This window comes from Acidovorax sp. LjRoot204 (genome assembly GCF_056175785.1).
Map to the genome: position 1 here is coordinate 1 of NZ_JBGFFF010000005.1, position 89285 is coordinate 89285.

Here is an 89285-nt window from a genome sequence, read left to right on the forward strand (position 1 = left end):
CGACCAGGGCCTGTGGACCCTGGAGAACAAGGACGCACGCACCGCCAATACCGTCAAGCTCAAGCTCTCGGTGATCGAGGACGGCGCGCAGGCCCATGAAGTGGCTGATGTGGCCTTTCCGTACTTTGGCGGCGTGGCAACGCCCAACTTCACGGCCAACGAGCAAGGCGGCGACGTGATGGTGCGCCGCGTGCCGGTGTCCCACCTGGAGCTGGCCGGGCACGAAGCCCAGGGCCGGGTGATGGTGGCCACCGTGTTCGATCTGCTGGCTGGCAACTACGGCATTGATCGGGGTCTGCCCGGCGAAGAGCAGGGCGTCACCTACGACAGCGACCGTCCCTACACGCCCGCCTGGCAGGAAAAGATCACCGGTGTGCCACGCGATCAGATCATCACCGTCGCCCGCCAGTTTGCCGACAACGCGCACAAGACCCATGGCAAGTCCATGGTCATCATTGGTGCGGCCATGAACCACTGGTACCACAGTGACATGAACTACCGCGGCATCATCAACATGCTGATGCTCTGCGGCTGTATCGGTCAGAGTGGTGGCGGCTGGGCGCACTACGTGGGCCAGGAAAAGCTGCGCCCACAGACCGGCTGGACGGCGCTGGCCTTTGCGCTGGACTGGATCCGCCCACCGCGCCAGATGAACAGCACCAGCTTCTTCTACGCCCACACCGACCAGTGGCGCTACGAGAAGCTGGGCATGGAGGAGGTCCTCTCGCCGCTGGCCGACAAGAAGGCCTATCACGGCGCGCAGATCGACTACAACGTGCGCGCCGAGCGCATGGGCTGGCTGCCATCCGCCCCCCAGCTCAAGACCAGCCCGCTGCAGGTGGCCAAGGACGCCGCAGCCCGGGGCATGGACGCCAAGGACTACGTGGTCCAGTCACTGAAAGACGGCAGCCTGCAGATGAGCTGCGAAGACCCGGACCACCCCGCCAACTGGCCGCGCAACATGTTCGTGTGGCGCTCCAACATTTTGGGCTCGTCGGGCAAGGGGCATGAATACTTCCTCAAGCACCTGCTGGGCACCACCCACGGCGTGCAGGGCAAGGATCTGGGCAAGGACGAAGCCAAGCCCGAGGAAGTGCAGTGGCACACCCACGCGCCCGAAGGCAAGCTGGACCTGCTGGTCACGCTCGACTTCCGCATGAGCACGACCTGCCTGTACTCCGACATCGTGCTGCCCACGGCCACCTGGTACGAGAAGAACGACCTCAACACCAGCGACATGCACCCCTTCATCCATCCGCTGTCGACAGCGGTGGACCCTGCCTGGCAGGCCAAGAGCGACTGGGAGATCTACAAGGGTTTTGCCAAGGCCGTGAGCGAGGTCAGCGTGGGCCATCTGGGCGTCGAAAAGGACGTGGTGCTCACACCCATCATGCACGACACGGCCGGCGAAATGGCCCAGCCCTATGGTGTGCGCGACTGGAAGCGGGGCGAGTGCGAACTGATCCCCGGCAAGACGGCGCCGCAGGTCACGGTGGTTGAGCGCGACTACCCCAACCTCTACAAACGCTTTACCGCGCTGGGCCCGCTGATGGAGAAGGTGGGCAACGGCGGCAAGGGCATTGGCTGGAACACGCAGACCGAGGTGGGCCAGCTGGGTGACCTGAACGGCCGCGTGAAGGAAGAGGGCGTGACACAGGGCATGCCCCGCATCGTGACCGACATCGACGCCACCGAAGTGGTGATGATGCTGGCCCCCGAAACCAACGGCCACGTGGCCTGCAAGGCCTGGGAGGCCCTGGGCAAGCAGACCGGGCGCGACCACGTGCACCTGGCGCTGCACCGCGAGGACGAGAAGATCCGCTTCCGCGACATCCAGGCGCAGCCGCGCAAGATCATCAGCTCGCCCACCTGGTCGGGCCTGGAAAGCGAGAAGGTCAGCTACAACGCGGGCTACACCAACGTGCACGAGTACATCCCATGGCGCACGCTCACGGGCCGCCAGCAGTTCTACCAGGACCACCCGTGGATGCGTGACTTCGGCGAAGGCTTTGTGAGCTACCGCCCACCTGTGCACCTCAAGACGCTGGAAGAAGTCGAGGGCAAGAAGCCCAACGGCAACCGCGAGATCGCGCTGAACTTCATCACGCCGCACCAGAAGTGGGGCATCCACAGCACGTACAGCGACAACCTGATGATGCTCACGCTCAACCGGGGTGGCTCCGTGGTGTGGCTGAGCGAAGACGACGCCAAGGTTGCGGGCATCGTGGACAACGACTGGGTCGAACTTTTCAACGCCAACGGCGCCATTGCGGCCCGCGCGGTGGTGAGCCAGCGCGTAAACCCCGGCATGGTGATGATGTACCACTCGCAAGAGAAGATCATCAACACCCCCGGCTCCGAGATCACCGGCACCCGTGGCGGTATCCACAACTCGGTCACGCGCATCGTGCTCAAGCCCACCCACATGATTGGCGGCTACGCACAGTACAGCTACGGCTTCAACTACTACGGAACCATCGGCACCAACCGCGACGAGTTCGTGCTGGTGCGCAAGATGGACCGCGTGGACTGGCTCGACGATGAGCCTGTGTCCAGCACCGCAGCCCACGCCTGAAGCCAAGGAGAAACACGATGAAAATTCGCGCACAAATCGGCATGGTGCTGAACCTGGACAAGTGCATTGGTTGCCACACCTGTTCCGTCACCTGCAAGAACGTCTGGACCAGCCGCCCCGGGGTGGAATACGCCTGGTTCAACAACGTCGAAACCAAGCCCGGCATCGGCTACCCCAAGGAATGGGAAAACCAGGACAAGTGGAATGGCGGCTGGGTGCGCAGCCCCGACGGCTCCATCGCGCCCCGCCAGGGCGGCAAGTGGAAGCTGCTCATGCGCATCTTCGCCAACCCCAACCTGCCGCAGATCGACGACTACTACGAGCCCTTCACGTTCGACTACGACCACCTGCAGTCCGCGCCTGAAACCAAGGCCGCACCCACGGCCCGCCCGCGCAGCCTGATCACCGGCAAGCGCATGGAGAAGATCGAGTGGGGCCCGAACTGGGAAGAAATCCTGGGCGGTGAGTTCAGCAAGCGCAGCAAGGACAAGAACTTCGACGATGTGCAAAAGGACATCTACGGCCAGTTCGAAAACACCTTCATGATGTACCTGCCGCGCCTGTGCGAGCACTGCCTGAATCCGGCGTGTGTGGCATCGTGCCCCAGCGGCTCGATCTACAAGCGCGAGGAAGACGGCATCGTGCTGATCGACCAGGACAAGTGCCGTGGCTGGCGCATGTGCGTCTCAGGCTGCCCCTACAAGAAGATTTACTACAACTGGCAATCGGGCAAGGCCGAGAAGTGCATCTTCTGCTATCCCCGCATCGAGGCGGGCCAGCCCACGGTGTGCTCGGAAACCTGCGTGGGCCGTATCCGGTATCTCGGCGTGCTGCTGTACGACGCAGACCGCATCCAGGAAGCCGCCAGTGTGGAGCGCGACCGGGACCTGTACCAGGCCCAGCTCGACATCTTCCTGAACCCGAACGACCCCGATGTCATCAAGCAGGCGCGCATCGACGGCATCCCGGACAGCTGGATGGACGCCGCCCGCAACAGCCCCGTCTACAAGATGGCGGTGGACTGGAAGGTGGCCCTGCCGCTGCACCCCGAGTACCGCACGCTGCCCATGGTCTGGTATGTACCGCCCCTGTCGCCCATCACGGCCGCTGCGAATGCCGGCCATGTGGGCGTGAATGGCGAGATCCCCGACGTGTCGCAGCTGCGCATCCCCGTACAGTACCTGGCCAACTTGCTCACCGCCGGTGACACCGGGCCCGTGGTGCGGGCGCTGGAGCGCATGCTGGCCATGCGCACCTACCAGCGCGACAAGCATGTGGAACAGCGCCAGAACCTGTCGGTGCTCAAGCAGGCGGGCCTGTCGATGGCGGAGGTGGAGGAGATGTACCACGTGATGGCGATTGCCAATTACGAGGACCGCTTCGTCATCCCATCGGCCCACCGCGAATACGCAGAAAACGCGTTCGACATCCGCGGCGGTTGCGGCTTCTCGTTTGGCAACGGTTGCTCCGACGGCGCCACCGAGACCAGTATGTTCGGTGGCAAGAAGCCGCGGACCATTCCCATCAAAGCGACTGTTTGAGCGACACGGAAGGAATCACCATGTTCAAGAAGAACCCGACCTCCGTGCGCCTGACCCTGCGCGCCCTGGGCTCCCTGCTGAGCTACCCCGATGCGCAGCTGCGCAGCGTGATGCCACAGCTCATCGACGCCCTGCAGGCCGAGCAAGCCCTGACGGCCGAGCGCATGGAGGAGTTGAAGGCGGTGTGCGAGCACCTGGCTGCACTCGACCCGCTGGAAGCCGAAGCCCGCTACGTGGACAACTTTGATCGCGGCCGCCAGACCTCGCTGCACCTGTTCGAGCATGTGCACGGCGACTCGCGTGACCGGGGCCCGGCGCTCGTCGACCTGTTGCAGACCTACGAGAAGGCAGGCCTGCAGTTCCAGGCCGAGGAGCTGCCCGACCACCTTCCGGTGGTGCTGGAGTTCGCCTCTACCCAGCCGCCCGAAGTGGCCAGGGATTTTCTGGGCGAAATGGCCCACATCCTCAATGCGCTGTTCAGCGCCCTCGTGGCGCGCAACAGCCCCTACGCCAGCGTGATCGCCGCCGTGCTCGAAGTCTCGGGCCAGCGTGTGCAGTCGGTGGCGCTCACGCCCGAGCCGCCCATGGACGAGGTCTGGGCCGAGCCCGAAGCGTTTGGCGGTTGCAGCACCCAGGGCCAGTCCAAGCCCGACCAGCCGCAGCCCCTGCATTTTGTTCGTACCCCCCGCGCCGAGCGGGCACCCGAAGGAGTCTCAGCATGACCACCTGGCTTGACACCCTGCTGTTTGGCATCTATCCCTACATTTGCCTGGCCGTGTTCTTCATCGGCAGCTGGGCGCGGTTTGACCGTGACCAGTACACCTGGAAGAGTGATTCGTCGCAGCTGCTGCGCACCGGCAGCCTGCGCTGGGGCAGCAACCTGTTCCACATCGGCGTGCTGTTCCTGTTCTTCGGCCACACGGTGGGCATGCTCACGCCGCACTTTGTGTACGAGCATTTCATGAGTGCGGGCGCCAAGCAGCTCATGGCCATGGTCTCCGGCGGGATCGCGGGCACGCTGGGCTTCATCGGCCTGTCCATCCTGCTGCACCGCCGCCTGTCGGACCCTCGCATCCGCGCCACGTCCAAGACCAGCGACATCCTGATTCTGGTGCTGCTGTGGCTGCAACTGGCACTGGGCCTGGCCACCATTCCGCTGTCGGCGCAGCATCTGGATGGCTCCATGATGATGAAGCTGGCCGAGTGGGGGCAACGGGTGGTGACCTTCCGCAGTGGCGGGGTGGAGCTGCTGGCCGAGGCGGGCTGGATTTTCAAGGCCCACATGTTCCTGGGCATGAGCATCTTCCTGATCTTCCCCTTCACCCGTCTGGTGCATGTGTGGAGTGGCTTTGGCACGCTGGCCTATGTGCTGCGCCCCTACCAGGTGGTGCGTGCGCGCCGCTTGAACCTGCCCCCAGGTCACATGCAGTCGCAAGACCGCCGCGCCTGAAATCCACCGACTATCAAGGAGCACACCATGAGCGGATGTGGAACCGGGAGCTGCGGATGCGGCTCCACTGACAGCGGCGTGGCGGCAGCACCTGCCAGCACGCTGACCCCGACGCAGGCTGCGGCCTACGAGGCCCTGGTGGCAACGATGGACGATGTGCCTCTGCAAGCCACCCTGGCACCACAAGCCGGCGCCATGGGGGGCAGGGGCTTGGTGGCAGCCGAGGTGGCACGCGTCAATGGCGTGGCCCTCAATGCCCCGCACGAGTCGCTGGACGAAGAGGCCCTGCGCCAGCGTGCGTGTACCGAGCTGCTGCGCCAGGCGGCGCAACAGGCGGGCCTTCTGCCCGCGAGCGATGTGCCGGGTGTTGAGGGGGCTATCAGCGTCCAGGCCTCCAATGCCATTGAGCAGTTGCTGGAGCGTGAGCTGGACCTCCCTGACCCTTCAGAAGAAGCCTGCCGCCGTTACCACGACGCCCACCCTGCGGCACACGCCCAGGGAGAGCGTGCCCAGCTGCGCCATGTGCTCTTTGCCGTGACGCCGGGGATAGATGTGAAGCAGTTGCGCCTGCGGGCCGAGGCCTTGCTGATTGAGCTGCGCTGCGCGGACGATGGCGGTGCCCAATTTGCCAAGGCAGCAGCCCAGTGGTCCAACTGCCCCAGTGGCCAGCAGGGCGGCGACCTGGGCTGGCTCACCCGCGCCGATTGCGCCCCCGAGTTCGCCCGCGAGGTGTTTGGCGGCGCCGAGATCGGCGTGCTGGCGCGCCTGGTGCACAGCCGCTTTGGCCTGCATGTGGTGGAGGTGGTGGCCCGTGACCCCGGGCAGCAGCCCTCGTTTGAGGAAGTGCGCCAGGCCATCGCGCTCACCCTGCGCCAACAGGCCTGGGTGAATGCGTTGCGCCAATATTTGCAGCTGCTGGCGGGCGCCGCCGTGGTCGAAGGGGTGGCGCTGGACGCGGCCGACACACCGCTCGTACAGTAATTGCTCCACACACCACCGTTATCTGATTGCCTGCCCATGCCCGACGAGTTGCTGGACCGCTTGCGCCGCTTCCATGACGACGCTTTCCCCCAGTATCGCCAGCAGTTCCAGGCGCTGGTGGACGAAGGGCAGCATCCCACCACCTTGTTCATCGGGTGTTCCGACTCCCGCCTGGTGCCCTATCTGCTGACTGGTGCGGGGCCGGGCGAGCTGTTTCTGGTGCGCAATGTGGGGGCGTTCATCCCGCCGTACGACGGGTCGCATGGCCACCATGGCACCACGGCGGCCATCGAGTTCGCAGTGCTCAATCTGCAGGTGCGCCGCATCGTGGTGTGCGGCCACAGTCACTGTGGGGCCATCAAGGCGATGTATGGTGAGGTGTCGCCCGAGGCCCCCAACCTCAACCGCTGGCTGGACCTGGGGCGCGAGGCCCTGTTGCCCATGCAGCCGGGTCCCGAGGTATTGCGCCGCACCGAACAGCGCGCAGTGGTGCTGCAGCTGGAGCGCCTCATGGAGTACCCCATGGTGCGCAGCCGGGTGCAGTCGGGCCAGATCAGCCTGCACGGTTGGCACTATGTGATCGAGGACGGCGAAGTGCATGTGTTCGATGTCCAGACCGGTGGATTTGTGCCCGCTTCGCAGTCGGACCACAGCGGCACCGGCCCCTACCAGCCCTACGTGGAGCATGATGGGCAGGTGCTGGTGGACGAGTGAGCGGCCACCGACTTGCCATGGCGCTGCATTCGGAGTGGAATGAGCGCTCCTTGACGGAACGCAACCCCGTTTCAGCCTGAAACCCAAATCATCGGCCCCCATGAAACGCGAACCCCAGCCCCCACTCAACCCCACCTCGTCCCTGCAGCCCATCAGCCTGGATGTGCTGCGGGAGAAATACCTCAAACCCGGCGAAACCACGGCCGACGAGCTGTACCAGCGCGTGGCACGGGCCCTGGCCTCGGTCGAAAAACCCGAGCTGCGCGAAAAGTACGAGGCCCTGTTCCTCGCCAACCTGAAGGCGGGCGCCATCGGCGCAGGCCGCATCATGAGCGCAGCAGGCACCGACATCCAGGCCACCCTCATCAACTGCTTTGTGCAGCCCGTGGGTGACTGCATCCAGGGCGTGGATGACGAAGGCTTTCCGGGCATCTACGAAGCGCTGCGCGAGGCGGCCGAGACCATGCGCCGTGGCGGGGGTGTGGGCTACGATTTCTCCCGCATCCGTCCCAAGGGCGCGCAGGTGAAGGCCACCGCCTCCATGGCATCGGGGCCGTGCAGCTACATGAACGTGTTCGACCAGTCCTGCTCCACCGTGGAGAGCGCTGGCGCACGCCGGGGTGCGCAGATGGGTGTACTGCGCATCGACCACCCGGATGTGCACGAGTTCATCACCGCCAAGCGCACGCCAGGCCGCTGGAACAATTTCAATGTGTCGGTGGGGGTGTCGGACGAGTTCATCCAGGCCGTGCAGAACAACGCACCGTGGGAGCTGGTGCACAAGGCCCGCCCCGGCACCGCACTGCTGGCCCAGGGCGCTCGCCAGCGCGCCGATGGCCTGTGGGTCTACGCTACCGTGGCCGCGCGCGAGCTGTGGGACACGATCATGAAGTCGGCCTACGACTTTGCCGAGCCTGGCATTCTGTTCCTGGGGCGCATCAACGAAGACAACAACCTGCATTACTGCGAAGACATTGCGGCGACCAACCCCTGCGGAGAGCAGCCGCTGCCGTCCTATGGCTGCTGTGACCTGGGCCCCATCATCCTCACCCGCTTTGTGCGGCACCCCTTTGGCTTTGGGGGCGTGGCCGCGTTTGACTTTGACGCATTCACCCAAGCCGTGGCGCTGCAGGTGCGTGCACTCGACAACGTGCTCGATGTGACCTACTGGCCGCTGCCGCAGCAGCGCGATGAGGCCATGGCCAAGCGCCGTATTGGCGTGGGCTTTACCGGCATGGGCAACACGCTGGCCATGCTGTGCCTGCGCTACGACCTGCCTGAGGGCCGCACCATGGCCGCGCGCATTGCCGAGTGCATGCGCGACGCCGCGTACGCCTCGTCGGTGGATCTGGCGCGCGAGAAAGGTGCGTTTCCAAAGTTCGATGCGCGGGGCTACCTGGCGGAAGGCACGTTTGCGAGCCGGCTGCCCGAATCGCTCAAGGCCGCGATCCACCAGCACGGCATCCGCAACAGCCACCTGTTGTCCATCGCGCCCACGGGCACCGTGAGCCTGGCCTTTGCCGACAATGCCTCCAATGGCATCGAGCCGCCGTTCTCGTGGATGTACAAGCGCAAGAAGCGCGAGTCCGACGGCAGCACCACCGAATACGCTGTGGAAGACCATGCCTGGCGCCTGTACCGCGAGCTGGGTGGGGATGTGGAGGCGTTGCCGGACTACTTCGTCTCGGCCCTGGCCATGCCGGCCGAAGGCCACATCGCCATGATGGAAGCTGTGCAGCCTTTTGTGGACACGGCCATCTCCAAGACCGTCAACATTCCCGCGGACTACCCCTACGAAGGGTTCAAGGACCTGTACCTGCAGGCCTGGCGCGCCAAGCTCAAGGGCCTGGCCACCTACCGGCCCAACAGCATTCTGGGTTCGGTGCTCGAAACCCATGCGGAACCTGCGTCCGCGCCCGCTGCGGCGCCTGTGGCGCCACCCGCACCCCCGGTGGACCCCATGCGCACCGTGATCGAAAGCCGTCCGCAAGGGGGCCTTTCGGCGGTGGCTGAGAAGCTTGAATACTGGACGCAGGAAGGCCACAAGACCCTGTACCTCATCGTGTCCTTCCTGCCCGTGCCCACGGGCGTGGGCAACGGTACGGTGGACCGCGCCATCGAGTTCTTCATGCCGGTGGGCCAGAGCGGCGAGTCGCAGCAGTGGATCACGTCCAGCATGCGCATGCTGTCGCTCGCAGCGCGCGGCGGTTTTCTGGAGCGGGCGCTGTCGGACATGCGCAAAGTCGCCTGGGACCGCGGCCCGGTGCGCCTGGGCACCCACCGCAAGGACGACGGCACGCTGGTGCCCATGTGGCACGACTCCGAGGTGGCGGCCATGGCCTATGCCATCCAGAACATCCTGGCGCGCCGCGTGGCCGACCCGGTGCAGCAGCAACTGCCGCTGGACGAGCCCGCCCCGCTGCCCGTGGCCGTGCCCCAGGCCATGGCGGGCAAGAAGTGCAGCGAATGTGGCGCCCATGCGGTCATCCGCAAGGACGGCTGCGACTACTGCACGCAGTGTGGGCACCTGGGGAGCTGTGGATGAACGGTCGGGTCCCGCATCGGCCTTCCCGGCACACACGGTAAGCATTGGAAGGATTCCCCATGTCTGTCATTCCCTGGCCGTTGAACCCTTCGTCTCGCGCGCAGCCTGCTGCAGCGCGGGCCAGTGCGCCTGACGATGTGGCCGGGCTGGCGGCGGCGTTGATCCAGTCACGCCAGACCATTCTGCCCAAGCGCCTGGGCGGGCCAGGCCCCAATGCTGCCGAGCTGGCGCAGATCCTCCAGGCCGCAGCCCACGCGCCAGACCATGGCCAGCTGCTGCCCTGGCGCTTCATCCTGGTGCCGCAGGCCGCGCGTCCGCCGCTGGCCGATGTGTTTGCGCAGGCCCTGCTGGAGCGCGACTCTGCCGCCACCCCCGAGCAGGCCGAGCAGGCACGCGAGAAGGCGTACCGCTCCCCGGTGTTGCTTTTGGCGGTGGTAGATGCCGAGCGGGGCGACGCCGAGATTGATCTGGCCGAGCGCACCGTCTCTGCCGGCTGTGCCGTGCAGAACATGCTGCTGATGGCCACCGCGCAAGGCTACGGTTCGGCACTGACCAGCGGCAAGGCGCTGAAGGCGCCGAGCCTGCGGGCCTTGTTTCAACTGGCGGCCTCCGAGCAGGCCCTGTGTTTCATCAGCATCGGCACCGTGTTGTCGCGCAAGGCGGTGCGCGCACGCCCTGCGGCAGGCGCCTATGTGAGCACACTGGATGCCAAGCGGGGCGTGGTGCCTGGATTTTGAAGCGCGCCGGTGGCCCCCACCTTTCATTGATTGCGAGACCTTTTCATGGATATTTCCAGTTTTGACGACCTGCTGCAGGCTGCGCGCATGCAACCCGAGCCGCAGCGCCTGCTGTTCGTCTTCGCGGCGGTGGAGCTGCCCGACGACGCCACCCCGGCGCAGCGCGAGCGCTTCGAGGCCGGGCAGGGCGGTGCCCTGGTGCCGCTGATGTGTGTGGACAAGACGCCGCAGGAACTGGCATCGTTCGACGCACTGGTGACCGAGGCCCGCCAGTTCACCGCCCCCGGCCACGACTGGGCCATCGTGTTTGCGGCGGCGATGTCCGGCACGCTGAACCAGGCGCCCAGCAGCGCCGATGCCGAGGCGCCCTTGCAGCGCATGGTGGATGCGATCAAGGGTGGGGCGCATGGGGCGTTCATTCCGTTTGACCGCCAGGGCCACCCTGTGCGGTTTGGCTGAGGCCTGCCATGGCACAGGCGTCCGTACCTGCGTCCGCATCCACATCTGTTGCTGCGCCAAAGCATCTGCCCGGCTTCAGCGCACCGGCCGTGGGCTTTGAGCAGCCTTTTGCCATGCTGGAGGCCTGCCACGAGCGCGTGCAACGCACGCTGGGTTTGCTGGGCCGCTTGCGTGAGCATGTGCGAAAGCAGGGCGTTGACAACGATGCCCGCCAGGCCGCGCGGGATGTGCTGCGTTATTTCGAAATCGCCGCACCGCTGCACCACCAGGACGAAGAACTGCATGTGTTCCCCCTGCTGCTCGCCCAGGCCACGCCCGAGGTCCGGGCGCTGGTCACGCGCCTGCAGCACGACCACGTGGCCATGACCACCGACTGGGCAGCGGCCCGGCCCGGGCTGCAAGCGTTGCTGGATGGAAGCGCCACCGGCTTCACGCCCCAGGACGAGGCCGCGCTGGACCGTTTTGCCATGCGGTATGACGCCCACATCGCCGCCGAAGAAGGCGTGGCCTACCCTGCTGCTGCCACTTTGCTGCCGCCCGCGTCCCTTGCGGCGATGGGGCAGGAGATGGCTGCGCGGCGGGGTGCGATCTGATTGCTATTAAAAATATAGCTATAAGCACATATTCGACTGGCGCAAGAGGCCGCTAGGGCTGAAATTTGGCGCCAGCTGCCCCCAGGGACTGCTTGGCGCACGGTGCCACGCGGCCGTTGCCCGGTGGCGATGCCAGCCGTTCCGTCTGGGCAGCGCCTTGGCGGCTGCAGGGCCAGCGGCTCGCGCGATACTGAGGGGTTGCGCGCGCGACCCGCCGCGCCTGTTTGCTTGCCTGCCTGCCGTTTCCCGTATGCGCCCCCTCTTTATTGTTCGCACCCTGGCCACCCTGGCCTTGGCGTGGGCCGCTGCCGCCGCCTGTGTGGCCCTGCAGACCCCGCTGCCCTGGATGATCGGCCCACTGCTGGCCACTTCTGTCGTGTCGATGGCCGGCGGCCCCACCGAAAGCTGGGGCCCGCTGCGCAACGCCGGGCAATGGACCATTGGCGCCGCGCTGGGCCTGTATTTCACGCCCCAGGTGGTCGCGCTGATCGGCGGCCTGTGGTGGGCCATCGTGCTGGGCATTGCGTGGGCGCTGTTCCTGGGCTGGCTGTTTGGTGCGTGGCTTTACCGCGTGCATGCGCCCCGCATGCACGGTGTTCCTGCACCGATGCTGCGCGCCACCAGCTACTTTGCCGGCGCGATTGGAGCGGCGTCCGAGATGACCTTGTTGTCCGAGCGCGAAAACGCGCGCACCGACCTGGTGGCTGCCAGCCACAGCCTGCGGCTGCTGATCGTTACGGTGACCATTCCGTTCGCACTGCAGTTCAGCGGCCTGCACGGCCTCGATATCCTGCCGCCCACGCTGCGGGTGGTGAACTGGCCGGGGCTGGCGCTGATGGCGCTGCTGACCGGTGCAGGGGCGTTGCTGATGGACCGGCTGGGCCGCGCCAACCCCTGGTTCATGGGGGCGATGCTGGTGTCCATGGGCCTGACCATGGCGGGCCAGAGCCTGTCGGCAGTGCCCCAGGGCATGGTCAATGCAGCGCAGCTCGTGATCGGGGTGAGCCTGGGCGTGCGGTTTCGCGCGGAGTTCTTGCACACTGCGCCGCGTTGGCTGGCGTCGGTGGCGCTGGGCACGGTGGCGCTGATGGGCTTGTGCGCACTGTTTGCCGGTGCCCTGGCCTGGGCGACGGGGCTGCCCTGGGTCACCTTGCTGCTGGGCACTTCGCCCGGCGGCATCACCGAGATGGCCATCACGGCCAAGGTGCTGCAGCTGGGGGTGCCCGTGGTGACGGCGTTCCAGGTGTGCCGGCTGATTGCGGTGCTGATGCTGGTGGACCCGCTGTACCGGCGGATTTATCCGCCCACCGCACACGAAGGCTCGGTGGGCTGAGCTAACGCACCGGCCTTTGTCGTGGTGTCAGTGCACCACCACCGGGTTCTGCGCCAGGCCCGCGTAGCGGTCCAATGCGTCTTCCACTTCCTCCTGGGTGGGCGTGTCGCGCTGCCAGGCCAGGATCTGCTCCTGGAACATCTCGGCCCAGGAACCGTCCAGGTAGACCTCTTTGCCGGAGCGCTTGTCCACGATTTCAAAACCATGGCGCGCAAGCTGGGGAACGGCGGGGGCGGTGTCGTTGAGCACCTGGGCGCTCTTTTTCTCCACGGCATCGGGCAGCATATGGACCACCACGAAGGATTCTGAGTCGTAGAGCATGTGCATCGTGTTCCCCTTGTCGATATAGATGTCAGATGACAGCGGGTGCGCAGAGTTCAAGGGCCTTAGAACCTGTTCAAAGTCTTTTTGGAGATTGCATTGGAGTGCAATCGGGATGAGTGGAAGCTTCGGATGCGCCGCATGGGCTCGTGCCCATACAAGCAGCCGGGGCGTTCAATCGCCCGATTTCACTCCAACCCTGTGGGCAAGTGCCTTGCCGGGCGGTCTGCGGCGTTGCGGCGCTTGTTGATAGCCGAGCTATCAACTGCGCACCGCGCCTTGCATCCCATCCCGGTAAGGTACTTGTGCAACTCCAAAAAGACTTTGAACAGGTTCTTAGGTAAACCACGGCTTTTGTCCCCTGCTGCGTTGCAGTATTTCATGAAAAACGGAGCACGCCGGGTTCGCGGGGCTTTTTTGCCCGGATGGCGTATGGGCGCAACACTCCGTGCGGCGCGAGCCATCGGAGGCAGTGCTTTGAACAGGTTCTCAGGGTGGGCTGCTGGCGCGCAGCAGCAGGTCGGCGAAATCGCCGTTGGCCTGGGTGAGCTTGATGCGAACGGGCAGATAACCCAGCCCCGGCGCCACCCAGAGTTCGGCCTTCTGGTCGTAGTCCTTGCGGGGCAGGCGCAGCAGCTTGAGGGCAGGCGTGGGCCCGGCGGGCAGGTCCAGGGTTTCGGGGCCTTCCACGGTGAAGGTCCAGCGGTCGGCGCTGCGGGCGCTCACCGTGGTCAGCGTGATCTGGGTGCCGGGCGCAAAGCGGCCCGGGTCTGCGGCCAGCATAGCGCCCAGCTGGATGAACAGGCTCAGGCGGTCCTGCACGCCCGGCCCTGCCGCCGCGTCGGGCGTGTTGGCGCTGAAGGTGACACGGCCCTTGGCGTAGTCGAAATGGGCGGCCTGCTCGCTGCGGGATTTGTCAGAGAACTTTTCGGGCAGCAGCCCCTGCGCTGTGACCGTGCCCACGCTGCGCTGCGTGCGGGTACCCACCAGGAAGGCGCTGATCTCCTGGCGCGCCTCGTAGCGATTGCCGTCGTGCTGCCACAGCAGTTCGGCCCGGGCGCTGTAGGCGAACTTTTTGGCCTGGCCGCTCACATCAAACGCGAGGCGCGTGGGGGCAGGCATGCGCACGGGCGGCGGTGGGGTGCTGGCACTGCGGCCGGTGCCTCCGGGCGAGCGGATGTCCACGCCCGTGCCGGGCTGGGCGTCTTCAGCCGTGGGCTCTGGGGGGGCGGCCGGTGCCGATGCCGCAGGCGCGGGCGCCGGGGCGGCGTCGTTGGCAGGCGTCTCAGAGGTTGCGCTGGCCACGGGGGTTGTGGCACCAGGGTCCGCAGGCGCGCCGGCTTCTGTGACAGGGGCGGCCGCCAGTAGAGGCTCGGGACGGTCTGGGACGGCAGGGGCTGGGGGGCGCTTGGGGGAGGGCGCCTTTTTACGGGCCGGGGGCTGCGGTGCGGCGACGGGCGCGGCGGTCACGCTGGAGGGCGCAACGGCTGGTGGGGGCGGTGCGGGCGCGATGCTGCGCGTGCTGAACACCTGACTGGACGGCTGTGCAGGGCTGTCCCAGGCCAGGGGCACGCCGCTGAGCACCAGCCAGTGCAGGGCCAGCACCAGGGCCGTGATGAAAACCAGCGCGCGCCGTGGCATCTGCTCGCTGCTTGTGTGTGCGGGTACGGGGCCGTCAGGCGGTGCCTGCGCCCAGGTCGCTGGACAGCTGGGCTGCGGCCGCGCGCAGCGGCGCGTCAATGGCGCCGCCCCATTCGGGGTCAAAGGTGGCGATGGATCCCAGCGTGGTGATGCCCAGCTCCAGGTGACCATCGGCATCGAATACCGGCGCGCAGAAGGCGACGATGCCCGGCAGCAGCGTGTCCACCACGCGGGCGGCGCCGCGCTCGCGCACCTCGGCCAGCAGTGCGTTCACTTCGGCCATGGTGGCGGGCAGGTCGGTGCGGCGCATCTTCACGGCGCGGGCCAGCTCCTCTTTGAGCAACGGCGCCACCACCTCGGGCGACATGAAGGCCGCAAAACACCGGCCCGTGGCCGACGACAGCAGCGGCATCACGTCGCCCAGGCGCAGGTTGGCGGTGACGGCCTGGGGCGATTCCTCCCAGTGCACGATGGTGGGGCCGTGGTTGCCCCACACGGCCAGCGCCAGCGTGTGGCCGATGGTTTCCATGAGCGCGGGCATGCGTTCGCGGGCCAGGCGCACGCCATCGAGCCGCGTCAGCGAGGCCAGCCCCAGCTTGAGTGCGGCCGGGCCCAGGTCATAGCGCGCGGTGCGGGGGTCTTGCGTGACCAGGCCCAGGCGCTGAAAGCTCACCAGATACCGGTGCGCTTTGGCCGCGCTCATGCCCGCCGAGGCGGCCACATCCTTGAGCATCAGCGGTCCGCGCGAGCGCGTCAGCCCTTCCAGCAGGGCAAAACCCACCTCGACCGATTGAATTCCTGCACGTTCTTTGTCCATGTGCACTAAAATTTGCGAGTTTTGTTTAGTTAAATCAATTTACCCAAGCGTAATTCGTGTTGGGTGAAACCTTCAACCCCTTGAGACAAAGGTCCTGCCACCATGAAACTCGCTACCTACAAAGACGGCTCGCGCGACGGCCAACTGGTTGTCGTCTCCCGCGACCTGGGCACGGCCCATTATGCGACCGGCATTGCCAGCAAGATGCAGCAGGTGCTGGACGACTGGGGCTTCATCTCGCCCCAGCTGCAGGACCTGTACGACCAGCTCAACAGCGGCCGGGCGCGCCACGCCTTCCCCTTCGACCCCGCCCAGTGCATGGCCCCGCTGCCTCGCGCCTACCAGTGGGCCGACGGCTCGGCCTACATCAACCACGTTGAACTGGTGCGAAAAGCGCGCAACTCCGAAGTGCCCGAAAGCTTTTACACCGACCCCCTGATGTACCAGGGCGGCAGCGACGACTTCGTCGGCCCCTGCGACGATGTCGTGGTGCCCAGCGAAGCCATGGGCATCGACTTCGAGGCCGAGATCGCCGTCATCACCGGCGACGTGAAGATGGGCACCAACGCCGACCAGGCGCTGGACGGGATCCGCCTGGTGATGATTGCCAACGACGTGAGCCTGCGCAACCTGATCCCGGCCGAGCTGGCCAAGGGTTTCGGTTTCTTCCAGAGCAAGCCCGCCACCGCCTTCGGCCCTGTGGCCGTGACGCTGGACGAGCTGGGCGACGCCTGGGACCACGGCCGCGTGAACCTCACCGTGCAGTCCACCTGGAACGGCCGCAAGGTCGGCATGTGCGACGCGGGCCCCGAAATGACCTTCCACTTCGGCCAGCTCATTGCCCACATCGCCAAGACGCGCAACGTGCGCGCCGGCTCCATCGTGGGCAGCGGCACCGTCAGCAACAAGGGCGTGGAGCAGAACGGCCGCATGGAGTGGCCCAAGGGCTACAGCTGCATCGCCGAAAAGCGCTGCATTGAAACCATCCAGGACGGCAAGCCCAGCACCGACTTCATGAAGTTCGGCGACACCATCCGCATCGAGGTCAAGGGCAAGGACGGCGCCAGCATCTTTGGCGCCATCGACCAGACCATTGCCGCACCGGCCGCCTGAGGCCCCGCAGAGCAAAATTTGAATAAAAACGGCTGCATGCGCTAGAGGAACATGCGCTTGCAGCTATTAAATTCATAGTATCAAGGAGACAACCCCATGCAACGCCGTACCCTCTTGTCCGCCCTGGCCGCCGCAGGCGCTACTACCGCCGCGCCCTGGGCCGCCGCCCAGTCCGCCTGGCCCGACCAGCCCCTGCGCTGGGTGGTGCCGTACCCCGCCGGTGGCGGCACCGACGTGCTGGCCCGCACCGTGGCCGAGGCCATGCGCCAGACGCTGGGCCAGCAGATCGTGGTGGACAACCGCCCGGGCGCCTCCACCAACATCGGCGGCCAGATGGTGGCCACCGCCAAGCCCGACGGCAACACCTTCATGTCGGCCGACAACGCCATCCTGGCCTACAACGAACACCTGTTCACCAAGCTGCCGTTCAACCCCGAAAAGGACTTCACCTATGTGGGCGGCATCAGCCGCTTTCCGCTGGCGCTGGTGGTGCACCCGGCGTTTGAAGCCAAGACGGTGAAAGAGTTTCTGGCCTACGCGCGCGCCAACCCCGGCAAGCTCAACTACGCATCGCCCGGCAATGGTTCGCCACACCACCTGGCGATGGAGATGTTCAAGAACCGCACCAAGACCTTCCTCACCCACATCCCCTACCGCGGCGCGGCGCCTGCGCTGCAGGACGTGATGGGCGGCCAGGTGCCCTGCATGTTCCTGGACCTGGCCGCTGGCCTTCCCGTCATCACCTCGGGCAAGGTGCGTGCGCTGGCCATTGGCTCGGCCAAGCGCGTGGCCGCGCTGCCGGACGTGCCCACCTTGGCAGAAGCCGGTGTGCCCAACACGGAGGTGTTTGCGTTCCAGGGCATCCTGGCGCCCGCCGGTCTGCCCGCTGCGATCACGGCGCGCCTGAACGGCGACCTGAACAAGGCCCTGCTCAACCCCGCCGTGGTCAAGCGCATGGCCGACTTCGGCATGGAAGCCCTGCCCGGCACGTCCGAGCAGTTCCGCGCCATGGCACGCTCCGAGTCCAAGCGCTGGGGCGAGATCATCAAAGCGGCAGGCGTGAAGCTGGACTGATCCCGCAGCACTTCGGTGCACGGGACAGTGCACTGGGCGGCCTGGCCTTGACAGGCCTCACCAGTCCTCAGCGGTGCAGGCCCGTCTACTCCGGCAGGTGGCACACCGCTTCGATGTTGTTGCCTTCCGGGTCGATGACAAACGCGCCGTAATAGTGGGGGTGGTAGTCGGGCCGCAGGCCCGGGGCGCCGTTGTCTTGGCCCCCGGCTTCGATGGCGGCGCGGTAGAAGGCATCGACCTGCGCCCGCGTGGTGGCCCGCCACGCCAGGTGGCAGCCCGTGGTGGCGGGCGGGCCGCCGTAGGGCGAGGGGCCGTCGATGAACCACACATCCGCCTTCTTGCCGTCGTGCTCAGACGGAGCCGGGTAGGCATAGCCCAGCATGTTCGAGCCGTAGTTGCCTTCAAAACACAGGCTGTAGCCCAAAGGCGCGAGGGCAGCGGTGTAGAACGCCTTGGTGCGGGCGATGTCGGTGACACGGAAGGTCATGTGGTCCAGCATGGGAGGTCTCCTCGGGTTGTGGTGCCCTGATTTATACCTGAAAGACTGTTTATAAATACAGTATTTTTCAGTCCGACACACAATCTGCCGCGCGGGTGGTGCTACGCCCCCTGCATGGCCCGCAGTTCTTCAGGCCCACCCCTCCAGCACCAGCTTGCCCCGCGCCTTGCCGCTCTCGATCAGCGCATGCGCGCGTTTCAAATTCTCGGCATTGATGGTGCCAAAGCGCTGGTCCAGCGTGGTGCGAATCAGCCCCGCATCCACCAACTGAGCCACCTCGGTCAGCAGGCGGTGCTGGCCGATCATGTCGGCGGTGCCGAACAGTGCGCGGGTGAACATCAGCTCCCAGTGCAGCGACACCGACTTGCGCTTGAACTTCGTCACGTCGAGCGACACCGGGTCGTCGATCAGCGCGAACTGGCCTTGGGGCGCAATGGCCTCGACGATCTGGTCGAAGTGTGCGTCGGTCTGCGTGAGGCTGACGATGATGTCCACCATGGGGTGGCCGATGCGCGCCAGCTCTTGCGTGAGCGGCTGGCTGTGGTCGATGACGTGGTGGGCGCCCAGGTCGCGCACCCATTGCTGCGTTTCGGGACGCGATGCGGTGCCGATGATCGTGAGGCTGGTGAGCCGCGCCGCCAGCTGCGTGAGGATGGAGCCCACGCCGCCGCTCGCGCCAATGATGAGCAGGGTCTTGTGGGTGGGTTGCTTGCCGGGGGCTACGCCCAGGCGGTCAAACAGCAGCTCCCACGCGGTGATGGTGGTCAGCGGCAGCGCGGCGGCTTCGGCAAAGTCGAGCGATTGGGGTGCATGGCCCACGATGCGTTCATCCACCAGGTGCAGTTCGCTGTTGGTGCCCTGGCGTGCGATGGAGCCCGCGTACCAGACGCGGTCGCCGGGCTGGAACAGCGTCACATCGGGGCCCACGGCGCGGACGATGCCGCTGGCGTCCCAGCCCAGCACCTTGTAGTCGGGCCCGTCGCCGCTGCGTGAGCTGCTTTTGCGCACTTTCGTGTCCACGGGGTTGACCGAAACGGCGTGCACTTCCACCAGCAGATCGCGGCCCGTGGCCACCGGGTCGGGCAGGGTGATGTCGAGCAGCGACTCGGGGTGGTCGATGGGGTGGGCGGTTTGGTAGCCAACGGATTTCATGATGGGTCCTTGAGGTGCAAAGGGCGTTGAGGCGGGGGATATGCGGAGTCCGGAAGGGCGCGTGGTGCCGTTTTCAGGCCACTTCAGCCGCGCCAGCCCGGGCCTTGGGCGCAGCCAGCGCATGGGCCGGTGCGTAGTCGCTGTAGCCATGTGCGTCGCCGCCAAACAGCGTGGCCGCATCGAACGGTGCCAGTGGCAGCCCGGCGGCATAGCGCGAAGGCAGATCGGGGTTGGCAATGAACGGGCGGCCAAACGCCACCAGGTCGGCCATGCCGGACGCGAGGATCTGTTGCGCGCGTTCGGGTGTGTACTGGCCCGCCACCATCACACGGCCGCTGAAGGCGGTGCGTAGAGCCTGGCGGAATTCATCTGGAATGCGGGGGGCGTCGTCCCAGTCGGCCTCTGCCAGGTGGATGTAGGCCAGGCCCAGCGTGTCCAGCTCGCGCGCCAGGTGCAGGATGGTGGGGATGATCTCCGGGCAGTCCATGCCGCGCTGCGTGATGAACGGGGCCAGGCGCATGCCCGTGCGTTCGGCGCCGGCCTCGCTGGCCACTGCAGCGGCCACTTCGCGGGCGAAGCGGGTGCGGTTTTCCACCGGGCCGCCATAGGCGTCGGTGCGGTGGTTGGAGGTCGTGCGCAGAAACTGGTCAAGGAGGTAGCCATTGGCGCCGTGGATCTCCACGCCGTCGAACCCTGCGCGCATGGCGTTGGCGGCGGCACGGCGGAAGTCGTCCACCACGCCAGGAATCTCGGCGGCCTCCAGCGCGCGGGGCACGGGGCAGTCGAGCATGCGGCCCACGCCGTCTTCGCCTGCCACCCATACCCGTGCCGCCGGGGCCAGGGCCGAGGGCGCCACGGGCAGCCCATCGGCATGGAAGCTGGCGTGCGACATGCGGCCCACGTGCCACAGCTGCAGCACCATGCGCCCGCCCGCGGCGTGCACCGCTTCGGTCACGCGGCGCCAGCCTTGCACCTGCGCCTCGCTGTAGATGCCGGGCGTGAAACTGTAGCCCTGGCCTTGGCGTGACACCTGGCTGGCCTCGCTGACGATGAGGCCCGCACTGGCGCGCTGGGCGTAGTAGTCGGCCATGAGCGCGTTGGGCACGTCGCCTGGCTGGTTGCTGCGGGCGCGCGTCATGGGCGCCATCACGATGCGGTGGGGCAGTGCCAGCGGCCCCATCTGCAGGGGGCGGAACAGGGCGGGTGTGGCGGTGTGTGGGGTGGTGGTCATGGCAGGGGCTCGGGTCGGCGGCAGGCCGGTGTGGAACATGAAGTGAATGGTGAGCTTTCTGTAATACTTTTTAAATAAGCAGTTGATTGAAGGAATATTCAAAGAAAATTTGAATATCAGCCGCCTGGTGGTGTCGTTCCATTGCCGTCGTCTTCCCTTCCCCATCCACCCTCGCCATGAAAAGCCTGCAAGACCTCGACATCTTTGTGCGCACCGTGGACAGCGGCAGCCTTTCGGCCACGGCCCGTGCACTGGACCTCACCCCCGCCGCCGCGAGCGCCGCGCTCAAGCGGCTGGAGGCCGAGCTGGGCGTGGCGCTGTTCGTGCGCTCCACGCGCAGCCTGCGGCTCACGCAGGAGGGCGCGCTGTTCCTGGAGCACTGCCGCCCCGCACTCGCCGCGCTGCAGCAGGTGCAGGGCCAGCTCGCCAGCGGCCGGGCGGGCGAGCTGCGTGGCCTGCTGCAACTGGCGGCCCCGTCCGACCTGGGGCGCAATGTGCTGCTGCCCTGGCTGGATGCCTTCCAGGCGCTGCACCCCGGCATCGACATCCGCCTGCAGCTGTCGGACCGCATGGCCAATGTCTACGGCGAACCGGTGGATGCCGCCTTCCGCTACGGCAAGCCGCAGGATTCGAGCCTGGTGGCGCTGCCGCTGGTCGCCGAACACCGGCGCGTGCTCTGCGCCGCCCCCTCCTACCTGGCCGCGCACGGCACGCCCGATACGCCCCACGCCTTGGCTGCGCACGATGGCCTGTGCTTCATGCTGGGCGAGGACGTGCACGACCGCTGGCGCTTCTGGGACGCGTTGGGCCAGGAAGTGGTGGTGCGCGTGCGCAGCCGGAACGTGGCCAACGATGGCGACGCGGTGCGCCGCTGGGCCGTGCTGGGCCGGGGCATTGCGTACAAGTCGTACTTTGATGTGGCCGACGACCTGGCCGCCGGGCGCCTGGTGCCGCTGTGCCCCGGCTGGACCACCGAGGCCGTGCCGCTCTTCCTGGTGGCCCCCAGCCGCCGCCAGTTCACGCCGCTGGTGCGGGCGCTGCGCGACTTCATGGCCGAGCGGCTGCAGGCGCTGATGGAGCGGACGCCGCACTGAGTGCCTGTTGACGACACCCGCTGGATCGTCAACACGCTCCCAGCGCTAGCGGCAGTCGCATGCGCAGCGCCCGACCTGCTGCATGAGGCTCTGCTGGCGGCAGGGCTATCGCACGCGCGACCGGCACCGGGACCCGGTGCGCCGCACAATCGCGCCCTTGCTGTCGCTACCCAGGGCGGCGCGCCCCCTGCGCCCACCCGCGCGGCCGGGCTCCTGGTGATGCAGCGACGGCCTTTGACGGAGAAAGACCAACATGCTGAATTTCGACTTCCACAACCCCACCCACATCGCCTTCGGCCAGGGCCGCATTGCTGACCTGGCCAAGCTCGTGCCCGCTGCCGCCAAGGTGCTGATCCTGGTGGGCGGTGCCAGCGCCGAAAAGACCGGCACCCTGGCTGAGGTGCGCGCCGCGCTGGGCGAGCGCCAGCACGCCACCTTCAGCGGCATCGAGCCCAACCCGAGCTACGAGACCTCCATGAAGGCCGTGGCGCAGATCCGCGAAGGCGGGTTTGACTTCTTGCTGGCCTTGGGGGGCGGTTCGGTGATCGACGCCACCAAGTTCATCGCGGCCGCTGTCCGTTTTGAAGGCGATGACCCCTGGGCCATCCTCGAAAAGCACGGCCGCAACGTCAAGGGCGCCATGCCGTTTGGTTCCGTGCTCACGCTGCCCGCCACGGGCTCGGAGATGAACAACGGCGGCGTCATCACCCACCGCGCCAAGGGCGCCAAGCTGTCGTTTGGCAGCGTGCACACCTACCCGGTGTTCTCGGTGCTCGACCCCACCAAGACCTACACCCTGCCACCCCAGCAACTGGCCAATGGCGTGGTGGATGCGTTTGTGCACACGGTCGAGCAGTACCTGACCTACCCGGTCAATGCACCCGTGCAGGACCGGTTTGCAGAAGGCATCCTGCAGACGCTGATCGAGATCGGCCCGCGCCTGCTGACCGCCCCCGAGCCGGTGTACGACGACCGCGCCAACCTGATGTGGGCCGCCACCATGGCGCTCAACGGCCTGATCGGCGCGGGCGTGCCGCAGGACTGGGCCACGCACATGATCGGCCACGAGCTGACGGCGCTGCACGGCATCGACCACGCGCGCACCCTGGCCATCGTGCTGCCCGCGCTGCTGAACGAGCGCCGGGTGGCCAAGCGCGCCAAGCTGCTGCAGTACGGCGAGCGCGTGTGGGGCATCACCACCGGCAGCGAGGACGAACGCATCACCGCCGCCATCGAGCGCACGCGCGATTTCTTTGAGAGCATGGGCATCGCGACGCGCCTGTCGGGCTACGGCCTGGGCAGCGAGGTGGTGAACACCGTGGTGGCGCAGCTGGAAGCGCACGGCATGGTGACGCTGGGCGAACAGCGCGAGATCACCCCGGCTGTGAGCCGCCGCATCCTCGAAGCGGCGCTGTAAATGGTGGTGGGCGGGGAGGGCGGGGTCCCAGGCCCTCTCTCCTGATCGCCCCGCCTGCGCTGCATTTCGCGCCGCGCAGCAGCGTTTCGTCGCAGGGCGCTGGAGCCCGCCCCTTGCGCCGCCTACAGTGCCGTCAAGCCACCTCCTTGGGTGGCATTTGACGAAAGGCGCACCGTGACCCTCATCCTCATCCTGGCCCTCCGCTCCGCGTGGCGCAAAGCCCGTGCCCCGCTGCTGGCAGCTTTTGTGGCAATGCTGGCCTGGGCCGCGCCGGCATCGGCCCAGTACGCCGGCCTGCGCACCCTGGTGGTACCGGGCGCAGAGCCCGTGACCGTGGCGCTGTTCTACCCCACGCCGGTGGTGGCGCGCACCCAGCCCATGGGGCCCTGGCGGCCCGTGGTCACGCCGGGCGCCCCGGCGGCAACCGCGCCCCTCAAGGGCCTGATCCTCATCTCGCACGGCACGGGCGGCCATGAACTGGGGCACCACAACCTGGCCACGCGCCTGGCGGCCGACGGCTATCTGGTGGCGGCGTTGCGCCACCCGGGCGACAACTGGGAAGACCGGTCGATGATTACCTCGGGCCGCTACTTCAGCGAGCGCCCCCGCCAAGTGAGCCGCGTGCTGGACGCGCTGCTGGCCAGCCCCGAATGGGGCCCCCGCATTCCGGCCGGGCGCATTGGTGCCGTTGGGCATTCGGCAGGTGGCTACACCGTGCTGGCCCTGGCCGGTGCGCAGGCCGAACCGGCCCGTGCGGCACAGCACTGCCGCAGTGTGTCGGACGACCCCGGCTTTTGCAGCCTGGGCAAGCTGCCCGCCCGTGGCCAGACCGCCCAGACTTCCAAGGAGGCACCTGCGGCCGCCACTGCGGCGTCCACACAGGCCGGCGCCCCCGCGCTCGATGGCCCGCTGGTCTCGGTGGCAGACCCCCGCATCCGCGCCGTGGTGGCCATGGCGCCCATGGCTGTGGTGTTCACGCCAGACAGCCTGAAGGCCATCAGCGTGCCCGTGCGGCTGATGGTGGCCGAGCGCGATGCCGTGCTTGTGGGCCCCTACCACGGCGGCTATGTGGCAGCGAATTTGCCGTCTGCACAGGCCAGTACGGTGCCGGGTGCAGGCCACTTCGCCTTCATGGCCCAGTCTGTCTGGCCGCTGGCGTCCGAGGCGGGAGACGCCGCCGCCAACCCCGAAGGCTTTGACCGGGTGGCCTACCACGCCACGCTGGAGAACGAGGTGGCGGAGTTCCTGGCTAGGCAGCTGCGTTGACAGGTTGAGGGCCCGCAGGTGCTGTAGCGCCGTGCTGTAAGCCAATGCCGCAAACCGGCCTGCATGGCGGGACAACGGGCCCGATGGCTGGTACGGTGATGATTTGGTTTTTCCGATCAACCCCCCCACACCGAAAGCGACTTCCATGGCACACATCCTCATGGTTCTGACGTCCCACGACCAACTGGGCGACACCGGCAAAAAGACGGGCTTCTGGCTGGAAGAGTTTGCGGCACCGTACTACGTGTTCAAGGATGCAGGCGTGCAGATCACGCTCGCATCGCCCCAGGGCGGCCAGCCGCCCCTGGACCCCAAAAGCGACGACGAAAGCGCCCAGACCGATGCCACGCGCCGCTTCAAGGCCGATGCTTCAGCGAAGCAGCAGCTGGCCAGCACCGTGCCCCTGTCCAGCGTGAAGGCCGAGGACTTTGATGCCGTGTTCTACCCCGGCGGCCACGGCCCGCTGTGGGACCTGGCGGAAGACGCGCAGTCCATTGCCCTCATCGAAAAGACCTTTGCCGCAGGCAAGCCCCTGGCGCTGGTGTGCCACGCACCCGGCGTGCTGCGGCACACCAAGGCGCCCGACGGGTCGCCCCTGGTCAAGGGCAAGAAGGTCACGGGGTTTACCAACAGCGAAGAAGACGCGGTGCAGTTGACCCAGATCGTGCCCTTCCTGGTGGAAGACATGCTCAAGGCCAACGGCGGCGTGTATTCCAAAGGCCCTGACTGGGCACCCTATGTGCTGACCGACGGCACGCTGATCACGGGGCAGAATCCGGCATCGTCAGAGCAGGGCGCCCATGCGTTGCTGAAGCTGTTGGGGTAAGGGGCCGCGAAGGAACCCTGCAAAGCCGCAGATCCTGCGCAGAACGGGTGTTTGCGCAGATTAAGGGTAAAAATGGCTGCAAGCGCTAGTGGATATTGCGCAAACAGCTATTGAATAAATAGCAAACCCAGCATCTCAAGCTGCGCTCAGGCCGTGGTGCCGACGCGGGCCCCGGCATCCATGCCGGCATCGGCGGCGCCTGTGGCCTCCACTTCCACCAGACAGTCATAAAACGTGGGCGCGCGGCCCAGGTCGGTCAGCGCCTGGCTGGTCACCTCGTTCACGTTGGTGCCATTCAGCCCCAGCTTGCGCCACCAGATGCCCAGGCCGTTGACCACGCCCGGCCGCGCGCGGCGCGAGACGGTGGCGTGGCACAGGTAGCTGCCCCGGTCGTTGAACACGCGCACCACGGCGTCGTTGGCAATGCCACGTGCTTCGGCATCGTCGGGGTGGATCTCCAGCACCGGGCGGCCTTCGATGTTGCGCAGGCTCTGCACATTCACGAAGGTGGAGTTCAAGAAGTTGCGCGCGGGCGGCGAGATCATGGCCAGCGGGTAGCGGGCGTCCGTGCCCTGCAGTTCGTAGTTGGGCAGGTGGTCGGGCAGGCCGTCCAGGCCCTGGGCGGCCAGGCGGGCGCTGTAGAACTCGCACTTTCCAGAGGGTGATGGGAAGTTGCCTTCGGCGAACGGCGCATCGGGCAGCGCCAGCGTGGCAAAGCCTTGGCTTTCGAGCAGTGCGTAGTCCACTGCGTCGCCAAACGCCTGGCGGCACAGGGCCTCGTCGCTCTCGGCAAAACAGGGCTCGGCAAAGCCCATGCGCGCCGCCAAGTCGCGGAAGATCTGTGCGTTGCTGCGCGCCTGGCCCTGCGGCGCGATGGCGGGGCGGTTGAGCAGCACGTCGGTGTGGCCGTAGCTCAGGTGGATGTCCCAGTGCTCCAGCTGCGTGGTGGCGGGCAGGATGTAGTCGGCGTAGTCGGCCGTGTCGGTCTTGAAGTGCTCCAGCACCACGGTGAACAGGTCCTCGCGCGCAAAGCCCTGCACCACCTTGCTGGAGTCAGGCGCCACGGCCACGGGATTGCTGTTGTAGACCACGACGGCCTCCACCTTCGGGCCGAACGCGGGCGAGGCCTCGCGCAGCAGGTCGTCGCCAATGGTGGACATGTTGATGGTGCGCGGTATCTGGGCCGGCATCAGGTCGGGTCGCTGCAGCACGGCGCGCTGCGCGGGGAACTGGCCCGAGCTGGACAGCAGCACGCCGCCCGCGCGGTGGCGCCAGGCGCCCGTGAGCGCAGGCAGGCAGGCCACGGCGCGCACCGCATTGCCGCCGCCACGCACACGCTGCATGCCGTAGTTCAGGCGGATGGCGGCGGGCTTCGTCGTGCCGTAGTCCTGGGCCAGCTGGCGGATCTGCTCCACCGGAATGCCGCACACCTTGGCCGCGCGTTCGGGTGGCCACTGCAGTGCGCGCTCGCGCAGCGGGTCCCAGCCCAGCGTGTGGCGGGCGATGTAGTCGTGGTCCAGCCAGTCGTTCGCGATCAGCTCGTGCATCAGCGCCAGTGCCAGCGCCGCGTCGGTGCCGGGGCGCAGGGCAATGTGCTCGTGGCATTTGTCGGCCGTCTCGCTCTTGCGGGGGTCAATGCACACCAGCTTGGCGCCATTGCGCTTGGCCTGCTGGGCATAGCGCCAGAAGTGCAGGTTGCTGCCGATGGAGTTGCTGCCCCAGATGATGATGAGCTGCGATTCGGCAAAAAACTCCACCTTCATGCCCACCTTGCCGCCCAGGGTCTGCACCAAGGCCTCGGCCCCGGCGGATGCGCAGATGGTGCGGTCCAGCTGCGAAGCGCCCAGCTTGTGGAAGAAGCGCCGGTCCATGCTCTCGCCCTGCACCATGCCCATGGTGCCCGCGTAGCTGTAGGGCAGGATGGCTTCGGGCGCGCGCGCGGCGATGGTCTGCAGGCGCTGGGCGATGTCGGCCAGGGCCTCGTCCCAGGTCACGGGCACGAACTGGCCGGCGCCCTTGGCGCCCGTGCGCTTGAGCGGCGTGAGCACGCGCTCGGGGTGGTAGCTGCGCTCGGTGTACTTGCTCACCTTGGCGCACAGCGCGCCATCGGTGTGGCGGTGGTCGGGGTTGCCCTGCACGCGGGTGGCCACGCCATGCTCGTCCACGGTGGTGAGCAGGGCGCAGGTGTCGGGGCAGTCGTGGGGGCAGGCGCCGCGCACCTGAATCAGTGCCGATGGAGGGGAATTAGCGTCAGAAGGCGTGGGCATTCGGGGGCTGGATCGTTAAACTGGCTGTCAGGGTTGGAACGGGCGTGCATATGGGTCCCCCGTTTCCAAGGGGCTGCCTACCGGCAGTGCAGAGGGGCATGCCCCTTCTTTCTTCTTACAAGAGCAGAGATTTCACCATGAACCAGACAGTATTGGGGCGCAGGCAGTTTTCGGTGGGCATGGGCGCCGTGGCGCTGGGCGGGTTCGGCGTGGCGCGTGCGCAGGGCGAGGGGCGCATCGTGCTGGGGCAGTCGGCCGCCTTCACCGGCCCGGCGGCGCAGCTGGGCGTGCAGTTCAACCAGGGTGCCAAGCTCTTTTTTGACCAGCTCAACGCCCAGGGCGGCGTGGGCAAGCGCATGGTGGAGATCCGCACCATGGACGACGGCTATGAGCCCGACCGGTGCGCCGAGAACACCCGCAAGCTGATTGCCGACGAGGTGTTTGCCCTGTTTGGCTACATCGGCACTCCCACCAGCCTGGCGGCACTGCCGCTGTTCACCAAGGAGAAGGTGCCGTTTTTTGGCCCCTTTACCGGTGCCGAGGCGCTGCGCCAGCCGTTCAACCGGCTGATCTTTCATGTGCGTGCGTCCTACTACGACGAAACCGCGCTCATCGTGCGCCAGCTCACCAACCTGGGGCTCAAGAAGATTGCGGTGTTCTACCAGAACGACGCCTATGGCAAGGCGGGGCTCGATGGCGTGAACCGCGCGCTGGCCGAGCTGAAGCTGACACCCGTGGCGACGGCCACCGTGGAGCGCAACTCCACGGATGTGAAAGCGGCCGTGGACAAGCTGGTGCCCGCCACGCCCGATGCCGTGGTGCAGATCACGGCCTACGCGTCGGCTGCCGCGTTTGTGCGTGCGGCGCGCAAGGCGGGCTTTGGCGGCACGTTCTACAACGTGTCGTTTGTGGGCACCCAGGCGCTGGCCGACGAGCTGGGCAAGGACGGTGCGGGTGTGGTGGTGTCGCAGGTGGTGCCCTCGCCCTACCAGCCCTCGCGCCAGATCACCCGCGAGTTTCTGGAAGCCATCAAGAAGGGCGGCGACAAGGTGCAGCCCAACTACTCCAGCATGGAAGGCTATCTGGCTGCACGCGTGTTCGCCGAGGGCCTGCGCCAGGCCCAGGCCGGCGGAAAGATCACGCGCGAGAGCTTCATCACGGGCACCGAGTCCATCGGCAACCAGGTGATCTCGGGCTTTCCAGTGTCGTTCAGTGGCACCAGCCACGCAGCCTCGAAGTTTGTCGAGATGTCGATGCTGACCGGGGACGGCCGGGTCAGGACCTGATCCCGAACGGGGGGCGGGCGCGCGCCGGCCCCCGCCGCTCCAAAGCGATCAGCCCAGCGTGCGCGTGCGCGCCAGCCCCTGCATGAACGCCTCGCAGCGTCCCAGCTGCTCCAGGCTCACGTACTCGTCGGGCTGGTGGGCCTGCTGGATGCTGCCGGGGCCACACACCACGGTGGAGATGCCCGCGTTCTTGAACAGCCCCGCTTCGGTGCCAAAGGCCACCAGGGTGGTGCCTTTTTCGCCCGACAGCTCTTGCGCCAGGCGCGTCACCGGGTCGTCCTTGCTGCCCAGGAAGCTCGGGATTTCGCAGATGGTCTCGAACTCGAAACCCGCTGCAGGCGCCACCTTCTTCATGGCGGGCTCCAGCGATTTGGCGTAGGCCACCACCTCGGACTGCATCTGCGCGGCGTTGGCCGTGGGCAGGTCGCGGAACTCGTAGCGGAACTCGGCGTCGCGCGGCACCACGTTGTCGGCAATGCCGCCGTGGAACTGGCCCACGCTGCTGGTCGAGAACGGCACGTCAAAGCCCTCAAAGCGGGGCTCGTTCTTTTCAAAGTCTTCCGCCATGTCGCGCACCCGGCCCACCACGCGGGCGGCCATCTCGATGGCGTTGACCGAATGCGGCGTGAGGGACGAATGCGCCTCCTTGCCACGCACGCAGCACTTGTAGCGGTACACGCCCTTGTGTGCGATGGCGGGGATCATGCTGGTGGGCTCGCCCACGATGCAGGCCAGGGGCTTGATGTTCGCGTCGCGCAGGTCGGCGATGAGTTCCTTCACGCCAAAGCAGCCGATCTCCTCTTCGTAGCTGAATGCCAGATGGACCGCAAAAGGCGCGTCGCTGTTCAGGAACTGCTCTGCGTGCGACACGGCAATGCCAATGAAGGCCTTCATGTCGGCACTGCCGCGCCCGTACAGGTTACCGTCCTTGACCAGGGCACTCAGTGGGTCCATGGTCCAGTCCTGTCCATCCCACGGCACCGTGTCGGTATGGCCCGAAAGGATCACGCCCGCCGGCTTGCCCTCGCCCAGGGTGGCGAACAGGTTGGCCTTGGTCTTGTCGTCGTTGAAGGTCAGGCGGCTTTTCACGCCCAGCTTGGCCAGGTGGTCGCGGATGAAATGGATCAGCTCCAGATTGGAGTTATGGCTGACGGTGTTCATGCGCACCAGGGTTTGCGCAAGTTCGAGGGCGTGGGCAGAAATCATGGGTGGCTAGCGAATAACCCGGGTTGGCACGTGTGTTGCTGTCGGGCTAGACTGTGAGATCGTAAGGACACATATCATGAACGTTATTGACTCCATCGTCACCCAGGCGGCCAGTATTGCAGCGGTGCGCCGGGACATTCACGCCCACCCCGAACTGTGCTTCGAAGAGGTGCGCACCGCCGACGTGGTGGCGCAAAAGCTCACGGAGTGGGGCATTCCCATCCACCGGGGTATGGGCAAAACGGGCGTGGTGGGCATCGTCAAGGGGCGCGACGGTGGCGCCAGTGGCCGCGCGATTGGCCTGCGCGCCGACATGGACGCACTGCCCATGCAGGAGTTCAACACCTTCGCCCACGCCAGCAAACACCAGGGCAAGATGCACGCTTGCGGCCACGACGGCCATGTGGCCATGCTGCTGGCGGCGGCCCAGCACTTTGCCAAGCACCGCAATTTCGACGGCACCGTGTACCTGATCTTCCAGCCCGCCGAAGAGGGCGGCGGCGGTGCCCGCGTGATGATCGAGGACGGCCTGTTCGAGCAGTTCCCCATGGAGGCCGTGTACGGCATGCACAACTGGCCCGGCATGCCGGTGGGCACCTTTGCCGTGAGCCCCGGCCCGGTGATGGCATCGACCAGCGAGTTCAAGATCACCCTGCGTGGCAAGGGCGGCCATGCGGCGCTGCCGCACACCGGCATCGACCCGGTGCCGATTGCCTGCGGCATGGTGCAGTCCTTCCAGACCATCATCAGCCGCAACAAGAAGCCCGTGGACGCTGGCGTGATCTCGGTCACCATGATCCACGCGGGTGAGGCCACCAACGTGATTCCCGACAGCGTCGAGCTGCAGGGCACGGTGCGCACCTTCACCACCGAAGTGACGGACCTCATTGAAAAGCGCATGCGCCAGATCGCCGAGAACCACTGCGCTGCGCACGATGCCACCTGCGAGTTCGAGTTCGTGCGCAACTACCCGCCCACTGTCAACTCGCCCGTCGAGGCCGAATTTGCCCGCAAGGTCATGACTGGCATCGTGGGGGAAGAGCGTGTGGTGGTTCAGGAGCCCACCATGGGCGCTGAAGACTTTGCCTACATGCTGCAGGCCAAGCCCGGTGCGTACTGCTTCATTGCCAACGGCGACGGCGCCCACCGCGAGATGGGCCACGGCGGCGGACCCTGCATGCTGCACAACCCCAGCTATGACTTCAACGATGACCTGATCCCGCTGGGCGCGACCTACTGGGTCAAGCTGGCCGAGGAATGGCTGGCCCAGCCCGCCAAAGCGGCCTGAAGCAGCTTGGCGCGCCGTTGATCCTCCTCCACCCGGGCGTGCGCAGCGCGCGTGCCCGGGTTTTCTTTTTGTCTTCCCACTGACTCCTGAAAGCCCTGCCCATGACCGGAATCGTTGAAGCCTTCTCGCCCAGCTACGCCCAGGCGCGCACAAAGTTTCTGGAGGCCGCCGCAGCCGCCGGCCTGTCCATCGAATCGCACGCCCACCCGCTCAAGGGCCGCGATGGCGAAGACCTGGCCATGGACGTGGTGCGCGACGGCCCGGCCGATGCCAACAAGCTGCTCATCGTGAGCAGCGCCTGCCACGGCGTCGAGGGCTACTGCGGCAGCGGCGTGCAGGTGTTTGCGCTGCACGATGCCGAGTGGCGCGCCAAGGCGCGCGATGCCGGTGTGGCCACGCTCTACATCCACGCGCTCAACCCGTATGGCTTCTCGCACGTGCGCCGCTTCACACACGAGAACGTGGACCTGAACCGCAACTTCCAGGACTTCAGCAAGCCCCTGCCCGTGAACACGGCCTACCGCGAGGTGCAGCCCCTGCTGCTGCCCGAGCAGTGGCCACCAGGCCCTGAGAACCAGGCAGCGGTGGCGGAGTACATCGCCACCAAGGGCGAGGCCGCGTGGCAGGCCGCCATCTCGCAAGGGCAGCACGAGTTTCCGCAGGGCGTGTTCTTTGGCGGCACCGAGCCCACCTGGAGCAACCGCACGCTGCGCCAGGTGCTGCGCCAGCACGGTGCGGGCGCGTCGAAGATCGCCTGGATCGACCTGCACACGGGCCTGGGCCCCAGCGGCCATGGCGAGCGCATCTACGCGGGCAATGACAACGCCGTGGCCGTGGCCCGGGCGCGCGCCTGGTGGGACGGCGGCGGCGCCACGCCGGTCACGTCGATCTACGACGGCTCGTCCACCTCGGCCTTCCTCACCGGCCTGATGTGGACCTCGATCTACGACGAGTGCCCCCATGCCGAATACACCGGCATTGCCATGGAGTACGGCACCGTGCCCGTGCTCGACGTGATGAACGCCATCCGTGCCGAGCAATGGCTCCAACTGCACCCCGAAACTCCGGCTGACAAGGCTGCCCAGATCAAGGCGCAAATGCTGGCGGCCTTCTACACCGACACGGACGCGTGGAAGGGCCAGATCATCAGCCAGGCACGGCAGTCGATGTTCCAGGCAGTGGACGGGTTGACGGCCTGATTTTGTGTTCCAGAGGCCTCAGGCGCTAGTGTCATATGCCTGAGATGCTATCAATAGGGTAGTGGGTGCGCAGGGGTTTGGCGGGTAGTACGGGTTCAGGAGCGTTGGGGTTGCCACCGTGGGGCGGCTACCATCGCCCCAAAAACCAGGAGACACCATGGCCTCTGACCCTCTGCGCGCGCTGAGCCGCAGCCTGCTCCGGCTGTCGGAGCAAGCCCAGCAGGTGGCCCCGCAGGACTTGCTGCACCAGGCCATGCTGACCTTGCAGGGGCTGGTGCCTTTTGATTCCGCCTGGTGGGGCGAGGTCTCGGCGGGCGATGTGCAGGTGGCACCCCGCAACTGGCTGCACGGCAGCATTGGCCTGAGCCGCAGCTTTGCGCAGGAGTGGAATGCGCTGGCGGCGGTGGACCTGTTTGGGCTGCAGTCCATGCAGCAGCTGGGGGTGGTGATCCGTGAGCGTGACGTGGTGGGCCCGTTACCCGAGCACCCGGAGGTGGCCGCCTTCAGCCAGCGCCACGGCCTGTACCACTGCATGGCCCTCACGGCCGAGTTGCCCCACAGCGGGCTCATGTTTTTTGTCTCCATCTACCGCCCGCCAACGCGGCCGGAATTCTCGGACGGAGAGACCGTGCTGTTCGGCGAATTCGTTCTGCACCTGCTGCAGCAATGGCACCACCGTCTGCAGCGCCTGCAAAGCGACACGCCCGGCCGCCCCTGGGACAGCTTTGCCCTGGCCCGGCCGTCGGGCGAACTGCTGTTTGCCGGGCTGCGCATCAGTCGGGCGTTGGGCGAGGCCAGCCCCGGCTGGCACGGCACCCACCTGCCGCCGGTGGTGGCGCAGGCGCTGGCGGGCGCGCCCTGCACCCTGTCGGTGGGCAAGGCCTGCCGCCTGCGCTTGGAGCCCTGCGGGCCACTGGTGGCCGTGAGCCTGGCGTCGCGCCAGCACAAGCAAGCCCTGGCACCGCGCGAGTTGAGTGCCGCCATGCTGTACGCCCAGGGCCGCTCGCACAAGGACATTGCGGCCACGCTGGGCCTCACGCCCGCCACGGTGCGCACCTACCTGCGCACGGCCTATGCCGCGCTGGGCGTGAGCAACAAGCTGGAGCTGGTGGCCGCGCTGCGCCACCAGTAGCGATCGGCGGCGGGGCGCCACACGCGAGTTTGCAGGGCTCGGTAGTTTCCCGCTCCCTCTGCATTTGCAGAGGCTGCAACCGCGCCGCCTTTTCCTATCGTCCGCACCGGAGTCCAGTCGCTGGTGCCGGTCATGCCGCCGCCGCGCTGGGCTCCTGAAGAACCGCCATAACAGGAGACCCTTGCATGTTCCCGAACCCCCACCCCTTCGCCGTGGCGCCCCGACGCCACCCTCACCCCCTGGCACGCGCAGGGCGATGGACCACTGCCTGCACCCTGGGTGCCGTGGCAGCCCTGGCCCTGACCGCCTGCGGCGGCGGCAGCGACGCCAATCCCCCGCTGGCCAGCAAGCCCCTGGCTGAGGCCTGCGCCGCCTACGCATCCACCGCCTTGCCCCATGGCGCCAAGGTCACCCGTACCGAGCTGCGCAAGGCCGAGGGTACGTTGCCCGACGTGTGCATCGTGCGTGGGCAGATCGTCTCGTCGCCCGAGTCCACCATCAACTGGGCGGTGGAGCTGCCCACGCTGGCCCAGTGGAACGGCAAGACGCTGACCATTGGTGGTGGCGGCTTTGACGGCTTCATCCCCACCGACGACCCGTGGTACCAGCAGCTGGTGGGCCCGTCGGCCAACCCGTACGTGAAGATCAGCTCCGACTCCGGCCACCAGATCCGCGGCTTTGCCTGGGGCAAGAGCGACGTGGCGCTGCGCAACCACGCGTTCGACGCCAACCATTTCGTGCTGGAGGTGGGTACCATGATCGCCACCGAGTTCTATGGCAAGCGCCCCGTGCGGCGCTACCACATGGGCCATTCCAACGGCGGTCGGTCGGGGCTCATCTCCACTCAGAAGTACCCCAAGGACTACGACGGCGTGGTGGCCATGGAGCCCGCCATCAGCCAGCAGGCGCACCAGGTCAACCTGGGGCCCACGGTGCTGCGTCACATCTTCAAGAGCCGCGACAACTGGATGAGCCCCGCCAAGATCGCGCTGTATGCCAAGGCCGAGGTGGCGGCGTGTGATGGCCTCGATGGCCTGAAGGACGGCATCATCGGCAACATCGAGGCGTGCAACTACGTGCCTACCGAGCTGCTGTGCCAGGGTGCGGACAACGACAGCTGCCTCACGGCCGGCCAGATCGAATCCATCCGCCTCATCTACAGCGACCACAAGACACCCGTGACCCTGTCGCGCGGTGCCGTGGGCTACCCGCGCTATGGCCGGGGCGGGGCGTCCACGTCGGACTGGCAGTCGTACATGTTCGGCACCAGCTTTGACGCGCCCGATTCGTTCAACCACATGGCTGTGACGGAAGCCGCGCGCCTGGTGGAGGGCAACCCCAACGCCAACATCCTGAGCCACGACCCCACGCAGTACCAGGCGCAGTACGCGCGGCTGGCCGAGATGATCGATGGCACGGACCCCGACATCTCCGCCTTTGCCGACAACGGCGGCAAGCTGCTGATCTGGTACGGCCTGGGCGACACCTGCGTGTCGCTGTACCGCACGGCAGACTACTTCGACACGGTCAAGCAGCGCCTGGGCGCCAGCAAGGTGCAGGGCTTTGCGCGCATGGTCACCTCGCCCTCCAACGGGCATGACCTGGACGGCGCGGGCACCGAGCCGCGCTCCATCGACCTGCTCGCCGCCATGGACGCCTGGGTGGAAAAGGGCGCGGCGCCTGACAAGCTGGTCGCCACGAAGTTCGCCCCCGGCACCAGCACCCCCGTGGCGCAGCGCCCGGTGTGCGAGTACCCCAAGTTCCCGCGCTACAACGGCACGGGCGATCCGGCCAAGGCCGAGAGCTTTACCTGCTCTGCGACCTGAACGCGGTGCTGGATGCAAAAAGGCACGCCCCTGGGCGTGCCTTTTTTTTGTGTCCAGTCGTCAGGATGCCAGCGCGCGCATCTCTGCGATCAGGTCCGACTTGCCTTCGAAGCCGATGCCCGGCAGCGGCGGCAGCGTGACGTAGCCGTTCTCGACCTTCACGCCATCGGGGAAGCCACCGTAGGGCTGGAACAGATCAGGGTAGCTCTCGTTGCCGCCCAGGCCCAGGCCTGCCGCGATCGCCAGCGACATCTGGTGGCCCCCGTGTGGAATGCAGCGGCTGGGAGACCAGCCGTATTCCTTGAGCATGTCGAGCGTGCGCAGGTACTCCACCAGGCCGTAGCTCAGCGCGCAGTCAAACTGCAGCCAGTCGCGGTCCTTGTGCATGCCGCCGTGGCGGATCAGGTTGCGCGCGTCCTGCATCGAGAACAGGTTCTCGCCCGTGGCCATGGGGCCCTTGTAAACCTCGCCCAGCTTCGCCTGCAGCTCGTAGTCCAGCGGGTCGCCGGCTTCTTCGTACCAGAACAGCGGGTACTGCGACAGGGCCTTGCCGTAGTCGATGGCGGTCTTCAGGTCGAAGCGGCCGTTGGCGTCCACTGCCAGTTGCTGGCCCGGGCCCAGGATCTTGAGCACTGACTCGATGCGCTCGCAGTCTTCGGCCAGCGTGGCCCCGCCGATCTTCATCTTGACCACCGAGTAGCCGCGCTCCAGGTAGCTTTCCATTTCCTTCTTGAGGCCGTCCAAGCCTTTGCCGGGGTAGTAGTAGCCCCCGGCGGCGTAGACAAACACGCGCGGGTTGGGCGTGCCGTTGCCGTAGCGCTCGGCCAGCAACTGGAACAGCGGCTTGCCCGCAATCTTGGCCGTGGCGTCCCACACGGCCATGTCGATGGTGCCCACGGCCACCGAGCGCTCGCCGTGGCCGCCGGGTTTTTCGTTGATCATCATGCGGGCCCAGACCTTGTGCGGGTCCAGGTTCTCGCCCGTCTCGTCCAGCAGGCTGGCCGGCTCAGCCTCCAGCACGCGGGGGATGAATCGGTCGCGCATCAGCGCGCCCTGGCCGTAGCGGCCGTTGGAGTTGAAGCCGTAGCCGATCACCGGCTTGCCATCGCGGATCACGTCGGTGACCACGGCCACGAGGCTCAGCGTCATCTTCGAGAAGTCGATGTAGGCATTGCGGATGTCCGACTTGATGGGACGGGTCGATTCGAGGATGTTGACGATCTTCATGGTGGTCGCGTTCGTTGGCAAAGAGGGAAAGGTGCGGGATCAAAAGGAAAGATCAGCGGGCGAGCGAAGAGCCCCCGCAGATCGCGATGTCCTGCCCCGTGATGGCGGCGGCAGATTCAGACAGAAGAAAGCCCACCAGTGCGGCAATCTCGGCAGGCTCGATCAGGCGGCCGATGGGCGGCAGGCGCGGTGCACTGCCCTGGCGGGCGGGGTCGTTCAGCATGCCGGTGGCGGTGGCTGCGGGCGAGACGACATTCACCGTCACGCCCTGCGCGGCCACCTCGGCGGCCCAGCTGCGCGCCAGTGCAATCAGCGCGGCCTTGGTCGCGGCGTACTGACCGCGCCCGGCCATGCCCTGCGCCACGCGGCTGCCAATGAACACCACGCGCCCCTGGCCGCGCTGGGCCATGCCGGGCACGATGGCATCGGCCAGCCGGGTGGCGGCATCCACATGCAGGCGCCACATCAGCTCGCCGCCCGCATGGTCGAGTTGGCCCAGCGGCCCCACGCGCAGCACGCCGGCCGCATGGACCAGTGCGTCCACGTCGGGCAGTGCAGCGGCCACGCGGGCGATGTCTGCGCCATCGGCCAGGTTGACCGGTGTATGGGTGAACGAGGGGTGAACGACCGTCGCCTGGGCCACATCCAGGCCCGTCACGCGCCAGCCGCCGGCCAGCAGCGACTCGGCGATGCTGCGGCCTATGCCGCTGCTGCTGCCAGTGACGATGGCGTGGTGGGCATTACTCGACACGGATGTTCCCTTCGGTGACGATCTTCTGCGAGCGCTCCATGTCGCTGCGCTGGAACTTCGCAAAATCCTCCACGCTGCCCGGTGTGGTCAGCAGCCCTTGCTCCTTGAGTTTGGGCGTCATCTCGGCCAGGGCCTTGTTCACCTCGGTGTTCAGCCGCTGGGTGATGTCCGCCGGCAGCTTGGCCGGTCCCCACAGGCCATACCAGCTGTAGAACTCGTAGCCCGGAATCGTCTCGCCCACCGTGGGCACGTCGGGCAAGCTCGCTGCGCGCTGGGCGGAGGTGACGGCCACCACGCGCAGCATGCCGCTCTTGTGGTACTGCAGAGACCCCAGGATGGGGTCGATGAACCCGTCGATCTGCCCGCCGATCAGGTCCTGGAACGCAGGCGCCGTGCCCTTGTAGGGCACGATCAGGTAGTCGAGGTTGCCTGCGCGCTTGAGCAGTTCGGTCGAGAGGTGCCCGGCCGACCCGATGGAGCCCACGGCGAAGGTCATCTTGCCGGGGTTGGCTTTGGCGTAGGCCATCAGCGACTTGATGTCGGTGACCGGCAGGTTCTTGTTGATGGCCACCGACAGCGGGGCCTTGGCCACCAGCGCCACAGGCGTGAAGTCCTTGACCACGCCGTAGGGAACGGACTTCATGGTCATGGGCGCCGTGGTGAAGGTGGATGCGTTGAACAGCAGCGTGTAGCCGTCGGCCGGGGCCTTGGCCACCACGTCGCCGCCAATCACGCCGTTGCCGCCCGCCTTGTTCTCGACGATGAAGTTCTGGCCCATCTGGTCGCCCAGCTTTTGCGCGAGCATGCGGCCCACGGTGTCGAGCGTGCCGCCTGGCGGAAAGGGGATGACCATCCGGATGGGCTTGGCGGGGTAAGCCTGCGCAAAGCTGCTGGCCGCCATCGCGAGCGTGGCTACACCCAGGGCGGCGCGGATGAAAAGGTGGCGTTGCATGGTGTCTTGTCTCCTTGTCGGTTTTCTTGTGTGCAATGAGGCGCGGGGGACTCAAAATCCCCCGAGCCTTGCAGGGACCGCTCAGCGCTTGAGCAGGCCGGCCTGCTTCACCGCAGCGCGCAGCGCTTCGACTTCCTTGGCGTTGGGCGCCTCGGTCGGTGGGCGCACGGTGGCGTCGTCGATCACGCCTGCCAGGTACATGCCACCCTTCATGCGGGCGTGGGCCTCGCCAGTGGGCTCGCCGCCGCCGTACACCGCGTCTTTCAGGGGCGTGATGACAGCCTGCACCGCCATGGCTTTCTTCAAGTCGCCGGCCTTCACCGCATTCCACAGATCGATGATGAGCTGGGGGATGAAGGTCGCAAAACCCACCAGCGCGCCGTCCACGCCCTGCACCATCGAGGCCAGCAGGTACTCGTCGTGGCAGGTCAGGATGGCCTTGGACGCGTCGGCCTCGCGGATCGCCTGGATGTCGCGGGCGTACTTGTTCATGTCGCGCTGGCCCACCTTGAAGGCCTGCAGGTAGGGCAGCCGGGCCAGGTCGGCCAGCAGCTGCGACGAGTACGAGGCACGCGTCCAGGCCGGGTAGACGTGGCAAACCAGATCGGCGTTGGGCGCCGCCTTGTGGATGGCCTCGAAGTACTGCAGTGCATGGCCGGGCGTGAAGCCAAAGCGCAGCCAGTGGTGCGGGGGCATCACGTCCAGCGCCACGGCACCAGCCTCGACGGCAGCGCGGGCATGGTCGGCCGCGTCGGCCAGGCCTTCGCAGACGATGGACGAAATGACAGGCATGCGCCCCTTGAGTTCGTCGGCCACGATGCGGGTGACCTCGGCGCGTTCAGCCGGTGTGAGGGAGAACACCTCGCCGGTGTGGCCGTTGGTCATGACGGCCACCACGCCCTCGTGGCCCGCCAGCCAGGCGGCGAGCTTGCGCAGCGCGGGCTCGTCGATGCGGTGGTCGGGGGTGAAGGGGCACGAGATGGCGGGGATGATCCCGCGATAATTCGAGATGGCAGGCATGCTTTCTTGTCTCCGTTGGAAAAGCTGGTGAACAACGGGGTGGATCATTCCGCGCCATGCTGCAGCGGTCCAATACTCGAATCGCATACAACTATCTACCGATCCATCGCGGAGACACATGGGACCCGGCAACCGACCCCTGGACCTGGAATGGCTGGAGGATTTCCTCGCCCTGGCCGAGACGGGCAATTTCTCGCGCGCGGCGGAGGCCCGCGCCATTGCCCAGCCCGCCTTCAGCCGCCATATCCGCGCCCTGGAAGACTGGGTGGGCGTGGAGCTGTTCGACCGCAGTGCCCATCCCGCGGCGCTCACGGCGGCAGGCCAGCGCTTTCTGCCGCTGCTCGAAACCATCCTGGCCAATCTGGAGGCTGCCCGCATCAAGGCCCGTGCTGCACACGACCTGGCGGCTGCCAGCCTGCGCTTTGCGGCCACGCACGTGCTCTCGCTCACGTTCTTTCCGCGCTGGCTGGTGGGCATGGAGGCACGCCTGCGGCTGGGGCCCATCCAGACCATGTCCGACAGCTCGCAGGCCTGCGAAGACCTGATGCTCCAGCGGCGTGTGCAGTTTGTGCTGTGCCATGGCCACGCCGAGGTGCCGGGGCGCCTGGACGAGGCGCAGTACCCCATGTGCCGCCTGGCGGACGACCGGCTGCTGCCAGTCAGTGCGCCGCAGCCCGGCGGCGCAGCAGGCCAGCCGCTGCACGCGCTCGGCCAGCAGGCCCCGGTGCCCGTGCTGGCCTACAGCGAGGCGTCGGGCCTGGGCCGCATCATGCGGGCCCGCATGCGCGGGGTGTTCGCTGACGGTGCTGACGGCCCGGTGGCGGTGGTGTTCACCGCGCACCACGCGGTGTTGCTCAAGACCCTGGCCCAGGAAGGGCGGGGCGTGGCCTGGCTGCCCGAAAGCCTGATTGCCGACGAGTTGCGCGCCGGCACGCTGGTGGCCGCCGGGGGCGCCGACTGGAACGTGCCGGTGCAGATCCGCCTGTACCGCCAGCGCGCCGAGATGTCGCCAGTGGCCGAGTCCTTGTGGGAACTGGCGGTGGCGCAGGTGGCACCGCAGGCCTGAGCGCTTGCCGTTCCCCTGGCTGGCAGCCGATTCTTAAAGGCCCAGGTCGCTCAGCCCCGGATGGTCGTCCGGCCGGCGCCCCAGCGGCCAGAAGAACAGCCGGTCTGCGGCCTGAATGGGGCGGTCGTTGATGCTCGCGTGGCGCACGGCCATCAGGCCTGCGTCGTTGAACTCCCAGTTCTCGTTGCCATAGCTGCGGTACCACTGGCCTGCGTCGTCATGCCATTCGTAGGCAAACCGCACGGCGATGCGGTGGCCGCTGAACGCCCACAGCTCCTTGATGAGGCGGTAGTCCAGTTCGCGTGCCCACTTGCGCTCCAGCAGCTGCCGGGCGGCCTCGCGGCCCACGGGGAACTCGGCGCGGTTGCGCCAGCGCGTGTCCTCTGTGTAGGCCAGGGCCACGCGGGCAGGGTCGCGCGAGTTCCAGCCGTCTTCGGCCAGGCGCACTTTCTGGACGGCGGTGTGTTGGGTAAAGGGCGGCAAAGGCGGGCGTGTTTCCATGGGAACCTCGACGGTGAAGGGTTGATGTAGACAGGTCTGTCTACGTGCCATCATAAAGCCATGTAGACAGACTTGTCTACAATGAGCGAATGACCTTTGATCCGCTCCCTCCCGGTTGGCAAGACCTGCCCGCCCGAGACCGCCTGCTGCACACGGCGCACGCGCTGTTCTACCGGGATGGCATCCGCGCCACGGGCATCGACCGGGTGATTGCGGAGTCTGGCGTGACCAAGGTGACCTTCTACCGGCATTTCCCGAGCAAGAACGCGCTCATCTGTGCGTATCTGGAGTACCGGCACGCGGGCTGGATGGGCTGGTTCGCCGACGCGCTGCAGCGCCATGCGCACGCGCTGCCCTCAGGGGCGGATCGCACGCGGGCATTGGCGCCCGCGCTGGCGGAATGGTTGGGCAGCAAGCACTTTCGGGGCTGTGCGTTCATCAACAGCGTGAGCGAGCTGGGAGACACCGTGCCCGAGGTGCTGGAGATTGCGCAGCGCCACAAGCGCGACATGACGGCGTTGCTGGCGGCCTTGTTGCCAGCGCCTTCCCACCGTGAGGAGGACGCGCAGGCGCTCACCCTGGTGGTGGAGGGCGCCATCGTGCGTGCGCAGATGGGCGAACCCGTGGCCGCGGTGGTGACCACAGTGTCCCGTCTGACGGATGCGCTGGTGGCGGCGCCTCCTCAGCGCAAGGGATGAGCCTGTCGGTCGATAGGAAAGATGGGAACGTTTCTGGCGGCCGCCCGCATGGTCAGTCCAGCCGTGCGCCTTGTGTGGCACCGTGGCGGGTGCGCTGGTCGTACTGCTTCTCGCGCGCCACGTGGTCCTGCAGCAGCCGGTGGCCCAAGGCGTTGGCTTCGCGCTCCAGCGTGGCGCAGTCGGGCGCTGCGGGCATCTGGCGGATGGCCTGGTCAATGGCCTGCGCTGCGTCGCGCCCGATCTGCACATGGCCTTGCTCGTGGTGGGACAGCGCCTGCAAATAGCGGTCAAAAACCGCCTGCTGCGACGGGCTGGCGGCCTGCAGGTCGGGCAGCTGCACTTCGGTGCGCAGCCGGGTGTTGACTTCGGTGATCGCACAGCGGCCCGAGGCTTCGCGCCACCAGCGGAAGGTCCAGCGCACGTTCCAGCGGGTGTAGCCATGAAAGCGCTGTCCACCCACCGAAATGGGGGTTGCAGCATGCAGGGCCTCGCGCAGTGTCTCTCCGGGCTGGGCGCGCACCACGTAGGGCCGCTGGGTGCTTTCTTCCTCCACGGCCGCGTGTGCCCCGCCCGCAGACAGCAGCAAGGCCACCACCCACCCGAGACGCACGCAGGGTGGTGGCTCTGGCAACGCAGATGCGTTCAGTCGCCCCACGGCAGCATCAGCGTGAGCAGCGACAGCTGGTCGAACTCGGGCGCAAAGGCATCAATGATCTGCTGCGGCTCGGGGCACAGGGTGGTGTCGGTGATCACGCCAAACTGCACGCCGCCGCCGTAGCTGAGGATGGAGACCCCCAGGCCGATGTCACCCGACTGCGGTACCCAGAACATGCACTGCGTGACGCGTGCGCCGCACAGCGTGAGCTGCTCCTTGGGGCCGGGCACGTTGGTCATCACCGCCGTGGTCTTGCGGCCAAACAGGTTGAGCAGTGCGTCCTGCGCGGGCTTGATCATCAGGCCTGCCACGGCGAGCATGGCAAACGCCAGGATGGGCTGGGTGCTGCCCTTGAGCGCGTTCATGCGCTTGCGCACTTCGTACACGCGCTCGACGGGGTTGGCCACGCCAATCGGCAGCACCAGCGGCACCAGGCCAAAGCGGTTGCCCAGCTTCCAGGCCTCTTCCATGGGGCGCAGATTCACCGGGATCATCGCGCGGATCTCCTGGCCCGTGGGGTCGTCGCCCTGGCTGCGCAGGTAGCCGCCGATGGCGCCCGCCACACACGACAGCAGCACATCGTTGATGGAGCAGTTGAGCGCCTTGCCGATGGCCTTGACCTCTTCGAGCGGAATCGGCGGGCACCAGGCCACGCGCTTGGCGCTGCCGGGCTGGCCCTTCAGGCGCGTGGGCGAGTCGTCTGGCATCAGCGCCAATGCCGCCGCGTCGCTGACGAGTTGGTAGGCCACGCGGGCCATGTCCATGGTGCCGGTCAGCCCGTGGTGCATGGCCTTTTCCGGGTCGCCCAGCATCTGCAACGACTTGGCGGCGCTGTCGCCCGCCAGGTCCAGGGCCTTGACGGTGAGGCCGGTGAAGGGCTTGATGAGTGCGTCGGCGATCCAGTCCTCGGCGGTGGCGGCTTCCTTGTCTGCCCGCGCCTTGCGCTTGGGGGGTTCCGAGCCGCCATCGACCAGCGACATGGTCACCGAGATGAGTGCAATGCCGTCGGCAATGCAGTGGTGGATGCGTACGATGAGCGCGCTGCCCTTCGCGCCGTCATCACCCACAAAGTCTTCGATCAGGTGCATTTGCCACAGCGGGCGGCGTGTATCGAGCGGCTGCATGGCGAGCTCGCCCACGCGGTCTTGCAGGGCGCGCTGCATGCTGTGGCCCTTTATGTGTGGCAGCTTCTCGCGCAGCACATGCGCGGCGATGTCGAAGTTGCGGTCCTCCACCCAGGTGGCGCCTGCGGCATCTTCCACCACCCGCTGGCGAAAGCGCGGGTACTGCAGCAGGCGCTGCTGCACGCGTTCGCACAAGGCCTCCCCGGTGATGCCGGGTGACAGGGTCCACACGCCGTTGATCATCATCAGGTTGCTGTGCGAATCCATGCGCAGCCAGGCGGTATCGACCTTGCTCATGCGTTCGCCCGACAGGCCCAGCATGCCGGTGGCCGCGCGGCGCACGTTCTTCTGCACCACGGTGGCGGCCTTGCGGGCTGCGGGGGGCAGGGCCTGGGCGGCCTTGCGTGCCACCTCAGGCGCCTGGTCGCGCATGGTGCGCAGGGGGCTCGTGCTGAGGCCGGGGGCGGCTTTGCGGGGGGCAGGAATGCGGGTCACCATCAGATGTACACCTATTGTTTGATTTTTGGGGGCTTGCCTCTATGGATTGAGCGGCCCCGGGCCGTGCTCAGCCCGTAAGATACAACGCAGCAAACCCTTGCCGACACCGTTCTTTCCCTCCCCCCACACATCCCAAGGAGCACACCGACATGGCCGACCTCAATGCCACCTTCGAAGCCGCCGTGGCCAATTCCAAGAACCTGAGCGAGCGTCCCGACAACGCCACGCTGCTCAAGATCTACGCGCTGTACAAGCAAGCCACCGCCGGCGACAACACCGAGAAGAAGCCCAGCTTCTCCGACATGGTGGGCCGTGCCAAGTGGGACGCCTGGGAAAAGCTCAAGGGCACGGGTGCCGACGAGGCCAAGCAGCAGTATGTGGACCTGATCACCTCGCTGAGCTGATACGGGGGTGACCCCCAAAGAAAAAGGCGACCTTGGTCGCCTTTTTCTTTGGGGGCAGAGGCGCCTAACGCTGGACCCACCCCTTGGGCAGCCCCACTTCCGGCGTCATGCCGTAGACCGGCTCGCCCGGCAGCCCCGCCTGCAGCGGCACGCGGGCGGCCATCAGGCGCTCCAGGTCCACCCCCGTGGCAATGCCCATGGCTTCGAACATGAACACCAGGTCTTCGGTCACCACGTTGCCCGACGCGCCCGGCGCATAGGGGCAGCCGCCCAGGCCGCCCAGCGACGCATCAAAGGTGCGCACCCCCACGTCGTAGGCCGCCAGGCAGTTGGCCAGGCCCAGGCCGCGGGTGTTGTGCATGTGGGCCGCACCGGCCTTGGCACCCAGCTCGGCGCGCAGGCGCGTGAACAGGCGGCGCACCTGCGCCGGGTTGGCCATGCCGGTGGTGTCCGACAGGCCCACCTCGTCGGCACCGGCCTCGGCGCACAAGCCTGCGAGCCAGATCACATCGTCCTCGGGCACCAAGCCCTGCAGCGTGCAGCCAAAGGCGGTGGACAACCCCACCTCCACCAGCACGCCGGGCGCCTGCGCGTTACGCAGCTGTGCCACGGCGCGCACCTCCTCGACCATGGCCTCGCGCGTCTTGCGCACATTGGCCAGCGAATGGGCGGCACTGGCCGATACCGGCAGGGTGACCTTGTGCACTCCTGCTGCCAGCGCCGCCTCGGCGCCGCGCAGGTTGGGGGCCAGGGCCATCACGGTGATGCCGGGGTGGGTGAGCGCGTGCTGCACCACTTCGGCCACATCGGCCATCTGGGGCAGCAGGCGGGCGGGCACGAAGGAACCGACTTCGATCTCGCGCAGGCCGGCCGCCACCAGGGCGTCGATCCAGCGCAGCTTGTCGGCCGTGGGCATGGTGGCTTTGACGGACTGCAGGCCATCGCGCGGGCCGACTTCGCTGATGAGGACTTGGGGTTGCGTCATGGTGCTGGACGGAGGATGCCGCCGAGGATAGCGCGCTGGCGCTGCCAGAAGGTGCTCTGGGGGTTTTGAACAAAGTGGCAATTTGTGATGCCATACCGGCAAACAGTCCAGCAATATGCAGCAGATTGGGCGATTCCCATTGTTTTGGCGCTTCGGGACACTGCTTGGAGCCGTATCCATTCCCATTCGGAGACAAGCGCCATGCCCTCACACCATCCTTTTTCCACCCGCTACCTCAGTGCCACCGATGTCATCGACATGGTGCAGCGCAAAGGCGTCGAGGCCTGCCTGCGCGGCATTGCCGACTACATCCTGGCCGACTTTCTGCGCTGGGGCGCGTTCGACAAATCCGCACGTGTGGCCAGCCACTCGCGCGACGGCGTGATCGAACTCATGCCCATTGCCGATGACCAGACCTATGCGTTCAAGTACGTCAACGGCCACCCCAAGAACACGCGCTGGGGCCTGCCTACGGTGATGGCGTTTGGCGTGCTGGCCGATGTGGCCACGGGCGCGCCGCTGCTGCTGAGCGAACTCACGCTCACCACCGCCCTGCGCACCGCCGCCATGTCGGCCGTGGCCGCCCGCGCCCTGGCGCGGCCTGGCAGCCGCACCATGGCGCTGATCGGCAACGGCGCCCAAAGCGAGTTCCAGGCACTGGCCTTCCACCACCTGCTGGGCATCACCACGCTGCGGCTGTTTGATACCGACCCGGCCGCCACCGCCAAGCTGCAGGCCAACCTGCAAGGCACAGGCCTGCGCACCGTGGCCTGCAACAGCACGGCCGAGGCCGTGCGCGGCGCCGACGTCGTGACCACGGTCACGGCCGACAAGACCAACGCCACCATCCTCACGCCCGGCATGCTGGCGCCCGGCATGCACATCAACGCCGTGGGGGGCGACTGCCCCGGCAAGACCGAGCTGCATGCCGACGTGCTGCGCCAGGCCCAGGTGTTTGTGGAATACGCGCCGCAGACGCGCATCGAAGGCGACGTCCAGCAGCTGCCGGCCGACTTTGGGGTGACCGAGCTGTGGGAAGTGCTGGCAGGCCAACACACCGGCCGGGCCAGCGATGCTGCAATAACGGTGTTTGACTCCGTAGGCTTTGCGCTGGAGGACTTTTCTGCGCTGCGCTTCTTGCGCGATACGGCCGCCGAGCTGGGCATGGGCCAACCCATCGAACTCATCCCCCAGCTGTCAGACCCCAAGAACCTGTTTGGGCTGCTGCGCACGCACAACCCCCTGCTGCGCGCTGTGGCCTGACGCCTGTCCGGTCACCCCTTCTCAGTCCCTCCAGACCACGCTGCTGGCGGAGTCGGCGCGTGTGGTGCGGAAATGGTTGGCCGGGTGGGCTGGGTCCGCCATGCCAAAGGAGATACCGCAGACGATGCTGCGGTCATTGCCAATGCCCAGCACCTCGCGCAGCACGCCGGGGTAGGACGCCAGCGCCGCCTGTGCGATGGAGCCCACGCCCAGGCTGTGCGCGGCCAGCATGAAGTTGCTCACATACGCGCCACAGTCCACCGCACCATAGACGCCCAGTGCCTCGTCGCTGGTGACGATGGCCACATGCGGTGCGCCGAACATCGTGAAGTTCTGCGCCGCCTGGCGGGCCGAGGCTTCGCGGTCACCCTTGGCAATGCCCAGGGCTTCGTACAGGCCCCAGCCGCATTCGCGCCGCCGTTCCTGGTACACGCCCCGGTATTCGCGGGGCCAGGGCAGGTCGGGGTTGGGGGCTGCGGTGGTCATGTGCGACTGCAGTGCGCTGCGCAGGCGCTCCAGCGTGGTGCCGCTGGCTATGGTGAGCTGCCAGGGCTGCGCGTTGCACCACGAGGCCGTGCGCTGCGCGGTGACCAGGATGGCTTCGATGGTGCCGCGCGGCAACGGCTCGGGCAGAAAAGCGCGGCAGCTGTAGCGGGTGTGGAGCAGCGTGGAGAGGGTGTCAAACGCCGGGCTGTGGGCGGCGGTCCCGTTCGCGGTGGATGTCATGGCGGTGGCTAGGCCTTCTTGGCCTTGGCGGCAGGCTTGGCCGCTGACTTGGGGGCCGGCTTGTCAGCATCCGCGTCTGCTGCATGTTTCTTCTTGTCTGCGGCGGGCTTCTTGGCGCCGGGGTGGGGCGCGTTGAGCAGGGCGTCCAGCTGCTCGCCTATTTCGGCCTCGATGCGGTCCTTGAACGCGCCGAACAGAAAGCCTAGCTGTGCCTTCATCTCGAACTGGTGCGCATCCACCAGCAGCGTGCCCTTGACGCCCGAGCGGGTGAAGGTGAGCAGGTCTTCCTTGTCCCCTTCTTCGTAGGTGCATTCCATGTCGAATTTTTCTTCGGCCTTTTCGGCCCAGGAGAAGGCGACCTTGCGGGCTTCCTTGAAGCCCAGGTGGTGTTCGCGGTGGATATGAATGTCAGGCACCGGCTGTCTCCTTGAGGTGTTGGGGGTCAGGTAAAAGGGCGCGCAGTGTGTCGTGCCGCTCGGGCAGGGGCTGCTGCGTCAGTTGTCGTACGGCATCATAAAACCGGGGCCAGTTGCGCCCCTCGCGTTCAAACAAGGCCTCGAACGCGGGCACCAGTTCGTCGTAGGCGGCCTGGGCGGCAAAACTGGCGTTGTTGGCCTGGGCCACCCAGCGGTCGTAGCCTGCCACCTGGGCAGTGGTGGCCCGGGGGGGCGTGCCGCCGGGGGCGTCCAGCCAGCGTGCGCGCAGTGCGGCATAGTCGTCTCGAAACGCTTGCATTGCTTCTTTTTTCATAGCACTCAAGGCATGATCTTCTAGCGCTTGAAGCTCCTTCTGCTCATAAATGGCCGCCAGGCGGGTGCGCGTGGCCCGGGTGAGCATGCGGAAGGCGCTGCGCCGCGCTTCGCTGGTGGCGTAGGCCTCGCGCGCGGCGGGGGTGGACTGCGTGGCCAGCCAACGCGCCACTCCAATGCGCTCCACCGCCGTGGCAAAGGACTCGTTGAACAAGGTGTCGTTCTTGGCATAGACCACCTGGTGCGCCAGCTCGTGGAACAGCAGGCGCACAAAGTCGCCCTCGGGCCAGGCGATGAAGGTGGACAGCAGCGGGTCGCCGCCCGCCCAGTTCATGTAGCCCAGCGTGGAGTAGGCGGGCACGCCGTACACCTCCACCTCCAGGCCCTGTGCGGACAGCTCGGCGGCCTCGGCCTGTGCCGCAGCCTCGGTGAAATAGCCCCGGTAGCCGATGCAGCCCGTGACCGGAAAGCACCAGGTGTGCAGCGTCAGCGAATAGGGCGGCGCGGCGACCACATTCCACACGGCGGCCGGGCGTTTCAGGTCGGCATAGCGGCGGTAGCTGGCGTTGTCGGGCAGGCCGAGTTCCGCGACCGCAAAGGCCCGCGCACGTTGCGCCAGCTGCAAGCGCTCGCGCAGGGCGGGCGAGATGTCCTTGCGCGTCACCCAGTCGTCAATCGGTTCTGCGGCATGCATGATCTGCATGTGCCCGCGCAGCGACTGCCAGTAGTAGCCCAGCGCGTTGGAGGGACCGGTGGTGCTGGCGCAGCCGGCCAGCACCAGGCAAAACATCAGGCTGAAAGTGGCCCGCAGGCGGGAAATTGGCTGGCGCATGGGGGCAGTTTATGGGCAGATTGAACCCTTTGCGTTCGTCCTGCCAGCAGCCTGGCTGTGGTGGTTTCTAGAATGCCGCGCATGACGCCTTTGACCGCTCCCGATCCTGCTCGCCCACCTGCGCTGGCCGACGGCCTGTTCGCCGACGAGGCCGGTTGCCCGCGCTGCACCTGGTGCCAGTCCACGCCGCTGTACCGCCACTACCACGACACCGAGTGGGGCTTTCCGGTGGCCGACGACCGCCGGCTGTTCGAGAAGATCTGCCTGGAGGGTTTTCAATCGGGCCTGAGCTGGCTCACCATCCTGAACAAGCGCGAGGGCTTTCGCGCAGCGTTCGCGCACTTCGACGCCGAGCAGGTCGCAGCCTTTGGCCCGGCCGAGGTTGAGCGCCTGGTGCAGGACGCGGCCATCGTGCGCCACCGGGGCAAGATCGAGTCCACCATCAACAATGCCCACCGTGTGCTGGAGCTGCGGCGCGAGTTTGGGTCGCTGGCGCACTACGCCTGGCGCTACGAGCCCGCTGCCACCGACCGGCCCGAGCGCATCACGCGCGAAGTGGCGCGCACCCTGTCCACATCGCGGGCTTCCATTGCCATGTCCAAGGACCTGAAAAAGCGCGGCTGGAGCTTTGTGGGCCCGACCACGGTGTACGCCTTCATGCAGGCGATGGGGCTGGTCAATGACCACCTGGAAGGCTGCCACTCGCGCCCCGCAGCGCTCGCTGCGCGCGAGGCGTTTGTGGTGCCGCGCGGTTGATCGTTCAGACCCGCGCCACGGGACGCAGTAGCCACAGCGCTCCCAACGCGGCGAGGCCCAGCAGTGTGGTGAGCCACAGGGCCGCTGCCCCGGCGCTGTCCAGCAGCATGCCAAACAGCACCGGTGCAAACGCCTGCGCCACGCGGGCGGGCACCATCATCAGGCCCTGGCGCGCGCCGTAGCCTGCTGGCCCAAACAGCACCAGTGGCAGCGTGCCCTTGGCAATGGTCAGTATCCCGTTGCCTGCCCCGTGCAGCACGGTAAATACTGCAGCCGCAGGCCCGCCCAGCACCATCAGCAGGCCCGCGCCCACGGGGTGCGCGGCGGCAGCGAGCTGGGCCGATAGCAGCGGGTGCAGGCGGCGCAGAAAACCAAACTCCAGCAGGCGTGCAGCCACCTGCGCAGGGCCCACCAGCGCGGCCATTGCCACTGCCGCCTGCAGCGACGTACCGCTGGCCTGCAGCAGGTGGGGCAGGTGGGCTGCCATGGCGGTGCTGGTGAACCAGGTGACCGCAAACACAAAAGACAGCAGCACGGTGGTGCGCAGCGGGTGTGCTGGAGTGGGCGGGGCGGATACGGCCGTTTCTGTGGCGGGCGCTGCGATGGCGTCCGTCGATGGTTCGGGGGCCTTGTCTGCGGCGTCGGCGCGCGGCAGCCAGCCATTGAGCGGCACCCCCACCAGCAAGTGCAATGCGGCCCAGCCCGCACACGCGCCGCGCCAACCCCACTGCGTCTCCATCCAGGCCGACAGCGGCCAGCCCACGGTGCTGGCAAACCCCGCGATCAGCGTGATGCCGGTGATGGCGCTGCGCGCGCCCTGGCCGTACAGCCGCACCAGCGTGGCAAACGCGGCCTCGTACAGGCCCGACCCCATGGCCACGCCCATCAATACCCAGGCGGCAAACAGGCCCACCGGGCCTTGCGCCAGGGCCATGCCCACCAGAGCAGCTGCAAACAACAGGTTGGTGCCCACCAGCACCGGGCGGCCGCCATGGCGGTCGATGGCCCGGCCCGCGAAAGGCCCGAGCAGCGCCGACACGATGAGCGCCACGGAAAACGCCGCGAACACCGTGGGGGTGGCCACACCCAGGTCGCGCGCCATGGGCGCGGCCAGCATGGCAGGCAGGTAGTAGGACGAGGCCCAGGCCAGCGTCTGGGCCGTGCCCAGGCGCGCCACGGTCCAGCGTTGCGAGGCGGCGCTCATGCCGCGCGGTGGGCCATGGTGGGGGCGCGCGAGGTTGCCTCAGACACGCTGGCCCTGCGCGTTGATGACGACTTCGCCATCCTCCTTGGTGAAGGCACCTTGCTGCGGTGCGGGCAGGATGTCCAGCACTTTCTCGGACGGGCGGCACAGCCGCGTGCCCAGGGGCGTGACCACGATGGGGCGGTTGATGAGGATGGGGTGCTGCAGCATCGCGTCGATGAGCTGCGCGTCGGTGACGCCCGGTGCGTCCAGTTGCAGCTCGGTGAAGATCGCCTCCTTGGTGCGCACGGCGTTGATCACCGGCTCGCCCGTGGCGGCAATCAGCGCCACCAGCGTGGCGCGGTCGGGCGGGGCTTTCAGGTATTCGATGACCTCGGGCTCCAAGCCGCTGTTGCGGATCATGGCGAGGGTGTTGCGGGACGTGCCGCACTTGGGGTTGTGATAGATCGTGATGGTGGTCATGGCGTGCTGGAAAGGATGGGAGCGACGGGCGAAAGTTTGCCACTGCGCTGGGGCCAGCCCGGTAAATTTTCCAACGCGTTCAGCAGCCGCTGGCCCGCATCGCCCAGCGCTCCGTCGTTGTGCACCTCCAGGCTGGCCGCTCCCCGCGGCGGGCTGTAGGCCAGCGCGCGCTGCACCCGGGCCTCCACCTCTTCGCGCGTCTCGCGGCCGCGCGCCAGCAGACGTCCGCGCAGCACCTGCGGGCTGGCGGTGATGTGCACGGCCACCAGGTCTGGGAAGCGCGCCAGGGCCTCGGGCAGGTAGGCGCGCGAGCCATTGAGCAGCACCCAGTGACCCTGCGCCAGCGGCGCCAGTTGCGCATGCCGCACGCCGTAACCCAGGCCGTTGGCCTGCCAGTGCAGGGCAAAGGCGTGGTCGCTGCACAGCGCAACAAACGTTTGGGGCGAAACGCTTTCATGCACTTCGCCGGCAGACGTCGCGGCACGGCTGATGGTGCGCTGCGCCCAGTGCACGGGGCACGGGGTGGGCAGGTGTGTCCGTAACCAGTTCAGCAGGCTGTCCTTACCCGCACCCGAGGGGCCCATGCAGTAGACCAGCCGGCCCGCGGTCATGCGCCCATCTCCAGGTGATCCAGCAGCACAAAGTCAGCGCCGGGTGTGGGCTCTGCGAACAAGGCCAGGCTGTTGAACTTCAGCATGGGAAGGTCCGAGAAGAACTCCTGCGCGGCCTCGAACACCAGCGCCTGCGTCTGTTTGTCCACCTGCGCCAGGCTGCCGGTGAGCGACATGTGAAAGCGGAACTCGTCCAGCACAAAGGGGTAGCCCCATTGCTGCAGCAGCGCGTCCTGCCGGGCCGTGAGCCCCGCCGAGCGGCGCCGGGCGAGGTCCGCGTCGGACAAGGGTGCGGCCAAGGGCTGCAGCGCCGTCACGCAGGTGGCGGCTGTCTCCTGGATCTGCGCATTGGCGGGGTGCAACGCCGGGGGCACCAGCGCTAGAAAGTCGTCGATGCGCTGCACCTGCAGGGGCGGCAGCACAAAGGGTTGCAGACCGCGCGCCACGGACTGCACGGCCTGGTGCAGCGTGATCCAGTCGGTGCCGGGCGCCAGCGCAAACGGCGCCTTGAGCGTGGCGTGCCAGCCGTAGCGGCGGGGCGCTGCGGTCAGGCGGTGCAGGTCGTCCGCCGCCACGCCGTCGATGGCGAGCTGCTGCAGCGGCTGCAGCAGCGCAGCGCAGCGCCCCAGCCAGTGGCTGCCGGCGAGCCAGCCCAGGCTGCCCGGGTTGGGTGCGAAATAGACCGCATAGCGGTGGTGGGTGGGGGACATGTCAGGCGTGTTCATCGTGGTCAATGGTCAGTTTCACGCGGTCGCCCGCAAACCAGGCGCGCGCCCATTCGATGGGCGTGCCTGCCAGGTCCACGTTCAGGCTCTCTACCTGCAGCACGGGGCGTGAGGTGGGCTGGCGCAACTGGGCGGCCACTTCGGCGCTCGGCAGCTCGGCGGTGATGCGGCTTTCGCGGCGCGTGTAGTCGGCCACGCCGTGGGCGGTGAAGCCTGCGGTGATGGAGCCCGTTTCGCGCACCACGGCCGCCAGGTTTTCGAAGCGGGGCAGGGGAAAGTAGCGCTCGCTGATGTGCAGGGGCTGGCCCTCGGCGTCGCCCCGCACGCGCAGCGCCAGCAGCGGGCTGCGTGCAGGCACTTGCAGCGCCTTGGCCAGCGCCGCCGTGGCGCGCGTGGTCTGGGCCTGCAGCACCACCAGGCTGCCGCGCAGACCGGCCTGTGCCAGGCCCTGCTGGTGGCGCGTGCGCTTGCCCAGCACCAGGTCCACCGCAAAGTCTTCCACATAGGTGCCGCTGCCCTGCGTGATGCGCACCAGCCCCTGGCTGCACAGGCTGGCGAGCGAACGGCGGATGGTGTGGCGGTTCACGCCGAACTGCTCGGCCAGCGCGTGCTCCGAGGGCAGTCGCTGGCCCGGCGGATAAACGCCGCTGCCGATGGCCTCGGCCAGCTCGGTGGCTATGCGCGTCCAGAAGCTGTCGCGCGCAGGGCGCAGTGGTGGTGCTTGCGGGACCTGTAGCGGGGTCGTGAGAGAGGTGGTGCTGGCTGTCATGAAACCTACATGCGCGCTCTTTAAGCTGGCGCCAGTTGTTCAATTTGTCTATACAACTTTCAGGGTACCACTTCCATGTTTCAAGCCTTTGACAACCCGGGGCCGGGCCGCCCCCTGGGCCGCGCGCAGTGGATGGCGCTGCTGGCCCGGGCGCCGCTGGGGCTGCTCGAATCTGCGTTGCACGAGCAAGCCACGCGCCCCGCGCGCTGGCTGCGTGCACCAGAGACCGGCCTGATGATGGTGCAGGGCCGCGCCGGTGGCACGGGCGAGCGCTTCAACCTGGGCGAGGTCACCGTCACCCGCTGCGCGCTGCGCGTGGCCGACGCATCTAACGCTGCCGAGGCCACTGTGGGCGTGGCCTACGTGCTGGGCCGGTCGCACCGCCAGGTGCAGCTGGCGGCCCTGGCCGATGCGCTACTGCAAGACCCTGTTCAGCAACCGGTGCTGGACGCACAACTGCTCGAACCCATCCGCAACCACCTGCGCAATACGCAGGCCGAGCGCCAGGCGCGGGCTGCCAGCACCAAGGTGAACTTCTTTACCGTGGCGCGCGAGAGCGATGCCGACAACGACGAGGACACCGAATGAGCACGACCCCCTTGGCATCGCTGGGTGCCGGATTCTCGAATGAAGCCTTTGGCAGCCAGGCGGTGTTCCGCGCGGTGCTGCAGGCGCTGTCGCACCCCGGCCGCACGGTGGCGGTAGAACACGACGCCCAGACGCTCGCCGTGGGGCATGCCGCATCGGCTGCCGTGCTGCTGGCGCTGCTCGACAGCGACTGCACCTTGTGGCTCTCGCCCAAGCTGGCAGCCAGTGATGCCGGTGCCTGGCTGCGCTTTCACACAGGCTGCACCTTGGTGACCGATCCGGTGCAGGCCCGCTTTGTGTGGGTGGCGCAGGGCGACGAATGGCCAGCGCTTGGCAGCCTGGCCTTGGGCACCGACGTCTACCCGGACCAATCGGCCACCTGCGTGGTCGATGTACCGCGCGCCACCGCCACCACGGCGGACGCCATCAATGCGTGGCAATTGCGCGGTCCGGGAATTCAGGAGATGGCGGCCTTGCAGGTGGACGGCTTGCCCGACGACTTCGAGACCCAGTGGGCGGCCAATCACGCAATGTTCCCGCGCGGTGTGGACTTGTTGCTGGGCACCCCAGACCACATCGTGGGTCTGCCACGGACCACGCGGGCAACACGCGGTGCCACTGCCCTTCAGGAGGCCTGAGCATGTACGTAGCCGTCAAAGGCGGAGAAGCCGCCATTCTCAACAGCTACCAGCTGCTGGCCCGCCAGCGCCGGGGCGATGCCGCACAGCCCGAACTCTCGGTGACGCAGATCCGCCAGCAGCTCAAGCTGGCCGTGGACCGGGTGATGACCGAGGGCTCTGTGTACGACCCCGAACTGGCGGCCCTTGCCATCAAGCAGGCTGCAGGCGACCTCGTGGAAGCCATCTTTTTGCTGCGCGCCTACCGCGCCACGCTGCCGCGCCTAGGCACCACCTGCCCGCTGGACACCAGCCGCATGGCGCTGGACCGGCGCATCTCCGCCACCTTCAAGGACCTGCCCGGCGGGCAGATGCTGGGTCCCACCTACGACTACACGCAGCGCCTGCTCGATTTCAAGCTGCTGGCCGAAGGCACGGTGGCGCCGCCTGCCGCTGCGGCAGCTGCGGTGCCACCCGGCCCCACGCCGCGCGTAGTGGACCTGCTCAACCAGGAAGGCTTGATCGAAACCCGCCCCGTGCCCCCGGGCGACCCCGCGCCCACAGACCTGACCCGCGAGCCGTTGCGCTTCCCCGCCAACCGCGCCACACGCCTGCAAAACCTGGCACGCGGCGACGAGGGCTTCCTGCTCGCCATGGCGTATTCCACGCAGCGCGGTTACTCGCACTCGCACCCGTTTGTGGGTGAGGTGCGCCTGGGCACGGTAGCGGTGGAGGCCGTACCCGAAGAGCTGGGCTTTGCCATCGAGATCGGTGACATCGAGATCACCGAATGCGAGATGGTGAACCAATTTGCGGGCAGCAAGAGCCAGCCCCCGCAGTTCACGCGCGGCTACGGCCTGGCGTTTGGTCACAGCGAGCGCAAGGCCATGGCCATGAGCCTGGTGGACCGCGCCCTGCGCGCGGATGAGCTGGGCGAGCCGGTGGAGTCGCCCGCACAGATGCAGGAGTTCGTGCTGGGCCACAGCGACAGCCTCGAAGCCTCGGGCTTTGTGCAGCACCTGAAGCTGCCGCACTACGTGGACTTTCAGTCCGAGCTGGAGCTGGTGCGCAAGATGCGCGCCGCTGCCGCCCACCCCACCACCCCCGCCGAGGAGGATGCCGCATGAACGCGCCCCTGGAACCCGCCGTGATGGGCCTGCCCGCCGACGCCGCACCGGTGGACGGCCACTTCAACTTTGCCTACCTGGACGAGCGCACCAAGCGCATGATCCGCCGCGCCATCCTCAAGGCCGTGGCCATCCCCGGCTACCAGGTGCCGTTTGGCTCCCGCGAAATGCCGCTGCCCTATGGCTGGGGCACGGGCGGCATCCAGGTCACCGCGTCCATCATCGGCCCGCAGGACTGCCTCAAGGTCATCGACCAGGGCTCGGACGACACGGTCAACGCCGTCAACATCCGCCGCTTTTTCGAGCGCACCACGGCGGTGGCCACCACCACCCGCACGCGCGAGGCCACGCTGATCCAGACGCGCCACCGCATCCCCGAGACGCCGCTGGCCGAATGCCAGGTCATCGTCTACCAGGTGCCGGTGCCCGAGCCCATGCAACGCCTGGAGCCGCGCGAGACCGAAACGCGCACTCTGCACGGCCTGGCCGAGTACGGGCTCATGCACGTCAAGCTCTACGAAGACATCGCGCGCTACGGCCACATCGCCACCACCTACGACTACCCGGTGCTGGTCAACGGCCGGTACGTGATGGCGCCGTCGCCCATCCCCAAGTTCGACAACCCCAAGATGCACATGAACCCCGCGCTGCAGCTGTTTGGCGCGGGCCGCGAAAAGCGCATCTATGCCGTGCCGCCCTATACGCCGGTGGAGAGCCTGGGTTTTGAGGACCACCCGTTCGAGGTGCAGCGCTGGGATGCTGCCTGCGCCCTGTGTGGCGCCACCGACAGCTTTCTGGACGAGGTCATCACCGACGACCAGGGCGGCCGCATGCATGTGTGTTCGGACTCGGACTACTGCCAGGAGCGCCAGGCGCAGAAGGCCGAAACTGCGCGGGTGGAAGGCGGCGCCGCATGAGCACCGTGCACATCCGCGAAGCCCGGCAGGCAGACCTGGAGAGCGTGCTGGCGCTGTATGCCGCCATTGAAGACAGCCCGGCCGACGTGCTGACCCTGGAAGAAGCCGAGGCCGTATGGTCCCAGTTCGCCCGCTACCCCAGCTACCGCGTGTGGGTGGCCTGCGACCCCGCGCAGCACGGCGCCGTGGTGGGCACCTATGCGCTGCTCGTCATGCACAACCTGGCGCATCGGGGCACGCCCTCGGCCATCGTGGAAGACGTGGTAGTGGCACAGGACCAGCAGGGCCGAGGCATTGGCCGCCAGATGATGGCCCACGCCATGCAGCAGGCGCGCGACGCGGGCTGCTACAAGCTCGCGCTCTCGTCCAACGCCCGCCGCAAGGGCGCGCATGCCTTCTATGAATCCTTGGGCTTTGCGCAGCATGGCCTGAGCTTTGTTGTCGAGACCCTCACATGAATCACCCCGAACCTTCTGCGCCGCTGCTGAGCGTGCGCAACGTCAGCAGGCGCTATGGCGACCGCGTGGCGCTGCAAGGCGCGTCCTTTGACCTGTGGCCCGGCGAGGTGCTGGCCGTGGTGGGCGAGTCGGGCTCTGGCAAGTCCACGCTGCTCAACGCCATTGCAGCACGCAGCGCCCCGGACGAAGGCACGGTGCAGTTCCGCCAGCGCAGCGGCGAGCTGCAGGACATCTACGCCATGACAGAAGCGCAGCAGCGCCTGCTGGCGCGCACCGACTGGGGCTTTGTGCACCAGAACGCGGCGGACGGCCTGCGTATGGATGTGTCCGCCGGTGCCAACGTGGGCGAGCGCCTGATGGGCCTGGGCGAGCGCCACTACGGAAAGCTGCGCGCCACGGCCACCGAATGGCTGCAGCGCGTGGAGATCGACGCGGCGCGCATCGACGATGCACCGCGCACGTTTTCGGGCGGCATGCGCCAGCGCCTGCAGATTGCGCGCAACCTGGTCACCCAGCCTCGCCTGGTGTTCATGGACGAACCCACCTCGGGCCTCGATGTGTCGGTGCAGGCGCGCCTGCTGGACCTGCTGCGCCAGCTCACGCGGCAGATGCAGTTGGCGGCCATTGTGGTCACACACGACCTGGCCGTGGCACGCCTGCTAGCCCACCGCATGGTGGTCATGCAGCGCGGCCGCGTGGTGGAGGCCGGCCTGACCGACCAGGTGCTCGACGACCCGCAACACCCCTACACCCAGCTCCTCGTTTCTTCGGTACTGCAGCCATGAACCAGCCTTCCATTGCTCCCATTCTCCAGATGCAAGGAGTGGCCAAGCGCTTCACCCTGCACCACCAGAACGGCATCGAACTGCCTGTGCTTGCCCAGGTGGACCTGACCGTGCAGCCCGGTGAATGTGTGGTGCTTGACGGCCCCTCGGGCATGGGCAAGAGCACGCTGCTCAAGTTGATCTACGCCAACTACCGGGTCAATGCGGGGCGCATCACCGTGCGCGCGGCCGATGGCGCCGTGGTGGATGTGACACAGGCCACGCCGCGTGCGCTGGTGCAGCTGCGGCGCGACACCGTGGGCTATGTGAGCCAGTTTCTTCGGGTCATCCCCCGTGTGTCGGCGCTGGACGTAGTGGCCGAGCCACTGGCGGAAGACGCCAGGGACGACCCTGCGGGCATCGAGGCCGCGCGCGAGGCCGCCCGCCAGTGGCTGACCCGCCTGCGCATTCCCGAGCGGCTGTGGCACCTGCCGCCCGCCACCTTCTCGGGTGGGGAGCAGCAGCGCATCAACATTGCCCGCAACATGATCAAGCCCAAGCCGTTGCTGTTGCTGGACGAGCCCACCGCATCGCTCGATGCAGCCAACACCGATACCGTGATCGCCATGATCCGCGAGGCGGTGGCGCGCGGGGCGGCCCTGGTGGGCATTTTTCACGACGCGCAGGTGGGCGCCGCGGTGGCCACGCGCCGCGTGAATGTGGGCGAATTTCGGGGAGCATCGGCATGACCGCGACCGTGTTCAAGAACGCCCGCATGGTGCTGCCGGGCGAAGTGGTGTTGGGCAGCCTGCAGGTGGATGGCGGGCGCATTGCGTCGCTGGATAGTGGGGGCACTGCGGCCCTGCAAGGCATCGACCTGGGGGGCGACTACCTGCTGCCGGGCTTGGTCGAAATCCACACCGACAACTTCGAGCGCCACCTGATGCCGCGACCCAAGGTGCAATGGGCCGAGATGCCCGCACTGCTGGCGCACGACGCCGAGATTGCGGCCGCAGGCATCACCACGGTGCTGGATGCGCTGGGCGTGGGCGAGGCCGATATGGACAGCCTGCGCGGCAGCGCCTGGAACCGCGTGCTCGACACTATCGATACCTGCACCGAGCGCAACCTGCTGCGGGCCGACCACCACCTGCATGTGCGCTGCGAGCTGCCTGCGCCCAACACCATCGACCTGTTCGAGCCCTTCCACGGGCACCCGCGCCTGTCGTTGATCTCGCTGATGGACCACACCCCAGGTCAGCGCCAGTGGGAGAACATCGAGCAGGCGCGCACCTACTACACCGGCAAGAAGGGCTGGAGCGCCGAGAAATTCGAGCGCCAGGTGGCGCACGCGGCCACGCTGCAGGCGCAGTATGCCGAGCCACACCGTGCGTACTTTGTGGATTACTGCCGCACACACGGTATCTCGCTGGCCAGCCACGACGACACCACGGTGGCCCATGTGGAGCAGGCCCATGCCGAAGGGGCCGCGATGTCGGAGTTCCCGACCACACTGGCCGCAGCCCAGGCTGCGCATGAGCGGGGGCTGCTCACCGTGATGGGCGGGCCCAACGTGGTGCGCGGTGGTTCGCATTCGGGCAACGTGGCGGCGGCCGACTTGGCGCGCAGGGGGCTCTTGGACATCCTCTCGTCCGACTATGTGCCCGGCAGTCTGCTGAGCGCGGTGATGCGGCTGGTACAGGACGACATCCTGCCCCTGCCACAGGCCGTGGCCACCGTCACCCGCAACCCGGCCAAGGCGGCGGGCATGCTGGATCGGGGCGCGCTGGCGCCCGGCCTGCGCGCCGACTTGGTGCAGGTGCACATGGCCGAGCTGCCCGATGGCGGCCGCCAGGCCGTGGTGCGTGGGGTGTGGCGCGAAGGGCAGCGCGTCCTTTAGAGCGCGTGCAAGTCTTTCCTGACATCCAAACTTCTCCCAACTGTCAAAGCACTGTCACGCCCCACTACCACACTCCGGTTGTCTAGACGACTTAACCCCCAGGAGGCTGCCATGACCGCCGCACTGCACATCCACCAACTGAACAAGCATTTCGCCAACGGCAAACACGCCCTGCGCGACATCAACCTCACCGTGCAGCGCGGCGAGATGGTGGCGCTGATTGGTGCATCGGGCTCGGGCAAGTCCACCCTGCTGCGCCATGTGGCGGGCCTGGTGGTGGCCGATGCGGCCAGCGATTCGCTGATCGAGGTGGATGGTCGCTGCGTGCAGCAGGGTGGGCGCATCCACAGCGACATCCGCAAGGTGCGTTCGCAGGTGGGCTTTGTGTTCCAGCAGTTCAACCTGGTGGACCGCTTGCCGGTGTTGATGAATGTGCTGGTGGGCCTGCTGCACCGCACGCCCTGGTGGCGCGGCTGGCTGCGCATGTTCAAGCCGCAGGAGCGCGCGCTGGCGCTGGAAGCGCTCCACCGCGTGGGCATTGCCGAATGCCATGCACAACGTGCTTCCACCCTGTCCGGCGGGCAGCAGCAGCGCGCGGCCATTGCCCGCACGCTGGTGCAGGGCGCCAAGGTGGTGCTGGCCGACGAGCCCATCGCGTCGCTCGACCCGGAGTCCTCGCGCAAGGTCATGGACATCCTGGCCCGCATCAACCGCGAGGACCGCTGCACTGTCATCGTGTCGCTGCACCAGGTGGATGTGGCCATCAAATACTGCCCCCGCGTGGTGGCCTTGCACCACGGTCAGGTGGTGTACGACGGCCCCTCGGCGGCCCTCACGCCCGCACTGCTGCGCAGCCTGTATGGCGTGCACGCCGACGAAATTCTGGCGGATGCAGCGGGTGCCCCCACAGCACCCGTGCACGCCCCCACACCCGTCCCACAGTGGGCGCCCGCCATGGTCCAGGCCGCCTGAACGGCCTTTTGTTTCTTTTCAATTCCTTTCTCTGGAGTTTTCAACATGTTCAAGAAACTGTGTGCCGCCCTGACGATCGGGCTGGGTTTGACCACGGGCGCGTTGGCCCAGGACATCAACTTCGGCATGATCTCGACCGAGGCCTCGCAAAACCTCAAGGCAGACTGGCAGCCCCTGCTGGATGACATGGCCAAGCAGACCGGTCTGAAGATCAATGCCTTCTTTGCATCCGACTACGCAGGCCTCATCGAAGCCATGCGCTTCAACAAGATGCAGGTGGCCTGGCTGGGCAACAAGTCGGCCATGGAAGCCGTGGACCGCGCCAACGGCGAAGTCTTTGCGCAGATGGTGAACGCCGACGGCACGCAGGGCTACTACTCGCACCTCATCGTGCACAAGGACAGCTCCCTGGCCACCCTGGATGACGTGCTCAAGAACGGCAAGTCGCTGAGCTTTGGCAACGGCGACCCCAACTCCACCTCGGGCTTCCTGGTGCCCGGCTATTACGCTTTTGCGCAGAACAAGATCGACGCGAAGACGCACTTCAAGATCACGCGCAGTGCCAACCACGAGACCAACGCGCTGGCCGTGGCCAACAAACAGGTGGATGTGGCCACCAACAACAGCGAGAACCTGGAAAAGATCAAGGAACGCCAGCCCGAGAAGTTCAAGGACATCAAGATCGTCTGGACCTCGCCCCTGATTCCGCTGGACCCTCTGGTGATGCGCAAGGACTTGCCCGAGGCCACCAAGACCAAGATCCGCGACTTCTTCTACAACTACGCCAAGACCGATGCGCGCGAGAAGGAGATCGTGGTGAAGATCTCCAAGCTCTCGGGCTTCAAACCATCGACCAATGCCCAGCTCACCCCCATCCGCCAGCTAGACCTCTTCGGCAAGCGCAACAAGATCGAGGCCGACGCGACGCTGGCTGATTCTGACAAGAAGACCCGCCTGGCCGAGATCGACCAGCAGCTGGCGTCGTTGAAGTAATCCGCAGGTTTCTTGTTGCGGCCCGGGTGTCTCCATGTCCTCTGCTTTGAATCCCTCGCTGGCCACACTGGCCAGCACCTCGGCGCCCAAGCGCAGCCTGGCCTGGTACCTGTCGTGGGGCATCCTGCTGGTGTTGCTGGCGGCGTCCTGGAAGGGCGCCGACATGCGCCCGCTCGATCTGTGGAACGACTCGGGCAACATGGTCAGCTATGCGGCGGAGTTCTTTCCGCCCAATTTTGCGCAGTGGCAGATCTATGTGCAGGAGATGCTGGTCACGCTGCAGATCGCGCTGTGGGGCACGGCGCTGGCGGTGGTCACCGCCGTGCCGCTGGCACTGCTGGCCTCGTCCAACATCGTGCCCTGGTGGTTCTACCAGCCGGTGCGCCGCGTGCTGGACGCGTGCCGCGCCATCAACGAAATGGTGTTTGCCATGTTGTTTGTGGTGGCCGTGGGCCTGGGGCCTTTTGCGGGTGTCCTGGCCCTGTGGATCCACACCTCGGGCACCTTGGCCAAGCTGTTTTCCGAAGCCGTGGAGGCGATTGACCCGCAGCCCGTGGAAGGCATCCGCTCCACCGGTGCGAGCGCACTGCACGAAATCATCTATGGCGTGATCCCGCAGGTCATGCCGCTGTGGATCTCGTACACGCTGTACCGCTTCGAGGCCAACGTGCGTTCGGCTTCGGTGGTGGGCATGGTGGGTGCTGGAGGCATTGGGGTGGTGCTGTGGGAAATCATCCGGGGCTTCCAGTACGCCGAGACCTGCGCGGTCATGCTCATCATCGTGGTCACGGTGAGCGTCATCGACCTGGTGTCGGCCCGCATCCGCAAGGCACTGGTTTGACAAGGAGCACGCCATGGCATTGAACCTTGAAGACATTGCCCGCCTGCTCGCTACCCGGGGCGTGAACCAGTACGGCTGCGAGGCGGTCAGCCAGCTGGAGCATGCGCTGCAGTGTGCACAGTGGGCCGAAAAATCGGGTGAAACCCCGGCCACTGTCGTCGCGGCCCTGCTGCACGACCTGGGACACCTGCTGGCACCCGGGGGCGACACGGCCGAGCAAGACGACCTGCACCAGTACATGGCCATCCCGTTCTTGCGGGGCCTGCTGCCCGACGCGGTGCTGGAGCCCATCCGCCTGCATGTGGATGCCAAGCGCTACCTGTGCACCATGGAGCCCGGGTACTGGGAGACACTGTCGCCCGCATCGCAGCACAGCCTGGTGCTGCAGGGCGGGCCCTTCACGCCCAAAGAGGCGATGCAGTTTGCGGCCCAGCCCTTCGCGCAGGAGGCCATCCGCCTGCGCCGCTATGACGACCATGCCAAGGTGCCGGGGTTGGTCACGCCCCCGCTGGGCTACTACATGGCCCTGGTGCAGCGGCTGGCGCCAGTTCCAGCGGCGGTTGCCGCTGCGGCTGAACTCGCCCCGGTGGCTGCGTAAACAGCCGCGCGACCAAGCCGAGGCCGCCCCTACGCGTCAACCTCCCTTGTCGCCATTCACCCAGCCCAGGTCCAGCGGCCGGTCTTCAAACTCGGTATTCAGGACCACGGTGCTCGTGGTGCGCGCCACGCCGGGAATCGCCTTGATCTGGTAGAGCACGTCCTCCAGCCCGCGCGCGTGCGTGGTGCGGATCTTGGCCAGGAAGTCGTGCTCGCCAGCCACGCTGTGCAACTCCTCCACCTGGGGGATACCGCGCAGGCGCGGCGCAATGTCGCGGCAGTGCGCGCCGCCATCGTTGCGGATCGCCACAAACGCGGTGAAGTTCAGCCCCACGCGTTCCGGGTCCACGCTGATCGAAAACCGGCGAATCACGCCCTTGTCCAGCAGCTTCTTCACGCGCTCGTGCACTGCGGCGGTGGACAGTCCCACTTCGGCCCCCACATCGGCATAGGAACGTCGGCCATCGGCGCCTAGCGCCGAAATAATTCTGGCGTCCATGTCATCTGTCTGAATATTTGCTTGCATAGCCGCTCGATTTTGGTAAAAATTCCGAAAACCTTGCGGTTTCCATAAATTATTCGGTCAGGTGAAGAATATGCTGGCAATTTTCAATGCGCAAGCCCGCGCACAGCGCAAAGGGGCGGTGGCCATGGCACTGCTGTTGGTCTACATCGTCTGGGGCACTACCTATTTCGCCATTGGTATTGCGCTGCAGAGCATGCCGCCGCTGCTGATGAATGCGATCCGCTTTCTGTGTGCAGGGGGGGTGATGCTGCTGATTGCGCTGTGGCAAGGCCATGCATTGCCCACGTGGGCGCAATGGCGCAATTCGGCGGTGGTGGGCGGCTGCATGGTGTTTCTGGCCATGAACCTGATGGGTTTTGCGCAAAAGCTGGGCATTGGCTCGGGCCTGATGGCCACGGTGGTCACCACCATGCCGATGTGGCTGGCGCTGTGGTCGCGCTGGGGCGGCGAGCGGGTGCCCTTCACCAGCTGGATCGGCCTGGCCCTGGGCGTGGTGGGTGCGCTGCTGCTGGCGCTGGAGGGCGACTTTTCAGCCACCTGGCTCGGTGCGCTGCTGGCCTTTGGTGCTCCGCTGTGCTGGAGTGTGGGCTCGTATGCATCGCGCAAGCTGTCGCTACCTGCGCCCGCCATGGCATCGGCCGCGCAGTGGTTTGCGGGGGGCGCCATGGGGCTGGTGGTGGCGTTGTGGTTTGAGCCGTTGAGCGCCCTGGGCCAGGTCACTGCCAAGTCGTGGGCGGCGTGGGTCTATCTGCTGGTGTTTGGCACCTTGGTGGCGCTCAATGCGTACCTGTGGCTGCTGCAGAACACGTCCGCAGCGTTGGCGGGGAGCTATTCGTTCGTGAACCCTGCGGTGGCTTTGCTGGTGGGCGTGGCGCTGGGGGGCGAGCTGCTCACGGGCTGGGTGTTTGCCGCGCTGCCGTTGATTGGGGCGGCGCTGGCGTTCATCCTGTACGGGCAAGCGCTGCAGCGGTGGCTGGAAAAGCTCAGTCCGGGATTACAGCGGTTGCTTCAATCTCGATCTTCGCGCGCTCTTCCATAAGCCCCGCCACCTGCACGCAGGCCATCGCCGGAAAGTTCTTGCCCAGCACCTCGCGGTAGACCGCGCCCAGCTCCTTCAGGCGGCTGTTGTATTCGTTGCGGTCGGTCACGTACCAGGTCAGCCTCACCAGGTGCTCGGGGCCTGCGCCGCCAGCCTCCAGCACCGCCCGCACGTTCAGCAGCGTCTGCCTCGTCTGGTCGATGAAGTCGTCGCTCTCAAACTGTTGCTGCGCGTTCCAGCCGATCTGGCCGCCGGTAAAAACCATCGTTCCGCGCGCGGCCACGCCGTTGGCGTAGCCCTTGGGGGTGACCCAGCCTTCGGGCTGCAAAAGGGTGTTTTTCATCATGTTGTTTTTGTTGAAGAAGAAGGTGCCGGCACCGCGCCCTGGCGCAGCTTGAAGCGCTGCAGCTTGCCGGTTTCGGTGCGCGGCAGGGCGGTCACAAACTCCACCACGCGTGGGTATTTGAACGGGGCGATGGTGGCTTTCACATGGTCCTGCAGCGTCTTGACCATGGCGGCATCGCCTGTGTGGCCGGGCTTCAAGACGCAGATGGCCTTGACCACCATGCCGCGCTCCTCGTCGGGCACGCCGATCACGCCGCACTCGGCCACGGCCGGGTGGCGCAGCAGGGCGTCTTCCACCTCGGGGCCGCCCACGTTGTAGCCGGCGGTGATGATCATGTCGTCGTCGCGTGCCTGGTAGAAAAAGTAGCCGTCCGCGTCTTGCGTGAAAGCATCGCCCGGGTAGTTCCAGCCATCCTTCACGTACTTGGCCTGGCGCGGGTCGTCGAGGTACTTGCAGCCCGTGGGGCCGATCACCGCGAGCTTGCCCACGGTGCCCCGCGGCAGCTCATTACCTTCGTCGTCCACCACCTTGGCGGTGTAGCCGGGCACCACCTTGCCGATGGCGCCGCGCCGGCTCTCACTGCCGGGCGAAGAGATGAAGATGTGGAACATCTCGGTGGCGCCAATGCCGTCCGTCATGTCCAGGCCGGTCGCCTCCTTCCACAGCTGGCGCGTGGCGTCGGGCAGCCCCTCACCCGCGCTCACGCTGGTGCGCAGCTGGGGCAGGCCGATCTGTTTGGCGAACGGTGCCATCTGCCGGTAGAAGGTGGGGGCGGTGTAGCAGATGGTCACGCCCGCGTCGCGCATCAGCCGCACCATGGTTTCGGGGGTGTAGGGCTGGTCGGGGAAGTACACGCTGGCCCCGGCCCACATCGGAAACACCAGCAAGCCGCCCAGGCCAAAGGTGAACGCCAGCGGTGGCGAGCCCGCCACGATGTCATCGGGCGTGGCCTTGAGTACATGGCGCGGCCAGGCCTCGCAGCCTGCCAGCACATCGCGGTGCGTGTGCACGGCCGCCTTGGGGGAACCTGTGGTGCCGGAGGTGAAGGCCATCAACGCGATGTCGTCCGCCGACGTGGGGCAGGGCGGCGTGGTGCCGGGCTTGCCCTGCGCGCGCTGCAGCAGGTCGGCCGCATCCGGCGCTGTATGGAAGGGCACGATGGTGGCGAGCACGGGGTGCTGCGTCTGCGCGGCTTGCAGCTCGGCCAGCAGGCGGCCGTCGCACAGCGCCAGCGTGGGCTGGGCACGGTCGATGATGCTGCCCAGCTCCACCGCTCGCAGCAGCGGCATGGTGGCCACCGCCACCAGCCCCGCGTAGACGGTACCCAGCCAGGCCAGCGCCATCTCCACCGTGTTGCCGCCGCGCAGCAGCACGCGGTTGCCGGGCACGAGGCCGTGGTCCTGCGTCAGTACCTCGGCAATGCGCGCGGCCTCGGTGCGGGCGTCGCGGTAGGTATACGTGCGGTGCGGGCCGCGCAATAGGGGGCGGTCGATGTGGCCCGCACGTTCGGCCTGGTCGAACAGCGCCTGCACCAGGTTGGCCTTGTGGGCGATCTGCAGTTCGGGCAGGTCGTAGCGCAGTGTTGGCCAGGCCTCGGGTGCAGGCAGGCGGTCGTGCACGAAATGGTCGGGCTGGGCGGAGGGGGCTTTCATGCGATTACTCCTGCAAAACGGCCTTACCGATGATGAGCTGCTGCACTTCGGTGGCGCCTTCGTAAATGCGCAGCGAGCGGATGTCGCGGTACAGCGATTCGACCTTGCTGCCCACTTCCACGCCGCGCCCGCCGTGCAGCTGCAGCGCCATGTCGATGACGCGCTGGGCGTTTTCAGTGGCGGTCATCTTGGCCATCGCGGCTTCGGCAGTCACGCGCGCCTGGCCCGTGTCGCGCAGCCAGGCCGCGCGGTAGGTGAGCAGCGCGGCGCTGTCCACCAGCGCGGCCATCTCGCCGATCTTGGCTTGGGTGAGCTGGAAGTCCGCCAGCGTCTGGCCGAACATGCGGCGATGGCGGGCGTGGTGCACGGCCTCGGCCAGTGCGCGGCGCGCCATGCCGAGGGCGGCAGCGGCCACCGATGCGCGGAAGATGTCGAGCGTGCGCATGGCCAGCTTGAAGCCGCCGTTCTCGTCGCCCAGCAGCGCGGTGGCGGGCACGTTGCAGTTGGTGAACTGCAGCGTGGCCAGCGGGTGGGGCGCCATCACATGGATGTGGCGCGAGGTATCGAGGCCCGGCGTGTTCGCATCGACGATGAAGGCGCTGATGCCGCGCGTGCCGCCGCTCGGGTCGGTCTTGGCGAACACGCAGTAGAAGTCGGCGATGCCGCCGTTGCTGATCCAGGTTTTGGTGCCGTTCAAGCAAAAAGTGCCTGTAGCGCTAGTCGAATCTGTGCTGGCAGCTATGGTTTGCATAGCGCCCACATCTGACCCCGCCTCGGGCTCGCTCAGCGCAAACGCAGCAATCAGTTCGCCACGCGCCACGCCTTGCAGGTAGTGCGCCTGCTGCGCGGAGCTGCCCGCCAGCGTGATCGCACCGCTGCCCAGCCCCTGCATCGCAAACGCAAAGTCCGCCAGCGGTGAGTGGTAGGCCAGGGTCTCGCGCAGCAGCACCAGCGCGCGCGAGTCCAGTGCGGGCAGCGCGCCGCCGTGCTCGGCCGGCACACAGTAGCGCAGCCAGCCGCCCGCGCCCAGGCGCTGCACCCAGTCGCGGCAGGCGGCGCGGTCATCGGTTTCATCGACCGCTTGCGCAGCGGCCCAGGGCAGCAGGCCCTCGGCCAGCGCGCGGTGCGCTTCGTCGAAGAAGGGCAGGGCCAGGTGCGCCGTGGAGGGCGGGCAGGGGGCCGGGGGCGTTGCAACGTGCATGGTTAGAAGGTGTGGATGAGCCCGGCGTGGCCGAGCAGACTGCGAAAACCCGGCCGATCTAGGCGCAAAGCACAGCCATAGCCTGAGCTATGGCGAGCATTTGCAACGACGAGCGGGTGTGTTTTGGCGGGATGAGCGGGCATGGCGGGTTCTTTCACACCTTCTTAATCTCCCTGGAACACGGGCTTTTGCTTGGCGGCGAAGGCTTCGTAGGCGCGGCGGAAGTCTTCGGTCTGCATGCAGATGGCCTGGGCCTGCGCTTCGGCTTCGATGGCCTGCTCGATGGTCATGCTCCACTCCTGGCTCAGCATGGTCTTGGTCATGCCGTGGGCGAAGGTGGGACCATCGGCCAGCGCGCGCGCCGTGGCCTGCACGTTCGCCAGCAGGTCAGCGCTCTCATACAAATCGTTGAAGAAGCCCCAGGCGAGACCCTCGTGCGCTGTCATCGCGCGGCCGGTGAACAGCAGCTCGCTGGCGCGGCCCTGGCCGATCATGCGCGGCAGCAGTGCGCAGGCGCCCATGTCGGCACCGGCCAGGCCCACGCGGGTGAACAAGAACGCGGTCTTGGTGGCCTCTGTGCCGTAGCGCATGTCGCAGGCCAGCGCCATCATCGCGCCCGCACCGGCGCAGATGCCGTCGATGGCGCCCAGCACGGGCTGCGGGCAGGCGCGCATGGCTTTCACCAGGTCACCCGTCATGCGCGTGAACTCCAGCAGCTCGGGCATGGTCATGGTGGTGAGCGGGCCGATGATCTCGTGCACGTCGCCGCCCGAGCAGAAGTTGCCGCCCGCACCCGTGACAACGATGGCTTTCACATCGGTGGCAAAGCGCAGCGCGTAGAAGAAGTCGCGCAGCTCGGCATAGCTCTGGAAGGTGAGAGGGTTCTTGCGGTCGGGCCGGTTGAGCGTGACGGTGCCCACGCCAGCATCAAAGCTCCACGCGAAATGCTCGGCCACGTAGCGGGCCTCTGGGTTGAACTGCTCGCGCATGGGGTTGCTCGCCCCGATGTAGTGTTTCATTCGGCTGTCTCCAAAGAATTGTTTTGTGTGTGTTCTTTCACCTTGCCCAGCAGGCGGTACAAGGTGGCGATGTCGCGCTCGCCCAGCGTGGCGAAGGCCTCGACGATCCATTGCTCGTGCTGGCGCGCCATGGTGTTGAACTGCTCGCGGCCTTGCGGCGTGAGGCGCACCAGGTACGCGCGGCGGTCGCCTTCCACGTCCATGCGCTCCACCAGCCCTTCGGCCACGAGCTGGTCGGTGATGCCGGTGATGTTGCCGCTCGTCACCATCATGCGGCGCGAGAGTTCCTTCATCTTCATGCCGTCTGGCGCGCGCTCCAGCTGGGCCATCAGGTCAAAGCGTGGCAAGGTGGTGTCGAACTGCGCGCGCAGGTGGCTGCGCACCTGTTTTTCGATGAGCTGGGTGCAGGTGAGCAGGCGCAGCCACAGGCGCAGGGCCTCGGGGTGTTCACTGGGAGCGGCGCCGTGCAGGCGGGCTTCGAGGTCCATGGCTAGCCTTCTTCCTCGGATGCTCTGTTTTTGGTAGCTGCTTGCGCTTGATTCACTAGCGCTTGTGCCTGCTTTTGCTTGGAAATTTCGCGCAGCATCTGGTCGCGGCCGCTGTGATACTGCACCGGCCAGTCGGTGTGCGCTGCGGCCACGGGGCTCAACTGCGCGGCGGCGTGCAGCGTCCAGGCCGGGTCGGCCAGGTGGGGGCGCGCGATGGCACACAGGTCGGCACGGCCGGCGGCGATGATGCTGTTCGCGTGGTCGGCCTCGGTGATCGCGCCCACCGCCATGGTGGCAATACCCACCTCGTTGCGGATGCGGTCGGCAAACGGCGTCTGGTACATGCGTCCATACACCGGGCGCGAGTCGCGTGTGGTCTGGCCGGAGGACACGTCGATCAGGTCTGCGCCTGCCGCCTTGAACAAGCGCGCAATGGCGATGGCGTCGTCGGCAGTATTTCCGTCAGGGAGCCAGTCGTGGGCCGAGATACGCACGCTCAGCGGCTTGTCGGCCGGCCACACGGCGCGCAGCGCGGTCAGCACCTCCAGCGGGTAGCGGCAGCGGTTCTCCAGGCTGCCGCCGTATGCATCGGTACGCTGGTTGGTGGCGGGGCTCAAAAAGCTGGCCAGCAGGTAGCCGTGTGCGCAGTGCAGCTCCAGCCAGTCAAAGCCGCAGGCCACGGCGCGGCGGGCGCTGTCCACAAACGCGGCGGTCACGCGGTCCATGTCGGCGCGGGTCATGGCGGCGGGTGTCTGGTTCTGCGCGCCGTAGGCGACGGGGCTGGCGGCCAGCAGGGGCCAGTTGCCCGCCTCCAGCGGCTCGTCCGTGCCCTCCCAGCCCACGCGGGTGGAACCCTTGGGGCCGCTGTGGCCGAGCTGCAGGCCGATCTTGGCCGTGCTGCTGCCGTGCACAAAGTTGACGACGCGCGCAAAGGCGGCTTGTTGTGCTTCGTTCCACAGCCCTGGGCACGCGGGCGTGATGCGGCCCTCGGGTTTGGGGCTGGTCATCTCCACCATCACCAGCGCCGCGCCGCCGAGGGCGCGCGCACCCAGGTGCACCAGGTGAAAGTCCTGCGGCACGCCCTCGACTGCGCTGTAGGTGGCCATGGGCGAGACAACGATGCGGTTCTTGAGCGTGAGGCCTTTCAAAGTGAACGGCGTGAGCATGGGGGGAATCGCGGCCTTGCCACCCGCGAGCCAGGCCTCATAGCCCTCCAGCCACGCGGCATCGCGCAGCCGCAGGTTCTCGTGGCTGATGCGCTGGCTGCGCGTGAGCAGCGAGTAGGTGAACTGCTCCACGGGCATGCCGGCGTAGCGCGCCACGTTTTCAAACCACTCGGTGCTGTTGCGCGCGGCGTTCTGGATCTTGAGTACCTCCACGCTGCGGCGCGCTTCATAGTGCTGCAGCACTTCGTCGATGGGCAGGCCGGTGGCGAACTCGTTGGCGAGGTCGATGGCGTCTTCCAGTGCGAGTTTGGTGCCGCTGCCAATCGAGAAATGCGCCGTGTGCGCTGCGTCGCCCATCAGCACGATGGGCGCCTGCTTGCTGTCGATGGCTTCGCGGTGCACCCAGGTGTTGCAGATCACGCGCGGAAAGCGGATCCAGTTGGCCGAGCCGCGCAGGTGCGTGGCGTTGCTGATGAGCGCATTGCCGTCCAGGTATTGGGCAAACAGCTTTTCGCAGAATGCAATGGCCTCGGGCTGCTCCATCTGGTCCAGGCCGTGGGCCTTCCACACGGCTTCGGGCGTTTCGACGATGAAGGTGGAGGTGTCGGCGTCAAACTGGTAGGCGTGGGCCTGGAACCAGCCATGCTCGGTCTGCTCGAAAGCAAACGTAAAAGCGTCGAACTTTTTCTTGGTGCCCAGCCATACGAAGCGGCACTGGCGCAGATCGATGTCTGGCTGGTAGGTGGCTGCGTAGCGGGTGCGGATGCGGCTGTTGAGGCCGTCGCTGGCAATGACCAGGTCGGCGTTGTACTGTGCGGCCAGCGCCTGGTCGTCGGCCACGTCGGTTTCGAACACCAGCTCCACGCCCACCGTCAGGCACCGGTCCTGCAGGATGTTGAGCAGGCGCTTGCGGCCAATGCCGCAGAAGCCGTGGCCGGTGGAGCGCACGCTGCGCCCCTTGAAGAACACCTCGATATCGTCCCAGTGGTTGAACGCGTCGCCGATCAGGGCTGCCGTGGGCGCATCCGCCGCCTGCAGGTTGGCCAGCGTCTGGTCCGACAGCACCACCCCCCATCCGAAGGTGTCGAACGGCCGGTTGCGTTCGACCACCGTGACGCGGTGCGCGGGGTTTTGCTGCTTCATGAGCAGGGCGAAGTAGAGACCGGCGGGCCCACCGCCAATGCAGAGGATGTTCATGCCAAAATAGTTTAGGCTTAAACAAAACGCTGTCAATGGGGCCTTCCCGGCGAAACCCCTGATGCCATCGCGGGGTGTTGACGCGGTGCAGCAAATTTTTCAAGATGCGCCGCATGAAGCACTTGCTGCACACCTTGGAGGGGCGGCTGGCGGCCTTGCCGGTGCCGATGGCGGTCCAGTTGCCTGCGGGCCTGCAACTGGGCGCACCCGAGCCCGCCGTTATCTTGCGCTTTCGCGATCGCATGGCCCTGGTGGCGCTGGCCACAGGCGAAATCGGCAGCGTGGGGGCTGCCATCGTCGAGGGGCGTGTGGCGCTGGAAGGCGGCATGCGCGACCTGATGGTTGCGGCCGCAGGCCTGCTGACACGCGACCCGGCCCGTGACCAGCACCATGGCTGGTGGCAGCGGGTGCTGGCACGCGCACGGTCCATGGCGTCGCATACGCTGGCGCACGACGCGCGCTATGTGCAGTTTCACTACGACCTGTCGGACGACTTCTACGCGCTGTGGCTGGATCCGCGCCGCGTCTATTCGTGTGCCTACTACCGATCGCCCGCCCTGACACTGGCCCAGGCACAAGAGGCCAAGCTCGACCACATCTGCCGCAAGCTGCAGCTGCAGCCCGGCGACCGGTTCCTGGACATTGGCGCGGGCTGGGGTGGCTTGCTGCTGTGGGCGGCCGAACACTACGGCGTGGATGCCACGGGCATCACGCTGTCGCGCAACCAGCATGCGCATGTGCAGCGTCTCATTGACGAGCGCGGGTTGCAAGGGCGCGTGCGCATGCAATTGGTGGATTACCGCGAGCTGCAGGTGGAGCAGCCCTTCGACAAGATCGCGTCGGTGGGCATGTTCGAGCATGTGGGCCGCGCACAGATGCTGCGTTACTTTGAAACCGTGGCCCGCCTGCTGCGCCCGGGCGGGCTGGTGCTGAACCACGGCATCACGGCCGGGGGCGCAGACAACGCGCAGCTGGGCGCAGGCATGGGTGACTTTATCGAGCAGTACATCTTCCCGGGCGGGGAGCTTTTGCATGTGAGCGCGGTGTTGCACGACATGGCGCGCGCGGGCCTGGAGATGGTGGACACCGAGAACCTGCGCCCGCACTATGCGCGCACGCTGTGGGCGTGGTCCGACGGGCTCGAAGCCCGATTACCTGCAGCCCGTGAGGTGCTGGTCGCACAAGGAGGGGAGGAGCAGGGTGATAAGGTCTTGCGTGCGTACCGCCTGTACCTTGCGGGCAGCGCCCTGGGTTTTGAACGTGGCTGGATGGCGCTGCACCAGATGCTGGCCATCAAGCCGGATGGCGACACGGCCAGAGGCCTTTTGCCCGGCGCACAATCGAGCTATCCGTTCACCCGCGACTATATGTATGCGGACCCTGGCAACCTCTTCCGATAGGCCTTGACCATGCTCTACAAGTTCAAATCCCGCGCCACCGCCGACCTGATCATGCTCGAACCCCAGGGGCGCCAGATCGTGACCATCATCGGCAAGACACCCGGCGCCAGCGGCATCGTGACCGCTGCCCAGATCCCCGGCGCCATTGCCGCGCTGGAGGCGGCCGTGATCGCCGACGAAGCCCAGCCCGAAGCCCAGGAAAACGATGAGGCCGCGGCTGAAGAAATCAACGAGGCCGTGCGCCTGCGCCAGCGTGCTGCGCCGTTCATCGAGATGCTCAAGCGCAGTGCTGCGGCGGACGTGGATGTAGTGTGGGGTGTGTGACCTGACCGCGAGTACGTCTGCCGCTAGCGAGCGTTGTTAAGCTTGGCTGCGTACGTTCGGCTGGCGCCGCAGCCAATGGTCGCGCCACGGCTGATGCGGTGGCGCCAACCCTCAATCCACCTTGGCCCCCGACGTCTTCACCACCTGCGCCCACTTCTTGTGCTCGTTGTCGATGTGCTTGGCAAATTCGGCCGGGGTGTTGCCGCCGGGGATGGCGCCTTGTGCCAGCAACCGCTCCTTCATGGCGGGCGTGGCCAGTGACTTGGCGACCTCCTGCTGGATGCGGTTGACGATGTCGGCGGGTGTGCCCGCCGGGGCCAGCAGGCCGAACCAGGAGCTGGCCTCGTAGCCCTTGAGTGTGGGGCCGCCCGCCTGCTCCACGGTGGGCACATCGGGCAGTGCGCCCGAGCGCTCGGAGCTGGTCACGGCCAGCGCGGTGAGCTTGCCGGCCTTGATCTGCGCCATGGACGAGGGCAGGTTGTCGAACATCACGTCCGCATTGCCCGCCACCATGTCCATGAGCGCCGGGCCCGAGCCACGGTAGGGCAGGTGCAGCATGAAGGTGCCGGTCATGCTTTTGAACAGCTCGCCAGCCAGATGGATCGACGTGCCGTTGCCGCTGGAGGCCATGTTCATCTTGCCGGGGTTGGCCTTGGCCACCCGGATGAAATCCTGCACGTTGTGAATGCCCTGGGCCTTGGCCTTGTCGGCATTCATCACCATCACATTGGGAACAGCCGCCACCATGGTGATGGGCACAAAGTCCTTGATGGGGTCGTACGGCAGCTTCGCGTACAGCGCACGGTTGATGCCGTGGGTGCCCACGGTGCCCATCAACAGCGTGTAGCCGTCGCCGGGCGACTTGGCGACGATCTCCGCACCGACATTGCCGCCGGCGCCGGCACGGTTGTCCACGATGAACTGCTGGCCGAAGGCCTTGGACAGCTCGGGCGCCATGGCGCGGGCCAGGATGTCGGTCGTGCCACCGGGCGCAAAGGGCACGACGATGCGCACCGGCTTGGTGGGCCATGCCCCCTGGGCGCGCGCCATGGTGGGCAGCAGCGCCGCCGCGCAGGCCAGAGCCAGCGCACTGGCGGCCAGGGTCAGCGCCTGGCGACGTCGCGCACGAAGTGGGTGCACGGCGACTGTCGCACCGGATGGGCGAGTGGGTGCGTGGAGGGGAGTGCGTGCCATGGAGATCGATCCTTGATGTCGGGGGGGAGGAGAAAGGTCTGCCCTGGTTCTACGCGCGTTGGCGCAGTGGGGGCAGATGGATAACCCCAATCCTGTCGGCGCATGGGATTTGCCAGGCGCTATGTCTTGCGCATGGTGCGATCAATAACCCACCACGCACCCATGAAAAAAGCCGCAACGCGGCGGCTTTTTTGGGGGCTGACAGGGCTGCGTTCAGAGCCCTGCCGTGTGGGAAAGCATCAGTCCGCGTAGGTGCCAGCGGCCTTGATGACGGCGCCCCACTTGTCGATCTCAGCCGCCACAAACTTCTTGTGTTCCGGGCCATCGATGCGCTTGTCGGTGATGACCACGGCGCCCAGGGCTTCCTGCTTCTTGATGAACTCAGGGTCCTTCAGTGCGACCTTGAGGGCTTCGTTGATCTTCTTCTGCACATCGGCTGGTGTGCCCTTGGGGGCGTACAGGCCGTGCCAGATGCTCACGTTGAAGTCCTTCAGACCGGATTCGGCCAGGGTGGGCAGGTCCTTGAGCGCGGGCGTGGTCAGGCGCTTGGCGGTGGTCACGGCATAGGCCTTGACCTTCTTGCCTTCGATCTGGCTGGTGGTGTTGGTGGTCTGGTCGCACAGCAGGTCAATCTGGCCGCCAATCAGGTCGGTGATGGCAGGGGCCGTGCCCTTGTAAGGCACATCCGTCATGTCCGTCTGCAGGGCGGACTTGAACATCAGTCCGCACAGGTGCGAGGCCGCGCCCAGGCCCGCGTTGCCCAGGTTGATCTTGCCCTTGTTCTGCTGGATCCAGGCCGTCAACTCCTTGAAGTTGTTGGCGGGCATGGTGGGGCGAGCGATCAGCGTCATGGGCACTTCGTTGACCATGCCCAGGTATTCAAAGTCGTTGGGTACGCTGAACGACAGCTTGCGGTACAGCGCAGGCATGGTGGACATGCCGATGTGGTTGAGCAGCAGCGTGTAGCCATCGGGTGTGGCGCGGGCTACACGGGCGGCACCGATCGAGCTGCCTGCGCCGGCGGTGTTGTCCACCACAACGGTCGCGCCCAAAGGCTTGCGCAGCGCCTCGGCCAGGTCGCGCGCCACACGGTCGGTGGGGCCACCCGCCGCAAAGGGCACCACCAGGGTGACTGTCTTGTCCTTGGCGGGGAAATCCTGCGCATGGGCGCCAAAGGCGGCCACTGCAGCGGCAGCGACGAGGGCGAGTTTCAGCGTTGTTTTCATGGGTGCTCCTGTAAATGACGGGCCATGATAGCGAGGGGTATTTCCGGCAACATTGCGGATAGTACGTAGCACACAAGCCATATGGTCTTTAAGCCAAAGAGGCCTGTAGCGCAGATATTTATTGACTTAAATGCTATTCAAAAGATAGCATTTGTAAGGGTAAACACTGCGGTACACCGGCGCGCAAAGTGGACATGTTTTGCGCTGTCGCAAGGGCTGGCGCGATGTCCTGGCCATTGATGTGCATGCACATCTTTTGGGCGCCAGCATGCGTTGCCGGCGCTGCCAGCACCGGCTCACGCAGCGCTCCTGCGGCCCCTGCGGCCCCTGCGAGAACGTCAGCGGGCTCTCAGGGGCTACTTGTAGCTGCGCGCGTCTTCGATGACCTTGCCATCGTTGGGCAGTGTGCCCGGGGGCACCATCTGCACCTCGCCGCGCAGCTTGGTCACTTCGCGGATGGCGTCGCTGAGCTGGTGGGCCAGGCCCTCGGCGGTTTCGGTGGTCTCCACCTGCAGCACCATCTGGTCGTTGGCCATCTCGCCGCTGACCACGAGCCGGGCACGCTGCACCTGTGGAAAGCGCCGCGCGATGGTGGCGATCTGGCCGGGGTGCACGAACATTCCGCGCACCTTGGTGGTCTGGTCGGCCCGGCCCATCCAGCCCTTGATGCGGGTGTTGGTGCGGCCGGTGGGGCACTGGCCCGGCAGCACCGCCGACAGGTCGCCAGTACCAAAGCGGATCAGCGGGTAGTCAGGGTTGAGCGTGGTGATGACCAGCTCGCCCACCTCACCCTCGGGCACGGGGTCGCCCGTGCCGGGACGCACGATCTCGACGATCACGCCTTCATCCAGCACCAGGCCTTCGCGGGCCGAGGTTTCATACGCAATCAGGCCCAGGTCGGCGGTGGCATAGCACTGGTAGCCCGCGATGCCACGCTCGGCAAACCAGTCGCGCAGCGAGGGCGGGAAGGCCTCGCCCGACACCAGGGCCTTGGTGACGGTGGGCAGCGCCACGCCCATCTCTGCAGCCTTCTCGACGATGATTTTCAGAAAACTGGGCGTGCCGATGTAGCCCGCAGGCTTCAGCTCGGCCATGGCCTGCACCTGCTGCTCGGTCTGGCCCGTGCCACCGGGGAAGACGGTGCAGCCCAGCGCGTGGGCGCCGGTCTCCATCATCGAACCCGCAGGCACAAAGTGGTAGCTGAAGCTGTTGTGGATCAGCTCGCCGCTGCGAAAGCCCGCTGCGTGGATCGCGCGCGCCATGCGCCAGTAGTCACGCCGTGTGCCCTCGGGCTCGTAGATGGTGCCGGGGCTGGCGAACACGCGGGTCATGCCGGGCCCGAAGTTCAGCGCGCTGAAGCCACCAAACACATTGGCCGCGCGGCCCGCCTGCTGCCGCTCCAGCAGCTCGTATTTGCGCGTGACGGGTAATTGCGCCAGCGCGGCGCGGCTGGTGACAGTCGAAGCATCCACGCCCGCCAGGATGCTGGCAAAGGCGGGTGACGCCTTCTGGGCATGGGCGATCTGCTGCGGCAGCGCCGCCATCAAGGCCGCTTCGCGCTCGGCAGGGCTGCGCGTTTCCAGGGCGTCATAGAACGTGCTCATGCCTGGGTTTCCTTGTGAGGTTGTTTGAGTGAAATATGCCTCTAGCGCTTTTCCATCAAGCGTAAGTAGCTATAAAAACAGGAGTTATTGAAACTGGGTTCGAGAAGGGTGTTGCCTTGAAAACTGGCGCGCCCGAGGCCAGCGCCACCGCGCAAGGGCCGCCCCGCCGCGCTGGTGGCGTCCCCCTGAGGGGGAAGGCGCTGAAGGCGACACAGGGGGCATGTCAGGCCAACCAGCGCTTGCGCCGCTTGTAGCTTTTGACATCCTTGAAACTCTTGCGCTCGCCGCCGCCCACGCCCAGGTAGAACTCCTTGACGTCCTCGTTGTTGGCCAGGTCGCTCGCGGCGCCGTCCATCACCACGCGGCCGCTTTCCATGATGTAGCCGTAGTCCGAATACTTGAGGGCCATGTTGGTGTTCTGCTCGGCCAGCAGGAAGGTGACCTTCTCCTTGGTGTTCAGGTCCTTCACGATGTTGAACACCTCCTCCACGATCTGTGGGGCCAGGCCCATGGAGGGCTCGTCCAGCAGCACCATGCTGGGGTTGGCCATGAGCGCGCGGCCGATGGCGCACATCTGCTGCTCGCCACCCGAGGTGTACGCCGCCTGCGAGGTGCGGCGCGTCTTGAGACGCGGAAAGTAGTTGTAGACCTTCTCCAGGTTGGCCGCGATTTCGGCCTTGCTGGTGCGGGTGTAGGAGCCTGTCATCAGGTTCTCTTCGATCGTCAGGTGGGCAAAGCAGTGCCGCCCCTCCATCACCTGCACCACGCCACGCTGCACCAGGTCGGCGGGCGACAGGTTCTCGATGCGCTCGCCACGCAGCTCGATGGAGCCCTTGGTGACCGCGCCGCGCTCCCCCTGCAGCAGGTTGGAGATGGCCCGCAGTGTGGTGGTCTTGCCCGCGCCATTGCCGCCCAGAATGGCCACGATGGAGCCCTCGCGCACCTGCAGCGAGACGCCCTTGAGCACCAGGATCACGTGGTTGTAGATGACCTCGATGCCGTTGACGTTGAGAACGATATTGCTGTTGGAGTCCATGGTCTTGCCTTCCTGTACCAATCCAAAAGGCTGTGGGTCAACCCTTTGGATTGGCGGCTGCTCCCGAGAGCGCAACCGCGAATCACTGGCCGTTGAAACGGTCGCAGCCTGAAATACCAGTGCCACCGTGCAAGGGCCGCCCCGCCGCACCGGTGGCGTCCCCCTTCCCGCAGCGCGAAGCGCTAAGAGAGAAGGGGGAAGCGGCAAAGCCGCTCAGGGGGATGTGCTTAGCTCTGGCAGTCCGCCGCATCCCGGCGCGTCATCTTCTTGTCGGCCAGGTACTTGTCCGCACCGGCCTTGACCATGGGCTTGAGGATCTGCTCATCGGCCTGGTACCAGTCGGACGAGAAGTTCCACTTGCTGCCATCCCAGGTGTGCACGCGCGCCCAGGTGGAGCCCATGTGGTCGGCGCAGCTGGTGGACAGCGGACGCATCACGCCGCCAAAGCCCAGCGCGTCCAGCTTCTTCTGGTCCAGGGCCAGGTTTTCCATGCCCCAGCGCACTTGTTCGCCAGTCATGACCTTGCCCTTGCCAAAACGCTCCTGCGCGCGGCGCACCGATTCGACGGCCAGCATCTGGATGATCACGCCACGGGTGTACAGCACCGAGCCCACTTCGTCCTTGGGTCCCGTGCCCTGGCCCTTGTCGTGCACGTTCTTCAGGATGTCCTGGATCACCTTGGGCTGCTGGCCCGAGGTGTTCAGGGCCAGCGCGTTGTAGCCCTTGGCGCCTTCACCCACGTCACGCACATCGGGCTCGGCACCAGCCCACCACACGCCATACATCTTGTCGCGGGGGTAGCCGGTGGCCTGGGCTTCCTTCAGGGCGGTGGAGTTCATCACGCCCCAGCCCCACAGCAGCACGTAGTCGGGGCGGCTCTGGCGCACTTGCAGCCAGGTGGCCTTCTGCTCCACGCCAGGGGCTGTCACTGGCAGCATCTGCAGCTCAAAGCCGTGCATCTTGGCGCGCTCCTGCAGCAGCGGGATAGGCTCCTTGCCAAACGGGCTGTCGTGGTACACCAGCGCAATCTTCTTGCCCTTGAGCTTGTCCAGACCGCCGTTGGCCTTGCCAATGTGCTGGATCAGGATGTCGGCGCCGGTCCAGTAGCTGCCCATGAACGGGAAGTTCCACTTGAATGCCTGGCCGTCCTGCGCCACCGACAGGCCGTAGCCCAGCGTCATCAGCGGAATCTTGTCCACGGGGGCTTTTTCGGTCAGCGCAAACGTGATGCCGGTGGCCTGGGGGTCGAACAGCGACACGCCAGGGCGGCTCTTGAGGCGCTCATAGCATTCCACGCCACGGTCCGTGGCGTAGCCCGTCTCACATTCTTCAAAAGTCAGCTTCACACCATTGATGCCGCCGTCGCGGGCATTGATCATCTTGATGTAATCCTGCTTGCCGTTGGCCCATGGCACGCCGTTGGGCGCATAGGGGCCGGTGCGGTACGACAGCAGCGGGAAGAACTGCTCCTTGGCTTGTGCGAAAGCGCTCGTCGCGATGGACGATGCACCGGCAGCAACCACCGCAGCGGCGATCACGATTTTCGAAAGCTTCATGGATGTCTCCTTTGGATGAATGTGTTGAAGCACGGGAAAAAACAGGACAGATAGACAGTTAACGCGGCAATGCGACAGGCACGTATCGGGACTTGCGAGTAAGGGGTTTCCTGCAATGCCGTCCGGTCAATGGGGGAAGGGCCACAGGCGCAGCTTCTGCTTGGCGGTGGACCACAGCTTGGCCAGGCCATGGGGTTCGACGATGAGGAACCACACGATCAGCGCACCGAAGATCATCAGCTCGGCATGCGAGACGCCCGCCGTGGACACCTCGATGCCAAAGAGCCCCATGAAGGCCGGCAGGAACTGGTTAAGCACGATGGGCAGCACCACGATGAAGGCCGCACCAAAGAAGCCGCCCATGATCGAGCCCAGCCCGCCGATGATCACCATGAACAAGAGGCGGAACGATATTTCCACCGAGAAGGCTGCTGGCTCCCACGCGCCCAGGTGCACAAAGGCCCACAGTGCACCGGCCATGCCCACGATGAACGAGCTGACCGCGAACGCGCTGAGCTTGGCGTACATGGGGCGGATGCCGATCACGGCGGCGGCCACGTCCATGTCGCGAATCGCCATCCACTCGCGGCCAATGGCGCCACGCACCAGGTTCTTGGCCAGCAGGGCCACGATGACCAGCAACGCCAGGCAGAAAAGGTATTTGCTGGTGGCGCTTTCGATGGGCATGCCCAGCACCTGCAGGTTGTTGACCGACACCGACCCCGAGTCGGAGTTGTTGGTGAACCACTTGATGCGCAGGAACATCCAGTCGCTGAAGAACTGCGCCGCCAGCGTCGCCACGGCCAGGTATAGCCCCTTGACGCGCAGGCTGGGCAGCCCGAACAGGATGCCGAAAAACGTGGCGCACAGGCCGCCCAGGATCAGTGCAGGGATCAGCGGCATGCCTGGAAAGCGCACGAAGAAGTTGTAGGCGCCGTAGGCTCCCACGGCCATGAAGGCGCCCGAGCCCAGCGAGATCTGCCCGCAGTAGCCCACCAGGATGTTCACCCCCAGGGCCGCCAGCGCCATGATGACAAAGGGGATCAGGATGGCGCGGAAGATGTAGTCGCTGGCCAGCATGGGCACGGCGATGAAGGCAATGGCCAGGATGATGCCGATGGCAATGCGATCCTGCGCGATCGGAAAGATCTGCTGATCGGCGCGGTAGCTCGTCTTGAACTGGCCGTTTTCGCGGTAGAGCATGGAAGTCTCCTGTTCTTGTTGTTATGCGTTACACGCGGTCAATGATCTTTTCTCCGAACAGGCCCTGTGGCCTGAACAAGAGGAACACCAGCGCCAGCACATACGCAAACCAGATCTCGATGCCCCCGCCCACGAAGGGGCCCAGGTACACCTCGGAGAGCTTCTCGCCCACGCCGATGATCAGCCCGCCGATGATGGCGCCGGGCACCGAGGTGAGGCCGCCCAGGATCACCACGGGCAGCGCACGCAGCGCCACCGTGGTCAGTGAGAACTGCACACCCAGCTTGCTGCCCCAGATCATCCCGGCCACGAGGGCCACGACACCGGCCACGCACCACACGATCACCCAGATGCGGTTGAGCGGAATGCCGATGGACTGGGCGGCCTGGTGGTCGTCGGCCACGGCGCGCAGCGCGCGGCCGGTGGAAGTCTTCTGGAAGAACACCGACAGCAGGGCCACCAGCGCGGCGGCAATGGCGGCGGCAATCACGTCTTCCTTGTTGATCAGGATGCCGCCCTGAAAGAGGCTGTCGAGCATGAAGATCGGCTCCTTGGGCATGCCCACATCGATCTTGTAGATGTCGCTGCCGAACAGCGTCTGGCCCAGGCCTTCCATGAAGTAGGTAATGCCCAGCGTGGCCATGAGCAGCGTGGCGCCCTCCTGGTTCACGAGGTGGCGCAGCACCAGCTTCTCGATCAGCCAGGCCACCACAAACATGATGGCGCCTGCGATCACAAAGGCCGCCAGGTTGGCCACGATGGGGCTGCTGATGCCCGTCCACTTGGGGATCCACTCGGAAAAACGGGCCATGGCCAGCGCTGCGAACAGCACCATGGCGCCCTGTGCAAAGTTGAACACGCCCGAGGCTTTGTAGATCAGCACAAAGCCCAGCGCCACCAGCGAATACAGCATGCCGGCCATCAGGCCGCCGATCAGTGTTTCAAGAAAGAATGCCATGTTGTCTTCTCCTGATCAGTGCGAGGTGCCGAGATAGGCACTGATCACGTCTTCGTTGCTGCGCACTTCGTCGGGGCTGCCGTCGCCGATCTTCTTGCCGTAGTCCAGCACCACCACGCGGTCGCTGATGTCCATCACCACGCCCATGTCGTGTTCGATCAGCACGATGGTGGTGCCGAACTCGTCGTTCACGTCCAGGATGAAGCGGCACATGTCCTGCTTTTCTTCCACGTTCATGCCGGCCATGGGCTCGTCCAGCAGCAGCACCTGCGGCTCCATGGCCAGGGCGCGGCCCAGGTCCACGCGCTTTTGCAGGCCGTAGGGCAGCTGGCCCACGGGTGTCTTGCGGTAGGCCTGGATTTCCAGGAAGTCAATGATGTGCTCGACGTATTCGCGGTGGCGGATTTCCTCGCGCTCGGCCGGGCCGATGCGCAGCGCCTGCATCAGCAGGTTGCTTTTGATCTTGAGGTTGCGGCCGGTCATGATGTTGTCGATCACGCTCATGCCCTTGAACAGCGCCAGGTTCTGGAACGTGCGCGCCACGCCCATCTCGGCCACCTGGCGCGAGTTCATGTGGTCAAACGTCTTGCCCCGGAAGGTGATGGAGCCCTCGGACGGCGTGTACACGCCGTTGATGCAGTTGAGCATGGAGCTTTTGCCTGCGCCGTTGGGGCCGATGATGGCGCGGATCTCATGCTCCTTGACGTTAAAGGAGATGTCGGTGAGCGCCTTCACGCCGCCAAACCGGAGGCTGATGTTCTTGACGTCGAGGATGACGTCGCCGATCTTTTTAGTGGTCATGGTGGGGGGCTTCTCCAGCGGGTAGAGCGCGGGCTTCATGCGGCACTCTTCACAGGCGCAAATGTCTTCGTGTCCGACAGCTTGAGCGTGGCGCTCACGCTGCCGGTGCGGCCGTCCTCGAACTTGACCTGGGTCTCGATGTACTGCTCGGTGCGGCCTGCGTACAGCGCATCCACCAGCACGCCGTACTTGTCGGCAATGAAGCCCCGGCGGACCTTGTTGGTGCGGGTGAGTTCGCCATCGTCGGCGTCCAGCTCCTTGTGCAGCACCAGGAAGCGGCTTACCTGGCTGCCAGCCAGCATGGTGTCGGTGGCCAGGTCGGCGTTCACCTTCTCGATGCACTCGCGGATCAGTTCATACACCTCGGGTTTTTGGGCCAGGTCGGTGTAGCCAGCGTAGGGCAGGTTGCGGCGCTCGGCCCAGTTGCCCACGGCGTCGAAGTCGATGTTGACCATCACGCAGACCTTCTCGCGCTTGTCGCCCAGGGCCACCACTTCCTTGATGTGCGGGAAGAACTTGAGCTTGTTCTCCACGTACTTGGGCGCAAACATGGCGCCGTCGTTGGCGCCGCCCATGATGCGGCCCACGTCCTTGACGCGGTCGATGATCTTGAGGTGGCCATGCGCATCCAGAAAGCCTGCGTCGCTGGTGTGGTACCAGCCGTCGGCCGTCAGCACCTCGGCCGTGGCGGCCGGGTTCTTGTAGTACTCCTTGAGCAGACCGGCCGACTTGACCAGGATCTCGCCGTTGTCGGCCACCTTGATTTCCACACCGCGAATCGGCACGCCCACCGTGTCGGCGCGCGCCTGGTTGTCGGGCTGCAGGCACACGAACACGGCGGTTTCGGTGGAGCCGTACAGCTGCTTCAAGTTGATGCCGATGGAGCGGTAGAAGGTGAAAAGGTCGGGGCCAATGGCCTCGCCCGCCGTGTAGGCCACGCGCACGCGGCTGAAACCTAGGTTGTTGCGCAGCGGGCCGTACACCAGCACATTGCCCAATGCGTACTTGATGCGGTCGAGGGTGCCCACGGGCTCGCCGTCCATGAGGGCGGGGCCCACGCGTTTGGCGACGCGCATGCAGGCCTCGAACATCTTGCGCTTCAAGGCGCCCGCGTCTTCCATGCGGATCATCACGCTGGTGAGCAGACCTTCAAAGATGCGCGGTGGCGCAAAGTAGTAGGTGGGGCCCACTTCCTTCAGATCGATGGTTACCGTGCTGGCCGACTCGGGGCAGTTGACCACGTAGCCGCAGGCCAGCCACTGGGCATAGCTGAAGATGTTCTGGCCGATCCAGGCGGGTGGCAGGTAGGCCAGCACTTCTTCACTGCTGGTGAGCTTGTCGAACTCGGCGCCCGCGCTGGCGCGGTCCAGCAGCGTGCTGTGGGTGTGGACCACGCCCTTGGGGTTGCCCGTGGTGCCGGAGGTGAAGAACATTGCAGCCACATCGCCGGGCTGGGCCTTGGCCACCTCGGCCTTGAACCAGCCGGGGTTCTTTGCAGCAAAGGCCTTGCCGGACTCGATCAGGGCATCCAGCGATGCCAGGCCGGGCTCTGCGTAATTGCGCAGGCCGCGGGGGTCGTCAAAGAAGATGTTGGAAATCTGCGGGCATTGCTCGCGGATTTCGAGCAGCTTGTCCACCTGCTCCTGGTCTTCCACCAGGCAAAAGCGCACCTCGGCGTTGTTGAGCGGGAAGATGCATTCGGCCGCCACCGCGTCCTGGTACAGCGGCACGGGGATGGCGCCCAGCGACTGGGCGGCCAGCATGGTGGCGTACAGGCGGGGGCGATTCGCGCCCACCACCACCATGTGTTCATGGCGCTTCAGGCCCGCCAGGTGCAGGCCGGCCGCTACCTGTTCCACCAGGCGCACCAGGTCGGCCCAGCTGTGGGTTTGCCAGATGCCATATTCTTTTTCGCGCAGGGCCGGGGCATTGGGGCGCTCGGCGGCATGCTTGAGCAGCAGTTGCGGGAACGTGGTCAACATTGCAGGTTCCTGAAAGTGAGAAGGTGTCAGCCCGGCGACTGCCGGGCGCGCAAGCTTGTGATTGCGCGATGGGGGAATGCTAGGACCCACTTTGACGTCATCTTGTCTTGCCGACGACAATTTAGGGGTAACTCCCGGGTGGGTAAAACCCTGCCCACGGGCGGGCGGTATCCTCCGGGGCATGTACGCCCCGTTCTTCGGCCTTCAGCACCCGCCGTTCTCCATCGCCCCCGACCCCCGCTACCTGTTCATGAGCGAGCGGCACCGCGAGGCGCTGGCGCACCTGCTGTATGGCCTGGACGCCGGCGGCGGTTTTGTGCTGCTGACCGGCGAGGTGGGTGCGGGCAAGACCACGGTGTGCCGCTGCTTTCTGGAGCAGATCCCGCCGCATTGCAACGTCGCTTACATCTTCAACCCCAAGCTCACCGTGGGCGAGCTGCTGCGCTCCATCTGCGACGAGTTTGGCGTGCCGCACCGGCCCTCGGTGGCAGGCGTGGAAACGGTCAAGGATTACATCGACCCGCTCAATGCCTCGCTGCTCGCGGCGCATGGCGCCGGGCGCAACACCGTGCTCATCATTGACGAGGCGCAGAACCTGTCGGCCGACGTGCTGGAGCAGCTGCGCCTGTTGACCAACCTGGAAACCAGCGAGCGCAAGCTGCTGCAGATCATCCTGATCGGCCAGCCAGAGCTGCGCACCATGGTCGCCAGCCCGGCCTTGGAGCAACTGGCCCAGCGGGTGATTGCGCGTTTTCACCTCGATGCGCTGAGCGCGCAGGAGACCCAGCAATACATCGCCCACCGCCTGGCCGTGGCGGGCCTGCAAGGCCCGCTGCCCTTTAGTCGCAGCGCCCTGCGGCGGGTGCATGCGCTGTCGCGCGGCATTCCCCGGCGCATCAACCTGCTGTGCGACCGGGCGCTGCTGGGTGCCTATGCCGCCGGGGTGCGCGAGGTCAGCGCCCGCATCGTCCAGCGCGCGGCGGCTGAGGTGTTTGATGCGCCAGCGTCGGCCGCTGCTGCGCGCAACGCCCGTGGCCTGTGGCCGCGCTGGGCGGTTGCGGGCCTGGGCGTGGTGGCGGGAGCAGCCCTGGTGGCGGGCGGATGGGCCCTGGGGGCCTGGCCGCAATGGTCTCGGCAAGGCGCCGTGACATCCGCCGTGCCTGCGGGCGCCATGGCCAGCAAAACATCTGCCAGCGCGCCAACGAGCGGCGCTGCCAGCACAGCGGGGGTAATGCCCGCAGCCCCTGCGTCAGGGGCTTCGGCCCCGCGCGGGGCAGCGCCGGTGGCCCTGTCGGACCTGCAGCAGTTTGTGGCCGCACTGCCCGCCAGCGACACCGCCGCCTGGCAGGCGCTGGCCTCGGCCTGGGGTGCCAGTGTGGCCGATGGTGCCGACGCCTGCGCCGCATTGCCCCGCGACGGCTTGCGCTGTTATCGCAACCGCCGCGCCGGCCTGAACCTGGTGCGGCAGATCGATCGCCCAGTGCTGCTCACGCTGTTCCCGTCCGAAGAGGGCGACGTGGCGGTGTCGGCCGTGCTGCGCCGCCTGGACGGCGACACGGCCACGCTGGAAGGCGGGGGCCGCACGGTGCGTGTGCCCGTGGCCGAGCTGGCCCAGGTGTGGCGCGGCGACATCGCCACGCTGTGGCGCACGCCGCCCGATATGCCCGACAAAGGCGACCTGGCGGAGACCCCCGCTGGCGCCGCCTGGCTGGACCAGCAACTGGCCACGGCTGCAGCCGGGGGCACGCGGGCTGCCGTACCTGCAGCCGGCCGCGCGACCACGCCGGCCCAGCGCCAGTCCCGCATCCAGCGCTTCCAGCTCGCCCAGGGGGTGACCCCGGACGGCCGGGCGGGCCCCTTGACCCTCATGCTGCTCAACCGTGTCAACGGCGTGAGCGAACCGCGCTTGCGCACCGGAGGCTGAACCCAGTGTCTTACATCCTTGATGCGCTGCGGCGCGCAGAAGCTGAGCGCGGCCGTGGCGCCGTGCCCGGCATCCATACCCCGGCGGTGCCTGTCCCCGGTGCCGTGCCGGTGGCAGGGCGATCGGCCATCAGCCCGGTGCTGGTGGCCGTGGCGGTGGTGGTTGTGGCTGCTGTGGCGGCCGGTGGTACCTGGTGGTTTATGCAGCGGCCGGTGCCTGCGGGCACCGTCGTTGTTGCTGCCGCGCCCGCCACATCCGCCGCTGTGGCGCCGTCCATGCCGGCGGTAGCGTCCACGGCGCCGCCGGCAGCGCCTGCAGCTCTGCCAGCAGCCCCCGAAGCGGCCCCTGCGGTGGTGGCGGCGGTGACGCCCCCTCCGGCAGCCGCGCCCCGCGCGGCGGCACCGCAGCGGGAGCGGCCCGCGCCGGTGTCCAGCAGCCCGGTCGCGCCGCGCTCCCCCGCCACAGACTCCGAACGGTCACGCCCTGCAGAGCCCGCCCCCCGTGAGCGCGTGCCTGCGGCCCCAGCGCCGCGTGTACCCGACATGGCTGCGGCCAGTCCAGCTCCTTCAGCAGCCCCGGCGGCTACGGGCACCGTGTTTGCCCAGGCCGATCTGCCCGAGGCTGTGCGGGCACAGCTGCCGTCGCTCAAGATCTCTGGGGTCACCTATTCCAGCAACCCGGTGTACCGCATGGCCATCGTCAACGGCCAGGTGCTGCACGAGGGCGACCCGGCCGGGCCGGGCCTGCTGCTGGAGAAGATCGAGCCCGGCCGCACCATCTGGTCGTTCAAGGGCTACCGGTACGGATTGGCTTCGCAATAGCAGTATTTGGGCAAAATTGGCCGGTAGCGCTAGTGCAATATGCGCTGGCAGCTATTTAATTGATAGCAATTGTGTGGGCATGCGCTGAGCCACCTGTGCCGCTCACATTCGCTGAGAACTGGGGGGACCCAGGGCTATCGCAAGAACCGCCCGTCGCGCCCCACCAGCGTGAGCTCCACAAAGCGCGAGGCGTTGCGGTCGGGCGTGCTGGCGCTGATCTCGAACCCGCCCAGGTCCCACTTTTTCAGGTTCCAGGTGGCGTCGATGAAGGCCGCGCGCGTGGGGTTGCGGCCTGCGCGCTGCAGGGCCTCGGCAAACACGCGGGCGTTGATGTAGCCCTCCAGCGCCAGGTGCGAGGGCTCGGCCGTGGCGCCGGAGGCCTTCCAGGCGGCCTGGAATTCGCGCACCACGGGCATCACCACGTTGGAGGGCAGGGGCACCACCTGCGAAATCGCCATGCCCGTGGCGTCCGCGCCCAGGGCTTTGACGGTGGCCGGGGTGCCCATGACCGACAGCGCGTACAGCGTCACGCCCCGCTTGAGCGCGCGGAACGCCTTCACAAACTCCAGCGTGGGCTTGCCCGCCAGGCCAATCACGATGGCCTCCAGGTTGCCGCCCGCCAGTTTGGCTGCGGCGCTGCCCGCGTCCGAGGCATTGTTCTCCACGGTCACCGTGACGGCCTCAGGCAGCTTGAGCCGGTCCATCGACTGCTTGGCGGCGTTGAACACCTCTTTGCCGAACGAGTTGTTCTGGTAGACGATGCCAATGCGCTGGATGCCGATGGTGGACAGGTGCTGCACCAGCTTCTCGGCCTCGTCGGCGTAGCTGGCGCGGATGTTGAACACGTTGCGGGCGTTCTTGGTGCGGCTGAGCTGTGCGCCGGTGAAGGGTGCAAAAAACGGGATGCCGCTTTCGATCACCTTGGGCAGCATGGCGTCGATCATGGGCGTGCCCATGCAGTTGAACAGCGCAAAGTACCCAGGGTCGGCCAGAAACTGCTCCACATTGGCCAGCGCCTTGGGCACGTCGTAGGTGTCATCCTGCGTGACGAGTTCGATGGCCTTGCCATGCACGCCGCCGCGCGCGTTGATGCCCGCAAATGCGGCCTTGGCGCCCTGGTGCATGGCCGAGCCCAGGTCGCCCAGCGGGCCGGTGAGGGCGGTGGATTGCGCGATCTTGATTGCGCCCTCCTGCGCGCGGGCCGCGCCGCTCCAGCCCAGCCCGGGCAGGCCGACGGCCGCTGCGGTGGCGGCTGCGGCGGCCAGCACCTGGCGGCGGGCCAGGGGG

General features: G+C 66.6%; 85 protein-coding genes. 44 read left to right on the forward strand and 41 right to left on the reverse strand.

Annotated features, from left to right (window positions below; all coding sequences use genetic code 11):
* From AC04MI_RS01870 to AC04MI_RS01920, 11 genes are all read left to right on the forward strand, one after another.
* A partial coding sequence (locus tag AC04MI_RS01870) for a nitrate reductase subunit alpha (protein WP_476496953.1) occupies positions 1 to 2575 on the forward strand: 2575 nt, incomplete at its 5' end.
* A 17-nt stretch (positions 2576 to 2592) separates the two neighbouring features.
* A complete protein-coding gene (narH, locus tag AC04MI_RS01875) occupies positions 2593 to 4116 on the forward strand; it encodes a nitrate reductase subunit beta (RefSeq protein WP_056745774.1) in 1524 nt (507 codons plus the stop codon).
* Positions 4117 to 4136: 20 nt separating this feature from the next.
* Positions 4137 to 4838, forward strand: a complete 702-nt coding sequence (gene narJ / locus AC04MI_RS01880; protein ID WP_436078241.1) for a nitrate reductase molybdenum cofactor assembly chaperone — start codon at positions 4137 to 4139, stop codon at positions 4836 to 4838.
* The gene (narI, locus tag AC04MI_RS01885) at positions 4835 to 5566 is read left to right on the forward strand and encodes a respiratory nitrate reductase subunit gamma (RefSeq protein WP_056059835.1); all 732 of its coding nucleotides are present in this window, start codon (positions 4835 to 4837) and stop codon (positions 5564 to 5566) included. The genes narJ and narI overlap by 4 nt, the downstream gene beginning before the upstream one ends.
* Positions 5567 to 5713: 147 nt before the next feature.
* The gene (locus tag AC04MI_RS01890; protein WP_369804343.1) at positions 5714 to 6547 is read left to right on the forward strand and encodes a peptidylprolyl isomerase; all 834 of its coding nucleotides are present in this window, start codon (positions 5714 to 5716) and stop codon (positions 6545 to 6547) included.
* 36 nt (positions 6548 to 6583) lie between these two features.
* A complete protein-coding gene (locus AC04MI_RS01895; RefSeq protein ID WP_015012284.1) occupies positions 6584 to 7261 on the forward strand; it encodes a carbonic anhydrase in 678 nt (225 codons plus the stop codon).
* 100 nt (positions 7262 to 7361) lie between these two features.
* Complete coding sequence (locus tag AC04MI_RS01900; protein WP_099731449.1) at positions 7362 to 9806, forward strand: adenosylcobalamin-dependent ribonucleoside-diphosphate reductase; 2445 nt, start codon at positions 7362 to 7364, stop codon at positions 9804 to 9806.
* Positions 9807 to 9865: 59 nt separating this feature from the next.
* Positions 9866 to 10543 carry a nitroreductase family protein gene (locus AC04MI_RS01905; protein ID WP_199170848.1) on the forward strand — a complete coding sequence of 226 codons (678 nt, stop codon included), beginning with the start codon at positions 9866 to 9868 and terminating at the stop codon, positions 10541 to 10543.
* Between the two features lie 45 nt (positions 10544 to 10588).
* Positions 10589 to 11002 carry a ribonucleotide reductase subunit alpha gene (locus tag AC04MI_RS01910; protein ID WP_436078242.1) on the forward strand — a complete coding sequence of 138 codons (414 nt, stop codon included), beginning with the start codon at positions 10589 to 10591 and terminating at the stop codon, positions 11000 to 11002.
* 8 nt (positions 11003 to 11010) lie between these two features.
* Positions 11011 to 11595, forward strand: a complete 585-nt coding sequence (locus AC04MI_RS01915; RefSeq protein ID WP_476496956.1) for a hemerythrin domain-containing protein — start codon at positions 11011 to 11013, stop codon at positions 11593 to 11595.
* Between the two features lie 250 nt (positions 11596 to 11845).
* Positions 11846 to 12928: an AbrB family transcriptional regulator gene (locus AC04MI_RS01920; protein WP_436078243.1), complete on the forward strand. Its 1083-nt coding sequence runs from the start codon at positions 11846 to 11848 to the stop codon at positions 12926 to 12928.
* A 27-nt stretch (positions 12929 to 12955) separates the two neighbouring features.
* Here AC04MI_RS01920 and AC04MI_RS01925 read toward each other — a convergent pair whose 3' ends face one another.
* The 3 genes from AC04MI_RS01925 to AC04MI_RS01935 form a co-directional block, all read right to left on the reverse strand.
* Positions 12956 to 13255 carry a BTH_I0359 family protein gene (locus tag AC04MI_RS01925; protein ID WP_055392879.1) on the reverse strand — a complete coding sequence of 100 codons (300 nt, stop codon included), beginning with the start codon at positions 13253 to 13255 and terminating at the stop codon, positions 12956 to 12958.
* Between the two features lie 483 nt (positions 13256 to 13738).
* Positions 13739 to 14890 (reverse strand): DUF3108 domain-containing protein, encoded by a 1152-nt coding sequence (locus AC04MI_RS01930; protein WP_436078244.1) that lies wholly within the window; start codon positions 14888 to 14890, stop codon positions 13739 to 13741.
* Positions 14891 to 14924: 34 nt separating this feature from the next.
* On the reverse strand, positions 14925 to 15707 hold the full coding sequence (locus AC04MI_RS01935; protein WP_436078245.1) for an IclR family transcriptional regulator: 783 nt from the start codon (positions 15705 to 15707) through the stop codon (positions 14925 to 14927).
* A 102-nt stretch (positions 15708 to 15809) separates the two neighbouring features.
* Between AC04MI_RS01935 and AC04MI_RS01940 the strand changes: the two genes are divergently transcribed.
* Together AC04MI_RS01940 and AC04MI_RS01945 are read left to right on the forward strand one after the other, a co-directional pair.
* Positions 15810 to 16820, forward strand: coding sequence for a fumarylacetoacetate hydrolase family protein (locus AC04MI_RS01940; RefSeq protein WP_436078246.1), 1011 nt, complete (start codon positions 15810 to 15812; stop codon positions 16818 to 16820).
* A 96-nt stretch (positions 16821 to 16916) separates the two neighbouring features.
* A complete protein-coding gene (locus AC04MI_RS01945; protein ID WP_436078247.1) occupies positions 16917 to 17894 on the forward strand; it encodes a Bug family tripartite tricarboxylate transporter substrate binding protein in 978 nt (325 codons plus the stop codon).
* A gap of 85 nt (positions 17895 to 17979) precedes the next feature.
* Here the strand turns inward: AC04MI_RS01945 and AC04MI_RS01950 are convergent, their stop codons facing one another.
* The 3 genes from AC04MI_RS01950 to AC04MI_RS01960 form a co-directional block, all read right to left on the reverse strand.
* On the reverse strand, positions 17980 to 18393 hold the full coding sequence (locus AC04MI_RS01950; RefSeq protein ID WP_260666044.1) for a VOC family protein: 414 nt from the start codon (positions 18391 to 18393) through the stop codon (positions 17980 to 17982).
* A gap of 129 nt (positions 18394 to 18522) precedes the next feature.
* Complete coding sequence (locus AC04MI_RS01955) at positions 18523 to 19545, reverse strand: zinc-binding alcohol dehydrogenase family protein (protein ID WP_436078248.1); 1023 nt, start codon at positions 19543 to 19545, stop codon at positions 18523 to 18525.
* Between the two features lie 73 nt (positions 19546 to 19618).
* Positions 19619 to 20776, reverse strand: coding sequence for an alkene reductase (locus tag AC04MI_RS01960; protein WP_436078249.1), 1158 nt, complete (start codon positions 20774 to 20776; stop codon positions 19619 to 19621).
* A 176-nt stretch (positions 20777 to 20952) separates the two neighbouring features.
* Here AC04MI_RS01960 and AC04MI_RS01965 point away from each other — a divergent pair, with 176 nt between their 5' ends.
* From AC04MI_RS01965 to AC04MI_RS01980, 4 genes are all read left to right on the forward strand, one after another.
* Positions 20953 to 21870 carry a LysR family transcriptional regulator gene (locus AC04MI_RS01965; protein WP_436078250.1) on the forward strand — a complete coding sequence of 306 codons (918 nt, stop codon included), beginning with the start codon at positions 20953 to 20955 and terminating at the stop codon, positions 21868 to 21870.
* 253 nt (positions 21871 to 22123) lie between these two features.
* Positions 22124 to 23287, forward strand: coding sequence for an iron-containing alcohol dehydrogenase (locus AC04MI_RS01970; protein ID WP_436078251.1), 1164 nt, complete (start codon positions 22124 to 22126; stop codon positions 23285 to 23287).
* A gap of 174 nt (positions 23288 to 23461) precedes the next feature.
* Positions 23462 to 24553 carry an alpha/beta hydrolase family protein gene (locus AC04MI_RS01975; RefSeq protein ID WP_436078252.1) on the forward strand — a complete coding sequence of 364 codons (1092 nt, stop codon included), beginning with the start codon at positions 23462 to 23464 and terminating at the stop codon, positions 24551 to 24553.
* A gap of 145 nt (positions 24554 to 24698) precedes the next feature.
* Positions 24699 to 25379, forward strand: coding sequence for a type 1 glutamine amidotransferase domain-containing protein (locus tag AC04MI_RS01980; RefSeq protein ID WP_288852382.1), 681 nt, complete (start codon positions 24699 to 24701; stop codon positions 25377 to 25379).
* A 146-nt stretch (positions 25380 to 25525) separates the two neighbouring features.
* On the opposite strand, the gene AC04MI_RS01985 is transcribed toward AC04MI_RS01980, so the two are convergent.
* Entirely contained in the window at positions 25526 to 27646 is a 2121-nt protein-coding gene (locus AC04MI_RS01985) for a molybdopterin-containing oxidoreductase family protein (protein WP_436078253.1), read from the reverse strand.
* A gap of 137 nt (positions 27647 to 27783) precedes the next feature.
* Here AC04MI_RS01985 and AC04MI_RS01990 point away from each other — a divergent pair, with 137 nt between their 5' ends.
* The gene (locus AC04MI_RS01990; protein ID WP_395457778.1) at positions 27784 to 28932 is read left to right on the forward strand and encodes an ABC transporter substrate-binding protein; all 1149 of its coding nucleotides are present in this window, start codon (positions 27784 to 27786) and stop codon (positions 28930 to 28932) included.
* A 48-nt stretch (positions 28933 to 28980) separates the two neighbouring features.
* Here the strand turns inward: AC04MI_RS01990 and argE are convergent, their stop codons facing one another.
* On the reverse strand, positions 28981 to 30138 hold the full coding sequence (argE, locus tag AC04MI_RS01995) for an acetylornithine deacetylase (RefSeq protein WP_056745734.1): 1158 nt from the start codon (positions 30136 to 30138) through the stop codon (positions 28981 to 28983).
* 76 nt (positions 30139 to 30214) lie between these two features.
* Here argE and AC04MI_RS02000 point away from each other — a divergent pair, with 76 nt between their 5' ends.
* The 4 genes from AC04MI_RS02000 (at position 30215) to AC04MI_RS02015 (ending at position 35583) form a co-directional block, all read left to right on the forward strand.
* Positions 30215 to 31426: a M20 aminoacylase family protein gene (locus tag AC04MI_RS02000; protein ID WP_056745732.1), complete on the forward strand. Its 1212-nt coding sequence runs from the start codon at positions 30215 to 30217 to the stop codon at positions 31424 to 31426.
* A gap of 101 nt (positions 31427 to 31527) precedes the next feature.
* The gene (locus AC04MI_RS02005) at positions 31528 to 32625 is read left to right on the forward strand and encodes a M14 family metallopeptidase (protein WP_436078254.1); all 1098 of its coding nucleotides are present in this window, start codon (positions 31528 to 31530) and stop codon (positions 32623 to 32625) included.
* Positions 32626 to 32782: 157 nt separating this feature from the next.
* The gene (locus AC04MI_RS02010) at positions 32783 to 33757 is read left to right on the forward strand and encodes a helix-turn-helix transcriptional regulator (RefSeq protein WP_436078255.1); all 975 of its coding nucleotides are present in this window, start codon (positions 32783 to 32785) and stop codon (positions 33755 to 33757) included.
* A gap of 185 nt (positions 33758 to 33942) precedes the next feature.
* Positions 33943 to 35583 (forward strand): tannase/feruloyl esterase family alpha/beta hydrolase, encoded by a 1641-nt coding sequence (locus tag AC04MI_RS02015; RefSeq protein ID WP_436078256.1) that lies wholly within the window; start codon positions 33943 to 33945, stop codon positions 35581 to 35583.
* Positions 35584 to 35643: 60 nt separating this feature from the next.
* On the opposite strand, the gene AC04MI_RS02020 is transcribed toward AC04MI_RS02015, so the two are convergent.
* From AC04MI_RS02020 to AC04MI_RS02035, 4 genes are all read right to left on the reverse strand, one after another.
* Entirely contained in the window at positions 35644 to 36810 is a 1167-nt protein-coding gene (locus AC04MI_RS02020; RefSeq protein WP_436078257.1) for a mandelate racemase/muconate lactonizing enzyme family protein, read from the reverse strand.
* 52 nt (positions 36811 to 36862) lie between these two features.
* Entirely contained in the window at positions 36863 to 37561 is a 699-nt protein-coding gene (locus tag AC04MI_RS02025; RefSeq protein ID WP_436078258.1) for an SDR family NAD(P)-dependent oxidoreductase, read from the reverse strand.
* Positions 37551 to 38513: a Bug family tripartite tricarboxylate transporter substrate binding protein gene (locus AC04MI_RS02030; RefSeq protein WP_395457789.1), complete on the reverse strand. Its 963-nt coding sequence runs from the start codon at positions 38511 to 38513 to the stop codon at positions 37551 to 37553. Before AC04MI_RS02030 ends, AC04MI_RS02025 begins: the two co-directional genes overlap by 11 nt.
* Positions 38514 to 38594: 81 nt before the next feature.
* Complete coding sequence (locus AC04MI_RS02035) at positions 38595 to 39533, reverse strand: dihydrodipicolinate synthase family protein (protein WP_056745719.1); 939 nt, start codon at positions 39531 to 39533, stop codon at positions 38595 to 38597.
* A 118-nt stretch (positions 39534 to 39651) separates the two neighbouring features.
* On the opposite strand from AC04MI_RS02035, the gene AC04MI_RS02040 reads away from it, so the two are divergent.
* Positions 39652 to 40599, forward strand: coding sequence for a LysR family transcriptional regulator (locus AC04MI_RS02040; RefSeq protein WP_056059791.1), 948 nt, complete (start codon positions 39652 to 39654; stop codon positions 40597 to 40599).
* 33 nt (positions 40600 to 40632) lie between these two features.
* Here AC04MI_RS02040 and AC04MI_RS02045 read toward each other — a convergent pair whose 3' ends face one another.
* Complete coding sequence (locus AC04MI_RS02045; protein WP_056059789.1) at positions 40633 to 41100, reverse strand: nuclear transport factor 2 family protein; 468 nt, start codon at positions 41098 to 41100, stop codon at positions 40633 to 40635.
* Between the two features lie 89 nt (positions 41101 to 41189).
* Here AC04MI_RS02045 and AC04MI_RS02050 point away from each other — a divergent pair, with 89 nt between their 5' ends.
* Complete coding sequence (locus AC04MI_RS02050; protein WP_476496958.1) at positions 41190 to 41798, forward strand: TetR/AcrR family transcriptional regulator; 609 nt, start codon at positions 41190 to 41192, stop codon at positions 41796 to 41798.
* 52 nt (positions 41799 to 41850) lie between these two features.
* On the opposite strand, the gene AC04MI_RS02055 is transcribed toward AC04MI_RS02050, so the two are convergent.
* On the reverse strand, positions 41851 to 42408 hold the full coding sequence (locus AC04MI_RS02055; protein ID WP_436078260.1) for a DUF922 domain-containing Zn-dependent protease: 558 nt from the start codon (positions 42406 to 42408) through the stop codon (positions 41851 to 41853).
* Between the two features lie 32 nt (positions 42409 to 42440).
* The gene (locus AC04MI_RS02060) at positions 42441 to 44075 is read right to left on the reverse strand and encodes a wax ester/triacylglycerol synthase family O-acyltransferase (RefSeq protein WP_436078261.1); all 1635 of its coding nucleotides are present in this window, start codon (positions 44073 to 44075) and stop codon (positions 42441 to 42443) included.
* A 149-nt stretch (positions 44076 to 44224) separates the two neighbouring features.
* Between AC04MI_RS02060 and AC04MI_RS02065 the strand changes: the two genes are divergently transcribed.
* Positions 44225 to 44479 carry an acyl-CoA-binding protein gene (locus AC04MI_RS02065; protein ID WP_055397012.1) on the forward strand — a complete coding sequence of 85 codons (255 nt, stop codon included), beginning with the start codon at positions 44225 to 44227 and terminating at the stop codon, positions 44477 to 44479.
* Positions 44480 to 44543: 64 nt separating this feature from the next.
* On the opposite strand, the gene AC04MI_RS02070 is transcribed toward AC04MI_RS02065, so the two are convergent.
* Positions 44544 to 45464 (reverse strand): hydroxymethylglutaryl-CoA lyase, encoded by a 921-nt coding sequence (locus AC04MI_RS02070; protein WP_146870151.1) that lies wholly within the window; start codon positions 45462 to 45464, stop codon positions 44544 to 44546.
* A gap of 201 nt (positions 45465 to 45665) precedes the next feature.
* Between AC04MI_RS02070 and AC04MI_RS02075 the strand changes: the two genes are divergently transcribed.
* Complete coding sequence (locus AC04MI_RS02075; protein ID WP_436078262.1) at positions 45666 to 46727, forward strand: ornithine cyclodeaminase; 1062 nt, start codon at positions 45666 to 45668, stop codon at positions 46725 to 46727.
* A 21-nt stretch (positions 46728 to 46748) separates the two neighbouring features.
* Here the strand turns inward: AC04MI_RS02075 and AC04MI_RS02080 are convergent, their stop codons facing one another.
* The 3 genes from AC04MI_RS02080 to AC04MI_RS02090 are packed head-to-tail and all read right to left on the reverse strand — an operon-like array spanning position 46749 to position 49034.
* Positions 46749 to 47453, reverse strand: a complete 705-nt coding sequence (locus tag AC04MI_RS02080; RefSeq protein WP_146870149.1) for a nitroreductase — start codon at positions 47451 to 47453, stop codon at positions 46749 to 46751.
* Positions 47454 to 47461: 8 nt separating this feature from the next.
* Positions 47462 to 47869, reverse strand: coding sequence for a polyhydroxyalkanoic acid system family protein (locus tag AC04MI_RS02085; protein ID WP_436078263.1), 408 nt, complete (start codon positions 47867 to 47869; stop codon positions 47462 to 47464).
* A complete protein-coding gene (locus AC04MI_RS02090) occupies positions 47862 to 49034 on the reverse strand; it encodes an aminopeptidase (protein ID WP_436078264.1) in 1173 nt (390 codons plus the stop codon). Before AC04MI_RS02090 ends, AC04MI_RS02085 begins: the two co-directional genes overlap by 8 nt.
* Positions 49035 to 49115: 81 nt before the next feature.
* On the opposite strand from AC04MI_RS02090, the gene AC04MI_RS02095 reads away from it, so the two are divergent.
* On the forward strand, positions 49116 to 49790 hold the full coding sequence (locus AC04MI_RS02095; protein WP_436078265.1) for a DNA-3-methyladenine glycosylase I: 675 nt from the start codon (positions 49116 to 49118) through the stop codon (positions 49788 to 49790).
* 4 nt (positions 49791 to 49794) lie between these two features.
* Here the strand turns inward: AC04MI_RS02095 and AC04MI_RS02100 are convergent, their stop codons facing one another.
* Genes AC04MI_RS02100 through phnF form a run of 5 tightly spaced genes read right to left on the reverse strand, consistent with a single transcriptional unit; the run spans position 49795 to position 53561 of the window.
* Positions 49795 to 50994, reverse strand: a complete 1200-nt coding sequence (locus tag AC04MI_RS02100; protein ID WP_436078266.1) for an MFS transporter — start codon at positions 50992 to 50994, stop codon at positions 49795 to 49797.
* 39 nt (positions 50995 to 51033) lie between these two features.
* On the reverse strand, positions 51034 to 51456 hold the full coding sequence (gene arsC / locus AC04MI_RS02105; protein ID WP_056059768.1) for an arsenate reductase (glutaredoxin): 423 nt from the start codon (positions 51454 to 51456) through the stop codon (positions 51034 to 51036).
* Positions 51453 to 52067 (reverse strand): phosphonate metabolism protein/1,5-bisphosphokinase (PRPP-forming) PhnN, encoded by a 615-nt coding sequence (gene phnN, locus AC04MI_RS02110; RefSeq protein ID WP_056059765.1) that lies wholly within the window; start codon positions 52065 to 52067, stop codon positions 51453 to 51455. The genes arsC and phnN overlap by 4 nt, the downstream gene beginning before the upstream one ends.
* The gene (locus AC04MI_RS02115) at positions 52064 to 52792 is read right to left on the reverse strand and encodes a DUF1045 domain-containing protein (protein WP_436078267.1); all 729 of its coding nucleotides are present in this window, start codon (positions 52790 to 52792) and stop codon (positions 52064 to 52066) included. The genes phnN and AC04MI_RS02115 overlap by 4 nt, the downstream gene beginning before the upstream one ends.
* Positions 52779 to 53561 (reverse strand): phosphonate metabolism transcriptional regulator PhnF, encoded by a 783-nt coding sequence (gene phnF / locus AC04MI_RS02120; protein ID WP_436078268.1) that lies wholly within the window; start codon positions 53559 to 53561, stop codon positions 52779 to 52781. The genes AC04MI_RS02115 and phnF overlap by 14 nt, the downstream gene beginning before the upstream one ends.
* A 75-nt stretch (positions 53562 to 53636) precedes the next feature.
* Between phnF and phnG the strand changes: the two genes are divergently transcribed.
* From phnG to AC04MI_RS02180, 12 genes are all read left to right on the forward strand, one after another.
* A complete protein-coding gene (gene phnG, locus AC04MI_RS02125; RefSeq protein WP_108498743.1) occupies positions 53637 to 54149 on the forward strand; it encodes a phosphonate C-P lyase system protein PhnG in 513 nt (170 codons plus the stop codon).
* Positions 54146 to 54787, forward strand: coding sequence for a phosphonate C-P lyase system protein PhnH (gene phnH / locus AC04MI_RS02130; RefSeq protein ID WP_108498742.1), 642 nt, complete (start codon positions 54146 to 54148; stop codon positions 54785 to 54787). Before phnG ends, phnH begins: the two co-directional genes overlap by 4 nt.
* A 2-nt stretch (positions 54788 to 54789) precedes the next feature.
* Positions 54790 to 55893: a carbon-phosphorus lyase complex subunit gene (locus AC04MI_RS02135; RefSeq protein WP_436078269.1), complete on the forward strand. Its 1104-nt coding sequence runs from the start codon at positions 54790 to 54792 to the stop codon at positions 55891 to 55893.
* Entirely contained in the window at positions 55890 to 56810 is a 921-nt protein-coding gene (locus tag AC04MI_RS02140; RefSeq protein WP_436078270.1) for an alpha-D-ribose 1-methylphosphonate 5-phosphate C-P-lyase PhnJ, read from the forward strand. The genes AC04MI_RS02135 and AC04MI_RS02140 overlap by 4 nt, the downstream gene beginning before the upstream one ends.
* Positions 56807 to 57268, forward strand: a complete 462-nt coding sequence (locus tag AC04MI_RS02145) for a GNAT family N-acetyltransferase (protein ID WP_108498218.1) — start codon at positions 56807 to 56809, stop codon at positions 57266 to 57268. Before AC04MI_RS02140 ends, AC04MI_RS02145 begins: the two co-directional genes overlap by 4 nt.
* Positions 57265 to 58053: a phosphonate C-P lyase system protein PhnK gene (gene phnK, locus AC04MI_RS02150; RefSeq protein ID WP_108498217.1), complete on the forward strand. Its 789-nt coding sequence runs from the start codon at positions 57265 to 57267 to the stop codon at positions 58051 to 58053. Before AC04MI_RS02145 ends, phnK begins: the two co-directional genes overlap by 4 nt.
* On the forward strand, positions 58050 to 58781 hold the full coding sequence (gene phnL / locus AC04MI_RS02155; RefSeq protein ID WP_436078271.1) for a phosphonate C-P lyase system protein PhnL: 732 nt from the start codon (positions 58050 to 58052) through the stop codon (positions 58779 to 58781). Before phnK ends, phnL begins: the two co-directional genes overlap by 4 nt.
* Positions 58778 to 59932: an alpha-D-ribose 1-methylphosphonate 5-triphosphate diphosphatase gene (locus AC04MI_RS02160; RefSeq protein ID WP_436078272.1), complete on the forward strand. Its 1155-nt coding sequence runs from the start codon at positions 58778 to 58780 to the stop codon at positions 59930 to 59932. Before phnL ends, AC04MI_RS02160 begins: the two co-directional genes overlap by 4 nt.
* Before the next feature lie 111 nt (positions 59933 to 60043).
* On the forward strand, positions 60044 to 60904 hold the full coding sequence (gene phnC / locus AC04MI_RS02165) for a phosphonate ABC transporter ATP-binding protein (protein ID WP_056745669.1): 861 nt from the start codon (positions 60044 to 60046) through the stop codon (positions 60902 to 60904).
* Between the two features lie 45 nt (positions 60905 to 60949).
* Complete coding sequence (gene phnD, locus AC04MI_RS02170; RefSeq protein ID WP_436078273.1) at positions 60950 to 61897, forward strand: phosphonate ABC transporter substrate-binding protein; 948 nt, start codon at positions 60950 to 60952, stop codon at positions 61895 to 61897.
* 34 nt (positions 61898 to 61931) lie between these two features.
* Positions 61932 to 62738, forward strand: a complete 807-nt coding sequence (gene phnE, locus AC04MI_RS02175) for a phosphonate ABC transporter, permease protein PhnE (RefSeq protein ID WP_436078274.1) — start codon at positions 61932 to 61934, stop codon at positions 62736 to 62738.
* Between the two features lie 13 nt (positions 62739 to 62751).
* Positions 62752 to 63336, forward strand: coding sequence for a phosphonate degradation HD-domain oxygenase (locus tag AC04MI_RS02180; RefSeq protein WP_436078275.1), 585 nt, complete (start codon positions 62752 to 62754; stop codon positions 63334 to 63336).
* 36 nt (positions 63337 to 63372) lie between these two features.
* Here the strand turns inward: AC04MI_RS02180 and AC04MI_RS02185 are convergent, their stop codons facing one another.
* Positions 63373 to 63834, reverse strand: coding sequence for an Lrp/AsnC family transcriptional regulator (locus tag AC04MI_RS02185; protein WP_056059735.1), 462 nt, complete (start codon positions 63832 to 63834; stop codon positions 63373 to 63375).
* A 97-nt stretch (positions 63835 to 63931) separates the two neighbouring features.
* Here AC04MI_RS02185 and AC04MI_RS02190 point away from each other — a divergent pair, with 97 nt between their 5' ends.
* On the forward strand, positions 63932 to 64900 hold the full coding sequence (locus AC04MI_RS02190; protein ID WP_436078276.1) for an EamA family transporter: 969 nt from the start codon (positions 63932 to 63934) through the stop codon (positions 64898 to 64900).
* On the opposite strand, the gene AC04MI_RS02195 is transcribed toward AC04MI_RS02190, so the two are convergent.
* From AC04MI_RS02195 to AC04MI_RS02220, 6 genes are all read right to left on the reverse strand, one after another.
* Positions 64845 to 65243 carry a RidA family protein gene (locus AC04MI_RS02195; protein WP_055400021.1) on the reverse strand — a complete coding sequence of 133 codons (399 nt, stop codon included), beginning with the start codon at positions 65241 to 65243 and terminating at the stop codon, positions 64845 to 64847. The genes AC04MI_RS02190 and AC04MI_RS02195 overlap by 56 nt on opposite strands.
* On the reverse strand, positions 65243 to 66898 hold the full coding sequence (locus AC04MI_RS02200) for an AMP-binding protein (protein WP_436078277.1): 1656 nt from the start codon (positions 66896 to 66898) through the stop codon (positions 65243 to 65245). The genes AC04MI_RS02195 and AC04MI_RS02200 overlap by 1 nt, the downstream gene beginning before the upstream one ends.
* A 4-nt stretch (positions 66899 to 66902) precedes the next feature.
* On the reverse strand, positions 66903 to 68099 hold the full coding sequence (locus AC04MI_RS02205) for an acyl-CoA dehydrogenase family protein (protein WP_436078278.1): 1197 nt from the start codon (positions 68097 to 68099) through the stop codon (positions 66903 to 66905).
* Positions 68100 to 68263: 164 nt separating this feature from the next.
* Positions 68264 to 69118, reverse strand: a complete 855-nt coding sequence (locus AC04MI_RS02210) for an enoyl-CoA hydratase family protein (protein ID WP_431151696.1) — start codon at positions 69116 to 69118, stop codon at positions 68264 to 68266.
* Positions 69115 to 69606: a MarR family winged helix-turn-helix transcriptional regulator gene (locus AC04MI_RS02215; protein WP_056059723.1), complete on the reverse strand. Its 492-nt coding sequence runs from the start codon at positions 69604 to 69606 to the stop codon at positions 69115 to 69117. The genes AC04MI_RS02210 and AC04MI_RS02215 overlap by 4 nt, the downstream gene beginning before the upstream one ends.
* A 2-nt stretch (positions 69607 to 69608) precedes the next feature.
* Positions 69609 to 71969, reverse strand: a complete 2361-nt coding sequence (locus AC04MI_RS02220) for a bifunctional salicylyl-CoA 5-hydroxylase/oxidoreductase (protein ID WP_436078279.1) — start codon at positions 71967 to 71969, stop codon at positions 69609 to 69611.
* Positions 71970 to 72082: 113 nt separating this feature from the next.
* Between AC04MI_RS02220 and AC04MI_RS02225 the strand changes: the two genes are divergently transcribed.
* Entirely contained in the window at positions 72083 to 73369 is a 1287-nt protein-coding gene (locus AC04MI_RS02225) for a class I SAM-dependent methyltransferase (protein WP_436078280.1), read from the forward strand.
* Positions 73370 to 73378: 9 nt separating this feature from the next.
* Positions 73379 to 73693, forward strand: coding sequence for a DUF1840 domain-containing protein (locus tag AC04MI_RS02230; protein WP_056059719.1), 315 nt, complete (start codon positions 73379 to 73381; stop codon positions 73691 to 73693).
* A gap of 111 nt (positions 73694 to 73804) precedes the next feature.
* Here the strand turns inward: AC04MI_RS02230 and AC04MI_RS02235 are convergent, their stop codons facing one another.
* The 9 genes from AC04MI_RS02235 to AC04MI_RS02275 form a co-directional block, all read right to left on the reverse strand.
* On the reverse strand, positions 73805 to 74887 hold the full coding sequence (locus tag AC04MI_RS02235; RefSeq protein ID WP_436078281.1) for a Bug family tripartite tricarboxylate transporter substrate binding protein: 1083 nt from the start codon (positions 74885 to 74887) through the stop codon (positions 73805 to 73807).
* A gap of 239 nt (positions 74888 to 75126) precedes the next feature.
* The gene (locus tag AC04MI_RS02240) at positions 75127 to 76113 is read right to left on the reverse strand and encodes a tripartite tricarboxylate transporter substrate-binding protein (RefSeq protein WP_056059714.1); all 987 of its coding nucleotides are present in this window, start codon (positions 76111 to 76113) and stop codon (positions 75127 to 75129) included.
* 356 nt (positions 76114 to 76469) lie between these two features.
* Complete coding sequence (locus AC04MI_RS02245; protein WP_146870126.1) at positions 76470 to 77717, reverse strand: phenylacetate--CoA ligase family protein; 1248 nt, start codon at positions 77715 to 77717, stop codon at positions 76470 to 76472.
* Positions 77718 to 77940: 223 nt separating this feature from the next.
* Entirely contained in the window at positions 77941 to 78753 is an 813-nt protein-coding gene (locus AC04MI_RS02250) for an ABC transporter ATP-binding protein (RefSeq protein ID WP_056060067.1), read from the reverse strand.
* A 227-nt stretch (positions 78754 to 78980) separates the two neighbouring features.
* Positions 78981 to 80309, reverse strand: coding sequence for an ABC transporter substrate-binding protein (locus AC04MI_RS02255; protein WP_056059709.1), 1329 nt, complete (start codon positions 80307 to 80309; stop codon positions 78981 to 78983).
* A gap of 126 nt (positions 80310 to 80435) precedes the next feature.
* Complete coding sequence (locus AC04MI_RS02260; protein ID WP_056059708.1) at positions 80436 to 81512, reverse strand: branched-chain amino acid ABC transporter permease; 1077 nt, start codon at positions 81510 to 81512, stop codon at positions 80436 to 80438.
* Between the two features lie 28 nt (positions 81513 to 81540).
* The gene (locus tag AC04MI_RS02265) at positions 81541 to 82470 is read right to left on the reverse strand and encodes a branched-chain amino acid ABC transporter permease (RefSeq protein WP_099731398.1); all 930 of its coding nucleotides are present in this window, start codon (positions 82468 to 82470) and stop codon (positions 81541 to 81543) included.
* 15 nt (positions 82471 to 82485) lie between these two features.
* The gene (locus AC04MI_RS02270) at positions 82486 to 83271 is read right to left on the reverse strand and encodes an ABC transporter ATP-binding protein (RefSeq protein WP_056060064.1); all 786 of its coding nucleotides are present in this window, start codon (positions 83269 to 83271) and stop codon (positions 82486 to 82488) included.
* 35 nt (positions 83272 to 83306) lie between these two features.
* On the reverse strand, positions 83307 to 85253 hold the full coding sequence (locus AC04MI_RS02275; protein WP_056745640.1) for an AMP-dependent synthetase/ligase: 1947 nt from the start codon (positions 85251 to 85253) through the stop codon (positions 83307 to 83309).
* Positions 85254 to 85434: 181 nt separating this feature from the next.
* Here AC04MI_RS02275 and AC04MI_RS02280 point away from each other — a divergent pair, with 181 nt between their 5' ends.
* Together AC04MI_RS02280 and AC04MI_RS02285 are read left to right on the forward strand one after the other, a co-directional pair.
* On the forward strand, positions 85435 to 87177 hold the full coding sequence (locus AC04MI_RS02280) for an ExeA family protein (RefSeq protein WP_436078282.1): 1743 nt from the start codon (positions 85435 to 85437) through the stop codon (positions 87175 to 87177).
* Positions 87178 to 87182: 5 nt separating this feature from the next.
* The gene (locus tag AC04MI_RS02285; RefSeq protein ID WP_099731396.1) at positions 87183 to 87998 is read left to right on the forward strand and encodes a general secretion pathway protein GspB; all 816 of its coding nucleotides are present in this window, start codon (positions 87183 to 87185) and stop codon (positions 87996 to 87998) included.
* Between the two features lie 134 nt (positions 87999 to 88132).
* Here the strand turns inward: AC04MI_RS02285 and AC04MI_RS02290 are convergent.
* Positions 88133 to 89285 (reverse strand): ABC transporter substrate-binding protein (locus AC04MI_RS02290; RefSeq protein WP_476496962.1); only part of this gene is annotated, 1153 nt, incomplete at its 5' end.

Coding starts and splice junctions, on each gene's coding strand:
- narH (WP_056745774.1), top strand. CDS start 2,593: ATGAAAATTCGCGCACAAATCGGCATGGTGCTGAACCTGGACAAGTGC.
- narJ (WP_436078241.1), top strand. CDS start 4,137: ATGTTCAAGAAGAACCCGACCTCCGTGCGCCTGACCCTGCGCGCCCTG.
- narI (WP_056059835.1), top strand. CDS start 4,835: ATGACCACCTGGCTTGACACCCTGCTGTTTGGCATCTATCCCTACATT.
- AC04MI_RS01890 (WP_369804343.1), top strand. CDS start 5,714: ATGGACGATGTGCCTCTGCAAGCCACCCTGGCACCACAAGCCGGCGCC.
- AC04MI_RS01895 (WP_015012284.1), top strand. CDS start 6,584: ATGCCCGACGAGTTGCTGGACCGCTTGCGCCGCTTCCATGACGACGCT.
- AC04MI_RS01900 (WP_099731449.1), top strand. CDS start 7,362: ATGAAACGCGAACCCCAGCCCCCACTCAACCCCACCTCGTCCCTGCAG.
- AC04MI_RS01905 (WP_199170848.1), top strand. CDS start 9,866: ATGTCTGTCATTCCCTGGCCGTTGAACCCTTCGTCTCGCGCGCAGCCT.
- AC04MI_RS01910 (WP_436078242.1), top strand. CDS start 10,589: ATGGATATTTCCAGTTTTGACGACCTGCTGCAGGCTGCGCGCATGCAA.
- AC04MI_RS01915 (WP_476496956.1), top strand. CDS start 11,011: ATGGCACAGGCGTCCGTACCTGCGTCCGCATCCACATCTGTTGCTGCG.
- AC04MI_RS01920 (WP_436078243.1), top strand. CDS start 11,846: ATGCGCCCCCTCTTTATTGTTCGCACCCTGGCCACCCTGGCCTTGGCG.
- AC04MI_RS01925 (WP_055392879.1), bottom strand. CDS start 13,255: ATGCACATGCTCTACGACTCAGAATCCTTCGTGGTGGTCCATATGCTG.
- AC04MI_RS01930 (WP_436078244.1), bottom strand. CDS start 14,890: ATGCCACGGCGCGCGCTGGTTTTCATCACGGCCCTGGTGCTGGCCCTG.
- AC04MI_RS01935 (WP_436078245.1), bottom strand. CDS start 15,707: ATGGACAAAGAACGTGCAGGAATTCAATCGGTCGAGGTGGGTTTTGCC.
- AC04MI_RS01940 (WP_436078246.1), top strand. CDS start 15,810: ATGAAACTCGCTACCTACAAAGACGGCTCGCGCGACGGCCAACTGGTT.
- AC04MI_RS01945 (WP_436078247.1), top strand. CDS start 16,917: ATGCAACGCCGTACCCTCTTGTCCGCCCTGGCCGCCGCAGGCGCTACT.
- AC04MI_RS01950 (WP_260666044.1), bottom strand. CDS start 18,393: ATGCTGGACCACATGACCTTCCGTGTCACCGACATCGCCCGCACCAAG.
- AC04MI_RS01955 (WP_436078248.1), bottom strand. CDS start 19,545: ATGAAATCCGTTGGCTACCAAACCGCCCACCCCATCGACCACCCCGAG.
- AC04MI_RS01960 (WP_436078249.1), bottom strand. CDS start 20,776: ATGACCACCACCCCACACACCGCCACACCCGCCCTGTTCCGCCCCCTG.
- AC04MI_RS01965 (WP_436078250.1), top strand. CDS start 20,953: ATGAAAAGCCTGCAAGACCTCGACATCTTTGTGCGCACCGTGGACAGC.
- AC04MI_RS01970 (WP_436078251.1), top strand. CDS start 22,124: ATGCTGAATTTCGACTTCCACAACCCCACCCACATCGCCTTCGGCCAG.
- AC04MI_RS01980 (WP_288852382.1), top strand. CDS start 24,699: ATGGCACACATCCTCATGGTTCTGACGTCCCACGACCAACTGGGCGAC.
- AC04MI_RS01985 (WP_436078253.1), bottom strand. CDS start 27,646: ATGCCCACGCCTTCTGACGCTAATTCCCCTCCATCGGCACTGATTCAG.
- AC04MI_RS01990 (WP_395457778.1), top strand. CDS start 27,784: ATGAACCAGACAGTATTGGGGCGCAGGCAGTTTTCGGTGGGCATGGGC.
- argE (WP_056745734.1), bottom strand. CDS start 30,138: ATGATTTCTGCCCACGCCCTCGAACTTGCGCAAACCCTGGTGCGCATG.
- AC04MI_RS02000 (WP_056745732.1), top strand. CDS start 30,215: ATGAACGTTATTGACTCCATCGTCACCCAGGCGGCCAGTATTGCAGCG.
- AC04MI_RS02005 (WP_436078254.1), top strand. CDS start 31,528: ATGACCGGAATCGTTGAAGCCTTCTCGCCCAGCTACGCCCAGGCGCGC.
- AC04MI_RS02010 (WP_436078255.1), top strand. CDS start 32,783: ATGGCCTCTGACCCTCTGCGCGCGCTGAGCCGCAGCCTGCTCCGGCTG.
- AC04MI_RS02015 (WP_436078256.1), top strand. CDS start 33,943: ATGTTCCCGAACCCCCACCCCTTCGCCGTGGCGCCCCGACGCCACCCT.
- AC04MI_RS02020 (WP_436078257.1), bottom strand. CDS start 36,810: ATGAAGATCGTCAACATCCTCGAATCGACCCGTCCCATCAAGTCGGAC.
- AC04MI_RS02030 (WP_395457789.1), bottom strand. CDS start 38,513: ATGCAACGCCACCTTTTCATCCGCGCCGCCCTGGGTGTAGCCACGCTC.
- AC04MI_RS02035 (WP_056745719.1), bottom strand. CDS start 39,533: ATGCCTGCCATCTCGAATTATCGCGGGATCATCCCCGCCATCTCGTGC.
- AC04MI_RS02040 (WP_056059791.1), top strand. CDS start 39,652: ATGGGACCCGGCAACCGACCCCTGGACCTGGAATGGCTGGAGGATTTC.
- AC04MI_RS02045 (WP_056059789.1), bottom strand. CDS start 41,100: ATGGAAACACGCCCGCCTTTGCCGCCCTTTACCCAACACACCGCCGTC.
- AC04MI_RS02050 (WP_476496958.1), top strand. CDS start 41,190: ATGACCTTTGATCCGCTCCCTCCCGGTTGGCAAGACCTGCCCGCCCGA.
- AC04MI_RS02060 (WP_436078261.1), bottom strand. CDS start 44,075: ATGGTGACCCGCATTCCTGCCCCCCGCAAAGCCGCCCCCGGCCTCAGC.
- AC04MI_RS02065 (WP_055397012.1), top strand. CDS start 44,225: ATGGCCGACCTCAATGCCACCTTCGAAGCCGCCGTGGCCAATTCCAAG.
- AC04MI_RS02070 (WP_146870151.1), bottom strand. CDS start 45,464: ATGACGCAACCCCAAGTCCTCATCAGCGAAGTCGGCCCGCGCGATGGC.
- AC04MI_RS02075 (WP_436078262.1), top strand. CDS start 45,666: ATGCCCTCACACCATCCTTTTTCCACCCGCTACCTCAGTGCCACCGAT.
- AC04MI_RS02080 (WP_146870149.1), bottom strand. CDS start 47,453: ATGACATCCACCGCGAACGGGACCGCCGCCCACAGCCCGGCGTTTGAC.
- AC04MI_RS02090 (WP_436078264.1), bottom strand. CDS start 49,034: ATGCGCCAGCCAATTTCCCGCCTGCGGGCCACTTTCAGCCTGATGTTT.
- AC04MI_RS02095 (WP_436078265.1), top strand. CDS start 49,116: ATGACGCCTTTGACCGCTCCCGATCCTGCTCGCCCACCTGCGCTGGCC.
- AC04MI_RS02100 (WP_436078266.1), bottom strand. CDS start 50,994: ATGAGCGCCGCCTCGCAACGCTGGACCGTGGCGCGCCTGGGCACGGCC.
- arsC (WP_056059768.1), bottom strand. CDS start 51,456: ATGACCACCATCACGATCTATCACAACCCCAAGTGCGGCACGTCCCGC.
- phnN (WP_056059765.1), bottom strand. CDS start 52,067: ATGACCGCGGGCCGGCTGGTCTACTGCATGGGCCCCTCGGGTGCGGGT.
- AC04MI_RS02115 (WP_436078267.1), bottom strand. CDS start 52,792: ATGAACACGCCTGACATGTCCCCCACCCACCACCGCTATGCGGTCTAT.
- phnF (WP_436078268.1), bottom strand. CDS start 53,561: ATGACAGCCAGCACCACCTCTCTCACGACCCCGCTACAGGTCCCGCAA.
- phnG (WP_108498743.1), top strand. CDS start 53,637: ATGTTTCAAGCCTTTGACAACCCGGGGCCGGGCCGCCCCCTGGGCCGC.
- phnH (WP_108498742.1), top strand. CDS start 54,146: ATGAGCACGACCCCCTTGGCATCGCTGGGTGCCGGATTCTCGAATGAA.
- AC04MI_RS02135 (WP_436078269.1), top strand. CDS start 54,790: ATGTACGTAGCCGTCAAAGGCGGAGAAGCCGCCATTCTCAACAGCTAC.
- AC04MI_RS02140 (WP_436078270.1), top strand. CDS start 55,890: ATGAACGCGCCCCTGGAACCCGCCGTGATGGGCCTGCCCGCCGACGCC.
- AC04MI_RS02145 (WP_108498218.1), top strand. CDS start 56,807: ATGAGCACCGTGCACATCCGCGAAGCCCGGCAGGCAGACCTGGAGAGC.
- phnK (WP_108498217.1), top strand. CDS start 57,265: ATGAATCACCCCGAACCTTCTGCGCCGCTGCTGAGCGTGCGCAACGTC.
- phnL (WP_436078271.1), top strand. CDS start 58,050: ATGAACCAGCCTTCCATTGCTCCCATTCTCCAGATGCAAGGAGTGGCC.
- AC04MI_RS02160 (WP_436078272.1), top strand. CDS start 58,778: ATGACCGCGACCGTGTTCAAGAACGCCCGCATGGTGCTGCCGGGCGAA.
- phnC (WP_056745669.1), top strand. CDS start 60,044: ATGACCGCCGCACTGCACATCCACCAACTGAACAAGCATTTCGCCAAC.
- phnD (WP_436078273.1), top strand. CDS start 60,950: ATGTTCAAGAAACTGTGTGCCGCCCTGACGATCGGGCTGGGTTTGACC.
- phnE (WP_436078274.1), top strand. CDS start 61,932: ATGTCCTCTGCTTTGAATCCCTCGCTGGCCACACTGGCCAGCACCTCG.
- AC04MI_RS02180 (WP_436078275.1), top strand. CDS start 62,752: ATGGCATTGAACCTTGAAGACATTGCCCGCCTGCTCGCTACCCGGGGC.
- AC04MI_RS02185 (WP_056059735.1), bottom strand. CDS start 63,834: ATGGACGCCAGAATTATTTCGGCGCTAGGCGCCGATGGCCGACGTTCC.
- AC04MI_RS02190 (WP_436078276.1), top strand. CDS start 63,932: ATGCTGGCAATTTTCAATGCGCAAGCCCGCGCACAGCGCAAAGGGGCG.
- AC04MI_RS02195 (WP_055400021.1), bottom strand. CDS start 65,243: ATGAAAAACACCCTTTTGCAGCCCGAAGGCTGGGTCACCCCCAAGGGC.
- AC04MI_RS02200 (WP_436078277.1), bottom strand. CDS start 66,898: ATGAAAGCCCCCTCCGCCCAGCCCGACCATTTCGTGCACGACCGCCTG.
- AC04MI_RS02205 (WP_436078278.1), bottom strand. CDS start 68,099: ATGCACGTTGCAACGCCCCCGGCCCCCTGCCCGCCCTCCACGGCGCAC.
- AC04MI_RS02210 (WP_431151696.1), bottom strand. CDS start 69,118: ATGAAACACTACATCGGGGCGAGCAACCCCATGCGCGAGCAGTTCAAC.
- AC04MI_RS02215 (WP_056059723.1), bottom strand. CDS start 69,606: ATGGACCTCGAAGCCCGCCTGCACGGCGCCGCTCCCAGTGAACACCCC.
- AC04MI_RS02220 (WP_436078279.1), bottom strand. CDS start 71,969: ATGAACATCCTCTGCATTGGCGGTGGGCCCGCCGGTCTCTACTTCGCC.
- AC04MI_RS02225 (WP_436078280.1), top strand. CDS start 72,083: ATGAAGCACTTGCTGCACACCTTGGAGGGGCGGCTGGCGGCCTTGCCG.
- AC04MI_RS02230 (WP_056059719.1), top strand. CDS start 73,379: ATGCTCTACAAGTTCAAATCCCGCGCCACCGCCGACCTGATCATGCTC.
- AC04MI_RS02235 (WP_436078281.1), bottom strand. CDS start 74,887: ATGGCACGCACTCCCCTCCACGCACCCACTCGCCCATCCGGTGCGACA.
- AC04MI_RS02240 (WP_056059714.1), bottom strand. CDS start 76,113: ATGAAAACAACGCTGAAACTCGCCCTCGTCGCTGCCGCTGCAGTGGCC.
- AC04MI_RS02245 (WP_146870126.1), bottom strand. CDS start 77,717: ATGAGCACGTTCTATGACGCCCTGGAAACGCGCAGCCCTGCCGAGCGC.
- AC04MI_RS02250 (WP_056060067.1), bottom strand. CDS start 78,753: ATGGACTCCAACAGCAATATCGTTCTCAACGTCAACGGCATCGAGGTC.
- AC04MI_RS02255 (WP_056059709.1), bottom strand. CDS start 80,309: ATGAAGCTTTCGAAAATCGTGATCGCCGCTGCGGTGGTTGCTGCCGGT.
- AC04MI_RS02260 (WP_056059708.1), bottom strand. CDS start 81,512: ATGCTCTACCGCGAAAACGGCCAGTTCAAGACGAGCTACCGCGCCGAT.
- AC04MI_RS02265 (WP_099731398.1), bottom strand. CDS start 82,470: ATGGCATTCTTTCTTGAAACACTGATCGGCGGCCTGATGGCCGGCATG.
- AC04MI_RS02270 (WP_056060064.1), bottom strand. CDS start 83,271: ATGACCACTAAAAAGATCGGCGACGTCATCCTCGACGTCAAGAACATC.
- AC04MI_RS02275 (WP_056745640.1), bottom strand. CDS start 85,253: ATGTTGACCACGTTCCCGCAACTGCTGCTCAAGCATGCCGCCGAGCGC.
- AC04MI_RS02280 (WP_436078282.1), top strand. CDS start 85,435: ATGTACGCCCCGTTCTTCGGCCTTCAGCACCCGCCGTTCTCCATCGCC.